This is a genomic window from Streptomyces sp. NPDC001678 (assembly GCF_042892945.1).
In the GTDB taxonomy this organism is placed as follows: Bacteria; Actinomycetota; Actinomycetes; order Streptomycetales; family Streptomycetaceae; genus Streptomyces.
Genome location: NZ_JBIAUP010000002.1, coordinates 278,955 through 390,878, shown reverse-complemented (window position 1 = coordinate 390,878; position 111,924 = coordinate 278,955). Strand labels below are relative to the sequence as shown.

Genomic DNA, 111,924 nt, shown 5'->3' with positions numbered 1-111,924 from the left:
GAGGACGTCGTTCTGGATCGTCCCGGTCAAACGGCTCGCGGGGACGCCCTGTTCCTCGGCCACCAGTTGGTAGAGCAGGAGCAGCAGGGCGGCCGGGGCGTTGATGGTCATCGAGGTGGAGACGTCGCCCAGCGGGATGCCGTCGAAGAGCTCCCGCATGTCCTCGACCGAGTCGATCGCGACGCCGACCTTGCCGACCTCGCCGCTCGCGATCGGGGCGTCGGAGTCGTGGCCCATCTGGGTGGGCAGGTCGAAGGCGACGGACAGGCCGTGGCCGCCGTCGGCGATGAGCCGGCGGTAACGGGCGTTGGACTCGGCGGCCGTGCCGAAGCCCGCGTACTGGCGCATGGTCCAGGGGCGCTCGGTGTACATCGTCGGGTACACGCCACGGGTGAAGGGGTACGCGCCGGGGGCGCCGAGCCGGTCCCCGGGATCCCAGCCGGCGAGGGCCTCCGGGTCGTAGACCGGCTTGACGGGCAGTCCGGATTCGGTTGATCGCGATCGGGCCGTCATGGGAAACGCCTCCCGCTGCTCGGGTTCCGGAAGCCTCCACTTCGGACTGTAGTCCTCCGGAGGTGCCCGTCCCGGTCGCCACACACGGCGAAGGGGGGAGGGGGGCGCGGGCAGGGCCGGGGGAAAAGCCCCGCCCGCGCCAGGTGCGCGGAGCCGACTAATGGGGGGGAACTTCGGCTCCGCACAGCCGATGACCAGTCGGCTCACTACCTACAGCGCCGACGCCTCGAAAAGTGTCACACCCGGTGTCGCCGCCGGTGTCGCACCCGCTGTCGCGGCGGGGGCCGGAACGCTGACGCGGGGCATGCTGCGCGTGCGCGGGGCGCGGTTGACGAGGTCGTCCCACACCGAGCCGTCGCCGTCCTCGTCGCCCTTGCCGCTCTGACCGCCCTTGCCGCCCGGGCCGCCCTGGCCGTCGGAGGCGAGGGCGCGCTCGCAATACGTCCGGACGGCCGACGAGCCGCCGGCGAACCGCTCCAGGGTGCGGGTCTCGTCCTCGTCGACGCCCTTGCCGTTGCGCTTGTCGCCGGCGAGGAACTCGCGGCAGGCCTTGGCGACCCAGGCGTGGCCCACCTTGGCGCCGTCGAAGGTGCCGGCTTCATCACCCTTGCCGGGCTTGTCGCCCTTGTTCCCCTTGTCGCCCTTCCCGTCCCTGGCGTCGTCCTCGTCGCCGTGGGACGGGCTCGCCGAGGAGCCGGACGCCGGTCCGGACTCCTTGTCGCCGGGGGTACGGGAGGGGTCCGGGCGGCCGCCGGGGCGGGCGCTTGCTCCGGGGGCGGGGGTGGCGCCGGGGGTGGGCGCGCCGGGGGCGACCGTCGCCACGTCCGTCTCGTCGGCGAGGGTCACGCTGGCGGAGGGCGACGGCTCCTTGCCGGATCTGCCGAACGGTCCGGGCAGGACGCCCGTGCCGGCCGCGACCGCGACACCGCCCACCGCGCAGCCCGCGAGGGCCAGCGCGAGGGCCGTCCGGGCAGGGCGGCGCAGGAAGGAGCGGAGTGCCTCGACGGGCCGCAGCCCGGCGCCGCGCGCGGCGAGGGGGGCGACCGGGGTCGCCGACGCGGCGCGCGCCTCGCGGAAGGCCGCGAGCGCGGCCTCCTCGCCGGGCAGCGGGACGTCGGCGACGGAGGCGCTCGCGGCCCCGGCCAGCGGGAGGCCAGTCGACGGGACGCCGGTCGACGGGAGGTCGGTCAGGGAACGGAAGGCCGCGTCCAGCCGCATGGCGACGACCGCCTCGGCCTCGCCCCCGGCAGGGAGCCCCGCGGAGAACTCACCGCGCAGCAGCCGCTCCACGGCGTCGTCATCCAGCCAGTCGTGGTCGTACCGGTGATCGTCCGCCATCACATGTCCTTCTGCGTCCGCGCGCGCAATTGCGTCACACCGGAAGAAACGTTCGCTCCGCCGGCCCGCCGGTCCTGGCCGGCGCCCGTGGCCGGGGGCCCGCCGGGGCCCGCCGTCACCAGCTCGGCCAGCCGCCGCAGGCCGCGGTGCGCGGCGGTGCGCACCGCGCCGGGCCGTTTGCCCAGCACTCCGGCGGCGCTCTTGGCGTCGAGGCCGACGACCACCCGCAGCACGACGGCCTCGGCCTGGTCCTGCGGGAGCTGGGCGATGAGGGCGAGGGTACGCCCCGTGCCGAGGGCTTCCAGCGCCTCCCCCGCGGTGTCCGCGTCGGCGGCCCGGGCGGCGAGCTCGCTCTCGTCGCCGCCGATGGCCGGCCGCCGGCCGCGCATGCGTATGTGGTCCAGGGCGCGGTTGCGGGCGATCCGGGCCGCCCAGCCGCGGAAGCGGTCGGCGTCGCCGGTGAAGCGCTCCAGGTCCCTGGCTATCTGGAGCCACGCCTCCGAGGCCACGTCCTCCGCGTCGGCCTCGCCGACCAGCGTGCGCACGTACCCGAGCAGGCGCGGCTGCACGGTCCGGTAGACCGTACGGAATGCCGTTTCGTCCCCGCTCTGCGCCGCGCGCACCGCGACGGTCAGCTCAGCGTCGTCCCCCTGCACGCTCACATCCTGCACCACTGGTCGTACTCGCGGTTCAGGAGGCCGCCGGACCGGCGCCGAAAGGATTCTGCTGAGGCGGCGGGCCGTAGGGAGCGCCCCCGGACGGCGCCCCGTGCGGAGGAACGGACGGCGGGACGGACGGAGGAACGGCGGGCGGTGCGAAGGGCGGGACGGGCGGGGCCGCGTACGGCTGGACGGGCGGCGCCGCGTACGGCGGGGCGGGCGACGGTACGTACGGCGCGGCGGGCGGCATCGCGAGGGGGCCGGCCATGGCCCGCTGCTCCTGCATCCGCGTCAGCTGCCGGACGACGAGCAGCGCGAGCACCGTGTCGGCCAGGAGCAGCAGTACGGAGAAGCCGCTGACGGCGAGGGAGCTGCCGAGCAGCTCGACGGCGCTCCTCCAGTCGGAGTCGGTGAAGGACCGTTCGAGCTTGCGCGAGGCGACCGAGGACATGCCGTCGCCGATCGTGCTGAGCACGTTGGCCACGATCCACAGCACCCACCAGGCGTTGAGCAGGCCCTTGGGGGCGCTCTGCGGGCCGTCGGGGGCGCTGGCCCGGTAGATGTCGTTCGCCATCTGCTTGGGGAACCAGAGGTTCACGACCGGGGTGAACCAGCTGCCCACCGCCCAGCCACTGCCGAAACGGTGGGTACCGGGCGCGAACACCTCGGCGTTGAGGCGCACCCGGCGGAACCAGATGACCCACACGACGGCCGTGGCCACCATGCCGAGGAACGACAGCACGGTCATCGCGTCGGCGAAGGAGTCGGCGTCGTCGACGGCGGCGTCGTGCGCGGACGAGCCCGGATGGCCGTTGTGAAGGATGTCCAGAATGACGCCGCGCTGCCGGCCGATGGCCGCGAGATACAGCATCAGCAGCAGGGCGACCACGCCCAGCAGGACGTTCAGGGTGATCCGTACGCCGCGCCGCAGATCCACCCCGCCGACCGGAAGCCCGCCGAGCGGAGGCGTGCCGGGCAGGCCGGGCATCGCGGCCGGGTACGGATACGGCTGCGGATACGGCTGCGGGTATCCGTACAGGCCGGGGCTCGGGGCGGGATGCGGCTGCACGGCCTGGTGCGGCTGCTGGTAGGCGCCACAGGCGGCGCAGCGGCCGTCCGGTCCCACGGCGGCAGCGCGGCATCGACCGCACGGGTACATCGGCAAGACCCCCAGGAATCGTGGCGTGGTCAAACGGCTACGAGCGGGTGATATTACGCGCTCCGGACGACCCGCCCCGGCCCGGGGAAGGAGGGAGTGACGAATTTTCGATTACCGGCGCTGTAAGAGATGCGTGCCCCACCAGGGTTCGCAGCGGACGGCGGTCGGGGCCTCTCCTGTGGGGGGTGGCGGCCCCGGCCGTCCCCGTCCGGTCCTCCCTCGGCGTCCGTTTCCCCCTCAGCGCCGCACCCGTCCCGCCAGGGCCGCGAAGTCCGCCCACGACAGCCGCGGCGGCCGCGGATCCCACAGCCGCTGGGAGACCGCCGCGAGCGGCAGCCGGATTCCCGCCGCCACCTGCTCCGGCGACTGCGCGTCGGCGCGGTCGCACCAGACCGCGAGCCGCCCGCCGGGCACCCGGTCCGCGCCGGACGCCACGTTCGCCGGTACGGGACCCGTGCCCCGCAGGACGGGCGGCGACCACGCTCCGTAGATCCGCTCCCCCGTCGGATAGCGGAAGTCGTTGGGCTCGCCGAGCACGTAATAGAGGTACTCGTCGTTCAGGTTGACCACCGTGCGTCCCTCGTTCAGGTAGTCCTGCGGGCGGCGCGCGCCGATCTCCTTGCCCGTCCAGTATTCGACTTCGATGGATTTGTCCGGGGTGACGACCCCGCCCGTGAAGAAGCCGTCGTTCCACGCCTTGGGGGTCTTGCCCAGGCCGCGCACCACGGCCGCCCGGTCGTTGAGCCAGGCCGTGGCCAGGTCCTGGACCCGGCCCTGGGAGCCGAACCGCTGCCGGGCCAGCTGGGCCAGCCGCGGATAGGAGGCCTGCGGGTCACGGGACATCAGGGCGCGGTACTCGTCCGCGCCCAGGTGGAACCAGGGGCCGGGAAAGAGCGGGGCGTATTCGCGCAGGAGGTCGTCGACGACCCGCCCGGACTCGGGGTTGCCGATGTCGACCGCGCCCCGCGCCGCCGTACCGCCCGCGTCGCGGAGCTGGAGGGCCGGGCGGGCGGCGATGACCGCGCCGAGGTGGCCGGGCGAGTCGATCTCGGGGACGACGGTGATGTGAAGGTCGGAGGCGAGGGCCACGATCCGGCGGAGCTCGGCCTTGGTGAGGTGCTGCGGGGAGACGACCTCGGGGTGGGAGGAGCTCTCGATCCGGAAGCCCTGGTCGTCGGAGAAGTGCAGACCGAGCTGGTTGAGCTTGAGGTCGGCGAGCTCGCGCAGCCGGGCCGCGATCCAGTCGGCGGTGAAGTGCTTGCGGGCGGTGTCGAGGTTGAGGCCGCGCTGGGGCCGGTCGGGCGCGTCCTTGATCACACCCTCGGGCAGTCCCCCGCCGCTGCGCACGGCCTGGACGACGGTCCGGGTGCCGTAGAAGAGGCCGGCGGCCTCGGGGGCGGTGACGGTGACCTTGTGGTCCTGGACGGTCAGCTCGTACGACTCGGGGCCGCCGGCCTGTCCGGCGCGCGCGATCAGCTCCACGTCACCGGGGCGGGCGGGCCCGGCGTCGTAGGTGAGCCCCAGGTCGCCGGCGAGCCGGCGGGCCTCGTCGGCCGGTTTCCCGGCCGCGGCCACCACCCGGGCACCGGGCGCGGGGCGCCAGCCGGGGCCGGAGCGCTGGGTGTACTCCCGGACGGCGGGGACCACGGCCGGGGGCCCCTGCGGGACGGGCGTGGACGGGGAGACGGTCGCCGGGGCCGGGGCGGCGGGGGCGGAGGCGGCTCCCGGGGCGGCGGCGGAGCCCTGGGCGGAGCGGGAGTCGTCGGCGCCCGGGTGCCCGGCGTGGCCGTCGCGCGGACAGCCCATGAGGGTCATGGTGGCGAGGAGGGCGCAGCTGGCCACCGTTCCCCGGACGGCCGAAGCCCGGGTGATCCTGACAGACCGTCCCATGGAGAAAACCTCCCATTTGGACCTTTGATGTCGAAGATATGGGTTTTCTCCCTGACTACCCCCCACATCCCGCCGGACACGCCGGAAGCGTGGGCCCAAGAGTCCGAAGGGGTCTCGGCGGGGTCTCGGCCCGGACTCGGGAAGGTTTCGGCGCGGCCCCCGGGCCCGTGGTTTCCCGCTCGGCCTAGGCCGTACGTGCCTGTTTGATCACACCTGCCGTACCCCGGGGGACCGAACCGACAAGGCGTCGCTACGATGGCCAGGGCCGGTGGACCGTACCCGGCCGGGCCCGACCGACAGTGAAGCCGGCAGGCCCCAATCCCCGCTCCCGGAGGGTTTTCCGTGCCGGCTGGAACGCTGTACCGCGGCCGGGAAGGCATGTGGTCCTGGGTGGCTCATCGAGTCACCGGCGTCCTCATTTTCTTCTTCCTGTTCGTACACGTCCTCGACACCGCTCTCGTCCGTGTCTCCCCCGAGGCATATGACGACGTCGTCGCCACGTACAAGACACCGATCGTCAACCTGATGGAGTACGGCCTCGTGGCCGCCATCCTCTTCCACGCGCTCAACGGTCTCCGCGTCATCGCGGTGGACTTCTGGTCCAAGGGACCGCGGTACCAGAAGCAGATGCTGTGGAGCGTCGTCGGTGTCTGGGTCGTGCTGATGGCAGGCGCTTTCTACCCCGTGCTCCAGCACACGCTGCGCACGCTGTTCGGGAGCTGAGTCGCGAGATGTCCGCTGAAACCACCCCCGCTGCCGTGAACGACGACGCCGTGTCGCTCTACGACGTCGACAACCCGGCCCCGGTCATCGAGGCGCCGCGCAAGCGCACCAAGAAGACCCCGAAGTCGACGCGCACCAACTTCGAGATGTACGGCTGGCTCTTCATGCGCCTGTCCGGCATCGTGCTCGTCGTCCTGGTCCTCGGCCACCTGCTGATCCAGCTCGTCCTCGACGGCGGCGTCAGCAAGATCGGCTTCGCCTTCGTGGCCGGCCGCTGGGCCTCCCCGTTCTGGCAGGCCTGGGACCTGATCATGCTGTGGCTGGCGATGCTCCACGGCGCCAACGGCCTGCGCACGGTCATCAACGACTACGCGGAGCGGGACAACACCCGCTTCTGGCTGAAGATGCTGCTGTACACCGCCACGGTGTTCACCGTCCTGCTGGGCACGCTGGTGATCTTCACCTTCGACCCGAACATCCGCTAGGCCACGGGGCTGAGGTAATCACGATGAAGATCCACAAGTACGACACCGTCATCGTCGGCGCCGGTGGCGCCGGCATGCGCGCGGCCATCGAGTCGACCAAGCGCAGCCGCACCGCGGTGCTCACCAAGCTCTACCCCACCCGCTCCCACACCGGCGCCGCCCAGGGCGGCATGGCCGCCGCCCTCGCGAACGTCGAGGAGGACAACTGGGAGTGGCACACCTTCGACACGATCAAGGGTGGCGACTACCTGGTCGACCAGGACGCCGCCGAGATCCTGGCGAAGGAGGCCATCGACGCGGTCCTCGACCTCGAGAAGATGGGCCTGCCGTTCAACCGCACCCCGGACGGCACCATCGACCAGCGCCGCTTCGGCGGTCACAGCCGTAACCACGGCGAGGCCCCGGTCCGCCGGTCCTGCTACGCCGCGGACCGCACCGGCCACATGATCCTCCAGACGCTGTACCAGAACTGCGTCAAGGAGGGCGTGGAGTTCTTCAACGAGTTCTACGTCCTGGACCAGCTGATCACCGAGGTCGACGGCGTCAAGAAGTCCGCCGGTGTGGTGGCGTACGAGCTCGCCACCGGCGAGATCCACGTCTTCCAGGCCAAGTCGGTCATCTACGCCTCCGGCGGCACCGGCAAGTTCTTCAAGGTGACCTCCAACGCCCACACCCTCACGGGTGACGGCCAGGCGGCCTGCTACCGCCGCGGCCTGCCCCTGGAGGACATGGAGTTCTTCCAGTTCCACCCGACGGGCATCTGGCGCATGGGCATCCTGCTGACGGAGGGCGCCCGCGGTGAGGGCGGCATCCTCCGCAACAAGGACGGCGAGCGCTTCATGGAGAAGTACGCGCCCGTCATGAAGGACCTCGCCTCGCGCGACGTCGTCTCGCGCTCCATCTACACGGAGATCCGCGAGGGCCGCGGCTGCGGTCCCGAGGGCGACCACGTCTACCTGGACCTCACCCACCTGCCGCCGGAGCAGCTCGACGCCAAGCTCCCGGACATCACCGAGTTCGCCCGGACGTACCTCGGCATCGAGCCCTACACGGACCCGATCCCGATCCAGCCGACCGCGCACTACGCCATGGGCGGCATCCCGACCAACGTCGAGGGCGAGGTGCTGGCCGACAACGACACCGTCGTCCCCGGCCTGTACGCCGCCGGCGAGGTCGCGTGCGTGTCCGTGCACGGCGCCAACCGCCTGGGCACCAACTCGCTGCTCGACATCAACGTCTTCGGTCGTCGCTCCGGCATCGCCGCCGCCGAGTACGCCCAGAAGGCCGACTTCGTCGAGCTGCCGGAGAACCCGGCCGAGCTCGTCGTGGAGCAGGTCGAGCGGCTGCGCAACTCCACGGGCAAGGAGCGGGTCGCCGAGCTCCGCAAGGAGCTCCAGGAGACCATGGACGCCAACGTCATGGTCTTCCGCACCGAGCAGACCATCAAGACGGCCGTCGAGAAGATCGCCGAGCTGCGCGAGCGCTACAAGAACGTGTCCATCCAGGACAAGGGCAAGCGCTTCAACACGGACCTGCTGGAGGCCATCGAGCTGGGCAACCTGCTCGACCTGGCCGAGGTGATGGCCGTGTCCGCGCTGGCGCGCAAGGAGTCCCGCGGCGGTCACTACCGCGAGGACTTCCCGAACCGCGACGACGTCAACTTCATGCGCCACACCATGGCGTACCGCGAGGTCGACGCGGACGGCAAGGACTCGATCCGTCTCGACTACAAGCCGGTCGTCCAGACCCGCTACCAGCCGATGGAGCGTAAGTACTGATGAGCACCCCGACTCTCGAGAAGGTGGAGGCCGAGGCGCAGGCCTCGCCGTACATCACGGTCACCTTCCGGATCCGCCGGTTCAACCCGGAGGTCTCGGCGGAGGCCACCTGGCAGGACTTCCAGGTCGAGATCGACCCGAAGGAGCGCGTGCTCGACGGTCTCCACAAGATCAAGTGGGACCTGGACGGCTCGCTGACCTTCCGTCGCTCCTGCGCGCACGGCATCTGCGGCTCCGACGCCATGCGGATCAACGGCAAGAACCGGCTGGCCTGCAAGACCCTGATCAAGGACATCAACCCGGCCAAGCCGATCACGGTCGAGCCCATCAAGGGTCTGACGGTCCTCAAGGACCTCGTGGTCGACATGGAGCCGTTCTTCCAGGCCTACCGCGACGTCATGCCGTTCCTGATCACCAAGGGCAACGAGCCGACGCGTGAGCGTCTGCAGTCCGCCGAGGACCGCGAGCGCTTCGACGACACCACCAAGTGCATCCTGTGCGCCGCGTGCACCTCCTCGTGCCCGGTGTTCTGGAACGACGGCCAGTACTTCGGCCCGGCGGCGATCGTCAACGCGCACCGCTTCATCTTCGACTCGCGTGACGAGGCGGGCGAGCAGCGCCTGGAGATCCTCAACGACAAGGACGGCGTGTGGCGCTGCCGCACGACCTTCAACTGCACGGACGCCTGCCCGCGTGGCATCGAGGTCACCAAGGCGATCCAGGAGGTGAAGCGGGCGCTGATCACGCGCCGCTTCTGACCTCCGGTCCGGTTGTCCGGGAAGGGCCCGCCGTCACCCGAAGGGGTGGCGGCGGGCCCTCCCCGTTTCAGGCGGACCGCAGCGCCGCCGCCGCCAGCATCTCGTCCTCCCGGCGGCGGACCTCCATCGCCCGGGCCACCCCGCGCAGCGCCGCCTTCTTCCGCTCCAGCTCGGCCATCTGCTCCTCCACGCGGGCGAGCTGATCGTCCAGGACCTGGACGGAGTGGGAGCAGGCGAGCAGCCCGGGGCCGCCCTGGGCGCAGGGCAGCAGGGTGCGGATGACCTCGGTGGTCATTCCCGCGTCGAGGAGTTCGCGGATGCGGTGAACACGCTGGGCCGCGTCCGGGTGATAACGGCGGTAGCCGTTGCCGTCCCGCTCGGAGCGGAGCAGGCCCTGCTGCTCGTAGTAGCGGAGCAGCCGGGTGCTGACCCCCGTGCGTTCCGACAGTTCACCGATGCGCATAAGCGAATCCCCCACCCACGCTTGACCTTGACACTGATGTCATACGGCAACCTCTGACGCATGACACGGATTCCCGCATTCGCAACGACCGTTCACGGCACCGGCCCCGGGCTGCTCCTCGCGCACGGCGCGGGCGGCAGCATCGAGGGCAATTACGTCCCCGTCCTTCCGGCCCTCTCGGCCGGGCACACGGTGGTGGCCCCCGACTACCCCGGCTCCGGCGCCACGCCGCGTGCCACCGGTCCGCTGGGGCTCGACGCGCTGGCCGACGGGATCGTGGCCGCGGCGGACGAGGCCGGGCTGGAGAGTTTCACCCTGGTGGGTTATTCGCTGGGCACCATGGTCTCCGTACGGGCGGCCGCCCGGCACCCGGAGCGGGTGCGGGGCCTGGTGCTGACGGCGGGCCTGGCCAAGGCGGACAACCGGACGCGGGCCTCGCTCTACCTGTGGAATCGGCTGCTGGAGCAGGGCGACCTGGAGGCGTTCGCCCGGTTCGCGGCGCTGACCGGCTTCGGCGAAACGTTCTTCAACGGCCTCCCGGAGACGACGGTGGAGCCCTTCCTGGAGATCGTGGCGCGCGGTGTCCCGGCCGGGGCGGCCGAGCAGGCCGCCGTGGTCGGCGCCTCCGACACCACCGGTGACCTCGCCGGCATCTCGGTGCCCACGCTGGTCATCGCGACCCTCCAGGACACGCTGGTCGCCCCGGCCAACTCCCGTTTCCTCGCGGAGCGGATCGCGGGCGCGGAGTACGCGGAGATCGACACGGGGCATGTGCCGATGGCCGAGCGGCCGGAGGAGTGGCAGAAGCTGATCCTGGACTTCCTGGGCCGGCACGGTCTCTAAGGCGGTCTCTAGGGCAGGCCCAGGGAGGTCGGCCGGTCGTACCCCACCGTGTTCGTGGCCAGTTCCTCCGCGGTGATCTCGGAGGCCCAGCCCTCGGGCGGTTCCTGGTAGGGGCTGCACGCGCCGCAGGCCGCGCACGTCCACCGGCCGTGGATGCCGTGCACGACGACGCCGCACCCGGCGCACGTGTCGGTCGTGTAGTAGGGCGGCTCGCCCGGCGAGGCGGGCGAGCGCCACGGGTGCTGGTCCATCCGGTCCATCCCCCCAGACTGCCACGCACCGCGCCCCGAAGGGGCGCGGGGAACTGCGCGATCAGCCCCCACCGGCCCGCAGTCGCAATGACCTCGCTGCCGGCGAATCGCTCAGGCGAGCGGCTTGCGCAGCAGCATCATGAAGAAGCGCGTCTTCTCCCGGATGATGGTGCGGACGCCCGTGTACGCGGCGTCCGTCTGCTCGACGAACTCGGCGCCCAGCGCGGCCGTGAGCTCCTCGCGCCGGTCGCGCAGCAGCAGGGCGATGATGTCCGCGCTGATCGCCAGGTTGGCGGAGAGGTCCTTGAATTCCAGGGTCCGGAAGCCGGTCCGCTCCAGCAGGGCGAACAACTCGGGCAGCGGAAGCGGGGGGTTGGAGGCCAGGACCGTCTCATAGAGGCCCAGCTCGACGGGGGTGAGCTCGGCGACCAGGGACGACTCCAGGATCATCAGCTGCCCGCCGGGGCGCAGCACCCGCCAGGCCTCGCCGAGGGCCTTGACGCGGTCCATGTGGCACAGGCTCTCCACCGCCCAGGCGGTGTCGAAGCTCTCGTCCTCGTAGGGCAGGTTCATGGCGTCGACGACCTCGAAGGTGAGGCGGTCGGCCAGCCCGGTGGCGCGGGCCATCTCATTGGCCCGGGCGATCTGTTCCTTGCTGACGGAGATGCCGGTGACGCGGGTGCCGCTCTGCTCGGCGAGGCGGGCGGCGGGGCGGCCGGGGCCGCAGCCTATGTCGAGGTGGTGGCCGCCGGGGCGGGCGTTCATCAGCCGGACGAGGTAGTCGGTGTAGCGGTCCTGCGCCTGTGAGGAGAGGGCCACGAGGTCCATGCTCGCCGGATGGGGCTCGTCCGGTGACACCCACAGGCCGCAGTGGACGCTGTCGCCGAGGGTCATGTGGTACAGGTCGCCGAACTTGTCGTACCAGGCTCCCACCGTCTCGGCCTTGATGAGGTCCTGAGGGTCCTGAGGAGCTTTCTGCTGCGGCACGTCGTCCCCTTCCGGGAGTTCCACGAGTCAGCCGTACTCGACCAGCGGTACTCGATCAGCCGTGCGCGATCACCACAAGACCGTCTGCCCGGTCCGTGGATCATTCCAGCCAGTCCTCAGATCCGGGCCAGCATCCACAGCCGCCAGATGCCCGTGCCGTCCGTCAGGTACTGCGTCCCGGCGATGCCCGAGTTGCTCAGCACGTAGTCCTTCCGCTGCCACAGCGGCACCAGCGGCACGTCCTCGGCGACGATCTTCTGGATGTTCCGGAAGTCGTCCGCGACCCGGCCGCGCTGGTCGTTCTGCTGGGCCTTGCGGATGAGCTTCTCCACCCGGGAGCTGGAGTAGCCGGAGTGGAGGGCGTTGCCGGCGCCGACCAGGGGCGTGGTGAAGGTGTCCGGGTCGGGGAAGTCGGCCAGCCAGTTGACGCAGTACGCGTCGTACTCGCCCCGGGCGTAGCCCCGCTGGAACTCCGTCCACTCCACTCGTTTCGTCGTCACCTCGAACAGTCCCGTGGCCTCCAGCTGGCGGCGCAGCAGGGCCGCCTCCTGGTCGGTGGCCGCGCCCTTGGAATAGGCGAGGGTGAAGCGGACGGGGGTGGGCACGCCGGCCTCCAGGAGCAGCCGGCGGGCCCGGTCCTCGTCGGGCTTCGGGTAGGCGTCGAAGAAGGACGTGGCGTGGCCGGTGAAGCCCTGCGGGACGAGCGAGTAGAGCGGCTCGACGGTGCGGAGGTGGACGTCCCGGGCGAGGTTCTGGCGGTCGACGACGGCCGCGACGGCCTGCCGTACGGCGAGCGGCTTCGCCGGGGCGCCGTCGCGGAGGTTGAAGACGAGGAAGCGGGCGTTGGCTCCGGAGGTCTCGGTCATCCGGGAGCCGGTCTCGGAGAGGGAGTACTTGGCCAGGTCGGCGGGCGGCATCTGGCGGGCGGCGACGTCGATGGTCCCGTGCCGCCAGGCGTCGCTCATCCGGGCCGGGTCGGGGAAGTAGCGGACCGTCACCGGGGCGCCTACGTCCTTGATCGCGCCCTCGTACCGGTCGTTGGGCGCGAGCTCGGCGCTCGTCCCCGGCCGGTAGTCCTTGAGGGTGTACGGGCCCGAGCCGTCCACCCGGTCGCCCCGGCGCAGTGTGTCGAAGGGGTACTCGCGGTGGTCGACGATGGAGCCGGCGCCGGTGGCGATCTTCAGGGGGAAGGTCGCGTCGGGGGCCTTGAGGCGGAAGGTGACGACGCGTCCGCCGCCGGAGGTCTCGACCGAGCCCAGGGTGTCCAGCAGCGGTCCGGGGCCCTGCGGCGACTTGATCCGGGCGATGCGGTCGAAGGAGAACTTCACGTCCTCGGCGGTCAGCTCGTGCCCGTTGGCGAAGCTCAGCTCCGGGCGCAGCTCGCACGTGTACGTCCGCAGGTCGTCGCCCTTGAAGCCGCAGCTGCGGGCCGCGTCCGGCACCGGGTTCTTCGATCCGGGGGCGAAGGTCAGCAGGGACTGGAAGAGGTTGCCGTACAGCGCCCACGACCCGGCGTCGTAGGCCCCCGCCGGGTCGAGCGCGGTGACCGTGTCGGTCGTACCGACCTGGACGGGCCCCCGGCCGCGGTCCTCCCCCGGGGTGAGCCGGCAGCCGCCGGCGCCCGCCGCGAGCAGCAGGAACGTCAGCGACGCCCCGGCAGCCCGCCGCCCACGTAACCCTCTTCGTACCCGGACCTCACGCATCCCCCGCGCCCCTCCCGCCCAGTGATGCGCATCACCGTAGAAGGGGGAACGGGCGTACGTCCCGGGAATGGGTCAACCGGCGGCTATGAACTACGCCGCAGCGCCCGCACGCCACGCAACCCGATGAGTCCTACAGCCGTCCCCAGAAGAAACGAAGTGATCGCGAGCAGCAGGTGGACCCAGAAGTACGCGGTCGGGGAACCCGCGTCGTCGAAGGCCAGCCCGCTGCCGTCCTTCCAGAGATTTTTCACGAAAGTGACCCAGATGACCCAGCTCCAGGCGCCGAACGCCAGCAGGAACCACGACACGGGACGGGAGAGGGTCGCGGGAACCGGTGCCGGAGCGGGAGCCTCCGGGGAAGCGGGGGCCTTGGGCTCGGTGGGGGAAGCATCGGTGGGGGAAGCAGGGGAAGCGTTCGCCATGGGTTTCAGTATGCGTTCCGGTGCCCGCAATGGTCCTATCGGGTCCTCGGTGGGCGCCCTCCGTGAGGCGCCGTCCCGGTCGGCGGAGCGTGACGGTACGTTCACCAGCGTGCCGACGACGACATCACACCCCCCGCGGTACTCCGCGACGCCCCGACGCCGCCGCGCGGCCCTGCTGGCCGCCGGTGCCTCGCTGTTGCTCCCCCTGGCGGCCGCAGCCCCCGCCCTCGCCGTTCCCGCCCCGGGCCCCAGCGGCTCGCCGGCGCTCTCCCCCGGCGCCTCGACGAAGCCCGGTGCTTCGGCGACCCCCGGCAAGGCCGCCGACGGCAAGGCCAAGCCCCCGCCGAAGCGGCTGCCGCCCGCCAAGATGTCGACGGTGGGCGGCGAGCTCCTGGGCCGGCCCGGCCCGCAGGTCCAGCTGGGCCCCGGCGCGCCCGAGCTGCCCCGGGACCTCAGCGGGAACTCGTGGCTCGTCGCGGACGCCGAGACCGGTGACATCCTCGCCGCCAACAATGCCCACTGGCAGCTTCCGCCCGCCTCCACGCTGAAGATGCTCTTCGCCGACACGGTGCTGCCGAGGTTCCCCAAGACCCAGAAGCACCAGGTCAAGCCGTCCGACATGGAGGGCATGGGCGAGGGCAGCAGCCAGGTCGGGATGAAGGAGGGGCTGACCTACTCCGTCCACGACATGTGGATGGGCGTCTTCCTGCGCTCCGGCAACGACGCCGTGCACACGTTGTCCGCGATGAACGGCGGCGTCGCCAAGACCGTCCGGGACATGCAGGACCACGCCGACGAGCTCCAGGCCGAGGACACCCACGTCGTCACGCCCGACGGCTACGACGCCGAGGGGCAGGTCTCCAGCGCCTACGACCTGACGCTGTTCGCCCGCTCCGGCCTGCAGAAGGCCGACTTCCGCGAGTACTGCTCGACGGCCCGGGCGCAGTTCCCCGACGAGGACCACCCGGGGAAGACGAAGGAGATCGTCAACACCAACCGGCTCCTCACCGGCCAGGACGGGGTGCCGGCCTACAAGGGCATGGCGGGGGTGAAGAACGGCTCCACCACCAACGCCGGCAACACCTTCACCGGCGTCGCCCAGCACGACGGCAAGAAGCTGCTGGTCACCGTGATGAACCCGGAGACCAAGGAGCGCAACCAGGTCTACAAGGAGACCCAGTTGCTCCTCGACTGGGGCTTCGAGGCGGTCGGCCACGTCAAGCCGGTGGGGGTGCTCGTCCCGCCGAAGGGCGGCTTCCCCGCCGACAAGGGCGGTACGACGGACGGGCAGTCCCCGCAGGGCGCCCAGGCCGCCGTCACGGGCGGCGGCGACGGCATGTGGACGGCCGTCGGCCTGACGGGCGGGGCGCTGGCGGTGCTGGCCGTGGCCGGGTTCGTCGTCAACCGCCGGCATCCGCTGCCGGAGCGGGGGCGGCGCCGCGCGGGTCACGCGGCGCCGCCTAAGAACCCGCAGAACCCTCCGTCGGACCCCCCGCAGGACTGATCTCCCGCTTCTCGCCGTGCCGCGTGGCCGCGCCGTCGGTGGTGGTCCACGCGGCACAGTAGAGCGTGAGCTTCGCCGTGAAGTTGATCCACAGCAGCAGGGCGATCGGGGTGCCGAACGCGCCGTACATGCTCCGGGCCGCCACGCCCCGCAGATAGCCGCTCAGCACCAGCTTGAGCAGCTCGAAGCCCACCGCCCCGAGCAGCGCCCCGGTGACCAGCCGGCGCCGCTCGGGCTGGACGCCGGGCAGCCTCGACAGGACGTAGAGCATCAGCAGGAAGTCCGCAAGGACGGCGATGCAGAAGCCGACGGCCGTCAGCAGCCCGCCGACGCCCTCCAGCCCGGCCCGCTCCACGACCCAGCCGACCGCGGCCGTCGCGAAGGCCGAGCAGCCGGCGGACAGCAGGAAGACCCCGCCGAGGCCCAGCAGCAGGGTGGCGTCCTTGACCTTGAGGAGCAGGACATTGCCGGGGTCCTCCTCCAGCTCCCACACCGCCCGCAGGCACTCCCGCAGCTGACCGACCCAGCTGACCCCGGTGAACAGCAGCAGGGCGCCCGCGACCAGCCCGACCGTGCCGGCGTTGTCGGTGAACGTGCTGACGTCGAGGGCGCCGGAGGGCACCTGCTCGGCGATCCGCCGCTCCAGGTCCTTGGTCTGCTGATCGCTGAGCACGGCGGCGGCCACGGCCGCGCCGAGGGTGAGCAGGGGGAAGAGCGCGACGAAACTCGAGAAGGTGATCGCGGCGGCGAGCCGCGTCCACTTCACACGATCGAGGGTGGCGTACGCGCGCCAGGCGTGCGTACGCATCGCCTTCGAGGCGAGTGGGCCGATCAGGGGCAGCCGGGTGAGCCAGTCCATGAGCTACGGATACCCGTGCCTTCCTGCCGGGGCACGGCCGCTGTCACGTCGTCGCTCCCAAAGGGAAAGTCGCGCTCGAGGCGCCAGATACCGTCCTCTCCCTGCTCGTAGAGGGCGAAGCCCTCGATCGTCCACTCCGCCTCGTAGTCCGCGAGCTCCGTGAAGGCCCGGTCCATGGCCTCCTCGGCGATGCCGTGGGCCACGGTGACATGCGGGTGGTACGGGAACTGGAGCTCCCGCGCGACCGGGCCCGACCCGTCCCGCACCCGCTTCTGGAGCCATGCGCAGGAGGCCGAGCCCTCGACCACGTTCACATAGACGACGGGCGAGAGCGGCCGGAACGTGCCCGTCCCCGACAGCCGCATCCGGAAGGGGCGCCCCGCCGCCGCGACCTCGGCGAGGTGCCGTTCGATCGCGGGGAGCGACGAGGCGTCCACCTCGGTGGGCGGCAGCAGGGTGACGTGCGTGGGAATGCCGTGGGCGTGCGGGTCGCCGAAGCCCTCGCGGCGCTTCTGGAGGAAGCTGCCGTACGGCTCCGGGACCGCGATCGAAACGCCGAGCGTTACGGTCCCCACTGCGTTCTCCCTCCTGGCGCCTGTACGTCCCCGTGGTCAGTGTGACGGCTGGGCCGCTCCCACTGCCAGATCTCCTGGTCCCGCCCGCCCGGGCCAAGGGTCCCGACGTGCGCGGACGCCGGTGAACCGTATCCGGATGGCTCAGCGGCCGGCGGGGCCGCCGAAACGCGACCCGTCAGTGCTTGGCGGGCAGGAAGCCCACCCGGTCGTACGCCCGGGCCAGGGTGTCCGCCGCGACGGCCCGGGCCTTCTCCGCGCCCTTGGCCAGCACCGCGTCCAGCTCGGCCGGGTCGTCCAGGTACTCCTGGGTACGGGCGCGGAAGGGGGTGACGAACTCGACCATGACCTCGGCGAGGTCGGTCTTGAGCGCGCCGTAGCCCTTGCCCTCGTACTTCAGCTCCAGGTCGGCGATGGTGGTGCCGGTGAGCGTGGAGTAGATCGTGAGGAGATTGCTGACGCCCGGCTTCTTCTCGGCGTCGAAGCGGATGACCGTGTCGGTGTCGGTGACCGCGCTCTTGATCTTCTTCGCCGAGACCTTGGGCTCGTCGAGCAGGTTGATCAGGCCCTTGGGGTTGGCCGTCGACTTGCTCATCTTCGCCGACGGGTCCTGAAGGTCGTAGATCTTCGCCGTCTCGCGGACGATGTGCGCCGACGGGAGGGTGAAGGTGTCGCCGAAGCGGCCGTTGAACCGCTCGGCCAGGTCGCGCGTGAGCTCGATGTGCTGGCGCTGGTCCTCGCCCACCGGCACCGCGTCCGCCTGGTAGAGGAGGATGTCGGCGACCTGGAGGATCGGGTACGTGAAGAGGCCGACCGTGGTGGCGCCGGCGCCCTGCTTGGCGGACTTGTCCTTGAACTGCGTCATGCGCGAGGCCTCGCCGAAGCCGGTGAGGCAGTTCATCACCCAGCCGAGCTGGGCGTGCTCCGGGACATGGCTCTGGACGAACAGCGTGCAGCGCTCCGGGTCCAGCCCGGCGGCCAGCAGCTGGGCGGCCGCGACACGGGTGTTGGCCCGCAGCTCCTTGGGGTCCTGCGGCACGGTGATCGCGTGGAGGTCGACGACCATGTAGAAGGCGTCGTGGGTCTCCTGCAGGGCCACGTACTGACGGACTGCACCGAGGTAGTTCCCGAGGTGGAACGAGCCTGCGGTGGGCTGGATACCGGAGAGAGCGCGCGGACGATCAAGGGCCATGCACAACATTCTCTCAGGTGCGGGAGCGGACTCGGTTCAGCTGTGGAAAACCGCGTCCACCGAGGGTGTACGGCGGGTGTACAAAGGCGTCAGCATCAGCCCCGGAGTGGAACGGAGCACATGGTGACCGCCACGGAACGCAGCATCGCCGCCGCCGAGAAGTACAGCGCGCACAACTACCATCCGCTGCCGGTCGTCGTCGCGACCGCGCAGGGCGCCTGGATGACCGACGTCGAGGGGCGCCGCTATCTCGACATGCTCGCCGGCTACTCGGCGCTGAACTTCGGCCACGGCCACCGACGACTGATCAACGCGGCCAAGGAGCAGCTCGACAGGGTGACGCTGACCTCCCGCGCCTTCCACCACGACCGCTTCGGCGAGTTCTGTACCGAGCTGGCGGAGCTGTGCGGGATGGAGATGGTCCTGCCCATGAACACGGGCGCGGAGGCCGTGGAGACGGCCGTGAAGACCGCCCGCAAGTGGGGATACCGCGTCAAGGGCGTCCCCGACGGCAAGGCGAGGATCGTCGTGGCGGACAACAACTTCCACGGCCGCACGACCACGATCATCAGCTTCTCCACGGACGAGGAGGCCCGGGCGGACTACGGTCCGTACACGCCGGGCTTCGAGATCGTCCCGTACGGCGACCTGGCGGCCCTGGAGGCCGCCGTCGACGAGCACACCGTGGCCGTGCTGCTGGAGCCCATCCAGGGCGAGGCGGGCGTCCTGGTGCCCCCGCCCGGCTATCTGGCGGGCGTCCGCCGGCTCACACGGGAGCGGAACGTCCTCTTCATGGCGGACGAAATCCAGTCCGGGCTGGGCAGAACGGGCCGGACGTTCGCCTGCGAGCACGAGGACGTGGTCCCGGACGTCTACATCCTGGGCAAGGCGCTCGGCGGCGGCGTGGTGCCGGTCTCGGCGGTCGTCTCCTCGCGCGAGGTGCTGGGCGTCCACAAGCCGGGCGAGCACGGTTCCACCTTCGGGGGGAATCCGCTGGCGTGCGCGGTGGCCCTGGAGGTCATCGCGATCCTCCGCTCCGGCGAGTACCAGGAGCGCGCGGCCCGCCTCGGCGACCACCTCCACCACGAGCTCGGCCTCATGGCCGGCGGCCCGGCCGTCACCGCCGTCCGCGGCCGGGGCCTGTGGGCGGGCGTCGACATCGCCCCGGAGATCGGCACGGGCCGCGAGGTCTCGGAGCGGCTGATGGCGCGCGGGGTGCTGGTCAAGGACACCCACGGCGCGACGATCCGCATCGCCCCGCCGCTGGTCATCAGCAAGGAGGACCTGGACTGGGGGCTGGAGCGGCTGCGGGAGGTGCTGGCGGGCTGAGGGGCCGCCGGGCCGGGGCGGGCGTCGACCTCACGACGGCCGGATGGGGCGAGGCCCTGGCCGAAGCGGGGTTCCGGGCGGCCGACGGGCCGACGTGCTGGCCGGCGGGCGGGAGCTGTCGGGGTGGCTGGTGGAGGCGGTGCGGTAGCGGTCGCCTCCCGTGGTAGCGGTCACCCTTCCGGGAGGATCACGTGGGGGACGAAGCGGGCGTACCCGTCCGTGACCAGGCCCGACGACTCCCGGATACCCAGGCCGGCGGGCTCGCCGTCGACCACCCAGGCGCCCAGCACCACGTGGTTGCCGTCGAATTCGGGGAGCGGGGCGAGTTCCTGGTAGCAGCAGGGCTCGTCCCGCACGGCGGATCCACTCCCGGCGGGGTGGAGGGTGACGCCCGCGCCCTCGCGCCCGAAGAGCGGCTTGGCGGCCCAGCCGCCTTCGCGCGCGAGTTCGCGGGGGCCGTCCAGATAGGCGGGCAGCAGATTCGGGTGCCCGGGAAAGAGTTCCCAGAGCACGGCCAGCAGCGCCTTGTTCGACAGCAGCATCTTCCACGCCGGTTCGATCCACAGCGTGGACCCCGTACCGCCGCCGTTGTCGAGCGTGTCGAGCACGTGCGGGCCGAAGTCGTCCTCCGCAAGCCATTCCCAGGGGTAGAGCTTGAAACAGGCGCGGATGAAATGGAGTTTCTTGTCGACGAAACGGCCGGAGAGGCCGTCCCAGCCGATGTCCTCCATCGAGATGACGTCCGTCGCGATGCCCGCCTGTTCCGCCGTCTCACGGAGATAGGCGACGGTCATCAGGTCCTCGCCCAGTTCATCGCCGATGGAATGCGCGAAATGCACGGGCGCGCCGGGCGGCAGCAGGTCCGCCTGGCGGCGCCAGGCGTCGACGAGCCGTTCGTGGAGGGAGTTCCACTGGTCGGCGTCGGGAACGCCGGCGAAGCGTTCCTCCATCCAGAACCACTGCGGACCGGCCGCCTCCACGAGGGATGTCGGGGTGTCGGCGTTGTACTCCAGCATCTTCGCGGGGCCGCCGCGTCCGTCGTAGCGCAGGTCGAAGCGCCCGTAGAGGGAGGGGAGTTCGTCGCGCCGGTGCCAGGACTCGGTGATCAGGGCCGTGAGCCGGGGGTCGGTGAGGCCGAGGCCGGCGAAGCGGTCGTGTTCCACGATGTGCGCGGCCGCGGCCAGGCACATCGTGTGGAGCTCCTCGACGACGTCCTCCAGCGCCTCGATCTCGGGCAGCGTGAAGGAGTAGTACGCGCTCTCGTCCCAGTACGGCCGCAGGGAGCCGTCCGGTTCCCGGGTGAGCGGATAGATCAGGCCCTGTTCCTCGACGGTGTTCTGCCAGCCGGGGCGAGGGGTGGCGCTATGGCGGCGCATGTTCCGCGATCAGCCGCCGCTCGAACCGGAATGACTCTTGGAGGAGGAACAGCCGAAACCGCCCCGGGAAACGGCCTTGCTCTTGTCGAACGTACCGGCCTTGGCGCGGCTGCCGGAATTGCCGGAGTTGTAGTACCAGGTGCCGGTGCCGGCGGCATGGCCACCGCTGCCGTTGCTCTTGCTCTTGCAGGCCTTCGAGTCGAGGACTTTGTAGCCCTTTCCCGCCTCGTAGCTGTTGCGGTCCACGCAGCGTTTGTCCGGCTCGGATCCGCAGGAGGTGAGGGCGGCGGCGAGCACGCCCATTCCGCCCAATATGACCGTGCTGGATCGCAGACGCCGTCGCGCCTTCTTCTCCATCTCTGACGCCCCCGTTTGCGTTCGAAAGTTCGTCCACCCTAAACCGTGCCTCCGGGCCTGCCGCCCGGCACCCCCGCGCGGCCGTATTGCCGGGTCCTCCGCCGCCCCGGAGACTGTTGCCTGCGAGCCGACCGTCAGCGCATGCGAATGGGGTTGCCCGTGACGCCGTCACTGTTCCGGATGCTCGACTGGCACGAACTGATCGAGGCCGAGCGGCAGCAGCCCGGCGCCCGGGTCTTCGTCTCCGACTACAACGGCGGGCACCCGTTCGTGGAGGAATTCCTCGGCGAGCTCGCCGACACCTCCCCCGGCCGCCTGGCGGACATCACCCGCTACTCCGGCCTGGACGAGGACGACGAGCTTCGCGCCAAGATCGCCACGATGCACCGCCGCTACGACGGGGCCGGCTGCACGCCCCGCAACGTGCTTCCGGGCGGTGGCTCCAGCAGTCTCCTCGGCACGTTCGCCACCTGGCTGCTGCTGACGGGACGGCGGCGGGTCCACTACGTCCAACCGGTGTACTACAAGCTGGCCTACCTCTTCAGACGCATGGGCATCGAGCCCGTCCCCGTCGCCCGAGGCCACGCCTACCAGCCGGACTTCGATCTTCGCCTGCCCGACGAACGGACCGTGCTCGTCCTCACCGACCCCGTCTGGTACGCGGGCAGAAGAGTCCCGTCCACGGTGCTGAAGACGATCGGTGACTGGCAGCAGGAGACCGGCTCGCTCGTCTTCGTCGACGGGACCTTCCAGTACATGCGCTGGGACGGGGAAGGCGGCGAGGAGTCGGCGGCCCATCTGCCCGGCGATCTCACCCTCCGCATGGTGTGCCCCACCAAATACCTGTCGATCCACGGCTATCGCTGCGCGCATCTGCTCGTCCCCGAGCAGATGCGCGAGGAGCTGGCAGAGCTGCATATGAATCTGCACGGTGATGTGGCGGTCTCCGACCGTCTCTTCGCCCACCGTGCGGCCGACCTCATGCTCGGCGAGGGCAACGGCGCGCTGATACGGCACATCCGCGACCGTCACCGGACGCTGGCGGACAGCGGCGCGCTCAGCGCGCTGATGCCGGTGGAGGCCGGTTTCTTCCTGTTCGCCCGGCCGCGGGTGCCGCACCGGTGGTTCCTGGCGCTGGACGGGAAGTACTTCGAGCTCGACGGCCACCCCGGTTACATCCGCATCAACCTTCTCAACCGGCCAGGTGTGGAGGCCCTGATGACCGCCGGTGTCCGTCAGCCCGGGAAGGCGTGACGTCCGGCCCAGACCCGCGCCGAGATCCGGGCCAGCAGGCGGGCGGCCGGATCGTCTGTGTCCTCGCCGTTGGCGAGGGGCCCGGTGTAGCAGACGGCGATCGTGTACGGCCCGGCGTCCGGCGGATGGACGACGGCGGCGCAGTGCCGCACCCCTGGGAACCAACCGTTCTTGCTCGCCAGCCGGGTCCCCGGCGGCAGCCCCGCCGCCAGGTCCACGCGGTGGACGTTGCCCTCCAGCAGGGCGAGCAGCTCCGGCTCCAGCGACTCCAGCAACCGGACGAGATCCCCCGCGGTGACCAGGTTGCGAATGCCTGCCGCGCGCCCCGGCACGTCCTCGATGCCGCGCGGTGTGTCACTGCCGCGCGCCCCCGCCTGCTTCCACACGCGAGCCACGGCCTCGTGGCCGGTCTCGGCGAGGCAGAGGTTGGTGGCCAGGTTCGAGGAGTGCGTCACCATCCGCTCGGCGAGCCAGCGCAACGACGCGGTGCCACCGAGGAGTTCCCAGGGCTCGTCGTCGCTGTCGTAGGAGCGGTCGTTGGCGAAAGTGCCGGTTCCCGTCACAGAGGCGAAACGATTGATGACCGGAACCCGCCTGTCGAGGTCCGTTCCGTCACGATGCAGCGCCGCGAGCACGGCGAGCTTCATCGTGCTCGCCGCGTCATGCGGCACGTCCGGGTTGCGTACGACGACGGGAGCGCGCCGCCAGGGCGCCACGACTACGGAAAGCACGACCCGACTCTAGGGTTGGGGCGGCCTCCGCGTCCTACAGTCGGAGGCGTGTTTCTCGGCATGCTCTGCGCACTCGGCACGGCGGTCTGCTTCGGCACCGCGTCCGTCCTCCAGGCCGCCGCGACCCGGGCCACCGCGCCCGGCACGGGCTCCGGCCTGGACCCGATACTCCTGATGCGGGCGTTGCGCCAGTGGCGCTACCTCGCCGGCCTCGCCCTGGACGGCGTGGGCTTCCTGCTGGAGCTCGTCGCCCTCCGCACCCTGCCCATCTACGCGGTGGGCGCCGCCCTCGCCGCGAGCCTGGCCGTCACGGCCGTCACGGCCTCACGCGTGCTGAGCGTGCGACTCAGCGGCGTGGAGTGGGCGGCGGTGCTGGTGGTGTGCGGCGGGCTGGCGATGCTGGGCCTGTCCTCCGGCGCGGAGGGCACGGGCACGGGCGACACCGGGCTACGGGTCGGTGTCCTGGTCACGGCGGTGGGCGTCCTCGCCTTCGGCGCGGCGGCGGGCCGGGCGCGGGGGCGGACGCGGGCGGCGGCCCTGGGGTTGGGCGCGGGGATCGGCTTCGGGGTGGTGGAGGTCGCGGTCCGTCTGATCGACGACTTCGCACCGTCCGCCGTGCTGACCAACCCCGCTGCTTATGCCCTGCTGATCGGCGGTGGAGCGGCGTTCCTGCTCCTGACGTCGGCGCTCCAGCGCGGTTCGGTCACGGCCGCCACGGCGGGCATGGTCATCGGCGAGACCATTGGCCCGGCCTGGGTGGGCGTCGCCTGGCTCGGCGACCGCACGAGGGAGGGCCTGCTGCCGCTCGCCGTGACGGGCTTCGCGTTGGCGGTGGTGGGCGCGCTGGCGCTGGCACGGTTCGGGGAGGCGCCGGCGGAGGAGTGACCAGAGCTTCTTCCGGCAGACGTTTCCAGCAGGTGTGAGGCTGGATGGAGTGGGGTACGCGCTGTTGTGTCGTCGGCAACGACAGCGGGGCGACCGGTCGGCCATAAGGCCGCCGATCGCCCCGCGCCGCGCGTGTGCGTGTGAGTTACTCCGAGTCGACCGGACGCACGAACTCCAGGGTCCAGGTCTCCTGGAACTCCGGCTTCGGCGGCACGACTTCGATCTGAGCGCCGCGGTGGCCCGCCCGCAGGGCGAGGCCCTTCTCGTTGAGGATCTTCACGCCGCCCAGGACGCCTTCGAAGGTGAACTTCGCCAGCTCGGAGCGCTGGACGGCGTTGACGAAGACCTTGTCGTCGGCGATCACCAGACCGGCGGCGTCGTGGCTCGCGAGCCGGATCACATACGGCGAGCCGGGTACGGGCTCGGCGGGCTCGATGATCCACTCCTGCTCGATCGGGAGCGGGTTGAACCGGTCGACGATCACGGGCGCGCCGTGCTTCACCGCGTACTCCGTGGCCGTCACCAGGGAGGACGGACCGATGATGTGCGCGTGGATCTTGTAGATACCAGGCTTGATCGGGATCGGAGGCATGGGCGGGATGTCCTCTCTCACGGTCCGCTTCAACCGACGGCGGGCCGCCGCCGGTGACACGCCCTCTACCTTTGCGGCGCGCCCGGGCGCCGCCTAGGGCGGGATATCGCCAAGGCGATTACGGCGAGGAGTGATCGGTCGCGCTTGCGAATCCGGGTCGACCTACCGGGGGACAGTGGGCACATCCGCCGTGCCAAGGGGAGGCGGAGCCGCTACCGTGATGGTGCGACGTCCACCCGGTCGGGCCCCCGGTGGCTGTGCCAGCCAGGCATGGTCGACGGACGTGGCGAAAGGCGAGACCCGCCGCCAGGGGTACGGCGGCAGACGAAGCCCCACCGCCGGGACCACGGCGGCAGGGCCTCTTGGAAGGATGCACGCTGCACCCCTCGCTAGTTCTTCTGGCGAGGGTTACAGCCTGTGAGTCGCCTCCAACCACCAGCGGATTGCTGCCACGGCCATGGCGCCTAGCATCGGCGCAGACCAGCGGTAGATCCGATGCAGCTGGGTCCAGAGACGGCTACGGTCCTTCTTTTTGCGATGGCGCACGTGCTGCGCCTTTCTCCCGAGGTGGGTACAGCCCACCGGTCACCCCTCTCAGCGGAGGGCTGACCATGGGCGCGGCCACCCGGTGGCTCCGGGGAGGCCGCGCCCCAAACAGCCCCCCGTGCGGGTGGCTGACCGTTGCGGGCGCCCCGGAAAGACCGGCACGTCACTGCGTCATCAGGCGTGACCCTAGGGGCAGTTCGCGTCACACGATGACGGAATGCGGCGAGTTGGCACCTATCGAGGGATTGGTGGCGCAACCGTTCTAACGGCACCGACGAACTCGACCCAGGCGCCGGCCGGGAGGAGCAGGGTGGGCCCTGCGGGGGCTTTGCTGTCGCGGACGGGTATGAGGTCGCCGGGTATGGGGTCGGCGACCTCCAGGCAGTCCTCTTGACCGTCGCTGTACGTCGACTTGCGCCAAACAATGCGACTCAGATCGACTCGCATGCGCCGAAATCCTCCATTGCCTTCTCGATCCATCTGGCGGACGCCTCCGGGGGAAGCGCCAGCGCCTGGACGCGGTCGTACCGGTGGGAATGGCGCGCGACTCCCCGCCGGTCCTTCACCATGCCTGTCACGGCCCCGCCTTCCAGGTAGACAATGTCCGGCGCGTTGTCGAACGACAACACAGTCACTGATCCACCCATGGCGGCATGACCGCCGACCGCGAACGGCAGAACCTGCATTTCGACGTTCGGCGCCTGGATCGCCTCCAGCAGGTAGGTCAGTTGAGCCCGCATGGCGGAGGGCCCGCCCACTGGTCGTCGAATCACCGCTTCGTCCAGCACGGACCACAAGAGCGGCGGTTCCTCCTTCAGGAGCACGCTCCGGCGAGCGAGTCGCGCTGCCACCTTCTCCTCGATCTCCCCCGGAGTGCACCACGGCAGCGCATGACGCATTACCTCGCGCGCGTAGGATTCGGTCTGCAACAAGCCCGGGACTGTATGCGCCTGGTACTTGTGCATGGCGACGGCCCTCGTCTCGTACCGCTTGTACTGGCGGAACGCATCCGTGGGCGGAAATCGCTGAGCGTACTCCCACAGATCGTTCAGGTCGCCGTCCGCGCCCAGGAGCTCATCTAGCTGCTCGGACACCTCTCGCGAAGGCATCTCCTTGCCCAGCTCGAACTGAGCGATACGGCTATGGGAGAGAAAGACCTTCTCCGCCAGTTCCTTCTGCGTCCAACCAACCCGCATGCGCAACTTGCGCAACTTCGTTCCGTACAAGGCCGGTAGAGAACTGCTCGGGTCGAGTTCCTTGGGCGCAGGCATGGAGGCAACCACCCGTTTTCGTCTTGTCGCGCCGAAAGCCGTTACCCCTGGTGAGCGTAGACCCACGCCCCGATGCTGAGAACCGGAACCGGAGCAACAGACACGACCGAGGTAGCCCACCCATGCCACACGACAGCATCCGTCACACCGCCGCGCGCACGGCACGCGAGCTCTCCGATGCCTTCAAAGCTCACGGCTGTACGGTCCAGGTCGTCCCCCAAGGACCTGTCGACGGACAGATGTTCCTCTCTATCGACGACGCGCTCACCGGCTACGAAGCCCAAATCCTCATCGCCGCCCTGACCGCCTACACGGGCCCGCCGCCCTGCGAGGAGTGCCGGACCATCAAGCGGAGCCGGGCCATGGCCGTGCGCGACGGAAACCAGGGCATGGCCATGGCGATGGCCACCGCCATGGGGGTCCATCAGCGCGTATCGCACGGTTGATCTACTCGCAACCGTACGGGTGTTGGAGCACCTGATCGTGCCCTTTGGCACGCCCCCGTGGGGTACGTTTCGGCGCAGACGAATCGACCCCCGGCGGTGCTCGCAACACCAGTCCGGGGGTCTACATCCACCAGGAGAACGGACCTCCCTCAAGATGCTCCGGCATGTTATCGCGCCCACGCGCTTCTACACCCCGATCTCCAACGAGATCATCCGCCATCCCCGCCTCTCCTCCGACGCCAAGTGCCTTCTCCTCTGGCAGCTTTCGCTCCCGCCCGGCGTCGACGAGTCCCTCTCCGAGTCCGCCCGGCGCGCCGGGATCAAGAAGACCGCCTTCGGTCACGCCAAGCGCGAACTCATCGCCGAGGGCTACGTCCACGAGTGGCGCCTCCCCGGGCCCCGAGGACGCTGGTCCACGACACAGCTCGTATCGAATGTCCCGCTGACGGAGGCCGAGGCTCTGGCGCTGCGCGATGGCGACGAGCCGCCGACGGCCACTCCTCCGGCCCCCGGTCAGCCGACCGATCGAGCCGTCGGCCGTCCCCAGGAAAACACCGGGGAGGAAACCCCCAACCCTCCCGACCGCGCCACCGGCGTCCTCGCCACCATCTCCGGCTCCGAGCGGAGGCTGCGCCTCTCCGGGCGGGACATCCGGGCGCTCGCGCCGCTCGCGGCGGAGTGGTTCAGCCGGGGTGCGACCGTCGCCGAGCTGCGCGAAGCGCTGACCTCCGGCCTCCCGGACGTCGTCCGCTCCCCCGCCGCACTCACCCGTGACCGGCTGACGCGCAAGATGCCCGACCCGGCCCCCATTCCCGTCCCCCCGCCCGTCCCCCTCCGCTCCTGCGAGGGCGGCTGCGGGCGCGTCTTCCGCCCTGTCGCCGACGAGGCGGCCTGCCGTGACTGCCGTACCCAGAAAGCCAGTGCCGACGCCTCCGGCGCCGTCGCCGCCACCAGACGCGGCATGGCCGCGATCCGGGACATCCTCGCAGCTCAGACGTGATTGTCAGTGGGGCCGTACATCATCGTCCACATGACTGAGAGCACGCTGCACGACCTCGCCCGGACGCTTCTGCCCGCCGACCTCGCCGAGCGCTGGATCTCCCTGTGCCGCCCGGCCGCGCGGCTGGTGGCGACCCCGGAGCCGGGGGCGGAGGACGTGGTGGTCGGGCGGCTGGGCGGGCTGCCCGAGCTGCCGGAGGGCATGGCGTGGCCGGTGTGGGAGGGGCACGGGCCGCTGTCGTTCATCGCGTCGGTCGACTGTGCCGCGCTGCCCAAGGGCGCGCTGGACATAGCGCTGCCCGCCGACGGGACGCTGTCGTTCTTCTACTTCGACGGGCAGATCGACGACGGCGACTCCCTGGTCTGGCCCGGGGAGCCGGAGACGTGGGCGGGCGCCCGGGTCGTCCACGTCCCGGCCGGGGTCGCGGTGGCCGAGCGTGCCTGGCCCGTCGTCGACGACGAGGACGTGGAGTTCGAGCCGTACCCGGAGGTGCCGCTGACGGCCCGTGTGGAGTGGACCGCGCCCGACTCCTGGCACCCGGACTTCGTCTCGGCCCTGTACCGCGACGGTGTCGTCAAGGACCACAGCAGTCACCCGGCGGAGGCCGAGGCGTTCGTCGAGGCGATATGGGATCTGGAGCGGGACGCCGACCATCTCGTCGGCGGCCACGCCAACCCCGTCCAGAACCCCGTGGAGTACGAGATCGCCCACGGTGTCCTCAACCGCGACGGCGGCGACGTCTCCTGGAGCGACCCGCGCGTCACCGAGGAGGCCCGGCGCTGGACGCTCCTCGCCCAGATCGACACCGATGACGACGCCGACATGATGTGGGGCGACTGCGGCGCCCTCTACTGGCTCATACGCCCCGAGGACCTGGCAGCCGGCCGCTTCGACCGGGCGATGTTCACCATGCAGTGCTGCTGAACGCCGCACCGCGCCGAGCCGAGCCGAGCCGCACCCACAAGCTGCCGGGCCTGTCAACCGTTGCTAGCCTGAAAGTGTTCCATTTTTCCCAAAAGCGCAGTTCAGAGCCGAAAAGCTCAAAGAAGCAACTTATTGGGGGCGGTCATGGAATTCGCCAAGCTTGCACCCACGCTGGCCGCCGCCTACGGGCGGTACCGCGAGGACGACATCCCCGCATTGCGCCGGCAGTCGGCGACACTCGGCTGGGTCTCCGTGGACGAACCGGCCAAGCCGACGCGAGCGGTCGTCAATCTCGTCTGCACCCCGGGAGCCGTCCTGGACGACCTCAAGCACGAGGGGCTGGACATCAACGGAGGTGGAGACAGAGTACGCACGGCCATCGTCCCGTTCGACGCGCTGGAGGCCCTTTCCGAGCACGAGGGCATCGAGCGCATCTCCTCCGCGCATCTGCTGCGCCCCTACCTCGACGCGGCCCGCAGCACCGTGGGGCTGGACACCTTCCAGCACAACTCGCGCCTCACCGGCAAGGGAGTGCTGATCGGCTCGGTCGACAGTGGCATCGATACGAAGCATCCGGCGTTCCAGGGACGCATCGAGCGCGTCTGGGACCAGACGCTGCGCGGCAATGGTGTCCCGGAAGGCCACTTCGGCCAGGAGCTGACAGGTGCGCAGCTCGCCCAGTCCGGGGACGAGGAGGGCCACGGCACCCACGTCAGCGGGATATGCGCCGGAGCCGACCAGGTCTTCCAGGGCCTGGCGCCCGACGCCCGGATCGTGATGGTCAAGACGAACTTCCTCGACGGCTCGATCATCGCCGGGATCCAGTACATCTTCCGGATCGGCAAGGAGATGGGCCTGCCGACGGTCGTCAACCTCAGCCTCGGTGGGCACCACGACTCCCATGACGGCAAGGACGCGCTGTCCCTGGCGATCGACGAGGAGACCGGCCCCGGGCGCATCGTGTGCTGCGCTGCGGGCAACGAGGGCACGGACGACATCCACGCCCACGTCGACGTGAACGGCACCGCCGTCAGGTCCGTGCCGTGCATCCCCGACGCCAAGGGGCAGGACCAGGACTTCATGCTCAACGGCTGGTACTCGACCGACAGCGACTTCGAGATCGCCATCGCCTCGCCGTCCGGACATGCGACGGACTTCCAGGAGGTTCGCGCCCTCACGGAGAACCCCACCGTGGCCCACCGGCTGCCGGAGGGGCTCGTGGAGCTCTCCACCCAGCCGGCCACGCCTCTGAACAAGGACCGTAATTTCTTCGTCGTCGTACAGCCCGGACCCAGCGTCGGGTCCCGGATGCTGTCGACATGGCAGTTGCTGATCCGTGGCGCCACGGCGTCGGACCGCGGTCCCGCGGACGTCTGGATCCTGGACCAGAGCGGCCGTGCGCACTTCAACGGCCCGATGACGTCCTCCGACATGAAGATCGGCTCTCCGGGCTGCGCCTCCTCGGCGGTCACCGTCGCGGCGTTCGCCACCAAGACGTCCTGGGAGGACATCGACAAGGAGTCCTTCTCCGCCCCCTGGTTGCGGCTGGCCGACATCGCGGACTTCAGCAGTGACGGGCCGCTGCGGGACGGCGGGCAGAAGCCCGATGTGACGGCCCCGGGCGCCTTGATCGCGTCCTCGCTGTCGCGGGACTCCGCACCGGACCGCCCGTTCACGCTCGACACCGAGCACGTGCTCATGCAGGGCACGAGCATGGCGTCGCCGTTCATGGCGGGCGTGTGCGCGCTCCTGCTGCAGAGGGACGGCACCCTCGGTCCCGCGCAGGTCAAGGCCCTCCTGAAGTCCCACTCCGCCATACCCCACCGCCAGGGGGCCGGGTTCGACCCGAAGTGGGGGTTCGGACTGATAGACGCCGCCGGCCTGTGACGAACGGGAGCACCATGGGCTCATGGACCACGCAAAGCTCGACGGCCCCCTCGCCCTCCGCGTCGAGAACACGACGGAGGAGGACCGGGAGGCCAGAGCGATCCCCGTGATCATCCGGCTGGCCGACGCCCCCTCGGAGGAGCAGTCCGCGATCCTGCGCGACTGCGGCGTCTCCGGCCCGCCCGAGGGGCGCAGGACCACTTCGGCCGACCTGTCGCGACGGGACGTCGAGCGGCTCTCGGACGAGCCGTGGGTGACGGCACTGTCCCTGTCGATGCCGCGCTATCCGATGCGGCCGGCGCGGAGGGGCGGGTTGTCCTGACCCCGGTCGCCCCCGCGGACGGCTAGGACATCGGTGGCAGGACGTCGATGAGCGTCTCCAGCGCCCCCGCGAAGGCGTGCTTCGCGGGCGTGCCGTAGGCCACGATCAGGCCGTCGCGGCCGTCCGGTACCGGGGAGGGGACGGAGTCGTCCACGGCCGAGTGGCGGAAGGCGCTCAGGCCTTGCACCGCCAGGCCCCGCCAGGCGGCGGCCTGGATCGTGGACTGCTCGGTGCCCGGGGGGAGTTCGAGGACGGCGTGGAGGCCTGCGGCGATGCCGGTGACGCGGATGTGGGGGGCGTGCCGGGCGAGGGCGGAGACGAGGTCGTCGCGGCGGCGGCGATAGTGGAGGCGCATGGCGCGGATGTGACGGTCGTAGCCGCCGGAGTCGATGAACTCGGCGAGGGTGAGCTGGTCGAGGACGCCCATGCCCCACTCGCCGGACCGTCGCAGGTCCACGACGTCGGCGACGAGGTGTTCGGGAAGGACGAGCCAGGCCAGACGCAGGCCGGGGGCAAGGGACTTGCTGGCGGTGCCGCAGTAGACGACGTGCTCGGGGGCCAGGCCCTGGAGGGCGCCGACGGGCTGGCGGTCGTAGCGGAACTCGCCGTCGTAGTCGTCCTCGACGATCAGGCCACCCGTGCGGGAGGCCCAGTCGGCGACGGCGGCGCGGCGATCGGGGTGGAGGGGGACGCCTGTGGGGAACTGGTGGGCGGGGGTGAGGAGGACGGAACGGACGTTCCGCCGCGCCTCGTCGTCCAGCTCGGCGACCCGCGCACCCTGGCCGTCCACGGTCAGCGGGGCCGCCCGGAGCCCGGCCCGTTCGATGATGTCGTGGTGGACCCACAGGCTGTACGACTCGACGCCCATCGACCGCACGCCGCGCTGCCGCAGCACTCGCCCCAGCAGGGCGAGCCCTTGGGCGAAGCCCGCGCACAGCACGATGCGTTCAGGGGTCGCACGGACGCCGCGCGCCCGCGCCAGATAGCCGGCGAGGGCTTCGCGCAGCTCGGGGCGGCCCCGGCCGTCGCCGTAGCCGAAGGCCTCGTGGGGGACGGCGGCCATGGCGCGGCGGGCGGCGGAGAGCCAGGCGGCACGGGGGAAGGAGGAGACGTCGCAGGGGCCGGGGCGCAGGTCGTGGACGGGCGGCGGCGGGGTGCGGGGCGGGGTGGCACGGCGGTGGGCGGGGGCCGGGCGGGGCGGCGCGGTCCGGGCGGCCACCCGGGTGCCGGAGCCCTGCCGGGCGGTGAGCCAGCCCTCCGCGACGAGCTCGCCGTAGGCGTCGGCGACGGTGTTGCGGGCGAGCCCGAGGTCGGCGGCGAGGGAGCGGGAAGAGGGCAGCCGGGTGCCGGGGGCCAGCCGCCCGGAGCGTACGGCTTCGCGCAGCGCGTCGGTGAGCGCGGCGCGCACGCCACGCTCACCCGCGCCGGTGCCCGCTCCCGTGCCGGTGCCAGTGCCGGTGCCCGGTCCGGCTTCCGTTCCCGCGCCCGCGTTCGCGTCCGCGCGGGGGAGGTCCAGGTGGAGGTCCACCCCGGAAATGGCCCACGTTTTCTCCATGGGAATGGACCATACCGCTGGGCTATCCCTGGCGTAGCGTCGGTGGCATGACGACGACGGAGAACACTCCCAGCACCCACCAGCACGGTCCCCGCATGGACTTCTACAAGCACGCCCCCGAGGTCCGGAAGGCGATGTTCGCCCTCTCCAAGGCCGCGAACCAGGGCGTGGACCCGGTCATCGGCGAGCTGGTGAAGATCCGCGCCTCGCAGCTCAACCACTGCGCGTTCTGCATCGACATGCACGTCAAGGACGCCCGTAAGGCGGGCGAGTCCGAGGCGCGCATCTACCTCCTCAACGCCTGGGAGGAGGCCACCGGCTACTACACCGAGAAGGAGCAGGCGGCCCTCGCCCTCACCGAGGCCATCACGGTCCTCACGGACGGCTTCGTTCCGGACGAGGTCTACGAGCGTGCCGCGCGCCACTTCTCCGAGGAGGAGCTGGCGCACCTCATCGCCGCGATCATCGTGATCAACTCCTGGAACCGCATCAGCGTCTCGACCCGCGTCCAGGCGGGGTCCTACCAGCCCTGATCCCCAGCTGTTCCCCATGGGCGTAGTGGCCCACGTTCTCCGAGGAGAAATGGACCACTCCACCCGCCTCTCGCGGGCCTACGGTCGTTCGTATGAGAGCGAACGACGCGGCAGTGGCCGCCTTCCGGGCCCGCCATCACAGCAGTGCCACCGACGGTCCGCTCGTGCTGCCCGGCCCCTGGGACGCCGCCAGCGCCCGGGCCTTCGCCGACGCCGGGTTCCGGGCACTGGCGACGCCGAGCGCGGGGGTCTCGGCATCGCTGGGGTACGCGGACGGGGAAGCTCCGGCAGCGGAAATGCTGACGGCGGTGGGCCGGATCGTGAGGGCTGTCGCTGCCGAAGGGGTGGTCGTCACCGCCGATGTGGAGGACGGCTATGGGCTACCGCCCCGTGAGCTCGTCGAACGCCTCCTGGAGACCGGCGTGGTCGGCTGCAACCTGGAGGACACCGACCGGCGGACCGGCCTGCTCAAGGAGCCGGACGAGCAGGCCGACTGGCTGGCCGCCGTCGTGGCCGAGGCGGACGGACGGCTCGTCGTCAACGCCCGTATCGACACCTTCCTGAAGGGCGTCGAGGGCGCCGCCCCCGCCGTCGAACGCGGGCTGCTGTACGCCGCGGCCGGCGCCGACTGCGTCTACCCGATCCTCGCGCCCGCCGAGTTGCTCGCGCCGATCGCCGAACGCGTCGGACTGCCGGTCAACGCCCTCGCCATGCCCGGCGGGCCCTCCCCCGCCGAGCTCGGCGCGCTCGGCGCCGCCCGGGTCACCTTCGGGGGCGGGCTGCACCGGCGGGCGATGGCGGCGGTGTCGGAGATCGCCGCCGGGCTGCAGCTCACTGCCGGGCTGCGGGACTAGCCCTGGTCCCTGGCCACTCCGACGGGCGGCTGCCCGTCCGGCAGCAGCGCCCCCAGCACCCAGCCCATGTGCTCGGTGGCCGCCAGGATCAGCACCTGCTTGTCACCGTCGCGGCACTCCGCGACCAAGGCCCCGTTCTCCATGTAAATGGAGGGGTCCGTGCGGTAGACGGGGCGGACGCGCTCCACGACCAGGGTGCCCGGCACGGTCGTGCGGAGGATGCGGCCGGTGGGGTCGACGGTCGTCGCGAGCAGGCCGGGACCCGCGACGAGCGTGTGGAACCCCTCCTTGCTGTACGAGACGTCGCCGGTGATCACGCCGCCGAAGACCTCTTCCCGAGTGGGCATCCGTGGGACGACCTCGACCGTGTCGGTCTCCTTCCGGCGGTCCCGGAGGGCGTTCCAGACCATCACGGCGGCCGCGACAGTCACGATGGGCACGGCGACGTAGCCGGTCCAGCGCAGTGCCCCCGCCATCGTGTCCTGGTAGTAGCCGAACGGCGCCCCGGCCGCCGCGATGCCGAAGGCCGCGATGCAAGGGACCGAGGTCTGCCAGGGCGCGCGTCGCGGCGACTTGGCGGACCGGCGGGCCAGCCAGTACGCCGTCCAGAGGAAGGCCAGGGAGAGGGGCGCCACCGCCAGGCCGATGGCGGTGGGGGTGCGGAAGTCGTCCGTCGGGTCCGCCTCGGCGTACTGCCGCTCGCCACGGAATTCGAACGCCCTGATCTCGCCCTTCCAGTACCAGGCGGTCACCTGGTCACCGGCCTTGACGACGTCTACGACCGGGCTCTGCCCCCGCAGTTCGACGAGCGGGCGCGAGCCGTCGCGTCCGGCGACGCGCAAGTAGTAGTGGGGGAACTTCTTCGTCTCGTCCCGAGCGACCTTGACCACCGTGAACGGCTCCGGCCGCAGGCAGTCGCCTGCCGCCGGGCACGTGGGTGCCGCCCGGAAGTCGCGTCCCTCGGCGTGCTTCGCGGGGACGGTGAGGAGGAGCAGGATGGCGGCGGCTGTCGCCAGGACGACGCCGACGGCCGCGTGGATGGCGGCCGCGCGGCGGTCCTTGCGGAGTGCGCGTGTTATGCGCCCAGGGTTGGACATATGGGCATTGTGCGCCTGCGGGTGGGAGGCGGTTCGGGTGGGGGTGCTACCCCTCGAACGCCGGCGAGGCTAGTTGACCCACTTCTTCCACTTGTCCGGGTGGCCGTCCACCCACTTCTTCGCCGCCTTCTCCGGCGCCAGCTTTTCCTCGGCGATCATCTGGGCGACCTCGTTCTGGTCGGCCTTCGTCCAGTGGAAGTCCTTCAGGAAACGGGCCGCCTTGCCGCCCTTACTCGCGAAGTCCGTGTTGAGGTATTTCTTCAGGGACGTCGTCGGGTAGGCGCAGTCGATCGTCGACGGGTCCTTCGCGCCCTTGTCCGCGCAGGCGTCCGTGTACTCCGGAAGCTTCACCTCGACCATCGGGACCTCGTTGAAGAGCCACTGGGGCTCGTACCAGTAGGTCAGGAAGGGCTTCTTCTCCTTCGCGAACTGCTTGATCTGGGTGATCTGCGCCGCCTCCGACCCCGCGAAGACGACCTGGTAGTCCAGCTTCAGGTTCTTCACCAGCGCCTTGTCGTTGGTGACGTACGACGGGGAGCCGTCGAGGAGCTGGCCCTTCCCTCCGCTCTCGGAAGTCTTCAGCTGCGCGGCGTATTTGTTGAGGTTCTTCCAGTCCAGGACGTCGGGGTGGGCGTCGGCGAAGTACTTGGGGACCCACCAGCCGATGTGGCCGGTGACCCCGAGGTCGCCGCCTTCCGTGATCGTCTTCTTGTCCCGGACGTAGCGCTTCTCCTGGTCCGGGTGGCCCCAGTCCTCCATGATCGCGTCCACGCGGCCCTGGCTGAGGGCGTCCCAGGCCGGGACCTCGTCCACCTGCACGGTGTCCACGCGGTAGCCCAGCTCGTGCTCCAGCAGGTACTGCGCCACCGCCGCGTTGGCGCGGGCGCCGACCCACGACTGGACGGAGAGGGTCACGGTCTTCGCGCCCGCCGCGTTGGCGTACGGGGACGCCTGCTTGGTCATGTCCGCCGCGCCGCAACCGGTGGCGGTGGCGGCCAGCAGGGCCGCCGCCGGGAGGGCGATCAGTGCCTTGCGCTTCATGCCGATGCGCTTCATGTCAGTTCGCCTCCTTCGTCGGCTGGGTCACCCGGTCGAGCATCAGTCCCAGGCACGCGATGGCCGTACCGGCCATCAGGCCCGTGGCCAGATCGCCCTGCGCGAGGCCGAACACGACCTCGTAGCCGAGCGCGCCACCGCCCACCAGGCCGCCGATGATGACGACGGACAGGACGAGGACGACCGCCTGGTTCACGGCCAGCAGCAGCTGCGGTCTCGCCAGCGGGAACTGCACCTGGCGGAGCTGCTGCCCGCCCGTCGCGCCCAGCGAGCGCGCGGACTCCATGGCCGACGGGTCCACCTGCCGCAGCCCCTGGTCGACGATGCGGACGACGGCGGGCAGCGCGTAGACGATCGCCGCCGCGGCGGCCGGGGCGCGGCCCACGCCGAAGAGGGCGACGACCGGGATGAGGTAGACGAACTGCGGCATGGTCTGGAAGACGTCCAGGACGGGCCGGAGCAGGCGCTCCACCCGGTCGCTGCGCGCCGCCGCGACGGCGATCAGCACGCCCAGGACCAGGGTGACGACGACTGCCGCGAGCACCTGGGAGAGGGTGTCCATGGCGGGCTCCCAGCGGCCCAGCACGCCGATCGCGGCCAGCGAGACCGTCGCGGTGAGGGCGGTGCGCCAGGTGCCGATCAGCCAGGCCAGGGCCGCGACGAGGGGGAGGGCACCCCACCAGGGGAGGGCCTGGAGGCCGCTGCGGAGGGGGTCCAGGATCCAGGCGGTGTAGTGGGCGGCGGCGTCGGCGGTGCCGCCGATTCCGGGGATTCCGCTGTAGAGGTGGTCGACCATCCAGTCCTTCGCCCGGTTCACCGGGCCGGCGATGGTGACGGTCCAGCCGTCGGGCCATGTCGTGCCGACGAGGCGGCCTGCGGTAACCACCACCGCGATGCTCGCCACCCACGTGGTCACCGTTCGGGTGCGGCCCGGTGGGCGGTTGTGCCCACCCGTTCCGCCCTGCGGAACGCCTGCCCACAACCGGCGCGGTGAAGCGACGCCCGCAGTCGAGCGGTCCAGGACTATCGCCAGCAGGACGATCGGGATGCCCGCTGTCAGGGCGCTGCCCACGTCGACCGTCGAGAGGGCTTGGTAGACGCGGTCGCCGAGGCCGTCCGCGCCGATCACCGAGGCGATGACGGCCATCGACAGGGCCATCATGATGCTCTGGTTGACGCCCAGGAGCAGTTCGCGGCGGGCCAGGGGCAGGCGGGCCGTCAGCAGGCGCTGGCGGGCGGTGGCGCCGAGGGAGTCGACGGCCTCCAGGACGCCCTTGTCCGTGCCGCGCAGGCCCAGCGCCGTGAGGCGGGCCATCGGGGGTGCCGCGTAGACGACGGTGGCCAGGACGGCCGGGGCCACGCCGATGCCGAAGACGAGCACGACCGGCAGGAGGTACGCGAAGGCGGGCAGGGCCTGCATCGTGTCCAGGACCGGGCGCAGGGCCCGGAACGTACGCTCCGAGAGACCGGCCGCCAGGCCCAGCAGCGCGCCCACGGCGACGGACGCCGCTACGGCCACGATCATCAGGGCCAGCGTGCGCATCGTGGGCACCCACATGCCCAGCAGTCCGCACACCGCGAACGAGGCCAGGGCCGTGACGCCCGCCCGTACGCCCGCCAGGCGCCAGGCCAGCAGTGCCGCGCCCGCCGTCACGCCCGCCCAGCCGAGGGCGAGCAGGACCACGTAGACGGCCCGTACCGAGACGACGATCGCGTTGCTGATGTGGCCGAAGAAGTACAGGAACAGCCAGTGGCTGTCGCGGTTGTCGATGATCCAGTCGTTGACCCGGCCGAGCGGGCCGGCGAGGTCGACGGTCAGCGCGTGCGGCCAGGCCCCGCTGCCCCAGCGGGCGGCGGCGAACGGTGCCACGGCCGCGGTGACGGCCGCGAGCAGGAGTAGTTTGCGGGCCGCGGGGTGATGCCACAGCGTGTGGGGGGTGGTGGTCCCGCCCTGGGCGGACGGGACCGTGGTGGTGCCGGCAGTGCTCATGCCGCGGTCTTCTCCTCGAAACCCCCTGCGATGACGGAAGGTGCCCTGTCCAGACCCGCCACGACTCCGAGCAGGCTCGTGGAGTCGACGACGCCCAGGCAGCGGCCCGCGTCGACGACCCGGGCGGAGTGGCCCGTACGGGCCACCGCCTCGATGGCGTCGGCGACGGTCGTGGCCGGGGACAGCGCCGGGCCGGTCGCGGCCTCGCCCGCGTCATGGGCGGGGCGCATGGCGCGGCGGACGGTGAGGACCTGCTCGCGCGGCACGTCCCGGACGAAGTCGCGGACGTAGTCGTCGGCCGGCGAGCCGACGATCTCCTCGGGGGTGCCGCACTGGACGACGCGGCCGCCGCGCATCAGCGCGATGCGGTCGCCGACGCGCAGCGCCTCGCTGAGGTCGTGGGTGATGAAGACCATCGTGCGGCCCTCGTCGCGGTTGAGGCGGACGACCTCTTCCTGCATGTCGCGGCGGATCAGCGGGTCCAGGGCGCTGAACGGCTCGTCGAACAGCAGTACTTCGGGGTCGGCGGCCAGGGCGCGGGCCAGGCCGACGCGCTGCTGCTGGCCGCCGGAGAGCTGGCCGGGGCGGCGGTCCTCCATGCCCGCGAGGCCGACCTTGGTCACCATCTCGGCGGCCTTGGCGCGGCGTTCGGCCTTGCCCATGCCCTGGATCTCCAGGCCGTAGGCGACGTTGTCGAGGACCGTGCGGTGCGGGAGCAGGCCGAAGTGCTGGAAGACCATGGCGGCCCGGTGCCGGCGCAGATCGCGCAGGGCGCCCTTGTCCATGCCGCCCACATCCTCGCCGTCGATGGCGATGGTGCCGGCGGTGGGTTCGATGAGGCGGGTGAGGCAGCGGACGAGCGTGGACTTGCCGGAGCCGGACAGGCCCATGACCACGAAGCACTCGCCGGGGCGGACGTCGAAGGAGACGTCGCGGACGGCGACCGTGCAGCCCGTCCGCTCACGCAGGGCGTCCGTCGACAGGTCGGCCAGCGGGCCGCCGGGCACGCGCTCGGCCTTCGGCCCGAAGACCTTCCACAGGTTGCGGACGGAGAAGACGGGCTTCTCGTCCTCCTGGCGTATGTCTCCCGTACTGTCGCCGGGGGCGGCCGTGGCGTTCATCGGGCCACCTCCTCGTCCGGGCCCTGAGCGAGCAGGGCGGCGCACTTCTCCCCCACCATCAGCACTCCGATCATCGGGTTGACGGCCGTCATCGTCGGGAAGACCGACGCGTCCGCGATACGGATGCCCTCGAGGCCACGGATGCGCAACTCCGGGTCCACGACGGCCTGCTCGTCCGTCGGCGCGCCCATGCGGCAGGTGCCCGCCGGGTGGTAGACGGTGTGCGCGACCTTGCGCGCGTACTCGCTGAGCTCCTCGTCCGAGGTGAGCTCCGGGCCCGGGCAGACCTCGCGCTTGAGCCAGCCCGCCAGCGGCTCGGTCTTCGCTATCTCACGGGCGACGCGGATGCCGTCGACGAGCGTACGGGCGTCGTAGTCGTCCTCGTCCGTGAAGTAGCGGAAGTCCAGGGCGGGTTTGACGGACGGGTCGGCGCTGGTGAGGTAGAGGCGGCCGCGGCTGCGCGGCTTGGGGATGTTGGGGGTCATCGACACGCCGTGCTCGGGCTTCTCGTAGCCGAGGCGCTCGGGGTTGTCGGTGAAGGGGATCTGGTAGAAGTGGAACATCAGGTCCGGGCCGTTCGAGGCCGGGTCCCGGCGGATGAACAGGCCCGCGTCGGAGTCCATCGCGGAGTTCTCGGGGATGGGCCCGTCCGTCTCCCAGACGATGACCGACTCGGGGTGGTCGAGGAGGTTCTCACCGACGCCCGGCAGGTCGTGGACGACGGGGATGCCGAGCTCCTCCAGGTCGCCCTTGGGGCCGATGCCGGAGTGGAGCAGCAGCCGGGGCGTGTCCACGGCGCCCGCGCAGACCAGCACCTCGCGGGCCGCCTCGACGAACAGCTCCTCGCCGTCCTTGGTGCGGACGTGGACGCCGCGCGCCCGGCCGGCCTCGATCTCCAGCCGGTGCGCCCAGGTCTCCAGCATCAGATGGAGGTTGGGGCGGTCGAGGAAGGGGTGGAGGTAGGCCACCGAGGCGCTGGAGCGCTTGTTGTTCTCGGGGTGGTAGGCGAGGTCGAAGAAGCCGACGCCCTCGTGGAAGGGCTTCTTGTTGAAGCCCTCGACGCGCGGGACGTCCGTGGCGCGCCGGGCGGCCTCGACGAAGTCGCGGGCGATGGCGTTCCGGTCCTTCTCGTCCACCGCGACGATGTTGTTGCGGAGCCGGGCGAAGTACGGGTCCATGGACTTCGCGTCCCAGCCCACGGCGCCGGCCTCGGCCCACTCGTCCCAGTCGCCGGGCAGCGGCTTGAAGGAGATCAGGGTGTTGTGGGAGGAGCAGCCGCCCAGCACCCGGGCGCGGCTGTGGCGGATGTGGGAGTTGCCGCGCGGCTGTTCGACGGTCGGGTAGTCGTAGTCCAGGTCCCCGCCGAGCAGGCCGAGCCAGCGGCGCAGGGTCAGGACGTCCTCGCGGTCGATGTCGGTGGGGCCGCCCTCGATGACGGCGACGGTGACGCCGGGGTCCTCGGTGAGCCGGGAGGCGATGACGGAGCCGGCGGTTCCGCCGCCGATGACGACGTAGTCGTAGACAGGCATGGTGGGGGTGAACTCCTTGTGCGGCAGGAAGGATTCAGCAGGAGCGGGCGAGGAGCGCACTCAACCAGCGAACCAGCGCACGGGCCTCGGGGCCAGGTTCTGGTAGACGTGCTTGCTCTCGCGGTACTCGGCGAGCCCGGCGGGGCCCAGCTCACGGCCGGTGCCCGACTTGCCGAAGCCGCCCCACTCCGCCTGCGGCAGGTAGGGGTGGTAGTCGTTGATCCAGACCGTGCCGTGCCGCAGCCGGCCGGCCACCCGGCGGGCCCGGCCCGCGTCCTTGGTCCAGACGGCGCCCGCGAGCCCGTACTCGGTGTCGTTGGCCAGCGCCACGGCCTCGTCCTCGGTGTGGAAGGTCTCGACGGTGAGGATCGGCCCGAAGGTCTCCTCCCGGACGACCGTCATGTCGCCGTGGCAGAGGTCCAGGATGGTGGGCTCGTAGAAGTAGCCCTCCGCAGGGCGGGTCTCCGACGGCTCGGGGCGCTTGCCGCCGCAGCGCAGGGCCGCCCCCTCGGCGAGCGCGGAGGCGACGTACGCCTCGACCTTGGCGAGCTGCTGCGCGGAGACGAGCGGGCCGCACTCGACGTCCTTCTCGGTGCCCCGGCCGAGCCTGATCCGCTCGGCGCGGCGGGCGAGTTCGGCGACGAAGCGGTCGCGCACCGATTCCTCGACGATGAGCCGGGAGCCCGCCGAGCAGACCTGGCCGCTGTGGATGAAGGCGGCGTTGAGGGCCTGGTCGACGGCGGTGTCGAAGTCCTCGTCGGTGGCGCAGGCGTCGGCGAAGACGACGTTGGGGTTCTTGCCGCCGAGTTCGAGGGCGACCTTCTTGACGGCCGGGGCGGCGGCGCGGGCCACCTTGGCGCCGCTGGCGAGGCCACCGGTGAAGGAGACCAGGTCCACGTGCGGGTGCTCGGCCAGCCGGGCGCCCACCTGGGCACCGGCGCCGGTGACGAGGTTGGCCACGCCGTCGGGCAGCCCGGCCTCGGCGAGGAGCCGCACCAGGTGCACGGTCGACAGCGGGGTGATCTCGCTGGGCTTGACGACGAAGGTGTTGCCCGCGGCCAGCGCCGGGGCGATCTTCCAACTCGCCTGGAGCAGCGGATAGTTCCAGGGCGTGATCAGCGCGCAGACGCCCACCGGCTCGTGCACGACGACGCTGTGGACGTCGTCCGAGCCCGCGTCGACCACACGGCCGACGCCCTCGTTGACGACCAGGTCCGCGAAGTAGCGGAAGGCGGCGGTGACATCGTCGACGTCGACACGCCCCTCCTCCAGCGTCTTGCCGGTGTCGCGGCTCTCGACGAGCGCGAGGCTCTCGCGGTCGCGCTGGAGCAGATCGGCCACGCGCCGCAGCAGCGCGGCCCGTTCGGCGACCGGAGTGCGCGGCCAGTCGCCCTGGCCGCCGCGGAAGGCGCGGCGCGCGGCGGCCACGGCCGCGTCGGCGTCGGCCGCGTCCCCCTCGGCCACGACCGCGAGGACGGTGGCGTCGGCCGGGTCGAGCACCTCCCGCTGCGCGCCGGACGCGGCGGCACGCCACTCCCCGTCGACGTGGATGGTCTCGGCTGACGCCATGTCTTCTCTGCCTTCCGGTGACGAACGATCCCGTGCGTCCCGGCCCTGTCCTCGACGAGGCCCAGGGCCGGCAACGGGTCGCGCCTAACCAGAAGGAACGAACCTATGCCCCTCCTTTCACAAAGAGTGACGCGCATCACTCAGCGTCGCGGGGTGGGATGTTGACCGGACGGCGTCATCCGGCGCAGTAGCCCGTGGGGCAGAACGAGCCCACCAATGACCGCATGACCAGGCCCTGAGTGGCCTCGGTGCCCACGGGACCGCCCACCAGCAGGGCGTACTGCTTGCCGTCGGGAGCGGTGTAGGCGTGGATCACCACGTGCCGGTACGTTCCGTCGCTCAGCGTGTACGTGTACTCGTACTCCGCGGGGTTGCCCGCCCCGGCGACCGCGCCCAGCCTGGCCTTCCGGTAGTTCTTGTACGTGGAGACGTACGTCTCCGTCTCCCGCAGCGAGTCGTACGGCGTCGCCCTCGGCGGGTCGAGCGTGAACACCTGGATCAGGCTCCGCCCGTCCGCCGTCCTGTAGAAGACGCTGCCCCGGTCCGTGCTGCGCGACCAGCCCGCCGGTACGTCCAGCCGGAAGCCGGCCGGGTCCGTGGTCCGCACGAATCCGGACGCGGCACCGGTGGTGGCGCCGGTCGCGGCGCCGCCGTATGTGCCGTAGGTGGTGGCGGTGGGGTAGGGATTGTAGGTGTGGGGGTTGGTGTATCCCCCGGAGAGACCGGAGGTCGTCCCGTACGTCGTGCCGTACGTCGTCCCGTAGGACGAGCCGTACGACGAGCCGTAGTTCGTGCCCGACGTCGAGCCGTAGGTGCCCGTCGGGCCGGGGGACGGCCAGGCGGAGGCGGTGGGTACGGGCCCGTCGCCCCCTCCCCCGCCGTCGTCCCGGACGAGCGCCCAGATGCCGACGCCGAGTCCGGCCGCCAGCACCACCCCGGCCACGACGCCCGCGAGGATCGAGGCGTGGGAGGGGCCCGTGGGCAACTCCTCGTACGGCTCCGGGGCACCGAGGATCACTTCGGGCTCGTCCGTGTCGTCGCCGGTCCCGGCTCTCGGCGGTTCCGGCGGCGGCCGCCATCCGGGTGGCGGTTCGTCCACCCACTTCTGCGCGTCCGCGTCCCAGTAGCTCATGCGCCTCGCCGCCTCACGCCACTAACCGGCTGATCGACTCGACGACGGCGGCCAGCGACGCCAGCCCGCCGACGGCCGTGGCGCCGCTGGTCAGCAGCGTCCGCAGCCGCGTCAGCCGGCTGCGCCGGCACTGACCGGTCAGCCCGGCCTCCGCCTGGAGCTCCGCGAGCTCCCCGTCGACCTCGTCCAGCCCGTCGCCCGGGGTGCGGATGCAGTGGGACAGCTCCATCCTCATCTCCCGGACGGCCAGGAGCAGTTCGGGCGTCAAGGTCAGCAACTGCCGTGAGGCGTCGACCGCCCGCGCCTCCCTGCCCTGGGCCAGCGCGCCGCCCGACATCGAGCCGACGGCCATGCCGCCCCGGCCGGGGGCCGGCGGCGGGGGCGTCGCGGCCGCCGTCGCGGGGCGCTCGCCCACCCGCTCGGAGCGGTCCTCGGCCCGGGCGCCGTCGCCCTGGGCCACGGCGCCGCCGCTCAGCGAGCCGATGGAGATGCCGCCGCCGCTCGGGGTGCTCTCGCGGCGGTGTTCGTCGTCCTCTTCCTCGTGGTGCCGGTCGTTCCCGTGCCGGTCGTCCGTCATCGTCCCCCGCTTCCTGTGAGGTGTTTGGCCTCGGCGCCCGCGCCCTGGGCCACGGCGCCGCCGCTCATCTGGCCGATGTAGATCGCGCCCTCGCTGATCTGCACGATCTGCTGCTCGAAACGGTCCGTCTCATAGCCCTGGGAGCGCAGCGCCTCCCGGACCCCGCTCGCGATGCGGTCCTGGACCGTCTTCACATAGCGGCTGACGTCCATCTCCTGGAACAGCGAGATCTCCTTCGCCGACGCCAGCTCCCGCACCGAGTGGGCCGGGCCGTCCGGCGCCGAGCGCCGGGGGTCGGCGAGCCAGGTGCGGAAGCCCGACACGCCGGAGCGGACCGTGGAGACCGCCGACGCGAAGCCCGCGGCGGGAGCGGTCAGCAGCGCCCGCAGCCCGTCGCGCAGCATGTCCTCCTCGCCCCGGCTCGCGATCACGTCGACCGCGCGGAACTCCGCCCGGATCGGGGTCAGCACGTGCGGGACGACCTCCAGGACCAGCATCCCGCCCTGGGTGTGCACCCTGACCAGCACCGACACCACGACCTGCTCGTCCCACGCGCCGACGCGCACGCGCAGGAAGTAGCGGCGGGCCTCGCCGCCCTCGTTGACGGCCTCGGCCAGGTGCATCCGCACCGTGCGCTCGTCGTAGGACACCATGGGCCGCTGCGGCCCGACCGGGAGATAGACGAACTCGTCGATCTCCAGATCCTTCAGCCGGTCCCGGCTGGTCGCGGCGGCCGCCTGCCGCAGGGCCTCCAGCCGGGGCCGGATGAGCTCCACGACCGTACGGCCGGTGAAGGGGGCACCGGCCGCACCGCCGGCCACGCCATGGGACGCGCCACTGGACGCGCCGCCGGCCACGCCATCGGTCACTCCATTGGTCGCGCCATTGGCGGTGGCGTGCGACGCCGACGGCGGCTCCTTGCCGCGCTTGAGCTCCAGGGCGAAGGACCAGGGCTCATAGGGGACGCCCATGCCGATGAACGGCCGGGACGGGTCGTAGATCGTCAGCCCCGCGTACTGCTCCCGGTCGATGGACCGGGCGATACGGCGGTGGTAGGCCGAGTCGGGAAGGGGCCGGTCCTCCTCGGCGAAGGCCTTCCGGCTCAGCTGTTCGCGCATCACGGCCGCCACCCGCGCCCGGTGCATCCACACCGGCACCACGAGCAGCAGCGGGAAGATGATGCCCGCCCAGTTGCCCGCGCCCTGCGAAAGCGCCCACAGGGCGAACAGCCAGTAGGCGAGGGTGATGAGGGGCAGGCCCGGTAGCAGGGCGCGCAGGGCGCGCTGGGCGCCGCTGCCCTGGAGGGCCTCGCGGAGGGTGCGCCGGTCGACGACGTAGACGGCCGAGCCCCGCCCGGCGGCGGCGTGCGCGCCCCAGTGGAGCAGGCAGACCACGGCGTACGAGAAGGACCAGAGGCCCGCGAACGGGGTGCCGTCCGCGCCCTCGGGAGCGGAGGCGAAGTCGACGGCGATGAAGCCCACCCAGAGGGCGAGCAGGAGCAGGGCGGTCAGGGTGTCCTGGCCGCGGGCGCGCAGCGCGTGGGTGAGCACCGGCACCACATCGACCCCCAGGGACGGGGCGATGGGTCTTTCCTCATGTTCCACCAGCTCTTCGATGACACGGCGGCGGAACTCGATGTCGAGGTAGGTCCCCGCGCAGAGTAACCGGGTGGCCTCTGACGGGGACCCTTGGACGGAATGGCTCATTTCGGTCCCCCGATCCGTCGAACTCGTCTTCGAGGTAGCCGAGTTGACGTATTTTCGGAAGAACCCAGAATAAGCCAACGGGCCCGCCACCGACCCCCCTTGGAGGTGGATGGCGGGCCCGAAATCGTCGGGCACGGGTGTACGTCAGCACACCCGTACGGCGACGGTGGGTCCGGCTCGGCTCAGATCAGGCCGAGGGCGCGCACGGCGTCGCGCTCCTCCGCGAGCTCCTTGACGGAGGCGTCGATGCGGGCGCGGGAGAAGTCGTTGATCTCCAGGCCCTGGACGATCTCGTACTTGCCGTCCTTCACGGTGACCGGGAAGGAGGAGATGAGGCCCTCGGGAACACCGTAGGAGCCGTCCGACGGGATGCCCATGGAGGCCCAGTCACCGGCGGCGGTGCCGTTGACCCAGGTGTGGACGTGGTCGATGGCGGCGTTGGCGGCCGAGGCGGCGGAGGACGCGCCACGGGCCTCGATGATCGCGGCGCCGCGCTTGGCGACGGTCGGGATGAAGGTGTCCGCGAGCCACTGCTCGTCGTTCACGACCTCGGCGGCGTTCTTGCCGGCGATCTCGGCGTGGAAGATGTCCGGGTACTGGGTGGCGGAGTGGTTGCCCCAGATCGTCAGCTTCTTGATCTCGGAGACGGCCACACCGGTCTTCTTCGCCAGCTGCGAGATCGCGCGGTTGTGGTCCAGACGGGTCATCGCGGTGAAGCGCTCGGCCGGGACGTCCGGGGCGGCGGCCTGGGCGATCAGGGCGTTGGTGTTGGCCGGGTTGCCGACGACAAGGACCTTGATGTCGTCCGCGGCGTGGTCGTTGATGGCCTTGCCCTGCGGCTTGAAGATGCCGCCGTTGGCCTCGAGCAGGTCGCCGCGCTCCATGCCCTTGGTACGGGGGCGGGCGCCGACGAGCAGCGCGACGTTGGCGCCGTCGAACGCGACGTTCGGGTCATCGGTGATCTCGATGCCGCGCAGCAGCGGGAAGGCGCAGTCGTCGAGCTCCATGGCGGTGCCCTCGGCGGCCTTCAGGCCCTGCGGGATCTCCAGCAGACGCAGCTTGACCGGCACGTCCGCGCCGAGGAGGTGACCGGAGGCGATGCGGAAGAGCAGCGCGTAGCCGATCTGACCGGCGGCGCCGGTAATGGTGACATTGACGGGAGTGCGGGTCATGGCGATCTCCTGCGGCGAGCTCTGGTGGGTGTCCCTGCCCAAGGTGTGCGGATCTCTCTCGGTATCAAGAGATCCGGCGCCAGGCTATCCGACCGGACTCCTCTCGGGCCCCAGACCCGGTGTGGGACGCCTCACCGTCCCTGTTTGTGGGCAATCGTTCCGCAGGGCTGGGGGCACCTCCCAGCGGTAGCTGGGGGAGGGTGGGCACAAACCACCCACCGGGCCGCACCTCCCCCACGGGCCCGGCCCGCACCGGGCCCCGCCGGTCCGGCCCCGCCGGTAAGGCACCGCCGGACCACGCCGTCGTGGCCGAGCACCGCCGCGGCGGGAGGGAGCCCCGGTCCCGCCCTTTCACCGTTTCCCGGGGGCTCCGCCCCCGGCCCCCCCGGGGAACGGGGTCAACCCTCCGGTGCGCGTTCCGCCGTGCGCGGTGTCGTGCAGCCCTTGCGGCCGGAGACGAGGGCCGCGCAGGCCGACGCCTGGGCCGAGTCGGAGACGGGGATCATGCGGGTGTGCCCGTCGGCGCCCTTGTCGACGCGGCCGCTCTCGGTGACGGCCCGGGTGCCGGTGCCGCTTATGCGGAGGGTGTCGCCCGGCGCGGCCTGGGTGATCCGGGCCCACGCGGCGCCACAGGCCTTGCTGTACCGAACCTCAAGGAACGACGCCCCCACCGTCGCGGAACCCGCTGTCGTGGCGTGCGCGCCGCCGCAGCCCATCGTCTCGGGGTCCTTGCCCGCGCAGGCGGCGCCCGTGCACTTCACCCCGTCGGGCATGCTCGACGGGCTGCCCGCGCTCGGCGTGGCGATCGCGCCCCGGGCCGCCTGCCCCTCGTCCGAGCCCGTGCCGAGCAGCAGCACGCCCGCCGCGACGACGAGGAGGGCCCCCACCGCGCCGACGGCGAACAGCACCGCGTTACGGCGCGTGGAGGCGGGTGCCTTCGCGGGCGCCTTCGCGGGTGCATTGGCGGGTGCCTTGGCCGCCTTCGGCCTCTTCGGTTCCTTCGACCCCTTCGGCTTCCGGACCGGAATGGCCATCTCCCGTACGTCCCGCGCCCCCGGATCGCGCGGCAGCCCGGAATCCGGCATCGGCGGCATCGCGGGCGGCACGGCCGACGGCATCGCGCCCTCGTCACCCTCGTCGCGCACCGCCGTGCGGACCTCCCCGGCGGGGGCCGCCGAAGGCTCGGCCTGCTTCTTCGCCCGCCCCGCCTTCGCCGTCGGCGGCGGCGGCGGCCCGAACTCCCCCAGCGCCGCCTTCGCCTCCGCGACGCGGATCGCCTCCATCGTCACGTCGTGCCGCAGCTCGGAGCGGCTCCACGCCCGTTCGGCCAGCTCCCACAGCGTGCCCAGATGGCCGACATCGGTGCCCGTGACCTCGGCCAGCGCCTCGGCCGCCCCGCGCGGGGGCAGCAGCCGGCCGTTGAGATAGCGCTCCCAGGACGTCTTGCTGTAGCCGGTGCGGTCCGCCACGGCGGCGATGCCGAGCCCGCTGCGCTCGACGAGTCTGCGCAATTGTTCGGCGAACTCGCGCACCTGCGGGTCGAGTTCCTCCGGTAGCGCCCTCCAGCGAGGCATTGCCCTCCCCTGTCCCCCGGTACGTAAGCGTCTGTCCCCGTGCCACTCGCGCCGATGTCCGCCCCTTCTCGGCCCCGCCGCGCCCGCGGCCCCGCTCTCGGCTACCCACGGGGATGCCCGAAACCAGCATGTCAGTTCCCAAAGGGGCGGCGCACGGTGGCACTTGGGGTTGATCAAGGCCATGGGGCGCACGCCCCTGGGGCACGGCCGCCCGCCGCGCGGTGACCATACAGTGACATGCCCGGGCAGTTTGATACGAAAAGGGGACCCGGTACCGGAACGGTCACGCCCATGCCACAGCGGCCCGGCGGACCTTGATCCGGATTGTCGCGGTCATGATCCTCTTGGGTGAGCGGCGGGCGGTCCTCCCACGGGGGTGGAGGACCGGCCGCCGGCTCTCCTCCACCCGTCTTCTACCCACATGTCGCCTGTCACACGCGGCATCACCCACCCGGAGCGGGAGATTGCGGAACAAAGCACTCCGGGCTGCCGCCCGCAGGCAGTACGCAGGCCTGCGCCTTGGCCGGGTCCTTGGTGGCCGTCATGGCGGTCGACAGATAGACCTCCGTGTCCCGCTGGCTCGCCGCCTTGAGCTCCTTGGCGTCGGTGCCGGGCAGCGAGAGCACGACACGGTCGCCGAGTCGCAGGCGCATGGACCGCACCCACACGGCCCCGCACTTCTCGCTGTAGCGGATCTCGACCCGCTGGCCGCCGACCGCCCGGCGCTGGAGCAGGGTGACGAGCATGCCCTGGGCGCCGCAGCCCATCTCCGTGGGGTCCGCGCCCTCGCACTCCGCGCCCCGGCAGCCGGGTTCGTAGGACTGCGGATAGGAGGACGCCGCGAGGGGGTCGGGGTCCCGTCCGCCGGCCCCGGACCCGCCGCTCGTCAGGATCAGGGAGAGCACCACACCCGTCACGACGAGGACGGCGACACCGGCCGACAGCAGCACGCGCCGGGTGAAGGACGGCTTCCGCACCGGCTTCCGCACCGGCTGCTCCTCCGCCACTGCGGGCGGGGGCGCCTGCGACGCGGCCTCCCCGGCGGCCGCCCGTCCGCTCCACGACTGCTCGGCGAGCTCCCACAGCGCCAGCAGCCGGTCCGCGGGCTCGCCCGCCAGCCCGCACAGCGCCTCGACCGCCTGCCGGGGCGGCAGCTTCTTGCCGTTGAGATAGCGCTCCCAGGACGACTTGCTGTACGGGGTCCGCCCGCCGAGCGCGGCCAGGCTCAGGCCCGTACGGTCCTTCAGCTCCCGCAGTCCGGCGGCCAGCCGGCCGCACTCCGCGGGGACGAGCCGTTCCCCGCTCACCGGCGCAGCTCCTGCCAGGTGTCGGGGCCGACGATGCCGTCGACGACCAGGCCGCGGGCCTTCTGGAAGGCCTTGGCGGCGTTCTTGCTCCTCTCCCCGTAGGAGCCGTCGGAGATCCCGGGGTCGAAGCCGTGGTGCCGCAGCAGGCACTGGGCCTCCAGGACCTCCCAGCCCGTGCTCTTGAGGTCCATGAGCGTGGTCCGGGTCGCGCTGTAGCCGGCGCGCAGGTCGCCGTCGTGCCGCTGGACGTCGCAGGGGCGCGAGCGGCCCTGGACGAAGACGAACGGGGCCTGGGTGTTGCCACTGGCGGCGTGGTCGTGGCCCGCGGCCGTCCTGTCGTCCTGCCACGGGCGGGTGACCAGCAGGACGGCGGCCAGCGCGACCGTCAGGGCGACGACGGCCGCGACGAGCACGACGGTCGTCGTACGGCGCGCTCTTGAACGCGCCCCGGAACGCGCGCCGTCCCCGGTGGGGGGCGTCGTGGGCCCGCCGGGCGCCAGGAGGCCCTCGGCGGGCGACCCGGCCGCCGCTACTTCCTCTTCCGTCTCCGCCGCCTCGTCCGTCCACGCCTCCTCCGCGACCTCGTGCAGCACCAGCAGCCTCGTCGTGTCCGCGCCGCACACCCGGGCCAGCTCCTCGACCGCGTCACGCGGCGGGAGTTGCTTGCCGTTGAGATAACGCTCCCAGGAGGAACTGCTGTACGAGGTCTTGGCCGCCAGCGCGGCCAGGCTCAGCCCACTGCGGTCCTTGAGCCTTCTGAGCTGTACGACGAACTGCCGCACCCGCTGATCCAGCGAGGCGGGTAATTCCTTCCAACGCGACATGTTCCACCCCATACGCGCCACAAAGAGTCCCCCGAGGCGGTGAGCCGCCTCCTGCCGCACATCATGGCGAGGCGAACGCGCCAATTCCCGTAACCGGGGCCGGGAGCCGTGCTTTCCGGCCAGCCCGGCCGTCCCTCCCCCGTCCCACCACGACCTCGTGGGACCCGGCGTCCTCGCAGGTGGGGCCGTGGGACGTCCCACGGTGGCCCAATTCCCGGCGATCCTTTGGCAGGAGGGGATGTGGCGCATCACAGTCATTCCTGCAAGCCGGGGGGCGGCACGGTCCACCCCGTGCCGCCCCCACCGCTCACCGACGGGGAGGAACCCGGATCATGAACGTACGCAGGAGTGTTGCCGTGTCCGCCGCGACCCTCATGCTGGGCGGCGGTCTCGCCCTCGCGACCCCGGCCGCGAACGCGGCGCCGGCCACCGCGGGCGCCGGCACCACGGCGCAGGCCCAGGAGCACTGGCGGAATCTGTGGAACGCCGACATATCCAGCGACTACCTCGGCACCCACGGCAAGAAGTGGGTCTCCGGGCTCACCTCGGTGCCCTCGGGGGCGAACATGGCCCGCGGCGTCTTCACCTGCTGGGGCGGCGGCGAGGCCAGTCTGACCGTGAAGGTCGTGGGAGGCGGTTCCTATACCAAGACGCACCGCTGCAACGGCGTCAAGCACTACGCGACCGTCGCCGCCAAGCCCGGCCAGGCCTTCAACCTGACCCTCAAGGGCAGCAAGAACACCCATGTCGAGGCGTGGGTGAACGGCTGACCTGACGACCGGTACCGGTCGTGAGAACCCGGTGGTCCGTCCTCCCACGGGGGAGAGGACGGGCCACCGTCATGTCCGCCCGCGCGGCTACGTCCGTCGCGCGGCTACGCCGCCAACCGCTTTCGCAGGTTCTCGTCCAGCGCCGCCAGGAACTGTTCGGTCGTCAGCCACGGCTGACCGGGTCCGATCAGCTGGGCCAGGTCCTTGGTCATCTGGCCGCCCTCCACGGTCTCGACGCAGACCTTCTCCAGCGTCTCCGCGAACCGGACGACCTCCGGTGTGCCGTCCAGCCTGCCGCGGTGGGCCAGGGCCCGGGTCCAGGCGAAGATCGAGGCGATGGGGTTGGTGGACGTGGCCTTGCCCGCCTGGTGCTGCCGGTAGTGACGGGTGACCGTGCCGTGCGCGGCCTCGGCCTCGACCGTCCGGCCGTCGGGGGACATCAGCACCGACGTCATCAGCCCCAGCGAGCCGAACCCCTGCGCGACGACGTCCGACTGGACGTCGCCGTCGTAGTTCTTGCACGCCCAGACGTAGCCGCCCTCCCACTTGAGCACCGAGGCGACCATGTCGTCGATCAGCCGGTGCTCGTAGGTCAGGCCCGCCGCCTCGAAGCCCTCCCGGTACTCGGCGTCGAAGACCGCCTGGAAGATGTCCTTGAAGCGGCCGTCGTACTTCTTGAGGATCGTGTTCTTGGTGGACATGTACACCGGGTAGCCGCGGTCGAGGCCGTAGCGGAACGAGGCGCGGGCGAAGTCGCGGATCGAGTCGTCCAGGTTGTACATGGACAGCGCGACGCCGGCGCCCGGGAACTCGTAGACCTCCAGCTCGACGGGCTCGGAGCCGTCCTTGGGGGTGAAGGTCATGGTGAGCGTGCCCGCGCCGGGGACCTTGAGGTCCGTCGCGCGGTACTGGTCGCCGAAGGCGTGACGGCCGACGACGATGGGCTTGGTCCAGCCGGGCACCAGCCGCGGCACATTGCTCATGATGATCGGCTCGCGGAAGATCACTCCGCCGAGGATGTTGCGGATGGTGCCGTTGGGCGAGCGGTACATCGCCTTGAGGTTGAACTCCTCGACGCGGGCCTCGTCCGGGGTGATGGTCGCGCACTTCACCCCGACGCCGTGTTCCTTGATGGCGTGGGCGGCGGCGACCGTCACCTGGTCGCCCGTGGCGTCGCGGTTCTCGATGCCCAGGTCGTAGTACTTCAGCTCGACGTCGAGGTAGGGCAGGATCAGTTTTTCCTTGATGAACTGCCAGATGATGCGGGTCATCTCGTCGCCGTCGAGCTCGACGACGGGGTTGGCGACCTTGATCTTGGACATGATCCGGAACACCCCTTCTGACGATGTTCGTGGGGCCGGCGCACCGGGCGGCCCCACGTCACGCACCTTGCCCTACTGCACGGTGAAGTGCAGCACGTCCTCCAGCAACGGGATCTTCAGCCACGCGTGCGGCTGGGCCATCAGGGCGAGCAGCACGATCGCCAGGCCCAGCCCGCCGTACAGGAAGAGGTCGGTGAACCGGGAGCGCACGGCGAGCATGCCCACGGACGGCAGGGTCCAGCGCAGCACCGCGCCGCCGATCAGCGCCAGCCCGATGATCAGCGCACCGACCCGGAAGGCGTCGAAGGCCACGATCAGCAGGCCCAGGCCCGTGGCCCCCAGGACCGCCAGCAGCGGCCACTGCCGGGCCGGCGCCGGGGCGCGCCCGGGCGCGGCACGCCCGCCGCCCTCGGGGCGCGCGGTGTCCCGGGTGACCTGCGGGGGACGACGGGTGGGTCCGTGCGCGTGCGCGTGCGCCTTGCCGGCGGGCTCGGCGGACGGCTTGCCCGGCGACTTGCCGGCCTCACCATTCACCTTGCCGGCCTCACCGTTCACCTTGCCGGGCTTTTCGCTCGCTTTGCCGGGACCGGCGGCCTTCGCCGACCCGCCGGCCCTTCCCGGGCCGACGGGCTTTCCGGACCCGCCGGAGCCATTGGCCCCACCGGCCTGCGCCGACCCGTCCGAACCCGCCGACCGACCGGAGCCGGCCGCCTTGCCGGCTCCGTCGGGGCCGGCCGGGCCACCGGGCCCGTCGGCGTCCCGCCGGGAGCCGTTCGCGCCCGGACCGCCGGGCTCAGCCCTCATCGCCGGTTCCGTCGCGCCGCGAGGCATCCCGCTCGGCGGCCTCCACCACGTTGGCCAGCAGCAGGGCGCGGGTCATCGGGCCGACGCCGCCGGGGTTCGGGGAGATCCAGGCCGCGACCTCGCGCACGCCCGGGTGGACATCGCCGACGATCTTGCCGTTCTCGTCGCGGCTGACGCCGACGTCGAGGACCGCCGCGCCCGGCTTGACGTCCTCGGGCTTGATCAGGTGCGGCACGCCCGCCGCGGCCACGACGATGTCGGCCCGCTTCAGATGGGCCGCCAGGTCCCGGGTGCCGGTGTGGCACTGCGTGACCGTGGCGTTCTCGGAGCGGCGGGTCAGCAGCAGCGGCATCGGGCGGCCGATGGTCACACCGCGCCCGACCACGACCACCTCGGCACCGTTGATCTCCACACCGTGCCGGCGCAGCAGGGTGATGATGCCGTTGGGGGTGCAGGGCAGCGGGGCGGGCTCGTTGAGGACGAGGTGGCCGAGGTTGGTCGGGTGGAGGCCGTCGGCGTCCTTGGCCGGGTCCATCAGGCCGAGGACGCGGTTCTCGTCGATGCCCCTGGGCAGCGGCAGCTGGACGATGTAGCCGGTGCAGGCCGGGTCCTCGTTGAGCTCCCGGACGACCGCCTCGATCTCCTCCTGGGTGGCGGTCGCGGGGAGCTCGCGCTGGATGGAGGCGATGCCGACCTCGGCGCAGTCGCGGTGCTTGCCGGCCACGTACTTCTGGCTGCCCGGGTCCTCCCCGACCAGGATCGTGCCCAGGCCGGGGGTGATGCCCCGGGCCTTCAGCGCCTGCACACGGGTGGAGAGTTCTGACTTGATCGCGGCCGCGGTGGCCTTGCCATCGAGAATCTGGGCGGTCATGGTGCACATCCTCGCGGATCGGGTGGGGTTGGTTCCACTCAGGTCGGAGGTCGTCCGCGCGACGCCGCGCGGTACGACCGTATGTCTACGATTGCGCCGCCGTGGCCCGGGCCACGGCCGTCCCGTACGAACCCAGCCACCGCTCGAAGGACACGTCCAGGTGACCCACCCGAACCCGCCCTACCCGCCGCCCGTGCCGGGCTACGGCCCGCCGCAGCAGCCGGGACAGCCGTATCCGCAGCACCCGCCGTTCCCCCAGCAGCCCGGGGCCTACGGGGCTCCCGGGGCCTACGGCTACGGCGGCTATCCGCAGGACCCGTACGCCATGCAGCAGCGCCCGCCGCTGGCGGGCTGGGGGGCGCGCGTGGGCGCGACGCTGCTGGACAGCCTGATCCTGGGGATTCCCACGCTGCTCCTGATCGCGGCCGGCGCCGGCATGTGGATCACCGGATACGAGGACTGCTCCACGTACGCGGCGAGCCAGGGCTACTGCAAGCAGTCGACCGGCCTGACGACCGGCGGTCTGGTCGTGATGGGGCTCGGCTTCGTCCTCAGCGTCTTCCTCGGCTTCTGGTCCCTCTACCGCCAGGGCAAGACCGGCCAGACGCCGGGCAAGAAGGCCGTGGGCATCAGCGTCCTGCGCGAACGCGACGGCATGCCCACCGGCTTCGGCATGGCGTTCGTCCGCAACCTGTGCCACATCGTCGACGGTTTCTTCTACCTCGGCTATCTCTGGCCTCTGTGGGACGAGAAGAAGCAGACGTTCGCCGACAAGATCGTCGGCACGGTGGTCGTACGGGTCCGCTGAGGCGTTCCCGGAAGGCCGCGCTCCGCTGCCGGGGGCGCGGCCTTCTTCGTTCTCGGGGCTCAGTGTTCTCAGGGCTCAGTGGAAGAAGTGACGCGTACCCGTGAAGTACATCGTCACGCCCGCCGCCTTCGCGGCCTCCACCACCTGCTCGTCGCGGACCGAACCGCCCGGCTGGGCCACTGCCTTGATCCCGGCGGCGGTCAGCACCTCCAGCCCGTCCGGGAACGGGAAGAACGCGTCGGACGCGGCGTACGAGCCCCGGGCGCGCTCCTCGCCCGCCCGCTGGACGGCCAGCTTCGCGGAGTCCACGCGGTTGACCTGGCCCATGCCGACGCCGACGGTCGCACCGTCCTTGGCCAGCAGGATCGCGTTGGACTTCACCGCGCGGCAGGCCTTCCACGCGAAGGCCAGCTCGGCCAGCTCCGCCTCGGAGAGCGCCTCGCCCGTGGCGAGCGTCCAGTTGGCCGGGTCGTCGCCCTCGGCCTGGAGGCGGTCCTTGGCCTGGACCAGCAGACCGCCCTCGATGGGCCGGGACTCGCCGTGCGCCACGGGCGCGTCGGCGCAGCGCAGCACCCGGATGTTCTTCTTGCGGGCCAGGACCTCGACGGCGCCGTCCTCGTAGCCGGGCGCGACGAGGACCTCGGTGAAGATCTCCGCGACCTGCTCGGCCATCGCCACCGACACCGGCCGGTTGACGGCGATGACGCCGCCGAAGGCGGACAGCGGGTCGCAGGCGTGGGCCTTGCGGTGGGCCTCGGCGACGTCCGAACCGGTCGCGATGCCGCACGGGTTGGCGTGCTTGATGATCGCGACGCAGGGGTCGGCGTGGTCGTAGGCGGCGCGGCGGGCGGCGTCGGTGTCGACGAAGTTGTTGTACGACATCTCCTTGCCGTGCAGCTGCTCCGCGTTCGCGAGCCCCGTGCCCGTGGGGTCGAGGTAGAGCGCGGCGGGCTGGTGCGGGTTCTCGCCGTAGCGCAGCACCTGCTTGCGGGCGTAGGAGATCCCGATGAAGTCCGGCCACGGGCTCTCGTCCGCGCCGTAGCCCTCCGCGAACCAGTTCGCCACGGCCACGTCGTAGGCGGCCGTGTGCTGGAACGCCTCGGCGGCCAGCCGCTTGCGGGCGGCGAGGTCGAAACCGCCGTCGCCGACGGCCTTGAGCACGTCGTCGTAGCGGCCGGGGTTGACGATCACCGCGACGGAGGGGTGGTTCTTGGCGGCGGCGCGGACCATCGAGGGGCCGCCGATGTCGATCTGCTCGACGCACTCGTCGGGCGAGGCGCCCGAGGCGACGGTCTCCCGGAACGGGTAGAGGTTGACGATCACCAGCTCGAAGGGGCTGACGCCCAGCTCGTCGAGCTGCGCGCGGTGCGCCTCCAGGCGCTGGTCGGCGAGGATGCCGGCGTGGACGCGGGGGTGGAGGGTCTTCACCCGGCCGTCCAGGCACTCGGGGAAGCCGGTGAGCTCCTCGACCTTGGTGACGGGGACGCCGGCGGCGGCGATCCGGCCGGCCGTGGAACCGGTGGAGACCAGCTCGACGCCCGCGTCGTGCAGCCCCCGGGCCAGCTCCTCCAGCCCGGTCTTGTCGTAGACGCTGACCAGTGCCCGGCGGATGGGCCGCTTCATGGCCCCGGCTCCGGCGGTCACAGCTTCGGCGGTCGTACCTTCGGCGGTCACGGGATCCTTACCTTTCGTCCCTCTATGCGGTAGCCGTCGCGGGCCAGACGCCCCACGACATCGACGAGCAGCGAACGCTCGACTTCCTTGATCCGCTCATGCAGCGCGGACTCGTCGTCCTCGTCCCGGATCTCCACCACGCCCTGGGCGATGATCGGGCCGGTGTCGACGCCTTCGTCGACGAGGTGGACGGTGCACCCGGTGACCTTCACGCCGTACGCGAGCGCGTCGCGCACCCCGTGGGCACCGGGAAAGCTGGGGAGGAGGGCGGGGTGGGTATTGACGATCCGCCCGCCGAACCGGGCGAGGAACGCCCGCCCCACGATCTTCATAAAGCCGGCGGTGACGACGAGGTCCGGCTCGTACGCGGCCGTCGCCTCCGTCAGCGCCTCGTCCCACGCATCACGGGTGGCGTGGTCCTTCACCCGGCACACATACGTCGGCAGCCCGGCGCGCTCGGCGCGCTCCAGGCCCGCGATGCCGTCCCGGTCGGCGCCCACGGCCACGACGCGGACGCCGTAGCCGTCGGGGTCGGCGGCGATGGCGTCCAGCAGGGCCTGAAGGTTCGTACCGGAACCGGAGACGAGCACGACGACACGGGCGGGGCGGGCGGGGGCGGCCACGGTGGGGCCCTTTCTCGCGGGTGATGCGGTTTGTATGGTCGTACGAGTCGGAGGGGTCACCGATTACGGGGGACTCTACGAAGCCGCCGACCGCCAGCAACGATACCGGCACACCGAACCGCCCCCACGGGACGGGGGCGGGCACGGGAGGTAGCGTCGGGACCGGACCGGACGGCGGCACGGGAAACGGCACGGGAAAAAGAGCGTGTCACCGTAGGCTCGAAGGTGCAGGACGACCACACCAGGGGAAGACACACTCCACATGCCGGACCGACGCCGTCACGCGGTTCACCGCCTCCCGCGCCTCGCGCTGCGCGAGAGCCAGCCGCAGCCGTCCCCCACCGGGGAGGAGCAGGACAACCCCTTCGCCGCGCCACCCGAGGGCCGTCCGGACCGCCCGTGGCAGCCGCGCACGCCCGCGACGGGCAACCCGGGCGGTTCCGGCCACTCCGGTGACGGCGACGACGAGAACGGCCAGGAGCAGCAGCCTGGTGAGGAACGTCCGGCCTGGGGCAGCCAGTGGAGCAGCCGGCAGCCGGGCCGCCAGGGCGGCGGCTTCGGCAGTGGTCAGGGCCCCTCGGGCGGTCCCGGCGGCCCGGGCGGCCTGCGCTGGGACCCCACGGACCCGGCCCAGCGGCGCGCCCGCTACGCCCTGCTCGCGGGCATGTGGGGGTTCTTCTTCGCCCTCTTCAGCATTCCGCAGGTGGCCCTGCTGCTCGGTGCCCTCTCCGTCTACTGGGGCATCAGCTCCCTGCGGGCCAAGCCCAAGCCCCGCGACCCGGACACCCCGGCCCCGCCGCCCGCCCCCGGCGGCTTCCGCCCCCAGACGACGGCGGCGGTCAGCGGCCTGGTCACGGGCGGGCTCGCGCTGGCCATCGTGGCGGCGACGTTCGCTTTCCACATCGCCTACCGCGACTACTACACGTGCGTCGACGACGCGCTCACCCAGACGTCGCGCGCGGCCTGCGAGAACCATCTGCCGAAGCAGTTCCGGCCGCTGCTGGGCACGCAGGACTGAGCGCCGGGCGCCTCCTTCCCGCCGCAGCGGCGGTGCCGTGGCCCCCTCGCGCCCCCCCCCGGGGGGGCGGGGCTCCAGGGGGCGGCAGCCCCCTGGGAAACGGTGAAAGGGCGGGACCGGGGCCTACTCCCCCTTCCCCTCCCGCGGCTCGAAGTCCGGCATCAGCCCGCCCCCCGAATCCTTGAGCGCCGCCCACCGGTGCCGCCGCGCCGACGGCTCGTGCCAGTCCGACGCGGCGGCTCCGCGCCGCCGTCCTCGCTTGCCCCGCATCCTGTGCCGCCCCCGGGGCTCGGGCTCCTCCGTCTCCTCCGTGGCCCGCAGATGCCGCGTCGGCGTCAGCGGCAACGTCTCCGGCTCGTACACGACCGGTTCCGGCTCGGGCACGGCCTTCGGGCTCCCGGGCGGACGGAAGCCGAACCACGCCACCATCGCCGCCCACGGCGACCGCGAGGACACCGGACCGGGGCCGATGTCCGAGCCGGACTCGGACTCGGAGTCTGACCCGGGCTCGGACTCTGACCCGGGCTCAGGCTCAGGCTCGGCTCCCGGGCCGGATCCCGACGGCTCCGGCCCGGCTTCCGTCTCGCGGACCCGCTCCGGGGGATCCACCCCCGGCTCCGCCGCCGCACCCGGCGCCCCCACCGCCACCGCCAGCCCCAGCGCGTACCCGACCCGTCGCCACCCCGTCAGCGTCTCCTCCCCGCCCTCTTGGCCACCCTCCGCCCGCGCACCCCGCGCGGAAGGCACCGCCCCCCGCCGCCATCGCACCACCAGCGCCCCCGGCAGGCCGATCGCCGCCGTCCAGGCCGCCGCCGCGCCCCCGGTGCGCCAGCACGGCGGGCCGAAGCCGGCGAGCGCGTCGTTGCCGATCGCGCCCGACGACGCGTACGCCAGCACTGTCATCAACACCCCGCACAGCAACGCGCCCAGTACCGCTGTCGCGGCGGCCTCCCCATAGCCCACACGCCGGGCGCGCCTCGGCACGGCGGTGTGCGCGACCGCGATGCCCGCGCCGGCCGCGAGCGCCGCCGCGCCCGCCAGGACGAGCGGGCTCGCCGCGCCGGGCTCGGGCAGCGCCGCGAGCAGGGGGAAACGCGGCAGCCTGGGGCGGTCCGGCACGGCACTCAGCGGGGCGACCAGGCTGCCCGCGCCCACCGTGAAGCCGGGCCCGAGCCCGTACGCCACCGCCCAGACCATCGCGTTGGGCAGCAGCGCCGCACTGAGCAGCGCCAGCGCCACCCGTCCGGACCAGCGCGGTGCCAGCTGGACGGCGGCGTCCTGGGCCGTTCCGGCGTGCATGATCAGCGAGGCGGCGACCAGCAGCAGGCCGCCGCCGAGGAGGACGGCCACGGCCGTCGCCCCGGTGCGGGCGATCGCGTTCAGCCGGGCCCGGGTGAACCACCGTCGCAGCCGTGTGGGCAGCACCCGCCGGACGAAGTGCGGCGCCGGGAAGCCCGGCCGCCCGTCGGCCGTCCACACCCCGGCGGCGATGAACACCGCCGCGACGAGCGGCAACTGGAAGAGCGTGCTCAGCAGTGCGGGCCGCACCGGGCTGGACCAGGCGTAGACGACTGCCGCCAGGGCCACCAGGAGGTAGCCGCCGAGCATGGCGGTGAAGGCCGGGCGGGGCGCGGGGCCGGGGGTGTCCGGGGGCGCGTCCTCGGGGGGCTCGAGGGCGTGACAGGCGGCGCGGTAGAGCAGAGTGCAGGGCACGAGCGCGCACAGCAGCGGGGTCAGCGCGATCGGCGCGGGCGGCCCGGCCAGTGTCTCGGTCCGCACAAGACCGGCGCCGTGCGCGAGCAGCCACAGGTCGGCGGCGACGCGCAGCGCGCCCGCGGGGCCGCTGTCGGGGTACGGGGAGGTGATCCACATCGCCAGGACGGCCATGGCGAAGGCCCCGAGCCCCAGCCCGGCGGCGAGCACCCCGCCGATGAACGCCGTGCTCGCCGACCCGGGCAGCGCCGGCGCCCAGGGCACCGGGCCCGCCTCCGCGGGCCGGTACTCCGTCGTCGGCGACGGGCCGTGACCGGCGTATTCACTCACAGGGCCATGCTGCCAAGAACGCGCCTTTCGGGCGGGTAGCTGGCTTTTAACCGTCGTGTCGCTTGTATGGCAACGAATACGGTTATGAACCTTTTAGTCCAACCAGGTGCGGCAGCGGCCCCGTACAGGCGTGGCACCCGTATACGGGCGTGGGCCCGCACCCCCTGCCGGGATGCGGGCCCACGCCGTGGAACCTGGACGGCGTCAGCCGGCCAGCGCGGCGCGCGCGAGGCGAGCCGTCTCGGACGGGGTCTTGCCGACCTTCACGCCCGCGGCCTCGAGGGCCTCCTTCTTCGCCTGGGCGGTGCCGGACGAACCGGACACGATGGCACCCGCGTGGCCCATCGTCTTGCCCTCGGGCGCGGTGAAGCCGGCCACGTAGCCGACGACCGGCTTGGTGACGTGCTCCTTGATGAAGTCGGCCGCCCGCTCCTCCGCGTCGCCGCCGATCTCGCCGATCATGACGATCAGGTCGGTCTCGGGGTCGTCCTGGAAGGCCTTCAGGGCGTCGATGTGGGTGGTGCCGATGATCGGGTCGCCACCGATGCCGACGCAGGAGCTGAAGCCGAGGTCGCGCAGCTCGTACATCATCTGGTAGGTCAGCGTGCCGGACTTGGACACGAGACCGATGCGGCCGGGCTTGGTGATGTCGGCCGGGATGATGCCCGCGTTGGACTGGCCGGGGCTGATCAGACCCGGGCAGTTGGGGCCGATGATGCGGGTCTTGTTGCCCTTGGCCTGGGCCAGCGCCCAGAACGAGGCGGTGTCGTGGACCGCGACGCCCTCGGTGATCACGACGGCGAGCTCGATCTCGGCCTCGATGGCCTCGACGACGGCGTCCTTGGTGAACTTCTCCGGGACGAAGATGACCGTGACGTCGGCGCCGGTCTTCTCCATGGCGTCCTTGACGGAGCCGAAGACGGGGACCTCGGTGCCGTCGAAGTCGACGGTCGTGCCGGCCTTGCGCGGGTTCACGCCACCGACGATGTTGGTGCCGGAAGCCAGCATGCGCTTGGTGTGCTTCTGGCCCTCGGAGCCGGTCATGCCCTGGACGATGACCTTGCTGTCCTTGGTGAGGAAGATAGCCATGGTGTTCTAGTGACCTCGTTCCTTACTTCGCAGCCAGCTCGGCGGCGCGCTCGGCGGCGCCGTCCATGGTGTCCACCTGCTGCACCAGCGGGTGGTTGGCGTCGGTCAGGATCTTGCGACCCAGCTCCGCGTTGTTGCCGTCGAGACGCACGACCAGCGGCTTCTCGACCTTCTCGCCCTTGGACTCGAGCAGCGCCAGAGCCTGGACGATGCCGTTGGCGACCGCGTCACAGGCGGTGATGCCACCGAAGACGTTGACGAAGACGGACTTGACGTCCTCGTCGCCCAGGATGATCTCGAGGCCGTTGGCCATGACCTCGGCGGAGGCACCGCCACCGATGTCGAGGAAGTTGGCGGGCTTGACGCCGCCGTGGTTCTCACCGGCGTAGGCGACGACGTCCAGGGTGCTCATGACGAGACCCGCGCCGTTGCCGATGATGCCGACCTGACCGTCGAGCTTGACGTAGTTCAGGCCCTTGGCCTTGGCGGCCGCCTCGAGCGGGTTGGCGGCGGCCTTGTCCTCGAGCTCCTCGTGCGAGGGCTGACGGAACTCGGCGTTGGCGTCCAGGGAGACCTTGCCGTCGAGCGCGATGACGCGGCCGTCGGCGACCTTGGCGAGCGGGTTGACCTCGACGAGGAGCGCGTCCTCGGCGACGAAGGTCTTCCACAGGGTCACGAGGACCTCGGCGACCTGTTCGGCGACCTCGGCCGGGAACTTCGCCTGGGCGACGATCTCGCGGGCCTTCTCGATGGTGACGCCCTCGTTGGCGTCGACCGGCACCTTGGCGAGCTTCTCGGGGGTCGTCGCGGCGACCTCCTCGATGTCCATACCGCCGGCGACGGACGCCATGGCGAGGAAGGTGCGGTTGGTGCGGTCGAGGAGGTACGAGACGTAGTACTCCTCGGCGATCTCCGGAGCGGTCTCGGCGATCATGACCTTGTGGACCGTGTGGCCCTTGATGTCCATGCCGAGGATGTCCGTCGCGCGGGCGACGGCCTCGTCCGGGGTGGCGGCCAGCTTCACGCCGCCGGCCTTGCCGCGGCCGCCGACCTTCACCTGAGCCTTGACGACCGAACGGCCGCCCAGACGCTCAGTGGCCTCGCGCGCCGCCTCAGGCGTGTCGATGACTTCACCGGCCAGCACCGGTACACCGTGCTTGGCGAAGAGGTCCCTCGCCTGGTACTCGAACAGGTCCACGCGCGTCCGTCCCTTTTCCATGGATATCGCGGTTCGTTGTCTGCGCGGGCGTGCCGCGAGGCAGCGTGAGGGTCGCGATCTCCGCAAAGGTCCGGGGGTTTTGCGCCCCGGGGTAGCACGGGCGAGGGCGGCACACGTTCACCGTTGACGCGGCATGTCCGTCTCGCAGGTTATCCCCGAGGGAGGGGCGTCCCTAAATCGCAGATCACACTCCGGCCGTGATTACGCTCACAGATCGCGACGACGTCCGCACGCTTTCGGCCGCGTTCGGGGTAGCCGGGGCCGTCGGACGGCCGTCACGGGGGCCGTCAGACGGCCGGGTCGGGTATCGGCAGCGGGCGCTTCTCCAGGGCGGCGGCCATGACCTCCGGGAAGAGGTCCGGGGTGCAGGCGAAGGCGGGCGCGCCCAGGGCGGCCAGGGCCGCCGCGTGGTCGTGGTCGTAGGCGGGGGCGCCCTCGTCGGACAGGGCCAGCAGGCTGACGAACTGGACGCCGGACGCCTTCATCGCGGCGACCCTCTTGAGCATTTCGTCCCGGATGCCCCCCTCGTAGAGATCACTGATGAGGACCACGACCGTCTCGGCCGGCCGGGTGATCCGTGACTGGCAGTAGGCGAGCGCGCGATTGATGTCCGTGCCGCCGCCGAGCTGGGTGCCGAAGAGCACGTCCACCGGGTCGGCCAGCTGGTCGGTGAGGTCGACGACGGCCGTGTCGAAGACGACGAGACGGGTGTCGAGGGCGCGCATGGAGGCGAGGACCGCGCCGAAGACGGAGGCGTGGACGACGGAGGCTGCCATCGAGCCCGACTGGTCGATGCAGAGGATCACCTCCTTCCGCACGGCTCGCGCGGCCCGGCCGTGGCCGATCAGGCGCTCGGGGACGACCGTGCGGTGGGCGGGCAGGTAGTTCTTGAGGTTGGCCCGGATGGTGCGGTCCCAGTCGATGTCGCGGTGACGGGGGCGGGCGGTCCGCGCGGAGCGGTCGAGGGCGCCGGTGAGCGTGGCGCGGGTCCTGCCGGCGAGGCGGGACTCCAGGTCCGCGACGACCTTGCGGACGACGGCCCGCGCGGTCTCCTTGGTGGCCTCGGGCATCGCCTTGCCGAGGGAGAGGAGGGTGCCGACGAGATGGACGTCGGCCTCGACGGCCTCCAGCATCTCCGGCTCCAGCAGCAGCGCGGACAGCCCGAGGCGGTCGATGGCGTCCCGCTGCATCACCTGAACGACGGAAGCCGGAAAGTACGTCCGGATGTCCCCCAGCCAGCGGGCGACGCGCGGCGCGGACGCGCCGAGCCCGCCCTGGCGCCGGGCGCCCCCGTCCGTCTCGCCGTAGAGCGCCTCCAGCGTCCGGTCCATGGCGGCGTCGGCGCCCACGAGGCCGCCGCCCGGGCCTGCGCCCTCGCCGCCCTCCGCGCCCAGCACGAGCCGCCAGCGGCGCAGCCGTTCCGCTTCCGCAGTGGTGCGGGTGGCGTCAGTGGTGTGGGTGGCCTCAGCGGTCATACGAGTACTCCCTTACTCCCTTTACTCCCTTTGGCCGCACTGCTTCGCTCGGGCCCGGCCGCCGCTTCCGTCCCCAGCATCCCCAGCAGCAGCCGCATGACCGGCAGGACGGCGGCGGCGCGCTCGGGGTCGAGACCCGGGCCGAAGCCCCTTGTCGTGTCCTGGTCCGGCGACTGCGCGCCGGCGCCCGCCCCGCCCCGGCGTATCCGCTCGCCGAGCGTCCGCCGCACCCCCGCCTCGAACACGGCGAACGTGCGGCGCAGCAGTGGCAGTACGCCGGTGAATGCCTCGGGCGGCACTCCGGTGAGCCAGCCGTCGATGAGGCCGAGCAGCCGTTCGTCGTGGACGAGGAGCATCCCGCCGGAGCCGCCGCTGCCGACGAACCCCTCGATCCAGGCTGCCGCCTCGGCGGGCGGCGTACCGACGGAGAGGGCAAGGCCCATCAGCCGTTCCGCCCGCTCGTGCGTCAGCCGCCCGTCGTCGAGCAGCAACCGCGCGGCCCGCCCACGTATCCCCCCGGGCAGCCCGTCCCGCTCGGCGAGCACCATCAGGACGGCAGCCCAGCGCTCACGTAGCCCGGGCGGGGCGGCGGCCTCCGCCGTCTCCGCCGTCTCCGCCGTCTCCGCCAGTAATGCCACCGCCCGGTGCACCCCGTCCACATGGCCGCGCATCTCCGCCGCCGCGTCCGTGTCCAGGCCCGCGCAGGCGGCGGGCAGGCCGATGAAGACGCGTTCGGCGAGGCCGGTGGCCACTTCGGCGAGGGCGGCCGTGTCCGTGCGGCGGACGTCGCCGTAGCGCACGGAGCGGACGAGGGCGGGCAGGGCCTGGGCCAGGTGGCCGGCGTCCGAGTCGAGGGCGGCGCGGTCGGCGAGGGCGCGCATGACGACGGGCAGGGCGTCGGGCAGGTCCGCGAGCAGGCATCGCTCGGCCAGGGCGGTGATCCCGGCGAGGGCGGTGGCCTCGCGCGCCAGCGACTCCGCCTTGGCGGTCGCCGCGCCCTCCACCGTCGTGCCCCACGCCCCCGCCTCGGCGAGCCGTACGGACAACTCGGGCTCCCAGCACAGCCGCCAGCTCTCCCGGAAGGTGCCGAGCCCGCCGCGCGAGGGGAGGGGCTCGCCCCAGTCGACGCCGAGCAGCCGCAGCCGGTGCAGCAGCCGGCTGCGAGCCGCGTCCGTGTCCTTGCGCAGGTCGAACTCGCAGTCACGAACTGCCGCTTCGGGCTTGAGCCGCAACGTGCGCCGCTGCCGGTCCAGGTCGCGCTGGAGGGGCGAGGCGGGCGCGGCGGCGGGGACCTCGCCCAGTACGTCGCCGACGACCAGCCGGTCCCGGACGAGGGCGAGCGGCACGTCCGAGCCATCGCACATCACGGCGCGGATCGCGTCGACGGTCTCGGCGAGCCCGGCGAGCGGACGGCCGCGCATCGCGGCGAGGGTCTGGGCGAGCCGTACGGCCTCGATGACGTGCGCGGAGGAGACGGGGTGGCCTTCGGCGCGCAGCAGCCGGGCGACCTCGGTCATCCAGCGCTCGACGGGCCGGTCGGGGGACCGGAAGAGATGCCCGTACCAGCCGGGTGAGGTGACACCGGCACCGTAGCCGCTGTGGCGGGAGAGGCGCCGGTGGGTCCAGGGCACCCAGCCGATCTCGGCCTTGGCCTTGGGGAGGCCCTTGAGCGTCTGCCGGTCGGCGGCCACGGTCCGCCGCTCGGCGAGGGCGGGCACGTGCCAGGCGCCGCACACAACAGCGACGGCGTCCCCGAACTCCCGCCGTGCCTCGCGGAGTTTGAGCCGCATGTGGGCTTCCCGGATCGCGTCGCGCTCGGCGTGGGCGGCGTCGCCCTCCTCGCCGAGGGCGGATCGCAGTTCGCCCATGGCGTCGGCGACGGCCTCGAACGGGGCGAGCGCGTCGCCCTCGTCGCGCCGGTGTTCGACGACGTCCTCCCACCAGGTCTCCGGGTCGTCGTACCCGGCGGCTCCGGCGAGCACGGCGAGCGGGTCGGTGCGCGGAGTCGCGGCCTCCGACGGGCCGGGGCCGGCCTCGGGCCCGGGTCCGGTCTCCCCGCCCAGCGCGAGCGTGTGCGCGGCGGGCAGGTCGATGAAGCGGACCGGTACGTCGTGGGCGAGGGCCCAGCGCAGGGCGGTCCACTCCGGGGAGAACGCGGCGAACGGCCAGAACGCGGCGCGGCCCGGTTCCCCGGCGACGTGGGCGAGCAGGGCGACCGGCGGGCGCATGTCCTCCTCGGCGGCGAGGAGGGCGAGGGCGTCCGCCTCGGGCGGGCCCTCGATCAGCACGGCGGTGGGCCGGCACCGGTCGAGGGCGGCCCGTACGGCCCGTGCGGAGCCCGGGCCGTGGTGGCGCACGCCGAGCAGCACGGGAGCCTCCGGAGCGGCGGCGGTCCCGGTCACGCGGCCACCTCGCGGCAGGCGCGGTAGAAGTCCTTCCAGCCGTCCCGTTCGCGGACGACGGTCTCCAGGTACTCCTGCCAGACGGCCCGGTCGGCGGCGGGGTCGCGGACGACCGCGCCGAGGATGCCGGCGGCCACGTCCCCGGCGCGCAGGACGCCGTCGCCGAAGTGGGCGGCGAGCGCGAGCCCGCCCGTGACAACGGAGATCGCCTCGGCCGTGGAGAGCGTTCCCGAGGGCGACTTGAGCCTGGTGCGGCCGTCGGTGGTGACGCCGTCGCGCAGTTCGCGGAAGACGGTGACGACGCGGCGGATCTCGTCGATGCCGTCGGGCGTGGCGGGCAGGTCCAGGGAGCGGCCGATCTGGTCGACGCGGCGGGCGACGATGCCGACTTCGTCCTCGGCGGTGGCGGGCAGCGGCAGGACGACCGTGTTGAACCGGCGGCGCAGCGCGCTGGAGAGCTCGTTGACCCCGCGGTCGCGGTCGTTGGCCGTGGCGATGAGGTTGAACCCGCGGACGGCCTGGACCTCCTGGCCCAGTTCGGGGACAGGGAGGGTCTTCTCGGACAGGACGGTGATGAGGGTGTCCTGGACGTCGGCGGGGATGCGGGTCAGCTCCTCGACGCGCGCGGTCATGCCCTCGGCCATGGCCCGCATGACGGGGCTGGGCACGAGCGCGTCGCGACTGGGGCCTTCGGCGAGCAGCCGGGCGTAGTTCCAGCCGTAGCGGATGGCTTCCTCGGCGGTGCCGGCGGTGCCCTGGACGAGCAGGGTGGAGTCGCCGCTGACGGCGGCGGCGAGATGCTCCGAGACCCAGGTCTTGGCGGTGCCGGGCACGCCGAGCAGCAGCAGGGCGCGGTCGGTGGCGAGCGTGGTGACGGCGACCTCGACGATTCTGCGCGGGCCCACGTACTTGGGTGTGATCACGGTGCCGTCGGGGAGCGTGCCGCCGAGGAGATACGTGGCGACGGCCCACGGCGACAGCCGCCAACGCTCGGGCCTGGGGCGGTCGTCGGCCGCCGCGAGGGCCTTCAGCTCGTGGGCGAAAGCGTCCTCGGCGTGCGGGCGCAGGGCATCGGTCTGGATTCCGGGCACGGTCACAAGTCCCCCTCGTCGTGCGGTTCCGGGTGGCGTGACCCACCCTGCACCACCCCACTGACAATGGCCCTGACCTGCGGATTCATCACGTCGAGGGCGATTGTCAGTGGGGTCCCCTACCGTCGGGGACATGAATCCGCAGGGGGAACGCTGGACGGCGGAACGCGTGCTGGAGCTGGCACCTGACGCCGCATCACGCAAGGCGGGCGCGAGGCTCGCGACGCCCGGCCCGTGGTCGGGCGCGGGCGCGCACACGGGCGCGGTCTGGGGGGAGTGCGAGGGCAGCGGCGGCAAGCCGTACCGGACGGTCGTGGATCTGTCGGGGCCGGGTTTCCACTGTTCCTGTCCGAGCCGCAAGTTCCCGTGCAAGCACGCGCTGGGGCTGCTGCTGTCGTGGTCGGAGGGCCCGGGTTCCGTTCCGGAAGGGACGCCGCCGGACTGGGCGGGCCAGTGGCTGGACAAGCGGCGGCAGCGGGAGGCCGCCGGGTCCGGTGGCGCCGCTTCCGGGACGTCCCGGGGCCCGGCCGACCCGGAGGCCGCGCGCCGCCGGGCGGAGCGCCGCGCGGCGCGGATCGCGGAGGGCGCCTCGGAGCTGGAGCGGCGCCTCGCCGATCTGCTGCGGAGCGGCCTGGCGTCGGCCGACGCCGCCTCGTACGGGCGGTGGGAGGAGACGGCGGCCCGCATGGTCGACGCGCAGGCGCCGGGACTCGCCGCGCGGGTGCGGGAGTTGGCGTCCGTGGCGGGCTCCGGCTCCGGGGCCGGCCGGACCTCCCGGCTCCTGGAGGAATGCGCGCTGCTGCACACCCTCAACCAGGGGTTCCTCCGGCTGGACGAGCTGCCGGAGCCCCTGGCGGCGACGGTGCGGGCGCGCGTGGGCATCACGCCGGACGCGGCGTCGCTGCTGGCCTCCGCCCCGCTCGTGCGCGACCGTTGGCTCGTCCTGGCCCAGCGGGACGGCGACGACGGCCGGCTGGTCACACGCCGCGTCTGGCTGCGGGGCCGGGACACGGGCCGGATGGCCCTGCTCCTCTCCTACGGCGCGGCGGGCCGCGCGCCCGAGTTGTCGCTCCCCGTCGGTCTCGCCCTGGACGCGGACCTCGCCTTCCACCCTTCCGCCCGGCCGCTGCGCGCGGTCCTGGGCACCCGGCACGCGGCCCCGGCGCCCGTCCCCGGCCCGCCGCCGGGCGGTGACGCGGAGGAGGCGCTCCGGGCGTACGGCGAGGCACTGCGGGACGACCCGTGGCTGGAGGGCTGGCCGGTGGTCCTCTCGGGGGTGGTCCCGGTCCCCGGCACGGACGGCGGCGACTGGCGACTGGCGGACGCGGACGGCCGGTCGGCCCTCCCGGCGGTGTCCCCCGGTGGCGACGAATCGGCCCTGTGGCGGCTGACGGCGATATCGGGCGGGCGCCCGGTGCGGGTGTTCGGCGAATGCGGGCACCGGGGCTTCACCCCCCTGCTGGCCTGGGCACCGGAACCGGTGGCCCTGTGACGGAAGACGGCACTGCGGCGGAAGACAACTCTGTGGTGGACAACAGCCCTGGGGCAGAACACAGCCCTGTAATGGAAGGCAGCTCTGTGACGGAAGGCAGCTCTGTGACGGAAAGACCTGCGTCGAGCACCACCTGGGACGACCTCGTCACCACCGCCCTCCTCGGCACGGACCGCCGCCCCGCCTCCCCCGGGGCGTTGCTCGACGAGGCCGCGCTGCGGACCGTGCAGCGCCGGGCCGCGCTCCTGCCGGCCACGCCGGGACCGCTGCCCGAGGCGGCGCCGGAGGACGTCCGGCCGCCCCTGCCGGAGGCCGCCAGGCGCAGGCTCGCGCTGCTGCTCGCCGAGCGCGCGGCGGGCCCCGGAGGCTCCGGGCGCCGGGGCGGCGGCCCGGACCTCACCGAGCTGCTGCCCCAGTGGCTGGCGGCCGCCAACGACCACGGCTACCGCGCCCCCGAGGCCCTGCTGCCCGGGCTGCTCGACGCGGCGCGGGCCCGTAGCGACCTGCGGCCCGGGGCGCTGGCCCTGGGCGGTCCCCGCGCCCTGTGGCTGGCGCGGCTCAACCCGCAGTGGAGATACGCGCTGCGCGACGCCCCGGCGTCGAGCGCGGCACCGGCCACGACGGGCACGGCGGAGACGGGCACGGCGGAGACGGGCACGGCGGAGACGGCGGGCAGCGCCGCGCACAGGGTCCAGGTCTGGCAGGAGGGCCTGTTCGCCGAACGCGTGGCCCTGCTGACGTCGCTGCGGCGCCGCGACCCCGCCGCCGCCCGGGAGCTGCTGGCCACGACCTGGCCCCAGGAGCGGGCGGAGGACCGGCTGATGTTCCTGGACACGCTGCGCGACGGGCTCTCCCCCGCCGACGAGGCGTTCCTGGAGCAGGCCCTGACGGACCGGGGCCGCACCGTCCGGGCCATGGCCGCCGAGCTGCTGTCGGCGCTCCCCGGGTCCGCGCTCGCGGGCCGGATGGCGGAGCGGGCCAGGGCCTGCGTCGCCCTGGACCGCACCGGCGGGCAGCCCACGGTGATCGTGGAGGCGCCGCACGAGTGCGACGCCGCGATGCGCCGCGACGGCGTCGTGGCCAAGCCCCCGGCGGGCCGGGGCGAACGGTCGTGGTGGCTGGGCCAGCTCGTGGAGGCGGCACCGCTGGGGAACTGGTGCGAACGCCTCGGTGTGGCGGGCGCCGCCGAGGCCGTGGCCCTGCCGGTGGGCGACGGATGGCGGGCCGACCTCCACGCGGCCTGGTGCCGGGCCGCCGTCCGGCAGGGGGACGCGGAATGGTCACGGGCGCTGCTGGGCCCGGCGGCGACCCCGCCCACGCCCACGGGCGCCTCGTGGCTGGACCCGGCGAAGCTGCTGTCCGCGCTGCCGCCCGGGGAACGGGCCGAATGGGTGGCGGAGTTCATCGCGGCGCACGGCCTGTCGGAGGCGTTCCGGCTGCTCGGTGTGTGCGCGGTGCCCTGGGCGGAGCCCCTGGGCCGGGCGGTGGTGGACGCGCTGGACACCGCGCGGGAGGCGGGCGGCTACCCCTGGAGCTTCAGCGGGGTGATGGGCATGGCCGAGCGCTGTCTGGACCCGGCCCAGGCCGACCTGCTGGAGGCGCTCACCGTCCTCCCGTCCGGTCCGGAGGACGCCGCTCCCCAGGGCGCGGCCTGCTACTGGGCGGAGGCGTATCAGCGGCTCATCGGAACGCTGCGGCTCCGCGCCGCGATGCTGGAGGAGCTCGCGCCCGTCCTCAGGCGTCCTGCCGCCGGACGTTGACGTTGACCCACTCCACGATCGAGGACGTCGTCGCCCCGGGGGTGAAGATCTCCGCCACGCCCAGCTTCTTGAGCGGGCCGATGTCGGCCTCGGGGATGATGCCGCCGCCGAAGACCTTGATGTCCTCCGCGTCACGCTCCTTCAGCAGCTCCATCACCTTGGCGAAAAGAGTGTTGTGCGCGCCGGAGAGGATGGAGAGGCCGATCGCGTCCGCGTCCTCCTGGATCGCGGTGTCGACGATCTGCTCGGGTGTCTGGTGGAGCCCGGTGTAGATGACCTCCATACCGGCGTCGCGCAGCGCACGTGCGATGACCTTGGCGCCGCGATCATGGCCGTCGAGCCCTGGCTTGGCCACCACCACGCGGATCGGACCGGTCACTCCCATCACTGCCTCCATGTACATGCGTGTACGTGCCGTAGGCCGCTGCGTTCAGCATCCCGCACCCGGCCGTTTCGCGGTGGAGGCCGAGGGGGAAATCACACGTGGGACACCACGTTCGCTACGCACCGCTCCCGTAACCCCCGTCTCACGGGCCACATCGCCCGCTCCGACCACGAGACGCGCCGGGCCACGAGACACCGGACCACGGGGCGGCCGCGAGGGGAGCCGCGACGAGGCGGCCGCCCCTCTGTGCCGACAGCCGCACGGCACAGAAGGGTGGCCCGCCACGCGCACAGCTGCCCATGAGGGCACACGGGGGACAAGGTCGCCGCTGTGTGCTGTTCGGGAGGTCGGTCGGCCATGGGGGCCTTGCCCTTTCTCTTTACCCTCATACGCTCCTTCACCGCGGCGCGCCCGCGCCCGTCGGCGGCGCTCGTCCGGTCCACGCTGCTGGAGCTGGCGATCCTCACCGTGCATGTGCTGCTCTACCCCACCGGGATCGCCCAGGAGCGCCGACCGCCGCCCCTCCCCCCACCGGCCCCCCGTCCCTCCCCCGCCACACCGGTGGAACGGCCCGAACGGCCCGAACCGGCCGAAGCGCCCGGCGCGCCCACCGGACCGGTCGGACCGGTGGCGGAGCGCCCGCCCGTCCTGCTCCTCCACGGCTTCATCGACAACCGCTCGGTGTTCGTCCTGCTGCGCCGCTCGCTGCGCCGGCACGGCTGGGACGAGGTGTGGTCCCTCAACTACTCCCTCCTGACCTGCGACATCCGCAAGGCGGCGGAGATGCTCGGCCGGCATGTGGAAGAGGTCTGCCTGAGCACGGGCCGGGAGCGCGTCGACATGGTGGGGCACAGCCTGGGCGGGCTGATCGCGCGCTACTACATCCAGCGACTCGGCGGCGACACCCGCGTCCGTACGCTCGTCACCCTCGGCACCCCGCACAGCGGGACCCTGGTGGCCCCCCTCATGACAGCCCATCCTTTGGTACGGCAGATGCGGCCCGATTCGGACGTCATCACCGAACTCGCCGGGCCCGCGCCCCATTGCGCAACGCAATTCATCGGTTTCTGGAGCGACCTGGATCAAATCATGGTGCCCGTGGAAACCGCCCGTATCGATCACCCCGACCTCCACGCGCGCAACGTACGGGTGTGCGGCGTGGGCCATCTCGCCCTCCCCGTGCACGGGGAGGTGGCCACGGGCATCAGGCAGGCGCTGACCACGGAAGAGCCGGCGACGGGAGCGGCGGGAGCCGCCTCGGTCGCCTGAGTTCCGCAGAAACATCGAACGCATATCGAACGTCAAGTCGACCCATCATGGCTCAGTCCACCAAAAGGCGGCTAAATGCCCAGCCCTTCGGTGACCGAAACGTGGGGAAGATTGTCGTCGTCGCATACCGCCGGGTACAGTCGCCGCTAATTCTCCTGACTGCCAAGGCGAAATGGATGTGGTGGTGAACGACCGTCACCCGTCGGCGGGCCCGGCTCAGTCCGTGCCCGCTCCCGATGCCTCCTATGGGCACGGGCACTACGTGGCGTACGAGCAGCCATACGCTCCGCAGGGCTACACCGGATACGGCGATCATGCCTCCGGCCACTGGGACACCAACACCACCGACCAGTGGGGCAACGGCGGCCACACCCAGACCTGGGACTTCGGCGGTTACGACCTCGGCCACGACGGCACGGGCCAGTACGCCGCCCAGCAGTGGGACACCTCCGGCGGATCCGGCCAGTGGGACCTCTCCGGCACGGCCGCCGCGTCCGCCCAGCCGTCCGCTCATCCGTCGGGGCAGTGGGACACGGGTGCCTGGAGCGCCGCCGGCTCGGCAGCGGGAACCTACGACACGGGCCAGCACCACTCCGGCCAGTGGGATCAGTGGGACACCACTGGGCAGAATCAATACTTCACCCAGCCCGCCCAGTCCCCCGCCCAGTCCTGGGACACCTCCGGGCAATGGGACTCCGGCCAGTGGGACCTGAGCGCCCAGGCGACCCAGACCTGGGACGCGAGCGCGTACGCGGCCGCCGACGAGCCGCAGGACCAGCGGCCCCCGGTACAGCACACCCCCACCGTCATGGTCGACGTCTCCGGCGTCCCCGGCCTCTCCGACGACGCCGGTGTCGCGAACGCCGAGACCCGAGCGATGGTGATCCCCCAGCCGCCGGAGGAGACCGAGGGCATCGGGAACGCCGGCGCCCCCGGGGACGACGCCGCGCCCGCACCGTCCCGGGCACGGAACCGGGCCGAGGTCCCGCACCAGTCCCGCGGCAACCGCCGCAAGGGCGCCCCCTCCCGCGCCGGTTACCGACCGCGTCGCAAGGCCCTGCTCACCGTCGCCGTCCCCTCGGTCGCCGTCATGGGGGTGGCCGGGATCGCGGCGGCGTCCGTCATCACCGGCGGACAGAAGGACACGTCGCAGACCACCGCGGCCTCCGCCCCGGACAACTCCGTCAAGCTCTCCGCCGCCAACAGCAAGCTGGACACCCAGCTCGCCGGCCTCAGCCAGGGCGCCGACGACTTCGCCACCCGCGCCAGCCGCACCCAGGAGCGGATCGACCTCAAGGTCCGCCAGGAGGAGGAGCGCAAACGCCAGGCCGAGGAAGCCGCCCGCAAGGAACGCGAACGCCCCAAGTTCGCCCTGCCCGTCGCCCAGCACGGACTCAGCGCCTACTTCGGCCAGGCGGGCGTCAACTGGATGTCGGTGCACACCGGCATCGACTTCCCCGTCAGCTACGGCACGCCCGTCATGGCCGCCAACGACGGCACGGTCAGCACGCAGTACAACGTGGCCTACGGCAACATGGCCAAGGTGACGTCGTCGGACGGCACCGAGACCTGGTACTGCCACCTCAGCAGCTACAAGCTCCGCTCCGGGCCGGTCAAGGCCGGGGACGTCATCGCCTACTCCGGCAACTCCGGCAACTCCACCGGCCCGCACCTCCACTTCGAGGTACACCCCGGCGGCTCGGCCATAGACCCCCTCCCCTGGCTCCGCAGCCACGACCTGGACCCGACGTAACCGAGGGCCGCGAAGAGGACCCGCGCCCCGTAAGGGGCGCGGGGCTGTGTCGATATGCGGCTACCGCCGCGTGGGCGCGACCAGCCACAACCGGCCCGCAGCCGAGCGAAAAGCTAAAGCTTCTCCACCGGCGCGTACCGCAAAAGCAACCGCTTCGGCTTCTCCCCGCCGAAGTCGATCGTCGCCTCCGCGTTGTCACCGCTGCCCTTGACCGCCACGACCGTGCCCAGCCCGAACGAGTCGTGCGTGACCCGGTCGCCGATGACCAGCGCCACGACCTCGCGCTCCTTCGCACGCCGCGTCGCGAAGCCGCTCGTCGCCGACTTGCCGCCACGTGCCGAGCCGAAGCCGGACGAGATGCCCGAACTCGTCCGGGAGCCCCCACCCGCGCCCAGCGAGGACGCCGACGGCGTCGCGGGCCCGGTGCGGCGCCACGTCAGGTGCTGCTCCGGGATCTCCTCCAGGAACCGCGACGGCGGGTTGTACGCGGGCTGGCCCCAGGCGCTGCGCATGCTCGCCCGGGTCAGGTACAACCGCTCGCGGGCGCGGGTGATGCCCACGTAGGCGAGCCGCCGCTCCTCCTCCAGCTCCTTGGCCTGGCCGAGGGCCCGCAGGTGCGGGAAGACGCCGTCCTCCATGCCGGTGAGGAAGACGACCGGGAACTCCAGGCCCTTCGCGGTGTGGAGGGTCATCAGCGTGATGACGCCGGTGCCCTCCGTGTCCTCGTCGGGGATCTGGTCGGAGTCGGCGACGAGCGCGACCTTCTCCAGGAATTCGGCGAGCGTGCCGGGGTTCTCGGCGCCCTCCTGGGACGTCCGCTCCTGCTCGAATTCCAGGGCGACGGCGGCGAGCTCCTGGAGGTTCTCCACGCGGGTCTCGTCCTGGGGGTCCGTGGACGCCTGGAGCTCGGCGAGATAGCCCGTGCGCTCCAGGACCGCCTCCAGGACGGTCGCGGGGCCCGCCCCGGACTCGACGACCGTGCGGAGCTCCTCCAGCAGGACGTTGAAGCGCTTGACCGCGTTCGCCGAGCGGGCGGCCATGCCGTAGGCCTCGTCGACACGGCGCAGCGCCTGCGCGAAGCTGACCTTCTCCCGGAGGGCCAGCGCCTCGATCATGGCCTCGGCGCGCTCGCCGATGCCGCGCTTGGGCACGTTGAGGATGCGCCGCAGCGGCACGGTGTCCTCGGGGTTGGCCAGCACCCGCAGATACGCGAGGACGTCCCGGACCTCCTTGCGCTCGTAGAAGCGCACTCCGCCGACGACCTTGTAGGGCAGGCCGACGCGGATGAAGATCTCTTCGAAGACACGGGACTGGGCGTTGGTGCGGTAGAAGACGGCGACGTCGCCCGCCTTGGCGTCGCCCGCGTCCGTCAGCCGGTCGATCTCGTCGGCGACGAACTGCGCCTCGTCGTGCTCGGTGTCGGCGACGTAGCCGGTGATGGCGCTGCCCGCGCCGGCCTGCGTCCACAGGTTCTTGGGGCGGCGGTTCTGGTTGCGCTCGATGACCGCGTTGGCCGCGCTGAGGATCGTCTGCGTGGAGCGGTAGTTCTGCTCCAGCAGGATCGTGGTGGCGTCCGGGTAGTCCTCCTCGAACTGGAGGATGTTGCGGATGGTGGCGCCGCGGAAGGCGTAGATCGACTGGTCGGCGTCGCCGACGACGCACAGCTCGCCGACGCCCTCCTCGCCCGCCGTCTCCGGCGTGCCCACGAGCTCGCGCACCAGCGTGTACTGGGCGTGGTTGGTGTCCTGGTACTCGTCGACCAGGACGTGCCGGAAGCGGCGGCGGTAGTGCTCGGCCACGTCCGGGAACGCCTGGAGGAGGTGGACGGTGGTCATGATGATGTCGTCGAAGTCCAGGGCGTTGGCCTCGCGCAGCCGTGCCTGGTACATCGTGTACGCCTCGGCGAGCGTCTTCTCGAAGCCGTCCGCGGCCTTCGCCGCGAAGGCCTCCACGTCGATGAGCTCGTTCTTGAGGTTGGAGATCTTCGCGCTGAAGGACTTCGGCGGGAACTTCTTCGGGTCGAGGTCGAGGTCCCGGCAGACGAGCGCCATGAGGCGCTTGGAGTCGGCCGCGTCGTAGATCGAGAAGGAGGACGTGAAGCCCAGCTTCTTGCTCTCGCGGCGCAGGATCCGCACGCACGCGCTGTGGAAGGTCATGACCCACATGGCGTTGGCGCGGGGGCCGACGAGCTGCTCGACGCGCTCCTTCATCTCGCCGGCGGCCTTGTTGGTGAAGGTGATCGCGAGGATCTGCCCGGGGTGCACCTGGCGCGCGCCCAGGAGGTACGCGATGCGGTGGGTGAGCACCCGGGTCTTGCCGGAGCCGGCGCCCGCGACGATCAGCAGCGGGGAGCCCGTGTGCACGACGGCCTCGCGCTGCTGGTCGTTCATCCCCTCCAGCAGCGCGGAGGGGTCCACGACGGGCCGGGCGGCGCCGTCGCGGTAGAACGCCTCCCTGGGCACGGGCGCGTCGAAGGCACCGCCGAAGAGGTCGTCCGGCAAGGGCTCCGGAGCCGTGTCCTCCGGAGGCGGAGGGGGCTCCTCCTCGGCAGGGGCCAGGTCCGCCAGGAAGCTGTCGTCAAAGAGGCTGCTCATCGCCTCCCGAGTCTAGGCCGCCCCACCGACAGCCGAGCCGGGATCCGCCCGACAGTGGTCAGACCCACAACACCGCGATGAAGATGTTCGCCGCCGTCAGCGCGCCCACCGTGCCGAACGCGGCGGCCTCGACCTTCTCCTCGTCCCGCTTCACATAGACCAGGCCCAGGATCACGACGAGCAGGGCGAGCTTCACGCCGATCTTCACGGTGTTGACCGTGTCGCCCTGGCCCTGGTGGAGACCGACCAGCGCGACCCCTGTGACCAGCATCGTCAGCGCGCCGTGCAGCATCGCCGGCACCATGCGGGCCTCGCCCTTGCCCATCGCCTTCATCTGCGTGAGGAACCCGCCGAGCAGGGAGGCGATGCCGATGATGTGGAGGCCGACGACGGCGTGAATGAGAACGTCCATGGGCACCGACCCTAGCCGGGGCCATAGCACCACCCCGCGCCCAGGTGGGGCAGGGACACCACCTCGGTCAGTCCCCGGCACCGTCCTTCCCAGTCCGGCAGGGGCGGCCCGCCAGGTGCGATCGCCAAACAGCCGATTCAGGGCAATAGCGGTCATGGCCGTTTCCCGGTGATCCAGAGGTTTAGCGTCCTCCTCCAGACGGCGGTGGCCCGCCCTCACCCCCCTCGTGCGGGCCACCGCCGGTCCCCCCTGCCGGACGGAAGGAAGTGACGGCCGCCGTGGCCACGCACCGAAAGCCCAAGCACCACCCTCTCGCCGGCAGCACCGCCCGTACCGCGGCAACTCTCGCCCTCGCGGGCGCGGCCACCGCCACCGCGCTCGAGGGCACCGGCCACGCCGCCCCCGCGCCCACTCCCGCGCAGGCCAAGGCCCAGGTGGCCCGGTACTACCAGCAGGCCGAGGTCGCCACCGAGCAGTACAACGGGGTGAAGGAACGCTCGGACCGCGCCCGCTCGGTACTCGCCGGGCTCCAGGACGAGGCCGCCCGCAAGACCGAGCGCCTCAACGCCGCCCGCAACGCCCTCGGCTCGTTCGCCGCCGCCCAGTACCGGGGCGGCTCGATGCCCACGAGCATGCGGCTGCTGCTGTCGACCAGCCCGGACCGCTTCCTGGAGAACGCCTCACTGGCCGACCGCGCGGGCCAGGGGCAGGCCGCCGCGATCTCCCGGGTCCGCCGGGAGCTGCTGGACGTCCAGCGGGTGCGGACGACGGCGGAGGCGCGGCTCGCCGAGATCCGGCGCGAGGAGAGCGCGCTCGCCGCGCACAAGCGCACCATCGACGCCAAGCTCGACCGGGCCCGGCAGCTGCTGAGCGAGCTGCCCGCCGAGGAGGCCACCGCGATCCGTACGGACTCCGGCACGGGCGTGGCGAAGGCGGCGGACACCGCGAAGGCGTCCGTCGCGACCGGCTCGGAGGCGGTCGGCGAGGTGGCCGGCGCGGTGTCGGGGCGCGCTGTGCCGGGACGTGCGGGGCGGGCGGTGGCCTTCGCGTACTCCGCGCTCGGCAAGCCGTACGAGTGGGGGGCGACCGGCCCGTCGGCCTTCGACTGCTCGGGGCTCACCCAGGCCGCGTGGCAGGCGGCGGGGGTGTCCCTGCCGCGCACCACCTACACCCAGATCAACGCCGGGCGGCGGGTCTCCCGCGACCGGCTCGCCCCGGGCGATCTGGTGTTCTTCTACTCCGGGATCAGCCACGTCGGCCTCTACGTCGGCGACGGCAAGATGATCCACGCCCCGCACCCGGGGGCCCCGGTGCGGGTCGCGCCGGTCGACGAGATGCCGTTCGCGGGGGCGACGCGGCCGGCGTGAGGCCCGGGGCCGGGGCGTACGGGGTTAGTGGGCCACCTGCTTCGTCAGCCACTTGAAGACGTCCGGAACCTGCCGCTTCCAGACGGCCGTGCCGTGGCCGCCCGCGCCCGCCGGCACCAGGACGGTCTGTACCGTCGTCGGCGGCTTGGCCGCCTGCTTGAGCGCCTGCCCGCCCTGATAGCCGTCGGTCTCGGCGCCGGAGACGAAGAGCGCCACCTTGGGCGGGGTCGCGGCGTGCTCGAGCATCTTCAGCGGGTTGTTGGCATCGCGCAGTTCCGGTGTCTTCGCGGTGAGCGCGCCGGGCTCGCCGGCGGGGTCGTTGTAGCCGGACAGGCTCACGCCCGCGCGGTAGCGGTCGGGGTGGGCGACGGCCAGCTTGGCGGCGCAGTGGGCGCCCGCGGAGTAGCCGGCGACGGCCCAGCCGTCGGCCCGGTCGTCGGCGCGGAAGGTGTCGGTGACCATCTTGCGGACGTCGACGCTGAGCCAGGTGTCGGCGTTGACCTTGCCGGGGATGTTGGCGCAGCCGGTGTCGGTGTCGCCGAGGAGGGTGGTGCGCGGCGCCACGATGATGAAGGGGGCCACCTCGCCCCGCCGCATCATGGGCCCCAGCTGGGTGTTCACCTCAAGGGTGCCGAACCAGGCCTTCGCCGAGCCGGGGAAGCCGGGCAGCACCTCGACCACGGGGAACTTCTTGTCCTTGTACGCGGGGTCGTCGTACTGCGGGGGCAGCCAGACGTAGACCTCGCCCTCCACGCCGGATATGTGGCCCTTGAGCTCGGTCTCCAGGACACCGGGGCCCATGCGCTTGTCGGAGGTGGGCTTGAACTTGGCGACCGCCTTCGGCCCCTGGTCGGGCGCCTTGCCGCCGGTGCCGTCCGGGCCGAGGTCGGCGGCCGCCCTGACGTGGTCGCCGGTGCCGAGGAGATCGGCCCAGGTGTCGAAGAGACCGTTGCTGTTGTTGACGATGACGAAGACCATCACGATCGCCGTGGCCTGCGCGAACAGCAGCATCAGAAAGCGCGTCGCGTGCCGGACGGGCCGCGGCCCGCCTATTCGGCCCCAGAGGCCGAGCGGCAGCGCGAGGGCCACCACGACCAGGGCGATCGTGATCAGGAGGAAGGGGGTCCCCGTCAGGCTCATCGGATCATCGGGCTCTCGTTTCCGGTGCTGTTCGTCGCCTGTGACTAGATGGCGAGGAGCTCCGGGAGGTTCCGCCGACGGCCGCCCGACGGGCGGGGGTCACACCAGGCGACGCGCCGTCGCCCAGCGTGTCAGCTCGTGCCGGTTGGAGAGCTGGAGCTTGCGCAGCACCGCCGAGACATGCGATTCCACGGTCTTCACGGAGATGAAGAGCTGCTTGGCGATCTCCTTGTAGGCGTAGCCGCGCGCGATCAGCCGCAGCACCTCGCGCTCGCGCTGGGTCAGCCGGTCGAGGTCCTCGTCGACGGGCGGGGCGTCCGTGGAGGCGAAGGCGTCGAGGACGAAGCCGGCCAGGCGGGGCGAGAAGACCGCGTCGCCGTCCTTGATCCGGAAGATGGCGTCGACCAGATCACCGCCGGTGATCGTCTTGGTGACGTAGCCGCGGGCGCCGCCCCGGATGACGCCGATGACGTCCTCGGCGGCGTCGGAGACGGACAGGGCGAGGAAGCGGACCGGGCTCTCCTGGCCGCCCATCAGCGCGGCGCAGCGGCGCAGCACCTCGACCCCGCCGCCGCCGGGCAGATGGACGTCCAGCAGCACCACCTCGGGGCGGGTCGCGGTGATCACCGTGACCGCCTGGTCGACGTCGGCGGCCTCGCCGACGACCTCGACGCCCGTACGGTCGGTGGCCCCGATCTCGGCCTGTACGCCCGTCCGGAACATCCGGTGGTCGTCGACCAGCACGACCCGGACATGGCGCTCCGCCGGCTCCCCTGCCGTCTGCTCGGTCGTCATGCGTTCTCCGCCCTCTCCATCTCCAGCTCCCATTCCGTCCCCCCGCCGGGCGCGGGTCGCACGCGTGCGGTGCCGCCGTTGCGCTGCATCCGGCCGATGATCGACTCCCGGACGCCCATCCGGTCCTCCGGTACCGCGTCCAGGTCGAAACCGGGGCCGCGGTCGCGCACCGAGATGAAGACCGTACGCCCCTCGACCTCCGCGTACACCTGCACGGCTCCGCCCTCGCCACCGTACTTGGCCGCGTTCACCATGGCCTCACGGGCCGCCTGGAGCTGGGCGTCGAGCCGGTCGTCGAGGGGGCAGTCGCCGACCACGACGACCTCGATGGGCACCCCGTGGTGGTCCTCGACGCGGGCGGCGGTGTCCCGGACGGCTTCGCCGAGGGTGCTGGGCTCCTCGGCCTCCTCCTTGCCGCGGCCCTCGGGGTCGTAGAGCCAGTTGCGCAGCTCGCGCTCCTGGGCGCGGGCGAGCCGGGCGACCTCGCGGGCGTCCTCGGCGTTGCGCTGGATGAGGGTGAGCGTGTGGAGGACGGAGTCGTGGACGTGGGCGGCGACCTCGGCGCGCTCCTGCGCCCGGATGCGCATGGTCCGCTCGGCGGAGAGGTCCTGGGCCATCCGGACGACCGAGGGCCCTGCCAGCAGCGCGATGCCGACCACCATGGCGAGCGACGCCTGGAGGACCGTCCCCAGGTGCTCGACGGAGCCCTGGAGGACGACGACGCCGGTGGCGCCGACGCCGACCAGCACCACGCCCGCGCCCGCCCGCGCGAGGGGCAGGACGCGCTTGCGGCGGCCGACCTCCACCCAGTGGGCGCGGCGGGCGTTGTCGGCCTGGCGCCAGACGAGGGCGACGCCCGCGCCGATCAGCACGAGGGGCACGAGGTAGGCGTTGGCGCGGCCGAGCTTGAGGCGGTCGAGGAAGACGAAGGCGCTGACGACGAGCGCGACGAGGGCGGCGGCCTGCCCCCGGTCGGGCTTGCGGGCGAGCAGCCTGCGGTGCCCGTCGGCGGAGACGGAGACCTCCGTGAACGGCCGGCGCGGCGCCTCGACACCGCCGACGCCGAGCGGCACGACGAACCAGAACACCGCGTAGAGCAGCGCGCCCATTCCCTGGGCCATCATCAGCGCGACGAACACCAGCCGTACCCAGGCCACCGGCACGCCCAGATGCCCGGCGAGCCCGCGCGCCACGCCGCCGAGCATCCGCCCTTCGTCGCTGCGGTAGAGCCTGCGCAGGGGCGGGCCGTCGGGGTGCGGAGCGGTGGTCATGCACTGATCGTCACATGGGCGGCCCGGCGCGGGCATCAGGGTCGACCCTGACGGGACCCGGGGAATACCGGAGGTGACGTGGGGTCAGGCCCGGGAAGCCAGGCCCGGGAAGTCAGGGCCCGGGAAGTCAGGGCCCGGGAAGTCAGGCCCGCCCCGGACCGGCCGGGCTCCGGTCAGGGCCGCTCCCCCGTGCGGAAGCCCTCGCGGGCCACGTCGAACACGGGCCGGTGGCGCTCCCAGTCGGCCTTCGGCGCGGACAGGTAGATGGCGTACTCGGCGCCGCCCTCGCGGCCGAAGCCCAGGTCGACCGCCTGGAAGTCCCGGGCCCGGCCGGACCAGGTGAACTCCCATATGGCCGCCGGTTCACCGCGGAAGGTCGTCTCCTGGAGCCGGCCCCGGCGGTAGTTCCGGATCTCCGAGGAGGCCTTGAGCTGCTGCTCGACGTCCTTCCAGTGCTGGACGTGGTCGCGACCCGCGAAGTCCAGGACGTTGATCTTGAGACCGACGAGCCCGGTCGGATCGATGTAGTCGACCTCGCGGGAGGACTTCTCCTGCCGGGTCCAGCCGTTGGGGACGGGGAAGGAGACGCCCAGCCGCTTCTCCTCGACCAGGTGGTAGCCCTGGGGGACGGGCGGGTAGGTCGGCGGCGGCTCCGGCGCCGGGGTGGCGCTGCGGGCCGGGGCCGGGGTCGGGGCGGTGTCGGGCCGCTCGGCCGGGGTGTCCTCGCCGCCGTCCCGGGTGAGGACGTACGCGCAGACCGCGAGGGCGCCCGCGACGACGGTCGCGGCGACCGCCCACCACCAGCGGGCCGCCCGGCGGCGGGGCTTGGCGGGGGCGGCCGGGGTGGACGAGGGCCGGGCGGCGGGACCGAGGGTGGGCCCGCCGGTGGGTGCGGTGGCCATCGGCACGGTCGCCGGGACGGGCGGGGCGGCCGTCGGGGCGGCCGTCGGCGCGGTCGCCGTGGCGTCCGGCCGGGGCGCGGGGGCGGGAGCAGGAGCCGGTGCGGGGGCGGCTTCCGCGCCGGTCTGCCGCTCGGCGGCCGCCTCCGGGCCGGGCGGGCCCGGGCGGGGCGTCGGATGGGCGGCCGTGGCGGCCTCGGCCGCCGGCTCCCGGAGGATCTGCTCGACCAGCTCGGCCGGGGGCCGCAGGGCCGGGTCCTTGGCCAGCAGCGTCTCGATCAGCTTGGTCAGCGGCCCCGCGTGCCGCGGCGGCACCAGCGGGTCCATGGCGATGGCGTACGCCGTCTCGACGGCGGTGTCCCGCCGGAACGGCGGCCGTCCCTCCAGGGCCTGATAGAGCGTGGCGCCGAGCGCCCACAGATCGGAGGCCGGTCCCGGCTTGGCGCCCTTGACGCGCTCGGGGGCGATGTAGTCGATCGAGCCGACCATCTCGCCGGTCTTGGTGAGGGTGGAGGTGCCGGTGGACTGGGCGATGCCGAAGTCGGTGAGGACGACCCGCCCGTCGTGCCCGAGAAGGACGTTGCCGGGCTTCACGTCGCGGTGCAGCACCCCGGCCGCGTGCGCGGCGCGCAGCGCGGCGGTCATGCCGCGCCCGATGCGGGCGGCGTCCTCGGGGCGGACCGGGCCGCGCTTGAGGACGTCGCCGAGCGTCGTGGACGGCACGTACTCCATCACGATGCAGGGCAGGCCGCCGTCCTCGACCACGTCGTGGACGACGACCACATTGGGGTGGGCGATCCGGGCCGCGCTGCGCGCCTCGCGCCGGGTGCGCTCGTAGAGGGTGGCGAGCTCGTCCTCCTCCAGGCCGGGGTTGACGTGCAACCGCTTCACCGCGACCTGACGGGCCAGCAGCTCGTCCTCGGCGCGCCAGACGGTGCCCATGCCGCCCCGGCCTATCCGCTCGGCCAGGCGGTACCGGCCGGCGACCAGCCGACCCGCCTCAGGCGCTGCACCGTGCACCGCGCGACCCCCTCCGTCCCCCGTCGTACGTTCGATGCGCCACCATAACCGGATCCATCTCAGGGGTGATCTCAGGGAACGTCCAGGGTCGGCACGGGTGCCGTACATACATTCCGGTTGACACCATGTCCCTATGACCGACGCGCCACCCACCCCCGAGCCCGCCGCCACACCGCCGCTGCGGCGCAGCCGTGATCACAAGCTGATCGCCGGGGTCTGCGGTGGGCTCGGGCGCTGCTTCGACATGGATCCCGTCATCTTCCGGGTGGCGCTCGGCGTGCTGGGCGTCACCGGCGGCCTGGGCCTGATCGTCTACGGCTTCGCCTGGCTGCTGATCCCCCTGGAGGGCGAGGAGGAGAACGAGGCGCGCCGGATGCTCTCCGGGCGTGTCGAGGGCGCGGCGCTGACCGCCGTGCTGTGCGCGCTGGTGGGCTCCGGCCTCTTTCTCTCCATGCTCAACAACAGCGGTGTGATGTCCTTCGCCCTGATGCTGATCGTCACCCTGAGCGGTGCCGCGTACTGGTCGCAGCACCGTCGGCTGGCCGAGGCCGGGCCGGAGGACGCCGAAGGGGCGGAGGGCACGGCGGCCGGGGCGGCACGACCCCACAAGGCGCACAAACCGCACAAGGCCATGGAGGCCCCGCCGGAGACCCAGGCCCCCCCGGCACCGGGCGCCCCCTCCTGGTGGCGCGACTCCGTCCGGGACTCCGCCCCGGGCGCCCCCGGCACGGGCTATCTCTGGGGCCCGGACGAGGACGTCCAGGACACCGCGGTCCCGATCCGGGACCGCGTCGCCAAGTGGGCGCACGGGTGGGCCGGAACGGTCACCGGCACCGGCCCGTCGGCGACCGGCCCGGGCCATGGCGCCCACCCGGCCCCGGCCTCCGAGCGTGCCGCCGAACGCGCCACCGGACCGGCGTCCGGGGCCGGGCTCGGGGTCGACCTCGGGGCCCGGTCCGGGGCAGGGGCGGGCCAGGGCCCATGGCTGGGCGGCTGGACGTTCCTGCTGGCCCTGGCCGCCTTCGGCCTCGGCACCGGACTGACCTGGCATCACCGCCCGTTGACCACCTCCCTGGAGTTCGGGCTGGCCGCCGCCCTGGTCGTCTTCGGCCTGGGCATCGCGATCAGCTCCCGGTACGGCCGCACGGGCGGCGGCACGGTCGTCGCGGCCGTGCTCACCGGCGCCCTGCTGGCCGGCGCCGCCGCGCTGCCGAAGTCCGTGACCGCCGACTGGTCCCGCACGACCTGGCGCCCGGCGAGCCAGGCCGAGATCCGTGAGCACTATGAACTCGGCACCGGCGTCGGCGTGCTCGACCTGACCGGCGTGCCCTGGTCCAAGACCGGCGGAGCGGCGCCGTCCGGCGTGACCGCGGCGGTCGGGGCGGGCAAGCTCCAGGTCGTCCTGCCGCAGGACGTCACGGCGGAGCTCAGCATCCACGTCGGCGTCGGCGACATCCAGCTCCCGGGCGAAGGCCCCCAGGACGTCGACATCCAGCCCGGCGGACACCGCCGGACCACCCTGTCCCCCGGCGCCGGGCACCCCTCGCACGGCACCCTGCGCCTCGAACTCAAGGCCGGCATCGGCCAGGTGGAGGTGATCCGTGGCACGGCATGACTTCGAACCGGGAAGGCTGGTCATCGGCCTGGTGCTACTGGGCGGCGGCCTGGCCTATCTGGCGGCGGCCGACGGCCGCTGGCGCATCCCCTCCTATCTGCTGCTGCCCGTCCTGGCGGGCGGATTCTGCCTGGCGGGCCTGGTCTCCTCCCTCTCCTTCGCCGCTCGCCGCCGCCGGGCGCGCCTCACCGACCGCGACGGGCAGCCGGAGCGACTCGGCTGAACGGCACCCCTCCCCGGGCACGCCCCCTCCACCGGCCGGCCAGCGCCGCGTCCGCCGAGAGCAGGGGCGCGCCCGCGAGTATCAGCGGCAGCCAGGCCATCAGATAGACGAGGTCATTGCCGTAGTAGTAGGGCGTGGCCGCCCAGCTGACGGTCAGCCAGAGGCTCAGCGATATCAGGGCGCCACCCGCCGCCGCGATCCGCGCGAAGAGCCCGAGGAGGGTGCCCAGGCCCACCGCGAGCTCGCCCAGCGCGATCGCGTAGCCGAAGCCGACGGGGCTCTTCAACGCGAGATCCACCAGCCCCGGGAGCGCGGCCGTGCCGCGCACCGACTCCATCAGGGCACCGATGGAGCCCTGCCCGCCGTCGCTCGCCAGAAAGGCGGAGTCGGTGAGCTTGTCGAGGCCCGCGTAGACGAAGGTGATCCCGAGGAAGAGGCGCAGCGGGAGCAGCGCGTAGCGCCCCGAGTCCCCTCGCGCCCTGTATGAGGGGCCCGCCTTGTGTGACATGCCGTCGGCCATCGCCGCCCTCGCCTTCGCTCGCCGTCCCCCGCCCGTCGTACTCCGACCATACGTACGGAACGCGTAACGCGTTCAGCCCTGTGGACAACTCCGGCCGGGGACCGGCGGGGTTGTCCACAGGGCTTGCGCGTTATGGGAACGGCGTGGTGGAGGTATGCGTCAGGCTCCGGAGCGGACGCCCAGTGCGCTGCCCTCCAGCCACTGCTCCCAGGTCAGGTTCCAGTCGCCGTAGCCGTTGCCGAAGTGGTCCATGGGCTTGGGCTTGGTGCTGCCGGTGACCTGGACGACGTCGCCCTTGAGGGTCAGCTCGTACAGCCACTTGGCGTCGGCGGTGGACATGCCGATACAGCCGTGGCTGACGTTCTCCTTGCCGAAGGACTCGGCGTTGTCGGGTGCCGCGTGGACGTACTCGCCGCTGATCGTCTCGCGCATGCTGTAGTCGTACGAGCCGTAGAAGCCGTCGGGGTGGTTGCGCGGGATACCGATGGAGAGCGAGTCCATGACGACGCGGCCCTCCTTGGCGAGGATGGTCTTGACGCCCTCGCGGGTGCCGAAGCCCTTCGACTCGTCGCCACCGCTGACCGAGATGGTGCGCAGGGTCTTGCCGTTGCGGACGACGGTCAGCTTGTGGGTCTTGAGGTCCACGGTGTTGACCATCGAGTCGCCGATGGTGAAGGAGATCGTCCGGTCTCGGTCGGCCGCGGTGCCCTCGGCGAGCTTCACGCCCGCGAGCCGCGCGTCGAGGGTGACCTTGGTACCGGCGGGCCAGTACTTCTCGGGGCGGAAGTGGACGCGCGTGTCGCCCTTGGACTCGTTCCAGTGCCAGGCGCCGGGGACCTGCGGGGAGGTGGAGACCTTCAGCCGTCCCTCGATGCCGGCGCGCAGCTCCTTGGCGACCTTCTGCTGCTTGAAGACGATCGCGATGGGCTGGCCCACGCCGACCTTCTCACCGTTGGCCGGGGCGATCTCGGGCCGTACGACCCTGGCGGCGCCCTTGAGCAGCGCGGCCTCCGGGGCGGGCTTCTCCGTGACGGGGGCGGGGGCCGAGGGGGTGGCGGCGGGCGAGGCCGGCGCGGAGGACTTCGCGGGCCGCTCCTCAGCCTCGGCGCCACCGCCGCACGCCGTGACGGCCAGCCCGGTCAGGGCGAGGGCGGCGGACAGCCCGACGGCACGGGTGAGGCGCATGGTTCTCCTACCGGTTCGTGGCACGACAGAGCCGAGGCGGGGCCGCCTCGGCTTCCGACCATCATAAACAAGGTAAAAGAACTGCAAAGACGCCCAAAAGAACGAGCCACCCCCGCCGAACGGCGGGGGTGGCCACCGGCCGGCGCCTCAGTCCAGCAGCTCCGGCTCACTGCGGGTGATCTGCTGATACAGCGGCTGGTAGTTGATCCACGCCACCAGGTCGTTGCCCAGCTGATCACGGGTGTGCTCGGCGCTCTTCGGGTCGATGAGCACGGGCTTCCCGGCGGCCTTCGCCGCCAGCTGCACCTGGCAGGACCGTTCCATCGTGATGAACCACCACGCGGCCGCGTCCACCGAGTCGCCCACGGTCAGCAGTCCGTGATTGCGGAGGATCACCGCCTTGTGCGACCCGAGGGCGGAGGCGATGCGCCGCCCCTCCTCCTCGTCCACCACGACGCCCGTGTAGTCGTCGAAGAGCGCGTGGTCCTGGTAGAACGCGCAGACGTCCTGGGTGATCGGCTCCAGCAGCTCCCCCAGGGTCGACATCGCGCGTCCGTAGGTGGAGTGGCTGTGCGCGGCGGCGACGACGTCGGGCCGGGCCCGGTGAATCTGCGAGTGGATCGCGAAGGCGGCCTGGTTGACATGGTGGCGGCCCTGGACGACCTGCCCCTTGTGGTTCACCAGGATCAGATCGCTGACGGTGATGTGCTTGAAGGACATGCCGAACGGATTGACCCAGAAGTGATCGGTGAACTCCGGGTCCCGCGCGGTGATGTGCCCCGCGACCCCCTCCTCGAACCCGAACCGCCCGAAGAGACGGAGCGCGGCGGCCAGCCGTTCCTTGCGGTGGCGCCGTTCGTCTTCGACGGAGTCGTGCTTGGGGGGCATGGCGAAGTGGAGCTGGTCGGTGGGGATGGGGGTGGGGGGCGGTGCGCTGGCGCCGGTCTCGGGCATGGGGCGGCCTCCTCCGTGATCCGTGACTGTGGCAGGGAAGCTACCGCCGGGTTTCGGAGGAGGCCAGGGGCGAGGCTCTGTCTCCCTACGCGCGGGGCGACGACGGTTGATCGCGGTGAGGTCGAAATGCCGCTGCCGCCACCCAAACGAATGAGCGACGGCACCGACGTGCGACCGGATCAAGCGCGCCGCGCTCCCGGCCCCTTCGCGTAGCCGTTCGCGATGACCACGTCCGCCATCCGCCCGAACGACGCCGGGTCCGCCGGCATGGAGGCGGCCAGGCCGTCCACGTAGCGGTTGTACATGCAGAACGCCGCCGCGATCAGCACCGTGTCGTGGATCTCCACATCCGTGGCGCCCGCCTTGCGGGCGGCCGCGACGGCCTCCTCGGTGACCTCCTTGCCGCCCCGCCGGACCAGACCGGCGATGGTGAGCAGAGCGCCGATCTTCTCCGGGAAACCGGAGAAGTCGTGGTCGTCCAGGACGCGGCGGACGGCCGGCATGCCGCCTTCGAGTTCGCGGGCGGCGACCTCGGAGTGGCCGCCGGTGCAGAAGGTGCAGCCGTTGCCGTGCGAGACATAGGAGGCGATCAGTTCGCGCTCGCCCCGGGAGAGCGGGCCGGGGGCGCGGAGCAATGCGTCCGCCAGGTCGTTCAGCGGGTCGGCGGTCTCCGGGCGGAAACGCATCAGGCCGATGATTCCGGGCGCGTCGTTCCCCACGTCTATGTGCGGCACAACATCTCCTCTCACTAGCGTGGATCCATCAGATCCATCAGCATTCCGCACCGGAAGCACGCCGCATAGACAGAGAAACGGCCGTGCCGCCCACTCCACACAAGGAGGGGCGGCACGGCCGTTTGTCATCGCGTGGGATTTACTCCCACTCGATCGTCCCCGGCGGCTTGCTGGTCACGTCCAGCACCACGCGGTTGACGTCGCGCACCTCGTTCGTGATGCGGGTGGAGATCCGCGCCAGCACGTCGTACGGCATGCGCGTCCAGTCCGCCGTCATGGCGTCCTCGGACGAGACCGGGCGCAGCACGATCGGGTGGCCGTACGTACGGCCGTCGCCCTGCACGCCCACGCTGCGGACGTCGGCGAGCAGCACGACCGGGCACTGCCAGATCTCGGCGTCGAGGCCGGCGGCGGTGAGCTCCTCGCGGGCGATGGCGTCGGCCTCGCGCAGCAGGTCCAGGCGCTCCTGGGTGACCTCGCCGACGATGCGGATGCCGAGGCCCGGGCCCGGGAAGGGCTGGCGCTGGACGATCTCCGCGGGCAGGCCGAGCTCCTGGCCGACCATGCGGACCTCGTCCTTGAAGAGCTGGCGGAGCGGCTCGACGAGCTCGAACTCCAGGTCCTCGGGGAGGCCGCCCACGTTGTGGTGGGACTTGATGTTGGCGGTGCCGGTGCCGCCGCCGGACTCGACGATGTCCGGGTAGAGCGTGCCCTGGACGAGGAACGCGACGTCCTCGCCGTCGGCCGCGCCCTCGGCGACGATCTCGGCCTGCGCCTGCTCGAAGACGCGGATGAACTCCCGGCCGATGATCTTCCGCTTGGTCTCCGGGTCGGAGACGCCGGCGAGCGCGCCGAGGAATCGCTCCTGCGCGTCGACGACCTTCAGCTGGACGCCCGTGGCGGCCACGAAGTCCTTCTCGACCTGCTCGGTCTCGCCCTTGCGCATCAGGCCGTGGTCGACGTAGACGCAGGTCAGCTGGGAGCCGATGGCCTTCTGCACCAGGGCGGCGGCCACGGCGGAGTCCACGCCGCCGGACAGACCGCAGATCGCGCGCTTGGTACCGACCTGGGCGCGGATCGCCTCGACCTGCTCGTCGATCACGTTGCCCGTGGTCCAGGTCGGCTCGATGCCCGCGCCGCGGTAGAGGAAGTGCTCCAGGACCAGCTGGCCGTGCGTGGAGTGCATCACCTCGGGGTGGTACTGCACGCCGTAGAGCTTCTTCTCGTCGTTCTCGAAGGCGGCGACCGGCACCAGGTCCGTGGAGGCGGTGACGGCGAAGCCCTCGGGCGCGGCCGAGCAGGCGTCGCCGTGCGACATCCACACGGACTGCTCGACGGGGGTGCCCTCGAAGAGGGTGGAGCCGGCCTTGCTGACGTGCAGCTCGGTGCGGCCGTACTCACGGGCGCCCGTGTTGTCGACGGTGCCGCCCAGAGTCACGGCCATCAGCTGGAAGCCGTAGCACATGCCGAAGACGGGGATGCCGGCCGTGAAGAGGGCCAGGGCGTCGTCCAGGCGCGGGGCGCCTTCCTCGTACACGGAGGAGGGGCCACCGGAGAGGATGATCGCCCGGGGCTTCTTGGCGAGCATCTCCGCGACGGGCATCGTGCTGGGGACGATCTCGCTGTAGACCCGGGCCTCGCGGACGCGGCGGGCGATGAGCTGGGCGTACTGCGCGCCGAAGTCGACAACGAGCACCGGTTCCGCGGTGTTGTCGTGGACGGCGGCGGGGGGTGCTGCTGACACGGGAGCGGCCTTCCGGCGGTCGGGAGGGGGTCTGTATTTGTCGATTCTACCGGGGAGCGGGGGGTTCCTTTTGTCTCACCATCCGAAAACCGGCCCGGGCCGCGTTGGCCATGGGGCCGTTCCCGGGCCATACTGGGCGCCATGCGCAAGCACCTGACCTTCGTCTTTACCTATGGCACCCGGCCCGTCCGGCTGCCATGGTCGTGCTGCTTGAGCAACTGACAAGCGACTTCCCAGGCGCCCCGGGCCGACAAGGCCCGGGGCGCCTGTCGTTTTCCCGGACCTGTCCGCCTCCGGGGGCCCCGGCCCTTTTGGAGAATCCGACATGACCATGAACGCCCACGGCGCCATCGCCACCACCGCCGCCGCTACGGTCCCCGCCGACACCGGCGCCCGTACCCCCGAGGCCGCCGGAGTGATCACCGACGCACGACAGCGGATCGACGATCTCGACGGCCGCATCATCGGCCTCGTACAGGAGCGGATGGCCGTCTCGGCGGTGATCCAGCGCGAGCGCATCTCCTCCGGCGGCCGGCGCGTCAACCTCTCCCGCGAGATGGAGATCCTCGGCCACTACCGCGAGCAGCTCGGCCGGCCGGGCACCGCGCTGGCCATGACCCTGCTGGAGCTGTGCCGGGGCCGGGTCTGAGGAGCGGAAAGCCGGGCCGGGGCCGTCAGCCGTGCGAACCGGGCCCGTCACCCGTACGGCGCCGTGACCGGCGGCTGATCATCTTCGTTAATACCGGTGACCGCGCCAGCCAGGAGCGGTCCTCTTGAGATCCACGCGTGGCTTCCGTCCTTGTCCGCCCGGGCGCCCGGCATCGGCAGGGCGGATCCACCGGAGTGGGAGACGCGCGAGCACGCGTGTCGTGGGACCCCCCTCCGGTGGCAAGGCGACCGGTCAGCAGGGGACAGCAGCCCGGCCGCCGCCCAAGGGACGGTCGGTTCCGGGGACGCCTGGAACCGACCGTATCCGGTCGAAACGGTTGCGCCCGGGAGGCGCATCCTCCACGATGCCAAGGGGAACCCCAAGTCCGCACCAATTCCCTTGCGTCCCATCGCCATTCCCACCGCCATTGGTTCAACCATCCGGTTCGACCAACAGGTTCGACATCCCCCAGCCCGCGGCGCTCCCCCCGGCGCCGCTCCGCGGCACCGACCCTGCCCTGACCTCGGTGCCGGCAGTCAAGGGCCCCGTGGCCGTCCGCACGCCCCCGCGGAGGCGGCCCGGGGCCCTTCGCCGTGCTCGCGCTACTCCGCCCGGCGCGGCACCCTCGGCACCGGCAGGCGCAGCGCCGCGAAGGCGTCCTTGGGCACGGCCGGGTGCCGGGGCTCCACGGCGGCCGTGCGCTCGTACGCCCGTCCCTGGGCGGGGCGGGGGTCGGCCTCCCCCTTGTTCGGCCAGAAGGACATCGCGCGCTCGGCCTGTGCCGTGATCGTCAGGGCCGGGTTGACGCCGAGGTTGGCGGAGACGGCCGCGCCGTCGACGACCGAGATGCCCGGGTGGCCGTGGAGCCGGTGGTACGGGTCGATCACGCCCCGGGAGGCGTCGGCGCCGATCGGGCAGCCGCCGATGAAGTGCGCGGTGAGCGGTGTGCCGATGAGCTCGCCGACGTTGCTGCCCGGGAAGCCGTTGATCTCCTCCGCGACGAGGGACGCCGCCCGTGCCGCCTGCGGGATCTGTACGGGGTTGGGCTCGCCGTGGCCCTGCCGGGCCGTGAGCAGGCCCTTGCCCGGGCCCCTCGGCCGCCGGTACGTGGTGAGGGAGTTGTCCAGCGACTGCATCACCAGGCCGATGATCGTGCGCTCGGACCAGCGGCGGTTGGACAGCGACCGCAGCAGCAGAACGGGGTGGCGGACGCACCGTCCCGCGAAGGCCACCGCCCGGGGCGCCTTCGTCCCGACCGGCACCTGGAGGACGGACAGGAAGCCCATCGCGTTGGAGCCCTTGCCGTAGCGGACGGGCTCGATGTGGGTGTCCGCGTCCGGGTGGACCGACGAGGTGATCGCGACGCCCCGGGTGAAGTCGGGCCGCTCGCCGTGGCGTTCGCGATAGCGGCGGTCGGTGGTCTGGGAGCCGACCACCGCTTCGGAGTTCGTCCTGGTCAGCATGCCGAGCCGCGGGGAGATCCCGGGCAGCAGGCCCTTGTCCCGCATCGTGTGCAGCAGCGTCTGCGTGCCGTACGTGCCGGCGGCGAGCACCACGTACCGGGCGCGCAGCGTCCGCGGGCGCGCCCGGCGGCGCCCGTTCCGCCGGTCCGTGGGGACGGTGACGACGCGGTACCCGCCGTCGCGGTGCTCGGTGACGGCCAGCACCGTCGTCATCGGGTGGATCACCGCTCCGGCGCGCTCGGCGAGGTGGAGGTAGTTCTCGCAGAGGGTGTTCTTCGCCCCGTGCCGGCAGCCCGTCATGCACTCGCCGCACTCGACGCAGGCCCGCCGGTCCGGCCCGGCGCCCCCGAAGTAGGGGTCGGGCACCTCCTCGCCGGGCCGGGCGCGGCGCTCGCCGTCGCCGTCCCGCCCGTCCCCGAAGAACACCCCGACCGGCGCCATGTGGAAGGTGTCCCCCACGCCCATCTTCTCGGCGGCGGCCTTGAGATGGACGTCGGACGGGGTGGTGGTCGGGTTGACCCGCACCCCCAGCATCCGCCGGGCCTGCTCGTAGTACGGGCGCAGCTCCCGCTCCCAGTCGGTGATCCCGGCCCACTGCGGGTCGTCGAAGAACGCCTTCGGCGGTATGTAGAGGGTGTTGGCGTAGTTGAGCGAGCCGCCGCCGACGCCGGCGCCCGCCAGCACCATGACGTTGCCGAGCAGGTGGACGCGCTGGACGCCGTAGAGGCCGAGGGCCGGGGCCCAGAGGTAGTTCCGCAGGTCCCAGGAGTTCCTGGGCAGGGCATCGCGGGTGAAGCGGCGGCCCGCCTCCAGCACGCCCACGCGGTAGCCCTTCTCCGTCAGGCGGAGGGCGGAGACGGAACCACCGAAGCCGGATCCGACCACGACGACGTCGTAGTCGTAGTCGTACGGCGCTTCCTGCGGCTCTTCCCGCGGTGCCTCGTGTTCTGCCGATGTCATCGCCATCCCCCCTCAGCGCAGCCGGAGCGCCTTCAGGGCGCGCAGCCCGCCCGTCATCAGCCGTGCGTACGCCTCGTCGTCCAGGCCGAACGCGGGTCCCATCGGCACCAGTCGCTGCTGGGCTATCGTCTGCGCCTCCGTGTACTTGAGGATGCCCTCCGCGCCGTGCCGCCGGCCCAGGCCGGAGTCGCCCATGCCGCCCATCGGCGCCCGGGCGCTGCCGTAGGCCGCCGCGTACGCCTCGTTGACGTTGACCGTGCCGGCCCGCAGCCGGGCCGCGACCGCCCGGCCCCGGCGCCCGTCCGCCGTCCACACGCTCGCGTTGAGGCCGTACGGGGTGGCGTTGGCGAGCCGCACCGCCTCGCCCTCGTCGTCGAAGCGGTAGACCGAGACCACCGGGCCGAACGTCTCCTCGGTGCAGACCGCCATGGGCGGTTCCACTCCGTCCAGGATGGTCGGTTCGTAGAACAGCGGCCCTATGTCCGGCCGGGGGCGGCCGCCCGCGAGGACCGTGGCGCCCTTGGCCACCGCCTCGTCCACGTGCCGGCTGACGTTCTCCAGCTGCCGCCGCGACACCAGCGACCCCATGTCGGCGCCGTAGGCGAGGCCGGTGCCCAGGCGCAGGGCCTTCGTGCGCGCGGCGAATCGCTCCAAGAAGAGGTTTGCGACGGAGGAGTGGACATACAGCCGCTCGATGGAGACGCACAGCTGGCCGGCGGAGGAGAAGCAACCGCGGACCGCGCCCGCCGCCGCCTTCTCGACATCCGCGTCGCGCAGCACCAGCATGGCGTTCTTGCCGCCCAGTTCGAGCGAGCAGCCGATGAGCCGGGCCGCCGCGCCCTGGGCGACCTCTCGGCCGGTGCGGGTGGAGCCGGTGAAGGAGACGTAGTCGGCGTGGGCGACCACGGCGGGGCCGACGACCGGGCCCTCGCCGAGCACCACCTGCCACACGTCTTCCGGAAGCCCGGCCTCTATCAGCAGCTCGCGGGCCCACAGGGCGGTCAGCGCGGTCTGGGTGTCGGGCTTCATCACCACGGCGTTGCCCGCGGCGAAGGCGGGCATGGCGTCCCCGACAGACAGCTCGAAGGGGTAGTTCCAGGGCGCTATCTGGCCCACCACGCCGCGCGGCACGCGCAGTTCGGTGACGCGGGTGAGGGTGGGGAGGACGCCCAGGTGCGCCTTGGGCCGTAGATGGACGGGGGCCCACCGGCCGTAGTGCCGGGCGGCGACGGCGACGGCCTGCACCTCCTCATGGGCGTGCAGCCGGGCCTTGCCCGTTTCCAGCTGGACGAGGTCCAGTATCTCGGACTGGCGGGCGAGCACGAGGTCATGGAAGCGCAGCAGTACGGCCGCCCGGCGCCGTACGGGCGTCTCCGCCCAGGCGCGCCGCGCCTCGCGGGCGCGGGCGAAGGCCTCCGCCACGTCCTCGGGCGAGGACTGCGGCAGGTCGGCCAGCTTCCACCCGGTGAAGGGGGCGTGGCTCACCGTGCGGCCGCCGGAGCTCACCACCGCGCGCGTGAGCCGGGCGACGAGCTCCGGGGTGACGACGTCGGCCGCGACGCGGGGGCCCGCCGGGGCGACGGGATTGCCGTCGGGGACGCGGTCGCCGTCGGGGACGGCGCCGCCATCGACGACCGGCTTGCCATCGGCGACTGTTCCAGTGTCCTGCGTGTCCGTCATGCGGGTGAGCGTATGCCGGGCGGAACGCTTTGGGTACCCGTCGGTAATGGAACGGTGCGGGCCGCGGCGGCTCACTTCCCCTTGATCTGCCAGTACTTGTTCGCCTGCTCGAAAAGCCGGTCGCCGTTCTTGCGCCCGTCGCCGGCGGCGGGCATCCAGACCTCGAACTTCCACAAGGCGGAGGCGTCCTTGTCGATCACGACCTGGATGCGGCGGAGCTGCCGGATGCCCTTCCCGTCGCTCTTGGGGCTGTAGTCGACCGTGATCTCCCGCGCCTCCAGACCGTCGTGAGAACCGGGATTACCAGTGGTGAACTTGAGGTCGTAGGTCTGGGAGTTGCTGGTGTCCTTGAAGTAGTCGGTGAGCTTCTTCGTCTCCTCCTCCATGGTGCCGACCTGAACACTGTCGGAGGACTGCGTGGACGCGGATCCCTTCGCCTTGTGGGTCACGAAGAGCGTGAAGACGCCGCTGGGATCGTCGAACTGGACGTACCCCTTGTCGGGGAAGCCCGTCCTGACGTAGTCCTTCGGCAGCGCCACCGACGACTTGACGATCTCGGCCTCCGGACGGACCTCCCAGCCCTGAGGAATCGTTTCCTTGGCGAAGGGGTCCACGATCACCAGCGTGAGCGCCACCGCAGCGGCCACCACGCCGCCGCCCAGCCCGTACCAGGCCTTGCGGTTGCCCTGAAGGACCGGCGGCACCCACTTGCTGCCGGTGACCGCGGCGACCGGTGCCGTACCGGCCGGCGCCGTGCCCATGGACGTCCGGGCCGGCGACGTACTCCGGTGAGCCGATGAGCGCGCCCGTCTCCGTCAGGCGCCGCTCGCCCTCGATCTGCGCGATGCCGAAGTCCGTCAGGACGACCCGGTCGTGCGCGCCGATCAGGACGTTGTCCGGCTTGACGTCCCGGTGCAGCACTCCGGCCGCGTGCGCCGCGGTCAGCGCGCCGAGGACGGACAGGCCCACGCGGGCGGCCTCGCGCGGGTCGAGCGTGCCCTCGTCGAGCCGGTCGCCCAGCGACCGGCCGCGCACGAGCTCCATCACGATCCAGGGGCGCCCGTCCTCGACGACCACGTCGTGGACGGTGACCACGGACGGATGGTCGATCCGGGCCGCGGCCCGGGCCTCGCGCCGCATGCGCTGGTGCATCTGCTCCCGCTGGTGCTCCGGCAGGTGGTCGGGCACGCGCGGCTCCTTGACCGCGACGTCGCGGCCGACGACCTCGTCGTGGGCCTTCCAGACCGTGCCCATACCGCCGTGCCCGAGGCGGGAGAGGAGGCGGTAGCGGCCGCCCAGCAGCCGGGCCGGGTCCGGACCGGAGGGCCGCGCGGAAGGCTGCGTGGCCATGTGGGTGTCCGCTGCGGCCCGTGCGGCAGCCGGGTCCGGTTCGGCAGCCGGGTCCGGTTCGGCGGCCGCCGAACCGGACGGCCGAGGCCCCTCCGGCGGCTGAAGGTTGTAGCTGGTGGGCGCCTCGGCCCGTCCCCCGTTGATCGTCATGGACATCTCTTACCAAGGGTCCCGCGCCCGACGCATCTCGCGGACCCGGTGTCAGGGGGATGAAACCGGCCTGGTCCGAACAAAAGTGGACAGCGCCGTGTCGAAGTACCGCTTGCCCTCGTCCGCCCTGCCCACCGGGGAGGACACCCACACGTCGTACATCTTCTCCCCCTCGTCCCAGGCGAGGTCGTAGGTGTGCCGGGGGCCGGCCGGGGCCTTGCCCTCCTTCTCGTCGAAGCCGTCCCAGGTGAACTCCCAGGACGCCGCCCGGTGACCGCGCAGTTCGGTCCGTTCGACCGTGCCGTCCCGGTAGCCGGGGTAGCGGTCGGGGGCGAGGGCGGCGGAGGCGCGCATGACCGTGATCGGGCCGCCCTCCTGGGCGTCCTGGATGAGGAAACCGATGCGGAAGTCCTTGCCGGGCGAGTAGTAGAAGATCCGCGGCGGCTCCAGGGAACGGGTGAACCCGTCGGGCACGGCGAAAGCGAAGCCCGCCGGGTCCTGGACGGAGCGATAGCCGGCGGGCGCGGTGACGGAGGCACTGGCGGGTGGTGGCGGTGGCGTGGACGGCGACGCGGAAGCCGCCGAGGCGCCGGGCGTCAAGGGCGCGGAGAAGGGCGGTTTCCCGTCCGCGAGCCCCCTCTTCGCGCCCTCCTCGTTCATCAGCAGCGCCACCGCCCCGGCGCCCATGCCGGCCAGCGCGACCACGGTGAGCGCCACCGTCAGGGCCGTACGGGCGTGGTTCCCGGACAGCGCCGGGGCACTGGGCACGAGCGGGAGGGCGGGCCGCGTGGGCAGCCGGTCCGGGGGCAGCCGGCCGGCCTCCAGGAACGCCCTCAGCAGCGCCTCCGCCTCGTCCGCGCCCATCCGCCGCGCCGGGTCCCGCTCCAGCAGGCCGCGGACGACCGGCAGCAGCGGGCCGGCCGCGACGGGCGGCCGGATCTCGTCGTAGACGACGGCGTGGAGGATGCCGCCCAGCGAGTCCCGGTGGAACGGCGACTCACCACTGAGCGCGGTGCACAACAGGACTCCCAGCGACCACAGATCGGACTCCGGACCCGCGCGCCCGCCCGACATCCGCTCCGGCGCGGTGTATTCGGGCGAGCCGACGAACGCGCCCGTCTCCGTGATCGTCGTGACGCCCGAGACCTGGGCGATGCCGAAGTCGGTGAGCACGACGCGGCCGGTGGCCTCCTCCAGCAGGACGTTGGGCGGCTTGATGTCCCGGTGCAGCACGCCCCGCGCGTGCGCCGCGCGCAACGCGCCCAGCAGCGCGATCCCGATCCGCGCCGCCTCCTGGACGCCGACCGGCCCCTCCGCCGACAACAGGCCCGACAGGGAACGGCCGTCGATCAGCTCCATGACGATCCAGGGCCGGCCGTCCTGCTCGACGATGTCGTGCATCACGATCACGTTCGGATGCCTGATCAACGCGACGGCGCGCGCCTCGCGCAGCATCCGCCCGTACTGCGCCCGGGTCTCCCGCTCGGACGGCTGCTCGTCCACGTGCAGTTCTTTGACCGCGACCTCGCGCGCCAACAACTCGTCCGTGGCACGCCATACAGTGCCCATACCGCCGCGCCCGATCTTCCGGCCCAGCCGGTACCGCCCGGCGATGAGACCGCCGTGTGCAGCGAAGGTGCCCATGAGCCCATATTGCCCCACACCCACCCGCCCGACCGGGCCCGTACCGGACGCTTCACCCCCTGGCACGCCCCCCGCCCGCTCGGCGTCACGCCCCCCGAGTGGGGGTTACGTCCCATTTGCGACGTTCGCCCGCCTGCCCCGCGCACGCCGGGAAAAGCACCCTCAACATTCATGTACAGTTGTTCCCGCAACGCCGACCGGCCAGCGGAAACGCCGACCGGGACGCCGAGCGCTCGTAGCTTAACGGATAGAGCACTTGACTACGGATCAAGAGGTTGCAGGTTCGAATCCTGCCGAGCGCACTCTCTCAGACGGGAGCCAGACATAACGAATGTCCGGCTCCCGTTCTTCGTTTCCGCTGCCGTCCGTGCGCTCCGCCGCCGTGAAGCCGTGGCGTTCGTAGAAGCGGTGGGCCGGGGCGTTGACCTGGAAGGTCCATAGCTCCAGGCCCTCGGGGCGGCGCTGCTTGGCCAGCGCGACGAAGCGGTCGCCCAGGCCCTGGCCCCGGCGTTCCGGGGCCAGGTAGAGCTGGTCGAGGTGGTCTTCCTGGAGGACCAGCACGCCCACGATCGCCCCGGCCTCCCCCTCCGCCACCCATGTCTCGCGCTCGGGCACGACCACATGGCGGAACCACGCCCGTACCTCGTCGTCCGTGTGGGCGCGGCGGACGGCCGGGAGGGCGGCGTCGTACGAGCGCAGCCACACCTCGGCGGCTCCGGCCGCGTCGGCCGGCTCGGCGCGGCGGATGATCACAGTGGTCGTGTCGGTCATAGCGGTCGTGTCGGTCATACGGCGCACCGTCTCAGCCCTACGGGCGTTCGCGCAGCTCTATTTCCCGCGGTCTAGGACGGATGCTGTCCTATTTCCCCTCTACCGTCACCCCCATGAGCAGCAGCGCCCTCCCCCGTATCAGCGACGACGCGCGACGTGCCCGGCTCGGCGGCCGGCATCTTCTGGCGCCCGCGCACCGGGCGGCCACCGTCGAGGAGGTGGCGGACGCGCTCGTCGGGCTGCACGCCAGCGACGCGGCGACCGTGTATCTGTCCGCCTGCGCGCGACTCACCGAGCCGGATCCGGCCGAGGTGGAGCGGGGGCTGTACGACGACGTGACGCTGATCAAGCTGTTGTCGATGCGGCGCACGATCTTCGCCGTGAGCACCGAGGTGGCGCCCTGCGTGGAGTTCTCCACCGCGCGCGGCATCGCCCGGCGCGAGCGGGCCGGGCTGCTGAAGGCGCTCGGGGAGGCGTGGGACGAGCGGCGGCTCGCGGGGGCCGAGAAGGCGGTGCTGGAGGCGCTCGCCGCGCGCGGGGAGGCGACGACGGCCGAACTGGCCAAGGACGTGCCCGCGCTCCAGGAGAAGATCACGACGTCTCCGGGGAAGCCGTACGAGTCGCGGCAGAGCGTGGGCAGCCGGGTGCTGCGGCTGCTGGCGTCGGACGGGCATGTGCGGCGGTCCCGGCCGCGCGGGTCGTGGACGAGCAGCCTCTACGCGTGGGCGCCGGCGCCCCGTATCCCCGAGCTGTCCGAACGCGAGGCCCGGGCGGAGCTGGTGCGGCGGTGGCTCGCCTCGTACGGGCCGTCGGCCGAGGCGGATCTGAAGTGGTGGACGGGCTGGTCGCTGCGCGATGTGCGGGCGGCGCTGGCGGACGTGGGGGCCGTGGGTGTGCGGCTCGCCCAGGGGCCGGGGGTGGCGCTGCCGGACGATCTCGAGCACGTCGAGCCCACCGGTGACTGGGCGGCGCTGCTGCCCGGGCTCGACCCGACGGCCATGGGCTGGCGGGAGCGCGACTGGTATCTGGACCCGGAGCACGTCCCCTTCCTCTTCGACCGTGCGGGGAACATCGGGCCCACGGTGTGGTGGAACGGCCGGATCGTCGGCGGCTGGGCCCAGCGGGCGGACGGCGAGATCGTCTGGCGGGCCCTGACGGACACGGGACGTGACGCGGCCGCCGCCGTCGGGGCCGAGGCCGGGCGGCTGGCCGCGTGGCTGGGGGACGTACGCGTCACGCCCCGGTTCCGTACGCCGCTGGAGCGGGAGCTCGTGCGGTGATCCCGCCGGGCCCTCAGACCTCCGACCGGCGTGTCGGACGCTTGGTCGGCTCGTCCCCGTACGGCGTGGTCATGAACTCCAGCGCGACCGTGCCGCCCGGGTCGCGGAGGTAGAGGCCCCGGCCGCCGTACTCGTGGTTGATCGTGCCCGCGGTCTCGGCCCTCATCAGCGGGTCGGGGTAGTAGGACAGCCCGCGCTCGGTGATCCGGCCGTGGATCGCGTCGAACTCCGCGTCGGTGACGAGGAAGGCGAGGTGGCTGGTGTTGAGGTCGTCCGGCGCCACCAGGTCGTCGCAGAAGTCGATGCCGACGCCGTTGGAGCTGGTGATCTGGGTGAAGTGACCCCAGTCGAGGGGGGCTTCGCCGGCCATGAGCTCGGCGACGAAGGCCGCGGTCTGCCGGCGGTCCTTGACGTGGACGATGATGTGGTTCAACTCGCTTGCCATGACTGCTCCTTGTTCCAATACCGGTGGGACGACGCCGATGGGACGAGGTCGGTGGGACGAGGTCGGTGGGACGAGGTCGGTGGGACGAGGTGGTCAGGAGGTCTGCCGGGCCGGGCGGCCCGGCAGGGCGAGGCCGCCGAGCGCCGCGCACGCGGTGAACGCGGCGGCGAGCAGCAGCCCCCTTCCGTAGCCGGCGGCCAGCGCGGAGGCGACGTCGTGCGCGCCGGAGGCGAGGCGGTCCGCGGTGACGTGCGCGGCGACGGTGCCGACGACGGCGAGGCCGACGGCTCCGCCGACCTGCCGGGAGGTGTTGACGAGCCCCGAGGCGAGCCCGGCCTCCGCGCGGTCGGCCCCGGCGGTCGCGGCCACCGTGGCGGGCATGGTGGCGAGGCCCGTACCGAGGGTGGCCAGCACGAACGGCACCAGGACGTCGGTGGTGTAGCCGCCGCCCGCGTCGACGCGCGAGAGCCAGAGGAAGCCGACCGTGCTGAGGGCCATGCCGCCGACGAGCAGCGGGCGCGGCCCGGTGCGGCCGATGAAGCGGGTGGCTATTCGGGCGCCCAGGATGATCGCGAGGGAGCCGGGCACGAAGCACATGCCCGCGCGGACCGGGCTGTAGTGGAGGACGCGCTGGAAGTAGAGGGAGAGCACGAACCACATCGAGAACATGGCCGCGCCGATGACGACGACGACCGGGTTCGCCGTCGCGACGGTCCGGCGGCGCAGCACCCGCAGCGGTACGAGCGGATGGGCGACGCGGGCCTCGACGGCGACGAAGGCGGCCAGCAGGACGGCGGCGGCCACGAGCGGCCCCCACACCTGCGGCGAGCCCCAGGCGTGGGTCTCGCTGGCGACGATGCCGTAGACGAGGGCGGTGAGCCCGGCGGTCACGGTCACCGCGCCGGGCAGGTCCAGGCGGCGCAGCCCGCCCCCGCCGGAGGCGGCGGCCGGGACGTACACGAGGGCGGCGGCCAGCAGGGCGATGCCTATGGGCACGTTGACGAACAGTACCCAGCGCCAGCCCGCGTACTCGGTGAGGATGCCGCCGATCACGGCGCCCACGGCGCCGCCGGCGGCCATGACGGCGCTCCAGGCGCCCATGGCCCGGGTGCGGGCGGCGGGCTCGGTGAAGGTCGTCATGATCAGGGTGAGGGTGGCGGGCGCGAGGACGGCGCCGCCGACGCCCTGCACCGCGCGGGCGGCGATCAGCAGGCCGCCGTCGGTGGCGAAGCCGCCGGCGAGGGAGGCGCCGGTGAAGGCGGCCACGCCGGTCAGGAAGGCCTTCTTGGTGCCGACGAGGTCGGCGAGCCGGCCGCCGAGGAGCAGCAGCCCGGCGAAACCGAGGGTGTAGGCGTTGACGATCCACTGCTGGCCCGCGCCGTCGAGGTGGAGCTCGGCCCCCATGGACGGCAGCGCCACGTTAACGATCGACACATCGAGGATGACCATGAACTGGGCCACGCAGGCGATGGCCAGGATCGCGGCGGCGGAGCGGGGGGCGGGGGCGGCCGTCGGGCCGTCCTCCGTCCGCTGGGGGGCGGCGGCGGTGTGCATGCGTGCGATCCCACTCCATCGAGAGCATCGAAACTAGAGCGACTACAAAAATATAGCACCTCTACTTCTGCTTGTCCGGCGGTTATTCTTGGCTCCATGACAAAGGCCACGACCAGCGCCGGCAGCCCCTCCACCGGCGCATCGCCCGCCACGGGGATGCGCGGCCGCAAGCGGGAGCGGACCCGCCGGGCCATCTCCGACGCGGCCTTCCGGCTCTTCGCCGAGCAGGGCTTCGAGGCGGCGACGCTCACGCGGATCGCGGCGGAGGCCGATGTGGCGCCGGCGACGGTCTTCACGCACTTCGCGTCGAAGGAGGACATCTTCTTCAGCCGCCGCGAAGAGTTCCGGGAGGGCCTGCCGGAATCGGTGGCCCCGGCCCGGACGGGCGCCGAGCTCATGGCGGGCCTGCGGGAGTTCTACGCCCACGGCATCGAGCTGGTCCTCGACCCGGACCGGCTGGAGACCGGGCGGATCTTCGCCCGGGTACTGCGCGGCAGCCCCGCGCTGATGAGCGGCTATCTGCCGATGGGCCGGGAGCGGCAGCGGCTGCTCACCGAGGCGCTGACGGCACGGGCGCCGCGGGCCAGCCGGGCCGAGCTGGAGCTCTTCGCCGCGCTGGCCGTCGCCGCCGGGGAACGGGCCTACGACGTCCTGCACACCGCCCTCGTGGCGGACGAGCCCGTCGAGCGGGTGCGTGCCGCCGCCACCGAGGCCCTGGACCTGGGCTTCTCCCGGCTCGCCCACGCCTATGAGGGCTCGCACGTCCTCGACGCGGACGCGGAGCCCTCATAGAGTCACGAGCCCTCATAGAGTCACATCGGCGGGTCGTCTCAGCCCGCGACCTTCCACGACAGCTCGCCGCGCAGCCGCTTGGCCAGCTCCGGGTCGCGCACCGCGTCCGTGCGGTCGACCGCCCGGGCCGTCAGCGTGTGCGCGCGGCCGTCGCGGGGGACGCCCACGGCGGCCGGCACGACCGTCGTCTTCCCCCGGAACCAGGCGGCCTCGTGGCCGTCGACGTACCAGTGCACGGTGCTCGTCGCGGCGGGCAGCCGGACGCCCACGCGCGTGCCGCGCCCGACCGATGAACCGGCGGCCGCCGTTCCGTCGGCGGCGGTCAGCACGCTCGCGTGGCGGTAGAAGCCCGCGATCATGGCCTCGCGGCCGGGGAGGTTGAACTCCCGCCCCAGCGACCGCATGATCGAGTTCTCGGTGGGGCGGAAGAGGCCCTTGGGGTAGTAACCGCCGCCCTCGAAGGACCCGACCGTGCCACCGTCCGGCGACGACTGGCCCAGCCAGCGGTACCACTTGGTCCGCTGCGCGGCCATCCGGCCCGCGTCGAGCGTGCTGATGTTGACGTCGCGGGGCTCGGCGCCGGTGTAGGTGCCGTACTCGTCGTACTGGTACTCGTCGGCGAGCTTGCCCAGCGAGTGACCGGTCTCGTGGACGGCGATCTGGTCGGAGCGGTCGTTGTCGGAGGAGGCGGTGGCGATGCCGTCGTAGCCGACCTTGGAGACGACGTCGTTGTAGCCCGCCCCGCCGTACTTGGTGGAGTTGGCGAGCACCACCACGAGATCGGCGGCGGGCGCCTTGGCGGCGTACGACTCGACCTTGCCGGTGTCGACGCACAGCAGCCGCTCGACTCCGTCGCAGAAGAAGCCCGAGCCGAGGGCGGTGTCCCGCTTCACACCCTGCGCCGGGTCGCCCGAGACGCCCGAGTCGCGCGAAACGGCGTCCACGGCCCAGACGTTGAAGAGGTTCCGGTACGAGGCGTAGGGCTCGACCGCCGTCATCTTCGCCCACTTGGCGCGGACGGCCGCGTGGAAGGCGTCCTGCTGGGAGGCGGTGTAGCCGTCGCCGATGAAGACGACGTCGAGCTTGCTGCCGATGGGGCCGTTGTTGACGACCGAGGTCACGGCGCCGTCGCCCTTGACGGCCGGGGCGGCCGGGGCGAGCGAACGGCGCGGGGCGGGGGACGCCGGAACGGTCCTGTGGTGGGGGTGACCGCCGGGCTCGGTGAAGTACTCCACCCGCTGGGTGGGTTTGGGTGCCGGCGTGGCGCCAACGGCGGATGCGTGCGGGGCCGTGGCGGCGAGCGCGGCCGTTAAGGCAGCGCCCGCCACTATGGATATTCGTCTGTACGTGTGCATGGGGGGTTCCTCCCGAACCGAAACCCGCCACGTAAGTGGCGAGTTAAGTCGCGTTAAGGCGCCGCTCAACGTAGAGGCTCAGGAGGTCCATGACAATGGATGTGACGGGAAACGACCGACGTCGCTACCGAGCGGTGGTCAGCACTCGTCCCTGACGAGCCTCAGCAGCCGGTCCAGCACCCTGCGGCCGCTCGCGCGCACGCCGTCGTGCTCGTACTCGTCCGTGACCCACGTCCGCAGCCCCGCGATCGAACGGGCCGTGCGCAGGGAGTGCTCGGTGTCCACATAGAGGTCGTCGTGGTAGACGGCCGCCGCCACCGGCACCGTGTTGCGGGCGAGCCTGTCGGCGTCGTAGAGCGGCGTCCAGCCCTCGCGCTCCGCGAGGAGTTCGGCGGTGCGCCGCAGGGGGCGGAGGGCGGGCTGGGTCTCCAGCATCCAGGGGTGGACGGTCTCGCCGGTGAACAGGAAACGCCCCTCGGGCTCGAAGTGGCGTTCGAACTGCGGGAATTCCGCGCGGACGCGCTCGGCGGACCAGTGCGTCGCGCGCCCGTCCTGGGCATAAATGACCTCATGGAGGAGGGTGTAGAGCGGGCTGGCGGTGCGCGAGAGCACCGCCGCGACCTGCTCGCCGAAGGCGTCCGACAGCCGCGGTCCGGCGGCCGTCGGTACGAAGGCGTCCTCCAGGAGGTAGTGCAGCCGGTGGGAGCCGTCGCCGGTGCCCAGCAGGATGCCGAGCTGCTGGAAGGCCGCCACGGTCAGCACGGAGCCGTCCGGGAGGATCTCCTCCGTCTCCGCCAGGTGCTCGGCTATCCGCCGTGCCACCGCCTCGTCGCCCGGGTAACGGGCGTAGTGGGCCAGCGTCTTGCGCTCCATGCGCGGGTAGGCGGCACGATAGACGGCGTCCGCGTCGCCGTCCAGCGAGGGCAGCCCACCGGTGATCATCACCTCGGACAGTCCCTCCGGCGCGTACGACAGGTAGGTGACCGCGCAGAAGCCGCCGAAGCTCTGCCCGAGGACGCTCCAGGGCCGGTCGCCGGTCAGCAGCGGCCGGATGTACTCGCAGTCGCGGACGATGGAGTCGGCCCGGAAGTGGGCGAGGTACGCGGCCTGCCGCTCGGGAGTGCCGCGCAGGGGCAGGGTCTGCCGGTTGGCGGGGGTGGAGCGGCCGGTGCCGCGCTGGTCGAGCAGGAGGACGCGGTACTCCTGCAGCGCGCGGTCCAGCCAGTTCTCCCGGCCCACGGGCCGGCCGGCGGGGAAGCCCGGCCCGCCCTGGAGGAAGACCAGCCAGGGCAGGTCCTCCCGGACCCGGCCCGCGGCGACGACCTCACGGGCGTAGAGGCGGATCCGCTCCCCGCCCGGACGGGCGTGGTCGAGCGGCACGTCGAAGAAGTGGTCGGTCATGACGAGACCGGGCTGGCGGACCGTGCCCGCCGAGGAACCCCCGATGGGCCCGGTGTTCGCGGTGTCACCGTTTCCGGTGGTCTTCGGTATGGGCGGCACGGACGGCACAGGCGGCACGATTACATCCTCACGTAAGCAGATTTAACGTACGGCTTGGATCACGGCGCAATGTACCGAGGGGCGGAAGTGGCCGAGAACAGCACCCACGGCATACGGGCGGACGAGCCCTCCGACATCGGCCGCCGCGTCCTGCGGCTGCGGACCGAGAAAGGGCTCACCCAGAAGCAACTGGCAGAGCCCGCCTACACGGCGGCGTACATCTCCACCCTGGAGGCCGGCCGGGTCCGGCCCTCCGAGACCGCCCTGCGCCATCTCGCCGGGCGGCTCGGCACCACCGTCGAGGAACTGGCCACCGGCCGGCCGCCCCACCTGGCCACCGAGCTGCGGATGCGGCTGACGGACGCCCGGCGCACCCTGGCCACCGGGGACGCGGAGGACGCCGCCGTGCTCTTCCGCGCCCTGCGCGCCGAGGCGGCCGCGCTCTCACTGGTGAACGAGGAGTCCACGGCCGTCCTCGGGATCGGCGACTGCGCGCTGGAGAGCGGCGACCTCACCGCCGCCCGCGACCTCTTCGCCGAGGCCGAGACGCTCCTCGCCGACCAGCCGCTGCCGCGCCGCGTGCCCGCCCTGCGCGGCCGGGCCGTCGCCCACCTCCTCGCGGGCGAACTGCGCTACGCCTGCTACCTCCTGGAGACCGCGCTCGACGAGCTCAACGCCTCCGGGATGCACGACCCCGACGCCCTGCTCCTCCTCTACACCGCCTCCATCGCGCCCTATATGGACATGGGAGCGCACGCCCGCGCCGCGCACGCCGCCGAGCTCGCGCTGGCGCTCGCGCCCCAGGTGGACGACCCGGCGCTCGTCGCCGCCATGCACCGGGGCGTGGCCCGCAGCCTCATCGCCGAGGGGCGCATCGCCGACGCGGACGCCTCCCTCGCCAAGGCCCAGGAGCTCTACCAGCAGCTGCACATACGGACCGAGCTCGCCCACTGCCACTGGATGCGCGGCTACGTGCACGCGCAGGACGGCAATCTGCGCAAGGCCGAGAGCGAGCTGCGCACCGCCCGCGACATGCTGGCCTCCAAACGTGCCGTGCTGTTCACCGTGCAGGTGGAGGTGGAGCTCGCGGACGTGCTGCGGCGCCGGGGGAAGGCGGCGGAGGCGGCGGAGCTGCTGCGCCCGCTGCTCGCGCCCACGGCGCTCGGCGCCGAGCGGGGCGCCGTCCACGCGGGCGGGGCGCACCGGCTGCTGGGGCTCATCGCGGAGGACCGGGGCGACACGGAGGCCGCCGAGGAGCACTACTGCGCGGCACTGTCCCTGCTGGAACGCACGGGCGCGGCGGGCGACCTCGCGGACCTGTGCCGGCTGCTGGGCGATCTGCTGCGGCGCACGGGGCGGACGGAGGCGGCGCTCGACGCGTACCGGACGGGACTGGGGCACCGGGCGGCGCCGGGGACGACCACGCTGGGGCCGGCACCGAAGGCACCGCCGCAGTGGCCTGCCGGCCGGATCTGAGGACGGTCGGGGGCGGTACGGGGCGGTAGGGGGCCGGTACGTCCGGGGGCTTCGCCCCCAGACGCCCCAGGGAAACACGGACAGGCCGCCGCAGGGGGGGTGCGGCGACCTGCGACCGTGGGCCGCACGCGGCGGTGGCCGGACCGGCGCCCCGCCACCGCATGGTGCAGCATGGACTGCACTCTGCCGCCCGGGCCCCGGAAGGTCCATCCGTCCCGGGTCCCGGTCCACCCCCCGCCGGTCGGCGGGGGTCGTCCGGCCCGCGGGCGGAGCCCTGGGCTCCGGCGGCCGCCGCCGGTACGGCAGGCTGGAGGGGCGGGGCCGCCGACGGCCCCGGTGGACGAGGGAAGAGGTAGCGGACGGTGATCCGTGTGGCGGTGGTGGACGACGAGCAGCTCGTCCGGTCCGGGCTGCGGATGATCCTGGGCACGGCCCCGGACATCGAGGTGGTCGCGGACTGCGGTGGCGGCGAGGCCGTGGCCACCGTCGCCGCGCACGCCCCCGACATCGTGCTCCTCGACATCCGGATGCCGGACGTCGACGGCCTGACGGTGCTGCGCACGCTGCGGGCCGCCCCCGACCCGCCGCGCGTCGCCATGCTCACCACCTTCGACACCGAGGAGTACCTCGCCGCCGCGCTGCGCGCGGGCGCCGCCGGGTTCCTGCTCAAGGACACCGATCCCGAGCAGCTGGTGCGGGCCGTGCGCACGCTCGCCGACGGCGGGAGCGTCCTGGATCCGGGGGTGACCCGCGCGGTCATCGGCGGCTATCTCGCCGCCGAGGCCGAGAGCACCGCCGCCGAGGCCGTACGGGGGCTGACCCCGCGCGAGCGCGAGGTGCTGGGGCTGCTCGGCGCGGGGCTGGCCAATCCGCAGATCGCCGAGCGGATGGGGCTGGCGCCCAGCACGGTCAAGGACCACGTGCGCGCGGTCCTCGGCAAGCTGGGCGGGCTCAACCGCGTCCAGGCCGCGATCGTCGCCGACCGGGCGGGGCTGGTGAGCACGGGCCCGGGCGCGCGCGGAGGGTCCCCCGGGACGGGCGGGGGAAGCGGGGACGGGCGGCCGTGACGATGCCGTGGCGCGCCTCCTTGCCCTCCCGGTTGCCCGACTGGGCGGCGGTGGCGGGGCCCGCGTTGTTCGCGGCCGGGGACGCGCTGCTGGTCAACGGCGTCACTCCCCGGCTCTCACTGTGGGTCTCCCTGCTGGCGTCGGTGGCGCTGCTGTGGCGGCGCCGGTTCCCCGCGCTGGTCTTCCTGGCGACGCTGCCGGGGATGTACTACGCGTACATCTGGATCGCGCCCATGTTCGCGCTCTACACGTTGGCGGTGCGGCGCACGGCCAGGCCGCGCGCCGACAAGTGGCTGCTGGGCGCCGCCGGGCTGCTGATGGCCGCCGCGCAGTTCCTGCCGTACCCGGTGTCCGACCTGGCGCTGGGCGACCGCCGCGAGACGGGGGTCAATCTGCTCGACTCGCTCGTGGTGGCGACCACGCCCATCGCCTTCGGGCTGCTCACCCGCGCCCGCCGGGAGCTGGTCGCCCGGCTCGACGAGCTGACGCGCAGCCGCGCCCGGGAGGACCGGCTGCTGGCGGACCGGGTGCTGGCCACGGAGCGCGCGCGGCTCGCCCGTGAGATGCACGACGTGGTCGCCCACCAGGTCAGCCTGATCAGCCTGCAGGCGGGGGCGGTGCAGATCAGCACCGGGGACGCCACGGCCCGCGAGGGCGCCCGGACGATCCGGGAGCTGTCGGTGCGGACCCTGGACGAACTGCGGCACATGGTGGGCATCCTGCGCGCCGCCGGGGCCGACACCGAGGAGCTCACACCGCAGCCCCGGCTGTCCGACCTGCCCCGGCTGATCGAGCTGAGCGCGCTCGACGTCGCCTTCGAGGACGGCTCCGACCCGGGCGCCGAGCGCCCGGAGGCCGTGGAGCGGGCGGCGTTCCGCACGGTCCAGGAGGCGCTCACCAATGTGCGCAAGCACGCGCCGGGGTCGAAGACGCGGGTGCGGGTCGCGGAGGGGCCGGGGGAGCTGGTGGTCGAGGTCCGCAACGGCCCGGCGGACGCGGCGGCGGTCGCTCCGGAGCTGCCCGGCGGGGGTCACGGCCTGGTGGGGCTGCGCGAACGGGCGCAGAGCCTCGGCGGGACGCTGGAGACGGGTGCGACGGACGAGGGCGGATTCGCCGTACGGGCCTGCTTCCCGCTGACGGATCGCTGACGTCGACGGGACGCCGACGCCGGCGGGGCGCCGAGGTCGACGGATCGCTGAATCACCCGTGCCGGTGCCACGGTCCGGCGGGTTGTTGACGATGCAACCATTCCCCCGTCCGGTGGACGGTGCGGCGGCCTGATGACGGGTCAGGGTGACGCGTCAGGCCGACAGCGGGTCCGTGCTCTCCTCGGTCGCGCTGTCCAGGTCCGGGTAGACCTCGAAGAGCCTGCGCACCCCCAGCGCGGCGAGCACCCTGTTGACGTGGGAGCCGTCCACCGCGCCCTGGGCGGGCAGGATCAGCCGCAGCCGCCCCTGGCAGGAGCGCATCAGCCGGCGGGCGGCGATCAGCACGCCCACGCCGCTGGAGTCGCAGAACCGGACTTCCGCGAGGTCGAGCACCAGACTCCGCCGCCCGTCCGCGACAGCCTCGTGCACGTGCTGCCGCACCGTTGGGGAGGTCACCAGATCCATCTCGCCGCAGACCCGGAGCACGGCCCAGTCCCCCCGGCCGTGCTCCACCACCTTCAACGTCACGCGCTCGAGCCCCTTCACTCGGTCTGTCGTTCCTATGGAATGGACCCTTCCGCGGTATGGCTGCCTGGCGCTTCCCCCGTGCGGCACCGAGTGAAACACCGCGGTCTCGTACGCGGTACAAGCCGACCACTGTTGAGCCTATGCCCAGCTCGAACCCTTCATCCCCATAGATCCGGTCACACCCGCATAACACATCGGCACATTCGTGCACGTACGATCGACCCCGATCGCCATATCCGTGGATCATGCACTTACAGTGACGACCCCAATACCACATGCGACATGGATCGGGCGGCGACTTTCCGGGATTCACCCCAAGCGCTCGTGCGGTGTCGGAGCCGCCCGTTACATTCGGCGTGAGGGCGTACAGCAGTGCGTACGTAAGGGGGCCGGGCCAATGACGAACGACGCGCCACCGCGCTGGGACCGCAGGATGCAGCAGCGCCTCGCGCACGGCGAGGCGGCGGCCCTCGGCGAGCTCTACGACCGTTTCGCCTCACTCGTCCACAGCCTCGCCCACCGCGTCCTGGGCGACGAGACCGGGGCCGACCGCGTCACGCGCGAGGTCTTCGGCCACATCTGGGAGCACCCCGAGGAGTTCGACCCCCGGGAGGGCTCCCTGCGCTCCTGGATCGCCGGCCTGACCCACCGGCACGCCGTCAGCAGACTGCGGCGCACGGAGGCCGACGACGAGCGGCCGACGGCCGAGATCGAGGAGAAGGTGCGCGCCGCGAGCGCCGCCGCCCGCGCGGACTACATCGTCACGTCCATGCCCGCGCCCCTGCGGGCCGCGCTGGATCTCGCCTACTTCCGGCGCCTCGACTACCGCCAGACCGCCGTACGGCTCGGCGTCACCGAGGACGAGGCACGGCGCAGACTCCGGCTGGGCTTACAACTGCTGTCCACGGCCCACGAAGGCCCGCGCGCGGTCTCGCCGCCCGGCGGTGGGGCGGCGCTGCGATGAGCACGGCACCCCGACCGGGCGAGAACGGCGGGCACGGCGTGCCCGGGCCACGCGTCCCCGTGCCGCGCGCCGCCGTGGAGGACGGCGCGGGCTGGGCCGCGACCCCGCTCGTCCGCTCCCACCCGCTGCTCAAGTCACTGCTCGGCGCCTGGGCGCTGGCCGCCTGCTCACCCGAGGAGACCGCCGCCGTCG

At 72.3% G+C, this 111,924-nt stretch carries 100 protein-coding genes, 1 tRNA gene and 1 pseudogene (2 of these 102 running past the window's edge); 35 read left to right on the top strand and 67 right to left on the bottom strand.

What is annotated here, in order from left to right; genetic code table 11:
* The 5 genes from ACFYZR_RS05310 to ACFYZR_RS05290 all read right to left on the bottom strand — a co-directional run.
* Window positions 1-513 carry the beginning of a methylmalonyl-CoA mutase gene (locus tag ACFYZR_RS05310; RefSeq protein ID WP_391905274.1) on the bottom strand. It extends 1,080 nt beyond the left edge of the window, so the window shows 513 of its 1,593 coding nt (coding positions 1-513); the start codon lies at window positions 511-513; its stop codon lies off the left edge, out of view.
* Window positions 514-723: 210 nt separating this feature from the next.
* Window positions 724-1,851 (bottom strand): hypothetical protein, encoded by a 1,128-nt coding sequence (locus ACFYZR_RS05305; protein ID WP_391905271.1) that lies wholly within the window; start codon window positions 1,849-1,851, stop codon window positions 724-726.
* Complete coding sequence (locus ACFYZR_RS05300; protein ID WP_391906025.1) at window positions 1,851-2,507, bottom strand: RNA polymerase sigma factor; 657 nt, start codon at window positions 2,505-2,507, stop codon at window positions 1,851-1,853. Before ACFYZR_RS05300 ends, ACFYZR_RS05305 begins: the two co-directional genes overlap by 1 nt.
* A gap of 34 nt (window positions 2,508-2,541) precedes the next feature.
* Entirely contained in the window at window positions 2,542-3,636 is a 1,095-nt protein-coding gene (locus ACFYZR_RS05295) for a DUF4328 domain-containing protein (RefSeq protein ID WP_391905268.1), read from the bottom strand.
* Window positions 3,637-3,906: 270 nt separating this feature from the next.
* Window positions 3,907-5,559, bottom strand: a complete 1,653-nt coding sequence (locus ACFYZR_RS05290; protein ID WP_391905265.1) for a glycoside hydrolase family 20 protein — start codon at window positions 5,557-5,559, stop codon at window positions 3,907-3,909.
* A 342-nt stretch (window positions 5,560-5,901) separates the two neighbouring features.
* Here ACFYZR_RS05290 and sdhC point away from each other — a divergent pair, with 342 nt between their 5' ends.
* From sdhC to ACFYZR_RS05270, 4 genes are read left to right on the top strand one after another with little or no spacing between them, the layout of a single operon-like run.
* Window positions 5,902-6,282, top strand: coding sequence for a succinate dehydrogenase, cytochrome b556 subunit (sdhC, locus tag ACFYZR_RS05285; protein ID WP_311611552.1), 381 nt, complete (start codon window positions 5,902-5,904; stop codon window positions 6,280-6,282).
* A gap of 8 nt (window positions 6,283-6,290) precedes the next feature.
* On the top strand, window positions 6,291-6,767 hold the full coding sequence (locus tag ACFYZR_RS05280) for a succinate dehydrogenase hydrophobic membrane anchor subunit (protein ID WP_391905263.1): 477 nt from the start codon (window positions 6,291-6,293) through the stop codon (window positions 6,765-6,767).
* A 23-nt stretch (window positions 6,768-6,790) separates the two neighbouring features.
* A complete protein-coding gene (gene sdhA, locus ACFYZR_RS05275; RefSeq protein ID WP_391905260.1) occupies window positions 6,791-8,545 on the top strand; it encodes a succinate dehydrogenase flavoprotein subunit in 1,755 nt (584 codons plus the stop codon).
* Complete coding sequence (locus tag ACFYZR_RS05270) at window positions 8,545-9,303, top strand: succinate dehydrogenase iron-sulfur subunit (protein WP_189452995.1); 759 nt, start codon at window positions 8,545-8,547, stop codon at window positions 9,301-9,303. The genes sdhA and ACFYZR_RS05270 overlap by 1 nt, the downstream gene beginning before the upstream one ends.
* A 67-nt stretch (window positions 9,304-9,370) precedes the next feature.
* On the opposite strand, the gene ACFYZR_RS05265 is transcribed toward ACFYZR_RS05270, so the two are convergent.
* Window positions 9,371-9,766, bottom strand: a complete 396-nt coding sequence (locus ACFYZR_RS05265; protein ID WP_391905257.1) for a MerR family transcriptional regulator — start codon at window positions 9,764-9,766, stop codon at window positions 9,371-9,373.
* 60 nt (window positions 9,767-9,826) lie between these two features.
* Between ACFYZR_RS05265 and ACFYZR_RS05260 the strand changes: the two genes are divergently transcribed.
* A complete protein-coding gene (locus tag ACFYZR_RS05260; RefSeq protein ID WP_391905254.1) occupies window positions 9,827-10,609 on the top strand; it encodes an alpha/beta fold hydrolase in 783 nt (260 codons plus the stop codon).
* Between the two features lie 8 nt (window positions 10,610-10,617).
* Here the strand turns inward: ACFYZR_RS05260 and ACFYZR_RS05255 are convergent, their stop codons facing one another.
* The 4 genes from ACFYZR_RS05255 to ACFYZR_RS05240 form a co-directional block, all read right to left on the bottom strand.
* A complete protein-coding gene (locus ACFYZR_RS05255) occupies window positions 10,618-10,860 on the bottom strand; it encodes a hypothetical protein (protein ID WP_391905251.1) in 243 nt (80 codons plus the stop codon).
* A 111-nt stretch (window positions 10,861-10,971) separates the two neighbouring features.
* Window positions 10,972-11,847 carry an SAM-dependent methyltransferase gene (locus tag ACFYZR_RS05250; protein WP_391905248.1) on the bottom strand — a complete coding sequence of 292 codons (876 nt, stop codon included), beginning with the start codon at window positions 11,845-11,847 and terminating at the stop codon, window positions 10,972-10,974.
* 116 nt (window positions 11,848-11,963) lie between these two features.
* Window positions 11,964-13,550, bottom strand: coding sequence for an ABC transporter substrate-binding protein (locus ACFYZR_RS05245; RefSeq protein WP_391905246.1), 1,587 nt, complete (start codon window positions 13,548-13,550; stop codon window positions 11,964-11,966).
* Window positions 13,551-13,633: 83 nt separating this feature from the next.
* Window positions 13,634-13,858, bottom strand: a complete 225-nt coding sequence (locus ACFYZR_RS05240) for an SCO4848 family membrane protein (RefSeq protein ID WP_229358908.1) — start codon at window positions 13,856-13,858, stop codon at window positions 13,634-13,636.
* 223 nt (window positions 13,859-14,081) lie between these two features.
* On the opposite strand from ACFYZR_RS05240, the gene ACFYZR_RS05235 reads away from it, so the two are divergent.
* The gene (locus ACFYZR_RS05235; RefSeq protein WP_391905243.1) at window positions 14,082-15,476 is read left to right on the top strand and encodes a D-alanyl-D-alanine carboxypeptidase family protein; all 1,395 of its coding nucleotides are present in this window, start codon (window positions 14,082-14,084) and stop codon (window positions 15,474-15,476) included.
* Here ACFYZR_RS05235 and ACFYZR_RS05230 read toward each other — a convergent pair.
* From ACFYZR_RS05230 to trpS, 3 genes are all read right to left on the bottom strand, one after another.
* Window positions 15,433-16,335, bottom strand: coding sequence for a YihY/virulence factor BrkB family protein (locus ACFYZR_RS05230; protein ID WP_391905240.1), 903 nt, complete (start codon window positions 16,333-16,335; stop codon window positions 15,433-15,435). The two genes, ACFYZR_RS05235 and ACFYZR_RS05230, sit on opposite strands and share 44 nt — an antisense overlap.
* Window positions 16,308-16,910 (bottom strand): 2'-5' RNA ligase family protein, encoded by a 603-nt coding sequence (locus ACFYZR_RS05225; RefSeq protein WP_391905238.1) that lies wholly within the window; start codon window positions 16,908-16,910, stop codon window positions 16,308-16,310. The genes ACFYZR_RS05230 and ACFYZR_RS05225 overlap by 28 nt, the downstream gene beginning before the upstream one ends.
* A 175-nt stretch (window positions 16,911-17,085) precedes the next feature.
* Window positions 17,086-18,105 (bottom strand): tryptophan--tRNA ligase, encoded by a 1,020-nt coding sequence (gene trpS, locus ACFYZR_RS05220; RefSeq protein WP_391906022.1) that lies wholly within the window; start codon window positions 18,103-18,105, stop codon window positions 17,086-17,088.
* Window positions 18,106-18,219: 114 nt separating this feature from the next.
* On the opposite strand from trpS, the gene rocD reads away from it, so the two are divergent.
* The gene (gene rocD / locus ACFYZR_RS05215) at window positions 18,220-19,428 is read left to right on the top strand and encodes an ornithine--oxo-acid transaminase (protein WP_391905235.1); all 1,209 of its coding nucleotides are present in this window, start codon (window positions 18,220-18,222) and stop codon (window positions 19,426-19,428) included.
* 170 nt (window positions 19,429-19,598) lie between these two features.
* On the opposite strand, the gene ACFYZR_RS05210 is transcribed toward rocD, so the two are convergent.
* Both ACFYZR_RS05210 and ACFYZR_RS05205 read right to left on the bottom strand, forming a co-directional pair.
* A complete protein-coding gene (locus ACFYZR_RS05210; protein WP_391905232.1) occupies window positions 19,599-20,804 on the bottom strand; it encodes a glutathionylspermidine synthase family protein in 1,206 nt (401 codons plus the stop codon).
* Window positions 20,805-20,813: 9 nt separating this feature from the next.
* A complete protein-coding gene (locus ACFYZR_RS05205; RefSeq protein WP_391905231.1) occupies window positions 20,814-21,161 on the bottom strand; it encodes a hypothetical protein in 348 nt (115 codons plus the stop codon).
* Window positions 21,162-21,320: 159 nt separating this feature from the next.
* Here ACFYZR_RS05205 and ACFYZR_RS05200 point away from each other — a divergent pair, with 159 nt between their 5' ends.
* Entirely contained in the window at window positions 21,321-22,415 is a 1,095-nt protein-coding gene (locus ACFYZR_RS05200) for an aminotransferase class I/II-fold pyridoxal phosphate-dependent enzyme (protein ID WP_391905228.1), read from the top strand.
* On the opposite strand, the gene ACFYZR_RS05195 is transcribed toward ACFYZR_RS05200, so the two are convergent.
* Window positions 22,397-23,146 (bottom strand): serine hydrolase, encoded by a 750-nt coding sequence (locus ACFYZR_RS05195; protein ID WP_391905225.1) that lies wholly within the window; start codon window positions 23,144-23,146, stop codon window positions 22,397-22,399. The two genes, ACFYZR_RS05200 and ACFYZR_RS05195, sit on opposite strands and share 19 nt — an antisense overlap.
* A gap of 60 nt (window positions 23,147-23,206) precedes the next feature.
* Here ACFYZR_RS05195 and ACFYZR_RS05190 point away from each other — a divergent pair, with 60 nt between their 5' ends.
* On the top strand, window positions 23,207-24,031 hold the full coding sequence (locus ACFYZR_RS05190; protein ID WP_391906020.1) for a hypothetical protein: 825 nt from the start codon (window positions 23,207-23,209) through the stop codon (window positions 24,029-24,031).
* A 145-nt stretch (window positions 24,032-24,176) separates the two neighbouring features.
* Here ACFYZR_RS05190 and ACFYZR_RS05185 read toward each other — a convergent pair whose 3' ends face one another.
* From ACFYZR_RS05185 to ACFYZR_RS05175, 3 genes are all read right to left on the bottom strand, one after another.
* Window positions 24,177-24,623 carry a hypothetical protein gene (locus ACFYZR_RS05185; protein WP_391905222.1) on the bottom strand — a complete coding sequence of 149 codons (447 nt, stop codon included), beginning with the start codon at window positions 24,621-24,623 and terminating at the stop codon, window positions 24,177-24,179.
* Between the two features lie 780 nt (window positions 24,624-25,403).
* The gene (locus ACFYZR_RS05180; RefSeq protein ID WP_391905219.1) at window positions 25,404-25,616 is read right to left on the bottom strand and encodes a DUF397 domain-containing protein; all 213 of its coding nucleotides are present in this window, start codon (window positions 25,614-25,616) and stop codon (window positions 25,404-25,406) included.
* The gene (locus ACFYZR_RS05175) at window positions 25,601-26,440 is read right to left on the bottom strand and encodes a Scr1 family TA system antitoxin-like transcriptional regulator (protein ID WP_391905217.1); all 840 of its coding nucleotides are present in this window, start codon (window positions 26,438-26,440) and stop codon (window positions 25,601-25,603) included. Before ACFYZR_RS05175 ends, ACFYZR_RS05180 begins: the two co-directional genes overlap by 16 nt.
* 122 nt (window positions 26,441-26,562) lie before the next feature.
* Between ACFYZR_RS05175 and ACFYZR_RS05170 the strand changes: the two genes are divergently transcribed.
* From ACFYZR_RS05170 to ACFYZR_RS05150, 5 genes are all read left to right on the top strand, one after another.
* The gene (locus tag ACFYZR_RS05170) at window positions 26,563-26,886 is read left to right on the top strand and encodes a hypothetical protein (protein ID WP_391905214.1); all 324 of its coding nucleotides are present in this window, start codon (window positions 26,563-26,565) and stop codon (window positions 26,884-26,886) included.
* A 154-nt stretch (window positions 26,887-27,040) separates the two neighbouring features.
* Window positions 27,041-27,886 carry a hypothetical protein gene (locus ACFYZR_RS05165; RefSeq protein WP_391905212.1) on the top strand — a complete coding sequence of 282 codons (846 nt, stop codon included), beginning with the start codon at window positions 27,041-27,043 and terminating at the stop codon, window positions 27,884-27,886.
* Window positions 27,887-27,916: 30 nt separating this feature from the next.
* Complete coding sequence (locus ACFYZR_RS05160; protein WP_391905209.1) at window positions 27,917-28,810, top strand: YwqG family protein; 894 nt, start codon at window positions 27,917-27,919, stop codon at window positions 28,808-28,810.
* A 144-nt stretch (window positions 28,811-28,954) separates the two neighbouring features.
* Window positions 28,955-30,697 (top strand): S8 family serine peptidase, encoded by a 1,743-nt coding sequence (locus ACFYZR_RS05155; RefSeq protein ID WP_391905206.1) that lies wholly within the window; start codon window positions 28,955-28,957, stop codon window positions 30,695-30,697.
* A gap of 22 nt (window positions 30,698-30,719) precedes the next feature.
* On the top strand, window positions 30,720-31,019 hold the full coding sequence (locus ACFYZR_RS05150; protein WP_391905204.1) for a hypothetical protein: 300 nt from the start codon (window positions 30,720-30,722) through the stop codon (window positions 31,017-31,019).
* Window positions 31,020-31,041: 22 nt separating this feature from the next.
* Here the strand turns inward: ACFYZR_RS05150 and ACFYZR_RS05145 are convergent, their stop codons facing one another.
* Window positions 31,042-32,574 carry a PLP-dependent aminotransferase family protein gene (locus ACFYZR_RS05145; RefSeq protein WP_391905201.1) on the bottom strand — a complete coding sequence of 511 codons (1,533 nt, stop codon included), beginning with the start codon at window positions 32,572-32,574 and terminating at the stop codon, window positions 31,042-31,044.
* Between the two features lie 47 nt (window positions 32,575-32,621).
* Between ACFYZR_RS05145 and ACFYZR_RS05140 the strand changes: the two genes are divergently transcribed.
* Together ACFYZR_RS05140 and ACFYZR_RS05135 are read left to right on the top strand one after the other, a co-directional pair.
* A complete protein-coding gene (locus tag ACFYZR_RS05140; RefSeq protein WP_391905198.1) occupies window positions 32,622-33,107 on the top strand; it encodes a carboxymuconolactone decarboxylase family protein in 486 nt (161 codons plus the stop codon).
* Between the two features lie 92 nt (window positions 33,108-33,199).
* Window positions 33,200-33,961 carry an isocitrate lyase/phosphoenolpyruvate mutase family protein gene (locus tag ACFYZR_RS05135; protein ID WP_391905195.1) on the top strand — a complete coding sequence of 254 codons (762 nt, stop codon included), beginning with the start codon at window positions 33,200-33,202 and terminating at the stop codon, window positions 33,959-33,961.
* On the opposite strand, the gene ACFYZR_RS05130 is transcribed toward ACFYZR_RS05135, so the two are convergent.
* The 13 genes from ACFYZR_RS05130 to ACFYZR_RS05070 form a co-directional block, all read right to left on the bottom strand.
* Window positions 33,958-35,058 (bottom strand): hypothetical protein, encoded by a 1,101-nt coding sequence (locus ACFYZR_RS05130; RefSeq protein ID WP_391905192.1) that lies wholly within the window; start codon window positions 35,056-35,058, stop codon window positions 33,958-33,960. The genes ACFYZR_RS05135 and ACFYZR_RS05130 overlap by 4 nt on opposite strands.
* A 69-nt stretch (window positions 35,059-35,127) precedes the next feature.
* On the bottom strand, window positions 35,128-36,114 hold the full coding sequence (locus ACFYZR_RS05125; RefSeq protein WP_391905190.1) for an ABC transporter substrate-binding protein: 987 nt from the start codon (window positions 36,112-36,114) through the stop codon (window positions 35,128-35,130).
* A gap of 1 nt (window position 36,115) precedes the next feature.
* Window positions 36,116-38,104, bottom strand: a complete 1,989-nt coding sequence (locus ACFYZR_RS05120) for an ABC transporter permease (RefSeq protein WP_391905187.1) — start codon at window positions 38,102-38,104, stop codon at window positions 36,116-36,118.
* Complete coding sequence (locus ACFYZR_RS05115; protein ID WP_391905184.1) at window positions 38,101-39,225, bottom strand: glycine betaine/L-proline ABC transporter ATP-binding protein; 1,125 nt, start codon at window positions 39,223-39,225, stop codon at window positions 38,101-38,103. The genes ACFYZR_RS05120 and ACFYZR_RS05115 overlap by 4 nt, the downstream gene beginning before the upstream one ends.
* A complete protein-coding gene (locus tag ACFYZR_RS05110) occupies window positions 39,222-40,754 on the bottom strand; it encodes a GMC family oxidoreductase (RefSeq protein ID WP_391905182.1) in 1,533 nt (510 codons plus the stop codon). Before ACFYZR_RS05110 ends, ACFYZR_RS05115 begins: the two co-directional genes overlap by 4 nt.
* 60 nt (window positions 40,755-40,814) lie before the next feature.
* Window positions 40,815-42,323 carry an aldehyde dehydrogenase family protein gene (locus tag ACFYZR_RS05105; RefSeq protein ID WP_391905180.1) on the bottom strand — a complete coding sequence of 503 codons (1,509 nt, stop codon included), beginning with the start codon at window positions 42,321-42,323 and terminating at the stop codon, window positions 40,815-40,817.
* 175 nt (window positions 42,324-42,498) lie between these two features.
* Window positions 42,499-43,455 (bottom strand): hypothetical protein, encoded by a 957-nt coding sequence (locus tag ACFYZR_RS05100; protein WP_391905177.1) that lies wholly within the window; start codon window positions 43,453-43,455, stop codon window positions 42,499-42,501.
* Window positions 43,456-43,468: 13 nt separating this feature from the next.
* Window positions 43,469-44,032 carry a hypothetical protein gene (locus ACFYZR_RS05095; RefSeq protein WP_391905174.1) on the bottom strand — a complete coding sequence of 188 codons (564 nt, stop codon included), beginning with the start codon at window positions 44,030-44,032 and terminating at the stop codon, window positions 43,469-43,471.
* The gene (locus ACFYZR_RS05090; RefSeq protein ID WP_391905171.1) at window positions 44,029-45,738 is read right to left on the bottom strand and encodes a hypothetical protein; all 1,710 of its coding nucleotides are present in this window, start codon (window positions 45,736-45,738) and stop codon (window positions 44,029-44,031) included. Before ACFYZR_RS05090 ends, ACFYZR_RS05095 begins: the two co-directional genes overlap by 4 nt.
* Window positions 45,739-45,920: 182 nt before the next feature.
* Window positions 45,921-46,910 (bottom strand): malate dehydrogenase, encoded by a 990-nt coding sequence (locus tag ACFYZR_RS05085; RefSeq protein WP_391905169.1) that lies wholly within the window; start codon window positions 46,908-46,910, stop codon window positions 45,921-45,923.
* 398 nt (window positions 46,911-47,308) lie between these two features.
* A complete protein-coding gene (locus ACFYZR_RS05080) occupies window positions 47,309-48,484 on the bottom strand; it encodes a helix-turn-helix domain-containing protein (protein ID WP_391905166.1) in 1,176 nt (391 codons plus the stop codon).
* A 443-nt stretch (window positions 48,485-48,927) separates the two neighbouring features.
* Complete coding sequence (locus ACFYZR_RS05075; RefSeq protein WP_391905163.1) at window positions 48,928-49,791, bottom strand: helix-turn-helix domain-containing protein; 864 nt, start codon at window positions 49,789-49,791, stop codon at window positions 48,928-48,930.
* Entirely contained in the window at window positions 49,788-50,615 is an 828-nt protein-coding gene (locus tag ACFYZR_RS05070; protein ID WP_391905160.1) for a helix-turn-helix domain-containing protein, read from the bottom strand. Before ACFYZR_RS05070 ends, ACFYZR_RS05075 begins: the two co-directional genes overlap by 4 nt.
* Window positions 50,616-50,971: 356 nt before the next feature.
* Here ACFYZR_RS05070 and ACFYZR_RS05065 point away from each other — a divergent pair, with 356 nt between their 5' ends.
* Window positions 50,972-51,385, top strand: coding sequence for a hypothetical protein (locus tag ACFYZR_RS05065; protein ID WP_391905157.1), 414 nt, complete (start codon window positions 50,972-50,974; stop codon window positions 51,383-51,385).
* 104 nt (window positions 51,386-51,489) lie between these two features.
* On the opposite strand, the gene ACFYZR_RS05060 is transcribed toward ACFYZR_RS05065, so the two are convergent.
* The 3 genes from ACFYZR_RS05060 to ACFYZR_RS05050 form a co-directional block, all read right to left on the bottom strand.
* Window positions 51,490-52,707: an NADP-dependent isocitrate dehydrogenase gene (locus tag ACFYZR_RS05060; RefSeq protein ID WP_391905155.1), complete on the bottom strand. Its 1,218-nt coding sequence runs from the start codon at window positions 52,705-52,707 to the stop codon at window positions 51,490-51,492.
* A 72-nt stretch (window positions 52,708-52,779) separates the two neighbouring features.
* Window positions 52,780-53,511, bottom strand: coding sequence for a DUF3017 domain-containing protein (locus ACFYZR_RS05055; RefSeq protein WP_391905152.1), 732 nt, complete (start codon window positions 53,509-53,511; stop codon window positions 52,780-52,782).
* Window positions 53,501-54,382 carry a bifunctional methylenetetrahydrofolate dehydrogenase/methenyltetrahydrofolate cyclohydrolase gene (locus ACFYZR_RS05050; protein ID WP_391905149.1) on the bottom strand — a complete coding sequence of 294 codons (882 nt, stop codon included), beginning with the start codon at window positions 54,380-54,382 and terminating at the stop codon, window positions 53,501-53,503. The genes ACFYZR_RS05055 and ACFYZR_RS05050 overlap by 11 nt, the downstream gene beginning before the upstream one ends.
* A 160-nt stretch (window positions 54,383-54,542) precedes the next feature.
* Here ACFYZR_RS05050 and ACFYZR_RS05045 point away from each other — a divergent pair, with 160 nt between their 5' ends.
* On the top strand, window positions 54,543-55,190 hold the full coding sequence (locus tag ACFYZR_RS05045; RefSeq protein WP_391905146.1) for an RDD family protein: 648 nt from the start codon (window positions 54,543-54,545) through the stop codon (window positions 55,188-55,190).
* Between the two features lie 75 nt (window positions 55,191-55,265).
* Here ACFYZR_RS05045 and purH read toward each other — a convergent pair whose 3' ends face one another.
* Window positions 55,266-56,813, bottom strand: coding sequence for a bifunctional phosphoribosylaminoimidazolecarboxamide formyltransferase/IMP cyclohydrolase (gene purH, locus ACFYZR_RS05040; protein ID WP_391906017.1), 1,548 nt, complete (start codon window positions 56,811-56,813; stop codon window positions 55,266-55,268).
* Between the two features lie 47 nt (window positions 56,814-56,860).
* A complete protein-coding gene (gene purN, locus ACFYZR_RS05035) occupies window positions 56,861-57,487 on the bottom strand; it encodes a phosphoribosylglycinamide formyltransferase (protein WP_391905143.1) in 627 nt (208 codons plus the stop codon).
* A 262-nt stretch (window positions 57,488-57,749) separates the two neighbouring features.
* On the opposite strand from purN, the gene ACFYZR_RS05030 reads away from it, so the two are divergent.
* The gene (locus ACFYZR_RS05030) at window positions 57,750-58,505 is read left to right on the top strand and encodes a hypothetical protein (protein WP_391905141.1); all 756 of its coding nucleotides are present in this window, start codon (window positions 57,750-57,752) and stop codon (window positions 58,503-58,505) included.
* Window positions 58,506-58,628: 123 nt separating this feature from the next.
* On the opposite strand, the gene ACFYZR_RS05025 is transcribed toward ACFYZR_RS05030, so the two are convergent.
* The 6 genes from ACFYZR_RS05025 to ACFYZR_RS05000 form a co-directional block, all read right to left on the bottom strand.
* Window positions 58,629-60,548 (bottom strand): DUF6350 family protein, encoded by a 1,920-nt coding sequence (locus ACFYZR_RS05025; RefSeq protein ID WP_391905138.1) that lies wholly within the window; start codon window positions 60,546-60,548, stop codon window positions 58,629-58,631.
* A gap of 204 nt (window positions 60,549-60,752) precedes the next feature.
* Window positions 60,753-61,637: a succinate--CoA ligase subunit alpha gene (gene sucD, locus ACFYZR_RS05020; RefSeq protein ID WP_126915613.1), complete on the bottom strand. Its 885-nt coding sequence runs from the start codon at window positions 61,635-61,637 to the stop codon at window positions 60,753-60,755.
* Window positions 61,638-61,659: 22 nt separating this feature from the next.
* Window positions 61,660-62,835, bottom strand: coding sequence for an ADP-forming succinate--CoA ligase subunit beta (sucC, locus tag ACFYZR_RS05015; protein WP_391905135.1), 1,176 nt, complete (start codon window positions 62,833-62,835; stop codon window positions 61,660-61,662).
* A 308-nt stretch (window positions 62,836-63,143) separates the two neighbouring features.
* Window positions 63,144-64,331 (bottom strand): VWA domain-containing protein, encoded by a 1,188-nt coding sequence (locus tag ACFYZR_RS05010; RefSeq protein WP_391905132.1) that lies wholly within the window; start codon window positions 64,329-64,331, stop codon window positions 63,144-63,146.
* Window positions 64,328-66,733: a DUF5682 family protein gene (locus ACFYZR_RS05005; protein ID WP_391905129.1), complete on the bottom strand. Its 2,406-nt coding sequence runs from the start codon at window positions 66,731-66,733 to the stop codon at window positions 64,328-64,330. Before ACFYZR_RS05005 ends, ACFYZR_RS05010 begins: the two co-directional genes overlap by 4 nt.
* On the bottom strand, window positions 66,730-67,959 hold the full coding sequence (locus tag ACFYZR_RS05000) for an AAA family ATPase (protein ID WP_391905127.1): 1,230 nt from the start codon (window positions 67,957-67,959) through the stop codon (window positions 66,730-66,732). The genes ACFYZR_RS05005 and ACFYZR_RS05000 overlap by 4 nt, the downstream gene beginning before the upstream one ends.
* Between ACFYZR_RS05000 and ACFYZR_RS04995 the strand changes: the two genes are divergently transcribed.
* The gene (locus tag ACFYZR_RS04995) at window positions 67,958-69,316 is read left to right on the top strand and encodes an SWIM zinc finger family protein (protein ID WP_391905125.1); all 1,359 of its coding nucleotides are present in this window, start codon (window positions 67,958-67,960) and stop codon (window positions 69,314-69,316) included. The genes ACFYZR_RS05000 and ACFYZR_RS04995 overlap by 2 nt on opposite strands.
* 71 nt (window positions 69,317-69,387) lie before the next feature.
* Window positions 69,388-71,076 (top strand): DUF5691 domain-containing protein, encoded by a 1,689-nt coding sequence (locus ACFYZR_RS04990; RefSeq protein WP_391905122.1) that lies wholly within the window; start codon window positions 69,388-69,390, stop codon window positions 71,074-71,076.
* Here ACFYZR_RS04990 and ACFYZR_RS04985 read toward each other — a convergent pair.
* The gene (locus ACFYZR_RS04985) at window positions 71,051-71,461 is read right to left on the bottom strand and encodes a cobalamin B12-binding domain-containing protein (RefSeq protein ID WP_391905119.1); all 411 of its coding nucleotides are present in this window, start codon (window positions 71,459-71,461) and stop codon (window positions 71,051-71,053) included. The two genes, ACFYZR_RS04990 and ACFYZR_RS04985, sit on opposite strands and share 26 nt — an antisense overlap.
* Window positions 71,462-71,818: 357 nt before the next feature.
* Between ACFYZR_RS04985 and ACFYZR_RS04980 the strand changes: the two genes are divergently transcribed.
* Together ACFYZR_RS04980 and ACFYZR_RS04975 are read left to right on the top strand one after the other, a co-directional pair.
* Window positions 71,819-72,730: an esterase/lipase family protein gene (locus ACFYZR_RS04980; protein ID WP_391905117.1), complete on the top strand. Its 912-nt coding sequence runs from the start codon at window positions 71,819-71,821 to the stop codon at window positions 72,728-72,730.
* A 184-nt stretch (window positions 72,731-72,914) separates the two neighbouring features.
* Entirely contained in the window at window positions 72,915-74,483 is a 1,569-nt protein-coding gene (locus ACFYZR_RS04975; RefSeq protein WP_391905115.1) for a peptidoglycan DD-metalloendopeptidase family protein, read from the top strand.
* Between the two features lie 113 nt (window positions 74,484-74,596).
* On the opposite strand, the gene pcrA is transcribed toward ACFYZR_RS04975, so the two are convergent.
* Both pcrA and ACFYZR_RS04965 read right to left on the bottom strand, forming a co-directional pair.
* Window positions 74,597-77,077, bottom strand: a complete 2,481-nt coding sequence (gene pcrA, locus ACFYZR_RS04970; protein ID WP_391905112.1) for a DNA helicase PcrA — start codon at window positions 77,075-77,077, stop codon at window positions 74,597-74,599.
* Between the two features lie 58 nt (window positions 77,078-77,135).
* Entirely contained in the window at window positions 77,136-77,489 is a 354-nt protein-coding gene (locus ACFYZR_RS04965; protein ID WP_391905109.1) for a hypothetical protein, read from the bottom strand.
* Window positions 77,490-77,767: 278 nt separating this feature from the next.
* On the opposite strand from ACFYZR_RS04965, the gene ACFYZR_RS04960 reads away from it, so the two are divergent.
* A complete protein-coding gene (locus ACFYZR_RS04960) occupies window positions 77,768-78,856 on the top strand; it encodes an NlpC/P60 family protein (RefSeq protein WP_391905107.1) in 1,089 nt (362 codons plus the stop codon).
* Between the two features lie 24 nt (window positions 78,857-78,880).
* Here ACFYZR_RS04960 and ACFYZR_RS04955 read toward each other — a convergent pair whose 3' ends face one another.
* From ACFYZR_RS04955 to ACFYZR_RS04940, 4 genes are all read right to left on the bottom strand, one after another.
* Window positions 78,881-79,996, bottom strand: a complete 1,116-nt coding sequence (locus ACFYZR_RS04955) for an alpha/beta hydrolase (RefSeq protein WP_391905105.1) — start codon at window positions 79,994-79,996, stop codon at window positions 78,881-78,883.
* Window positions 79,997-80,095: 99 nt separating this feature from the next.
* The gene (locus ACFYZR_RS04950) at window positions 80,096-80,824 is read right to left on the bottom strand and encodes a LuxR C-terminal-related transcriptional regulator (protein WP_391905102.1); all 729 of its coding nucleotides are present in this window, start codon (window positions 80,822-80,824) and stop codon (window positions 80,096-80,098) included.
* Complete coding sequence (locus tag ACFYZR_RS04945; RefSeq protein ID WP_391905099.1) at window positions 80,788-82,062, bottom strand: PspC domain-containing protein; 1,275 nt, start codon at window positions 82,060-82,062, stop codon at window positions 80,788-80,790. Before ACFYZR_RS04945 ends, ACFYZR_RS04950 begins: the two co-directional genes overlap by 37 nt.
* Window positions 82,063-82,235: 173 nt before the next feature.
* Window positions 82,236-83,903: a serine/threonine-protein kinase gene (locus ACFYZR_RS04940; RefSeq protein WP_391906014.1), complete on the bottom strand. Its 1,668-nt coding sequence runs from the start codon at window positions 83,901-83,903 to the stop codon at window positions 82,236-82,238.
* Window positions 83,904-84,114: 211 nt separating this feature from the next.
* Here ACFYZR_RS04940 and ACFYZR_RS04935 point away from each other — a divergent pair, with 211 nt between their 5' ends.
* Together ACFYZR_RS04935 and ACFYZR_RS04930 are read left to right on the top strand one after the other, a co-directional pair.
* On the top strand, window positions 84,115-85,596 hold the full coding sequence (locus ACFYZR_RS04935; protein WP_391905096.1) for a PspC domain-containing protein: 1,482 nt from the start codon (window positions 84,115-84,117) through the stop codon (window positions 85,594-85,596).
* Window positions 85,583-85,819, top strand: coding sequence for a hypothetical protein (locus tag ACFYZR_RS04930; RefSeq protein ID WP_391905093.1), 237 nt, complete (start codon window positions 85,583-85,585; stop codon window positions 85,817-85,819). The genes ACFYZR_RS04935 and ACFYZR_RS04930 overlap by 14 nt, the downstream gene beginning before the upstream one ends.
* Here the strand turns inward: ACFYZR_RS04930 and ACFYZR_RS04925 are convergent.
* From ACFYZR_RS04925 to guaA, 5 genes are all read right to left on the bottom strand, one after another.
* A complete protein-coding gene (locus ACFYZR_RS04925; protein WP_391905091.1) occupies window positions 85,782-86,327 on the bottom strand; it encodes a DoxX family protein in 546 nt (181 codons plus the stop codon). The two genes, ACFYZR_RS04930 and ACFYZR_RS04925, sit on opposite strands and share 38 nt — an antisense overlap.
* A gap of 171 nt (window positions 86,328-86,498) precedes the next feature.
* Window positions 86,499-87,524, bottom strand: a complete 1,026-nt coding sequence (locus tag ACFYZR_RS04920) for an Ig-like domain-containing protein (RefSeq protein WP_391905090.1) — start codon at window positions 87,522-87,524, stop codon at window positions 86,499-86,501.
* Window positions 87,525-87,671: 147 nt separating this feature from the next.
* Window positions 87,672-88,478 (bottom strand): class II aldolase/adducin family protein, encoded by an 807-nt coding sequence (locus ACFYZR_RS04915; protein ID WP_391905087.1) that lies wholly within the window; start codon window positions 88,476-88,478, stop codon window positions 87,672-87,674.
* A gap of 179 nt (window positions 88,479-88,657) precedes the next feature.
* Window positions 88,658-89,212, bottom strand: coding sequence for a carboxymuconolactone decarboxylase family protein (locus tag ACFYZR_RS04910; protein ID WP_391905084.1), 555 nt, complete (start codon window positions 89,210-89,212; stop codon window positions 88,658-88,660).
* Between the two features lie 139 nt (window positions 89,213-89,351).
* Window positions 89,352-90,956 carry a glutamine-hydrolyzing GMP synthase gene (guaA, locus tag ACFYZR_RS04905; protein WP_391905081.1) on the bottom strand — a complete coding sequence of 535 codons (1,605 nt, stop codon included), beginning with the start codon at window positions 90,954-90,956 and terminating at the stop codon, window positions 89,352-89,354.
* 325 nt (window positions 90,957-91,281) lie between these two features.
* Between guaA and ACFYZR_RS04900 the strand changes: the two genes are divergently transcribed.
* A complete protein-coding gene (locus ACFYZR_RS04900) occupies window positions 91,282-91,605 on the top strand; it encodes a chorismate mutase (protein WP_391905077.1) in 324 nt (107 codons plus the stop codon).
* 602 nt (window positions 91,606-92,207) lie between these two features.
* Here ACFYZR_RS04900 and ACFYZR_RS04895 read toward each other — a convergent pair.
* The 5 genes and pseudogenes from ACFYZR_RS04895 to ACFYZR_RS04875 all read right to left on the bottom strand — a co-directional run bounded on the left by ACFYZR_RS04895 (window position 92,208) and on the right by ACFYZR_RS04875 (window position 98,852).
* Window positions 92,208-94,028 carry a GMC family oxidoreductase N-terminal domain-containing protein gene (locus tag ACFYZR_RS04895; RefSeq protein ID WP_391905075.1) on the bottom strand — a complete coding sequence of 607 codons (1,821 nt, stop codon included), beginning with the start codon at window positions 94,026-94,028 and terminating at the stop codon, window positions 92,208-92,210.
* Between the two features lie 12 nt (window positions 94,029-94,040).
* A complete protein-coding gene (locus tag ACFYZR_RS04890) occupies window positions 94,041-95,708 on the bottom strand; it encodes a succinic semialdehyde dehydrogenase (protein WP_391905072.1) in 1,668 nt (555 codons plus the stop codon).
* Window positions 95,709-95,779: 71 nt separating this feature from the next.
* Complete coding sequence (locus tag ACFYZR_RS04885; RefSeq protein ID WP_391906067.1) at window positions 95,780-96,469, bottom strand: hypothetical protein; 690 nt, start codon at window positions 96,467-96,469, stop codon at window positions 95,780-95,782.
* Window positions 96,470-96,542: 73 nt separating this feature from the next.
* Window positions 96,543-96,962: pseudogene (locus tag ACFYZR_RS04880) on the bottom strand (protein kinase); the annotation flags it as partial.
* A 297-nt stretch (window positions 96,963-97,259) separates the two neighbouring features.
* Window positions 97,260-98,852 (bottom strand): serine/threonine-protein kinase, encoded by a 1,593-nt coding sequence (locus ACFYZR_RS04875; protein ID WP_391905069.1) that lies wholly within the window; start codon window positions 98,850-98,852, stop codon window positions 97,260-97,262.
* A 229-nt stretch (window positions 98,853-99,081) separates the two neighbouring features.
* Between ACFYZR_RS04875 and ACFYZR_RS04870 the strand changes: the two genes are divergently transcribed.
* A tRNA-Arg gene (locus ACFYZR_RS04870) sits at window positions 99,082-99,154 on the top strand.
* On the opposite strand, the gene ACFYZR_RS04865 is transcribed toward ACFYZR_RS04870, so the two are convergent.
* Complete coding sequence (locus ACFYZR_RS04865) at window positions 99,120-99,641, bottom strand: GNAT family N-acetyltransferase (RefSeq protein ID WP_391905067.1); 522 nt, start codon at window positions 99,639-99,641, stop codon at window positions 99,120-99,122. The genes ACFYZR_RS04870 and ACFYZR_RS04865 overlap by 35 nt on opposite strands.
* A 95-nt stretch (window positions 99,642-99,736) precedes the next feature.
* On the opposite strand from ACFYZR_RS04865, the gene ACFYZR_RS04860 reads away from it, so the two are divergent.
* On the top strand, window positions 99,737-100,903 hold the full coding sequence (locus tag ACFYZR_RS04860; protein ID WP_391905064.1) for a winged helix DNA-binding domain-containing protein: 1,167 nt from the start codon (window positions 99,737-99,739) through the stop codon (window positions 100,901-100,903).
* A 13-nt stretch (window positions 100,904-100,916) separates the two neighbouring features.
* Here ACFYZR_RS04860 and ACFYZR_RS04855 read toward each other — a convergent pair whose 3' ends face one another.
* Both ACFYZR_RS04855 and ACFYZR_RS04850 read right to left on the bottom strand, forming a co-directional pair.
* Window positions 100,917-101,348, bottom strand: a complete 432-nt coding sequence (locus ACFYZR_RS04855; RefSeq protein WP_391905061.1) for a VOC family protein — start codon at window positions 101,346-101,348, stop codon at window positions 100,917-100,919.
* Window positions 101,349-101,441: 93 nt separating this feature from the next.
* Entirely contained in the window at window positions 101,442-102,902 is a 1,461-nt protein-coding gene (locus ACFYZR_RS04850) for an MFS transporter (protein ID WP_391905058.1), read from the bottom strand.
* Between the two features lie 96 nt (window positions 102,903-102,998).
* On the opposite strand from ACFYZR_RS04850, the gene ACFYZR_RS04845 reads away from it, so the two are divergent.
* The gene (locus tag ACFYZR_RS04845) at window positions 102,999-103,694 is read left to right on the top strand and encodes a TetR/AcrR family transcriptional regulator (protein ID WP_391905055.1); all 696 of its coding nucleotides are present in this window, start codon (window positions 102,999-103,001) and stop codon (window positions 103,692-103,694) included.
* A 38-nt stretch (window positions 103,695-103,732) separates the two neighbouring features.
* Here the strand turns inward: ACFYZR_RS04845 and ACFYZR_RS04840 are convergent, their stop codons facing one another.
* Together ACFYZR_RS04840 and ACFYZR_RS04835 are read right to left on the bottom strand one after the other, a co-directional pair.
* Window positions 103,733-105,049 (bottom strand): M64 family metallopeptidase, encoded by a 1,317-nt coding sequence (locus ACFYZR_RS04840; protein WP_391905052.1) that lies wholly within the window; start codon window positions 105,047-105,049, stop codon window positions 103,733-103,735.
* A gap of 138 nt (window positions 105,050-105,187) precedes the next feature.
* Window positions 105,188-106,450 (bottom strand): alpha/beta fold hydrolase, encoded by a 1,263-nt coding sequence (locus tag ACFYZR_RS04835; protein WP_391906011.1) that lies wholly within the window; start codon window positions 106,448-106,450, stop codon window positions 105,188-105,190.
* A gap of 186 nt (window positions 106,451-106,636) precedes the next feature.
* Between ACFYZR_RS04835 and ACFYZR_RS04830 the strand changes: the two genes are divergently transcribed.
* From ACFYZR_RS04830 to ACFYZR_RS04820, 3 genes are all read left to right on the top strand, one after another.
* Window positions 106,637-108,025 (top strand): helix-turn-helix domain-containing protein, encoded by a 1,389-nt coding sequence (locus ACFYZR_RS04830; protein ID WP_391905049.1) that lies wholly within the window; start codon window positions 106,637-106,639, stop codon window positions 108,023-108,025.
* Between the two features lie 362 nt (window positions 108,026-108,387).
* On the top strand, window positions 108,388-109,092 hold the full coding sequence (locus tag ACFYZR_RS04825) for a response regulator (protein ID WP_391905046.1): 705 nt from the start codon (window positions 108,388-108,390) through the stop codon (window positions 109,090-109,092).
* Window positions 109,093-109,094: 2 nt separating this feature from the next.
* Window positions 109,095-110,240 (top strand): sensor histidine kinase, encoded by a 1,146-nt coding sequence (locus ACFYZR_RS04820; RefSeq protein WP_391906008.1) that lies wholly within the window; start codon window positions 109,095-109,097, stop codon window positions 110,238-110,240.
* Between the two features lie 153 nt (window positions 110,241-110,393).
* On the opposite strand, the gene ACFYZR_RS04815 is transcribed toward ACFYZR_RS04820, so the two are convergent.
* Window positions 110,394-110,768, bottom strand: coding sequence for an STAS domain-containing protein (locus ACFYZR_RS04815; protein ID WP_391905044.1), 375 nt, complete (start codon window positions 110,766-110,768; stop codon window positions 110,394-110,396).
* A gap of 397 nt (window positions 110,769-111,165) precedes the next feature.
* Between ACFYZR_RS04815 and ACFYZR_RS04810 the strand changes: the two genes are divergently transcribed.
* Together ACFYZR_RS04810 and ACFYZR_RS04805 are read left to right on the top strand one after the other, a co-directional pair.
* Window positions 111,166-111,732, top strand: coding sequence for a sigma-70 family RNA polymerase sigma factor (locus ACFYZR_RS04810; protein ID WP_391905041.1), 567 nt, complete (start codon window positions 111,166-111,168; stop codon window positions 111,730-111,732).
* Window positions 111,729-111,924 carry the 5' portion of a maleylpyruvate isomerase N-terminal domain-containing protein gene (locus tag ACFYZR_RS04805; RefSeq protein WP_391905039.1) on the top strand. 1,010 nt of this gene lie beyond the right edge of the window, so the window shows 196 of its 1,206 coding nt (coding positions 1-196); the start codon lies at window positions 111,729-111,731; the stop codon falls past the right edge of the window. The genes ACFYZR_RS04810 and ACFYZR_RS04805 overlap by 4 nt, the downstream gene beginning before the upstream one ends.

What these genes read in the sequence shown, in the direction of transcription:
- ACFYZR_RS05305 (WP_391905271.1), bottom strand. Translation starts at nt 1,851, where the DNA reads ATGGCGGACGATCACCGGTACGACCACGACTGGCTGGATGACGACGCC.
- ACFYZR_RS05290 (WP_391905265.1), bottom strand. Translation starts at nt 5,559, where the DNA reads ATGGGACGGTCTGTCAGGATCACCCGGGCTTCGGCCGTCCGGGGAACG.
- ACFYZR_RS05280 (WP_391905263.1), top strand. Translation starts at nt 6,291, where the DNA reads ATGTCCGCTGAAACCACCCCCGCTGCCGTGAACGACGACGCCGTGTCG.
- sdhA (WP_391905260.1), top strand. Translation starts at nt 6,791, where the DNA reads ATGAAGATCCACAAGTACGACACCGTCATCGTCGGCGCCGGTGGCGCC.
- ACFYZR_RS05270 (WP_189452995.1), top strand. Translation starts at nt 8,545, where the DNA reads ATGAGCACCCCGACTCTCGAGAAGGTGGAGGCCGAGGCGCAGGCCTCG.
- ACFYZR_RS05265 (WP_391905257.1), bottom strand. Translation starts at nt 9,766, where the DNA reads ATGCGCATCGGTGAACTGTCGGAACGCACGGGGGTCAGCACCCGGCTG.
- ACFYZR_RS05260 (WP_391905254.1), top strand. Translation starts at nt 9,827, where the DNA reads ATGACACGGATTCCCGCATTCGCAACGACCGTTCACGGCACCGGCCCC.
- ACFYZR_RS05255 (WP_391905251.1), bottom strand. Translation starts at nt 10,860, where the DNA reads ATGGACCAGCACCCGTGGCGCTCGCCCGCCTCGCCGGGCGAGCCGCCC.
- ACFYZR_RS05245 (WP_391905246.1), bottom strand. Translation starts at nt 13,550, where the DNA reads ATGCGTGAGGTCCGGGTACGAAGAGGGTTACGTGGGCGGCGGGCTGCC.
- ACFYZR_RS05230 (WP_391905240.1), bottom strand. Translation starts at nt 16,335, where the DNA reads ATGGACTGGCTCACCCGGCTGCCCCTGATCGGCCCACTCGCCTCGAAG.
- rocD (WP_391905235.1), top strand. Translation starts at nt 18,220, where the DNA reads ATGGTGACCGCCACGGAACGCAGCATCGCCGCCGCCGAGAAGTACAGC.
- ACFYZR_RS05210 (WP_391905232.1), bottom strand. Translation starts at nt 20,804, where the DNA reads ATGCGCCGCCATAGCGCCACCCCTCGCCCCGGCTGGCAGAACACCGTC.
- ACFYZR_RS05205 (WP_391905231.1), bottom strand. Translation starts at nt 21,161, where the DNA reads ATGGAGAAGAAGGCGCGACGGCGTCTGCGATCCAGCACGGTCATATTG.
- ACFYZR_RS05190 (WP_391906020.1), top strand. Translation starts at nt 23,207, where the DNA reads ATGCTCTGCGCACTCGGCACGGCGGTCTGCTTCGGCACCGCGTCCGTC.
- ACFYZR_RS05185 (WP_391905222.1), bottom strand. Translation starts at nt 24,623, where the DNA reads ATGCCTCCGATCCCGATCAAGCCTGGTATCTACAAGATCCACGCGCAC.
- ACFYZR_RS05180 (WP_391905219.1), bottom strand. Translation starts at nt 25,616, where the DNA reads ATGCGAGTCGATCTGAGTCGCATTGTTTGGCGCAAGTCGACGTACAGC.
- ACFYZR_RS05175 (WP_391905217.1), bottom strand. Translation starts at nt 26,440, where the DNA reads ATGCCTGCGCCCAAGGAACTCGACCCGAGCAGTTCTCTACCGGCCTTG.
- ACFYZR_RS05170 (WP_391905214.1), top strand. Translation starts at nt 26,563, where the DNA reads ATGCCACACGACAGCATCCGTCACACCGCCGCGCGCACGGCACGCGAG.
- ACFYZR_RS05165 (WP_391905212.1), top strand. Translation starts at nt 27,041, where the DNA reads ATGCTCCGGCATGTTATCGCGCCCACGCGCTTCTACACCCCGATCTCC.
- ACFYZR_RS05160 (WP_391905209.1), top strand. Translation starts at nt 27,917, where the DNA reads ATGACTGAGAGCACGCTGCACGACCTCGCCCGGACGCTTCTGCCCGCC.
- ACFYZR_RS05155 (WP_391905206.1), top strand. Translation starts at nt 28,955, where the DNA reads ATGGAATTCGCCAAGCTTGCACCCACGCTGGCCGCCGCCTACGGGCGG.
- ACFYZR_RS05150 (WP_391905204.1), top strand. Translation starts at nt 30,720, where the DNA reads ATGGACCACGCAAAGCTCGACGGCCCCCTCGCCCTCCGCGTCGAGAAC.
- ACFYZR_RS05145 (WP_391905201.1), bottom strand. Translation starts at nt 32,574, where the DNA reads ATGGAGAAAACGTGGGCCATTTCCGGGGTGGACCTCCACCTGGACCTC.
- ACFYZR_RS05140 (WP_391905198.1), top strand. Translation starts at nt 32,622, where the DNA reads ATGACGACGACGGAGAACACTCCCAGCACCCACCAGCACGGTCCCCGC.
- ACFYZR_RS05135 (WP_391905195.1), top strand. Translation starts at nt 33,200, where the DNA reads ATGAGAGCGAACGACGCGGCAGTGGCCGCCTTCCGGGCCCGCCATCAC.
- ACFYZR_RS05130 (WP_391905192.1), bottom strand. Translation starts at nt 35,058, where the DNA reads ATGTCCAACCCTGGGCGCATAACACGCGCACTCCGCAAGGACCGCCGC.
- ACFYZR_RS05125 (WP_391905190.1), bottom strand. Translation starts at nt 36,114, where the DNA reads ATGAAGCGCATCGGCATGAAGCGCAAGGCACTGATCGCCCTCCCGGCG.
- ACFYZR_RS05120 (WP_391905187.1), bottom strand. Translation starts at nt 38,104, where the DNA reads ATGAGCACTGCCGGCACCACCACGGTCCCGTCCGCCCAGGGCGGGACC.
- ACFYZR_RS05115 (WP_391905184.1), bottom strand. Translation starts at nt 39,225, where the DNA reads ATGAACGCCACGGCCGCCCCCGGCGACAGTACGGGAGACATACGCCAG.
- ACFYZR_RS05110 (WP_391905182.1), bottom strand. Translation starts at nt 40,754, where the DNA reads ATGCCTGTCTACGACTACGTCGTCATCGGCGGCGGAACCGCCGGCTCC.
- ACFYZR_RS05105 (WP_391905180.1), bottom strand. Translation starts at nt 42,323, where the DNA reads ATGGCGTCAGCCGAGACCATCCACGTCGACGGGGAGTGGCGTGCCGCC.
- ACFYZR_RS05100 (WP_391905177.1), bottom strand. Translation starts at nt 43,455, where the DNA reads ATGAGCTACTGGGACGCGGACGCGCAGAAGTGGGTGGACGAACCGCCA.
- ACFYZR_RS05095 (WP_391905174.1), bottom strand. Translation starts at nt 44,032, where the DNA reads ATGACGGACGACCGGCACGGGAACGACCGGCACCACGAGGAAGAGGAC.
- ACFYZR_RS05090 (WP_391905171.1), bottom strand. Translation starts at nt 45,738, where the DNA reads ATGAGCCATTCCGTCCAAGGGTCCCCGTCAGAGGCCACCCGGTTACTC.
- ACFYZR_RS05085 (WP_391905169.1), bottom strand. Translation starts at nt 46,910, where the DNA reads ATGACCCGCACTCCCGTCAATGTCACCATTACCGGCGCCGCCGGTCAG.
- ACFYZR_RS05080 (WP_391905166.1), bottom strand. Translation starts at nt 48,484, where the DNA reads ATGCCTCGCTGGAGGGCGCTACCGGAGGAACTCGACCCGCAGGTGCGC.
- ACFYZR_RS05070 (WP_391905160.1), bottom strand. Translation starts at nt 50,615, where the DNA reads ATGTCGCGTTGGAAGGAATTACCCGCCTCGCTGGATCAGCGGGTGCGG.
- ACFYZR_RS05060 (WP_391905155.1), bottom strand. Translation starts at nt 52,707, where the DNA reads ATGTCCAAGATCAAGGTCGCCAACCCCGTCGTCGAGCTCGACGGCGAC.
- ACFYZR_RS05055 (WP_391905152.1), bottom strand. Translation starts at nt 53,511, where the DNA reads ATGAGGGCTGAGCCCGGCGGTCCGGGCGCGAACGGCTCCCGGCGGGAC.
- ACFYZR_RS05050 (WP_391905149.1), bottom strand. Translation starts at nt 54,382, where the DNA reads ATGACCGCCCAGATTCTCGATGGCAAGGCCACCGCGGCCGCGATCAAG.
- purH (WP_391906017.1), bottom strand. Translation starts at nt 56,813, where the DNA reads ATGAAGCGGCCCATCCGCCGGGCACTGGTCAGCGTCTACGACAAGACC.
- ACFYZR_RS05030 (WP_391905141.1), top strand. Translation starts at nt 57,750, where the DNA reads ATGCCGGACCGACGCCGTCACGCGGTTCACCGCCTCCCGCGCCTCGCG.
- sucD (WP_126915613.1), bottom strand. Translation starts at nt 61,637, where the DNA reads ATGGCTATCTTCCTCACCAAGGACAGCAAGGTCATCGTCCAGGGCATG.
- ACFYZR_RS05010 (WP_391905132.1), bottom strand. Translation starts at nt 64,331, where the DNA reads ATGACCGCTGAGGCCACCCACACCACTGACGCCACCCGCACCACTGCG.
- ACFYZR_RS04995 (WP_391905125.1), top strand. Translation starts at nt 67,958, where the DNA reads ATGAATCCGCAGGGGGAACGCTGGACGGCGGAACGCGTGCTGGAGCTG.
- ACFYZR_RS05000 (WP_391905127.1), bottom strand. Translation starts at nt 67,959, where the DNA reads ATGTCCCCGACGGTAGGGGACCCCACTGACAATCGCCCTCGACGTGAT.
- ACFYZR_RS04990 (WP_391905122.1), top strand. Translation starts at nt 69,388, where the DNA reads ATGGAAGGCAGCTCTGTGACGGAAGGCAGCTCTGTGACGGAAAGACCT.
- ACFYZR_RS04985 (WP_391905119.1), bottom strand. Translation starts at nt 71,461, where the DNA reads ATGGGAGTGACCGGTCCGATCCGCGTGGTGGTGGCCAAGCCAGGGCTC.
- ACFYZR_RS04980 (WP_391905117.1), top strand. Translation starts at nt 71,819, where the DNA reads ATGGGGGCCTTGCCCTTTCTCTTTACCCTCATACGCTCCTTCACCGCG.
- pcrA (WP_391905112.1), bottom strand. Translation starts at nt 77,077, where the DNA reads ATGAGCAGCCTCTTTGACGACAGCTTCCTGGCGGACCTGGCCCCTGCC.
- ACFYZR_RS04965 (WP_391905109.1), bottom strand. Translation starts at nt 77,489, where the DNA reads ATGGACGTTCTCATTCACGCCGTCGTCGGCCTCCACATCATCGGCATC.
- ACFYZR_RS04955 (WP_391905105.1), bottom strand. Translation starts at nt 79,996, where the DNA reads ATGAGCCTGACGGGGACCCCCTTCCTCCTGATCACGATCGCCCTGGTC.
- ACFYZR_RS04950 (WP_391905102.1), bottom strand. Translation starts at nt 80,824, where the DNA reads ATGGGAGCTGGAGATGGAGAGGGCGGAGAACGCATGACGACCGAGCAG.
- ACFYZR_RS04945 (WP_391905099.1), bottom strand. Translation starts at nt 82,062, where the DNA reads ATGACCACCGCTCCGCACCCCGACGGCCCGCCCCTGCGCAGGCTCTAC.
- ACFYZR_RS04940 (WP_391906014.1), bottom strand. Translation starts at nt 83,903, where the DNA reads ATGGGCACCGTCTGGCGCGCCGAGGACGAGCTGCTGGCCCGTCAGGTC.
- ACFYZR_RS04935 (WP_391905096.1), top strand. Translation starts at nt 84,115, where the DNA reads ATGACCGACGCGCCACCCACCCCCGAGCCCGCCGCCACACCGCCGCTG.
- ACFYZR_RS04925 (WP_391905091.1), bottom strand. Translation starts at nt 86,327, where the DNA reads ATGTCACACAAGGCGGGCCCCTCATACAGGGCGCGAGGGGACTCGGGG.
- ACFYZR_RS04920 (WP_391905090.1), bottom strand. Translation starts at nt 87,524, where the DNA reads ATGCGCCTCACCCGTGCCGTCGGGCTGTCCGCCGCCCTCGCCCTGACC.
- ACFYZR_RS04915 (WP_391905087.1), bottom strand. Translation starts at nt 88,478, where the DNA reads ATGCCCGAGACCGGCGCCAGCGCACCGCCCCCCACCCCCATCCCCACC.
- ACFYZR_RS04900 (WP_391905077.1), top strand. Translation starts at nt 91,282, where the DNA reads ATGACCATGAACGCCCACGGCGCCATCGCCACCACCGCCGCCGCTACG.
- ACFYZR_RS04895 (WP_391905075.1), bottom strand. Translation starts at nt 94,028, where the DNA reads ATGACATCGGCAGAACACGAGGCACCGCGGGAAGAGCCGCAGGAAGCG.
- ACFYZR_RS04890 (WP_391905072.1), bottom strand. Translation starts at nt 95,708, where the DNA reads ATGACGGACACGCAGGACACTGGAACAGTCGCCGATGGCAAGCCGGTC.
- ACFYZR_RS04885 (WP_391906067.1), bottom strand. Translation starts at nt 96,469, where the DNA reads ATGGGCACGGCGCCGGCCGGTACGGCACCGGTCGCCGCGGTCACCGGC.
- ACFYZR_RS04875 (WP_391905069.1), bottom strand. Translation starts at nt 98,852, where the DNA reads ATGGGCACCTTCGCTGCACACGGCGGTCTCATCGCCGGGCGGTACCGG.
- ACFYZR_RS04865 (WP_391905067.1), bottom strand. Translation starts at nt 99,641, where the DNA reads ATGACCGACACGACCGCTATGACCGACACGACCACTGTGATCATCCGC.
- ACFYZR_RS04860 (WP_391905064.1), top strand. Translation starts at nt 99,737, where the DNA reads ATGAGCAGCAGCGCCCTCCCCCGTATCAGCGACGACGCGCGACGTGCC.
- ACFYZR_RS04855 (WP_391905061.1), bottom strand. Translation starts at nt 101,348, where the DNA reads ATGGCAAGCGAGTTGAACCACATCATCGTCCACGTCAAGGACCGCCGG.
- ACFYZR_RS04850 (WP_391905058.1), bottom strand. Translation starts at nt 102,902, where the DNA reads ATGCACACCGCCGCCGCCCCCCAGCGGACGGAGGACGGCCCGACGGCC.
- ACFYZR_RS04845 (WP_391905055.1), top strand. Translation starts at nt 102,999, where the DNA reads ATGACAAAGGCCACGACCAGCGCCGGCAGCCCCTCCACCGGCGCATCG.
- ACFYZR_RS04840 (WP_391905052.1), bottom strand. Translation starts at nt 105,049, where the DNA reads ATGCACACGTACAGACGAATATCCATAGTGGCGGGCGCTGCCTTAACG.
- ACFYZR_RS04835 (WP_391906011.1), bottom strand. Translation starts at nt 106,450, where the DNA reads ATGACCGACCACTTCTTCGACGTGCCGCTCGACCACGCCCGTCCGGGC.
- ACFYZR_RS04820 (WP_391906008.1), top strand. Translation starts at nt 109,095, where the DNA reads ATGCCGTGGCGCGCCTCCTTGCCCTCCCGGTTGCCCGACTGGGCGGCG.
- ACFYZR_RS04810 (WP_391905041.1), top strand. Translation starts at nt 111,166, where the DNA reads ATGACGAACGACGCGCCACCGCGCTGGGACCGCAGGATGCAGCAGCGC.